We start from the raw sequence: 115,343 nt of genomic DNA, 5'->3' as shown, positions 1-115,343 counted from the left end.
ACCGCCATCCCGGTGCGATCGTCTTCTACTTGGATTTCCGGGAGGCAGACATTCGACTGGATGGGTTGATCGCTATTGGGTTCAAAAACTTGGTTATTCATAGACTGGTTGTTACTGATGACACGATTTAATATCGTTCCCCCTGCTACTCTAGTCTCTAAAATTGGCGATGCCAAGGTATCAGACGTTGGGGTTTGCTTTCGCTCTATCCGTCAGCTTAACCGCACCAGACCGTGATCCGGAACGTCTGTGTAAAAATCTGTTATGCCTTGGCGCTAAGTAGTCAGACAAAAGAAAACGGTACTGTATTAAGTTGTGTAAATAGACCTCAAACCCTTACAAAGAACGTAGCTTGCTTCTCAAGGGAGCGAGTATGACGAATGACGTAGCTTGCTTCTCAAGGGTAGCGAGTTCTCTACTGACTGATGACTTGTCTTAGTTATCGATTCGCAGATCTGTGGTTAACAACTGTTGATGAAATCAGGAGATAGGCAATTATGGAAGTCAAAACTTGTCTTTGTTGTGGTCATCCCCTCTTACGCCACGTAAGACGACAAGGTGTTTATTGGTTTTGCACAGTTTGCCATCAGGAGATGATTCCCCTGAAGCCCAGCCAGTCATCTATTCATGTCGATACTCTAAAGCTTATGCCAAACAGTCAGATTTTGCGATCGCGTCCCTTAGAAACCGTTCAATCTTAGCTTGTCTTATGTCTTGGGTTATTAGTTACTGGACTTTTGCTTGTTGGCGGAATTCCTGAAGTCTTTTATATTTCATAAATAGGAGAGAGCCAAATTTTACGCAAAATTCAGGGGTTTAGCTGTGTCAATCAAAATTATTTTTGCCCAGAAAACGCCCATCATAGATAGTATACCCGAAATCGCTAGTACAAGAAGGCAGAAGTCCGAAGGCAGATGGCAGAAGGCGATAAGGAACATAATGTAGCTGCTTTTAAGGAGCTTGTTAACTGGTTAGTATTTGAAGCCGCGCTGCACTAGGGTCAGATCACAATCGCTGCAACCCCTGAAAATTCGTAGATTATTACGGAAAAGGGGTAAAAACTATGCAATTATGAGGTTTTGTTAAGAAGTGCAACTGATTGGAAGATTTAAACGTTTTGGGACAAAAAAGTAGTTTTAATTATCACCAATTGACAAGTTTAGCCTAAACAAGGTAATAGAAAGCCAAGGAAATGCTTTGGTGATCGGGATCAGGCGGGAAAGGCTGATTAATGCTATTCTTAAAGAGAATTAAATAGAATTAAAGAGAATTATTGAGGAATGCATCATGTCACCCCTCAAACCAATCGGATGTTCCATGGCGATCGCTACAGCTTTACTGTCTCTGAGCCTGGACAGTAAACCGATTCAAGCTCAATCCATAACACCTGCTGATGGGACAAATACCATCGTTATTCCCAATGGTGAGAGCCTTGATATTAGCGGCGGTATGTTGTCCGGAGATGGCAGCAATCTCTTCCACCAGTTTGAGCAATTTGGCTTGAGTCAGGGGCAAATTGCCAACTTTCTCTCCAACCCAGAAATTCGCAACATTTTGGCGGGAGTTGTCGGTGGGGAAGCGTCCCTGATTAATGGGCTGATTCAGGTTACAGGGGGAAATTCTAACCTCTTTTTAATGAATCCGGCTGGAATTGTTTTTGGCACTCAGGCGAGTTTAAATGTTCCGGCGGCTTTTACGGCGACGACAGCTAGCAGTATTGGGTTTGACGGGGGTCAGTTTAATGCCGTGGGTGACAACAATTATCAAGCACTGATGGGTGATCCCACTAATTTTTCCTTTGCTATGGAACAGCCAGGAAGCATTATTAATGCAGGGGATTTGGCTGTGGGTGAGGGGCAAGGTTTAACGGTTGTTGCTGGGCAAGTGATTAACACGGGAACGTTCTCTGCACCTGGCGGAACAATTAGCGTTGCCTCTGTACCCGGAACCAGTCAGGTGGTGATTAACCAAGAAAATATGACGCTGGGTTTAAAGCTGGATGTAACCGATTTAGATGATAACGGAGTTGGCAACATTTCACCAGCAAGTCTAGGACAATTGGTAACAGGTGGGGATGTCGTTCCAGCAACCGAAATTCAAGTTGATGATCAGGGTCAAGTTTGGTTAGCCACTTCAAATCAACCAATTCCGACAGAAACAGGAACGACGATTGTTTCTGGCAATATTGATACGGCTAGCAGTGACACTGGGGGAACGGTTCACATTTTAGGGCAGCGTGTGGGTTTGGTTGATGCAGAAATTAATGCTTCGGGTAGTAATGGTGGGGGTACAGTTTTAGTCGGTGGTGACTATCAGGGTCAAGGTGAGGTTTTCAACGCCGAACGGACTTTTGTTAATCAGAATTCCACGATTCGAGCCGATGCATTGACTAATAACGATGGCGGAACTGTCGTGCTTTGGGCAGATGATACGACTCAGTTTTTTGGTGATATCAGCAGCCGTGGTGGTGCAGTGGCTGGAGATGGGGGTTTTGTTGAGGTATCGGGGAAGGAGAATTTAGTTTTTGAGGGGACAGTTGATACCAGTGCAATTAATGGAGAAGGTGGAACGTTACTGCTTGACCCAACTGATATCACGATTACGGCTGGGGGGACGCCTGGTGGGTTTAGCGGTCAGGTAATGTTTGCTGATGCAGAACCGACGACAATTAGCGAAAACCAGTTAGAAACTTTGTCAGGTAATACTAATGTCCTCTTACAGGCGGATAATACGATTACCATTGAACCGATGCAGGACAGGGTGCTAGCGTTTCAGCCTGGTAGTGGGTCAATTACCTTTGAAGCGGGTGGTGCTTTTACCATGAATCAAGGGGATAACATTAACGCTGGTGGACGCGACTTGACGATTACAGCAGCAAGTCTCACCCTTGGGAATATTAATGGTGGAACGTTTGGTGGAGGCGGTGCGATTAACCTGACTGCCACTAATGGAGGTATCAGCGCCGGACAAGTCAATTCTAACTATGGCGGTTCTTCCATTTTGCCTACCTTTGGGAAAGGGGGTTCGATCAACCTCAGTGCTACAGGAGGCGATATCATTCTTTCCACGATAAGCGCTCAGGGTCTCAAAGCCGATGGCGGAGACGTTACTATTAATGTAAACGACGGTAACTTTAGTGCCCAAATCATCAATACAATAGCTGAATCTACTCAAGATTCTTTTAGTGCTAATGGCAATGGGGGAGAAGTAACTGTCAATATTACAAATGGCAGCTTTAGTGTTCGATCTATCGACACTGTGACTAACGGCGGAATCGATAGAGGTGGCGATGTCACAATTAATGCGGATGGAGGCATCACGGCTGACCGTATAGATGCCGCCTCTCGTTCTTTGGGGATTATTGATACTGGCAAAGGTGGCACTATTACCCTCAATGGTGTTGTTCAGAACACTAGCACTGTTACAAACATTGGTCAAAATACTAATGTTTCTGGTACTCCTAATCCTGATGACTTTTTAGTTTCCCCAGGAACGGGAGGTACTAGTTCCTCTGCTAACTTTCTTGAAGAGTTTCCTGCCCTTACCACCAATCAATTGGTTAACAATCTACTGACTGAATCGCTTGATCTTATTAACCAAACTGAAGCTGGAATAGTCAATGCGGTGAAACAAATAACTGGGGCGAATAGCAATCCAAACTTTCATGAAGCAGCAGTTATACTCTCTACGGGCGCCGGCATACAACGAGCAGAACCTGTTTTAGCATTGATTGGAAACAATCCTATGAAAACTATAGAGGCTCAATTTGCCGCGATGGAGCACTATAAGGACGTTGCCCGTGAAGGTAACAACATTGAGAGGGGATGGGATGCTAATGACTCATATAATGAGGCAGGAGTTAGCGCTTTCATGGGTGGAGTAAATTTGTATGAATTATCTCAATAATGATACACAATTCAAGCGAATCCTTCAGTAAGGAGATAAATATAATGTTTCTCCGTTGTGTTTCTGTGTTAATAGTTGTTGCATCTTCCCTGAGTTATACTAATGCTTTAGCAGAGTCAACCTTTGTGAATTCACAGGCAGCAACAGAAAATTCCGAAACTCCAAATCCTCAGGAAATCCCTGAAATAATACAAAAAATCAACCTGACTTCAAGGCAAGTAGAAGCACTACAAATAATAAATGAGACAAGGGAACCTATCATTCCCTTGTACGAAGAATTGGATAAAGCTCGACAAGAACTGGATGTTCTTCTCCTCAATCCCGAAGTTTCAGAGACTCAGCTACGAGAAAAATTTAATGAGATAGAGGAGTTAAGATCTCAAATTTCACGAATGCGATTTGAAAGCAGGATGGCGATACGAAATGTCCTTGAACCCGAACAAATAATTCTATTTGAACGCTATGTACAAGGATTAGACGAATCGCGTTGAAATATTAATGTACTCTAGCCCTTAGCTTAATTATAGTTAGGACAAACACACTTTCTGAAGACGTTCCAGCGGAACGTCTCTACGAATCAATACTGTCCTGACACTACTGGCGATAGCCATAGCTTAGAAGCCATAAAAAGTTGGGTATAGTGAAGCCTACCCAGCTTTCCTTAACGTTTATCTGTCTAACTCAAGACAGGGTGTAAGAGGAGTGAGATGATACAAACTAAATTATTACTCATTGGGGGGTTTACCCTGATTGCAACACTTGAACAGGGTTACGCTTTAGCTAATCCTCCCCTAACTTTACCAGAACCTACCGAACATTTTCCTGCTTTTGACTTCGCCCAACAACCCAACCCCAACGAAGACCGATTTCTCCAACCTACTCCCGAACCTATTCCTTCTGAACCAACGGAAACTGAACCCGTTTTACCAACCCCGGAAGAACCTGTTCAACCGCCCCCAACTGAATCAACGGAAACGACAATTGACGTTAACCGTCTCGAAGTCGTAGGGAGTACCGTTTTTGGTGCAGAGGAGTTCAATCCGATTATTCAACCCTTAGAAGGACGCACTGTTACCATAACCGAACTTCAGAATGTCACGGATGCGATCGCACAACTTTATCGTAATGCTGGATACTTTACCTCGACGGCGATTTTACCGCAACAGAATGTAACCGATGGTGTTGTTACCATTCAGGTGATTGAAGGGCGTTTAACAGACATTCAGATAGAAGGAACCGAACGACTGAAGCCAAGCTACATCCGTAAACGGGTTCAATCAGCTATTACTACTCCCCTGCGTATTGATACGCTGGAAGAGCAATTGCGACTGCTGAGAACCAGTCCCCTTTTTGACACCCTAAACGCCACCTTAGAAGCAGGTAATGAAGTCGGTGAAAGTATTCTTGTCGTCCAAGTTGAAGAGGCAAATCCGTTCTTTGGAAATGTCAGTGTTGATAACTATTCTCCCCCTAGCATTGGTTCAGAACGCTTAGGGGTTCAACTCGGTTATCGAAATCTGATTGGAATTGGCGATACGCTTTCCGGTTCCTATTACCGTTCCACAACGGGCGGTTCTAATTTGTTTGATTTTAGCTATCAGGTTCCCCTGAATGCAAAAGACGGAACACTACAACTGCGTACCGTTATTGACCGCAATGAAATTACCGAAGAACCCTTTGATACTCTGAATATCGAAGGGGAAACCGAACTCTATGAAATTAGCTTCCGTCAACCCTTAATTCGTACTCTGCGCCAAGAATTTGCCCTGTCTTTAGGGTTTAGTTACCGAGATGGTCAAACCTTTATTTTTGACCGCCTACCCACTCCCTTTGGGATTGGACCCGATGAAGATGGCGTGAGTCGCACCAGTGTCTTCCGCTTTGGACAAGACTACGTGAAACAAGATATCCAGGGCGGATGGAGTTTGCGATCGCAGTTTAACATTGGTACCGATTTCTTTGACGCCACGACTAATGATGCACCGATTCCAGATAGTCGCTTTTTTAGCTGGTTTGGTCAAGTGCAACGCACACAGATATTGGGCGATAATCATCTATTAATTATTGCTGCTAACTTACAACTTACCCCCGATTCTCTCTTGGCTTCTGAACAATTTGTAATTGGTGGCGGACAAACGCTGCGCGGGTACAGGCAAAATGTGCGTTCTGGTGATAATGGGTTTCGCGTTTCGATTGAAGATCGGATTACACTGGAGAGGAATCCAAGCGGATTACCGACGTTTCAACTTGCACCTTTTGTTGATGTAGGGGCGGTGTGGAATCATCCTGATAATCCCAATGATCAACCCGATCAGACGTTTTTAGCGAGTTTAGGATTAGGCTTACTTTGGGAACCTATCCCTAACTTAAATATCCGCCTCGACTATGGGATTCCCTTTGTGGATTTGGATGATCGCAGAGAAAATGCTCAAGATGAGGGATTTCATTTTAGTGTAGGCTATCAGTTTTAATCGGTCAGCGGTTCGGCTTTTCAAGCTTAATGTCAATCATGACGAAATCCTTTTAGTGCTAGCATCTTGTTCGCTACTAATACCCAATTTAAATGCATGACAGCTTACAGCGCTTCGCGCTGCTATGAGGTACAGTAACAACAATGAGCAAACAAATTTCTGGCTAGCAGTTCCCAAGTGCGTGAGGTACACCCAAATGTAGGGGCGCACGGCGTGCGCCCGATTTAATTGTCAGGTTTATCCCTGGATAGAATACGATGATTAGGCTAAAGCCCTTACTACGAACCTGTAAGATTTATTCCTGGATATGACACGATGATCAGGCTAAAGCCCTTACTACGAACTACGAACCTGCTTTTGTTCATGTAATTAATGTGCCAATTCGTTTCATAATTTGTAGAACGGTGTATAGTTCATTGTGCGGACGAGCAAAGATGGAAAAATCCGTGGACAAATCATAGTAACCGACAGGTTCTTGAATTAATTTAAGGAAAAGGAAATTATCCCCATTAGTAACTAAGCCAAAAGACGGTTGTGTGGGATGAGGATTAGCCATCATGTAGGCGAGGGCTTGGGGAATGGCGACTGAAAAGGAAAATTTAGTTTGTTTGGATTCAATGAGTGTTAGCCAAAATTGATTTTTTAATACGAGAGCGTCGATGCGTCCGCGATAGGTTTCATCTCGTTCTTCAACCGTAAACTCGACTGATTTTTCTCCTTTCAGTTTATAGGGTGGATCACAAAAACCTGCTAGGTACAACAGTGGGGAAACGAGGAGTAAATTAACGGTCGCTTCGGTCATTGAACCATCTGCACTGTTGTAGAGATAGCTCGTTTTAATCCGGTCTAGGGTGTCCTGTTCGGATTGGGTGAGTTCAGGAAGATTGTTCTGCCATTCTGAAAAGAACTCAAGATTATCACTCTGGCGAATATTGAACCGCGATTCGGCTTCGTTAAGGGAGGTAACGACTTCACTAATTGTTAGGGTTTTTGTCATAGGTTTATATGTTGTTTTTACATTAATAGCGAGTTTTATATTGGCGTGGCACACTTAATTTATAGGATGATAATTCCACCAAGAAACCGTAGGGGCGCACGGCGTGCGCCCGATTGAATTGTCAGGTTGATCCCTGGGTATAATACGATGATTAGGCTAAAGCCCTTACTACGAACTACGAACTACGGGTTATCCTCTGGAATGGAGGACAAATCTAAAGGAATCGGCTCATCTGTTGATTTAACCTGAACACTTCCATTATTCTCGACCTTATTGCCCTGATCTAATACCTCTGTCCATTGCTTGGCTAAGGTAATAAAATCTGATGGCATCATAATCAAGGTTGTGGTGTTATTTTCTGCGCCGATTTCCGTCAGCATTTGTAAACGCCGTAGTTCTAAAGCGGCTGGATTTTCCACAATCTTCTGCGAGGCTTCAGCTAACTTAATTGATGCTTCTTGTTCGGCAGAAGCTTTAATCAGACGCGCCCGTTTTTCCCGCACGGCTTCGGCTTCTTTTGCCATTGCCCGTTGCATATTCGTGGGAATTTCTACATCTTTGATTTCTACCCGTTCAATCACGACTCCCCAGGATTCGGTAATTTCGTCTACAATTTCTTGCACACGTAGGTTGATTTTATCGCGGTTTTGCAAGACATCATCTAAGATATTTTGTCCCACGACATTCCGTAATGTCGTCATTGCGGCTTGATAAACCGCGATTTCGTAATTTTCGACTTTATTAATTGCCCGCGATGGATCAATGATGCGATAATATAAAACCGCATTGACTTTGATTGTCACGCTGTCAGCCGTCACCGCTTCTTGGGGGGCAATATCCACGGTTTTGGTGCGGATATCGACTTGAGCTTTTTGGTCAATCAGCGGTAAAATCCAATACATACCCGGTCCTCTGACATTGCTGAACCGTCCCAGGCGGAAGATCACACCGCGTTCATATTCGCGATCAATCTTAAAACCGCTGAGTCCCGCCAGCAGGATGATTCCGAACATTGTGCCAATAATGGTTTCCATAGAGACTTGCACCAACTCTAATGTCTCTATTGTAGGAGATATAGCACTACGCACTAAGGTTAGGACATAAAAGAAAAATTCAAATCTCTCAATCCCTTGTCAGGTAAGCTTTTATCTTCACTATTGCAAGAAAGCCTATTCCCTATTCCCGCTTCGCGTAGCGCTATAAGCCAGATAGGAAGGTAGAGACATAGCCGATATCTCTACCTTCGCCGTTCAATGGATGTACTGCTGTGGCACACCTTAATTGGTGAGTTGTAGGGGCGCAGGTTGTGCGCCTATTTTAACAGTAATAGGACTTAGTTTCCTTTACCGACAAGCAAACAATTTCTTCATCGCGGTGGTATAAGGCTGAACGATTGATTGTTGCTCAGAGTCTAGACGAATGAGAATTTTTTCTGTCAAAAGTCCAACCATTTTTTCTACCAGTTCCCAACTAACACTCACACTGGGATAAACCATCTCACATAAGGGATAGAGTTCCTTCTCCATTGCTGCCATACTCTCCTCCAACACACAAACCCATAAATAGGCTTGAAACATCTCCACATCACGGATACTTGAGGTTTTGACTTCTGGATGATCCAGTTTCCCACGACGGCTGCGATAATTGGGGAATCGCTCTAATGCTTGGCGATAAACCCTTGTGGCAATTTCCTGACTCTTGGGGATGAGTTGCTCGACTAAGGCTAATATAGGAGAATTCAGGGAATGTTGAGCCGCCGCTGTACAAACCCGTTGCCAGGGAATACAAACTTGCTCTTCAATAAATTTAAAGTAAGGAGAGAGCAATAACTGTTCCGGTAGGCTTAACCGATTCAGTAACACCTTGGAACTCAGATGAAACTGGGTACTCATAAATCCCAGCGTATTTTGATTATGGGCAGATAAATGCTGGGACTGAAATTGCATTAATTCAGGCGTCAGGATGGTGACGAGGGAGGATATTTCGGGTAACTCTAATTTGGGCAGGATCGAGATTTTATATAAATCGGTGGAAATATCCACAGTGTCTGCTTGAGATAAAGTCTCAATCAGAGATGAACTGGGTGACTGTTTTCCATAGACGGATAAAACCTTCTCATAAACCTGCGCTGAGGATGTGGCAATGCCCTGGGATTCGGTTAAGTTGACAACGTTGGGAATATAGGAGAAGAGAATACTGGTGCGAATCCCCGCACATTTACAGTGAATTTCGATTAGTCGAGAGAGTTTAGTCACCGTTTTCTCTCGCCCTTGGGGAGAGGCGGCTTCCATTAACTCAGTCGTTGTACATTTATTAGTGGTTAAGGAAAGGGTGGATAAGTCAGGGACATAACGGGCTGCCCAAAGCTTAAGCAGGCGTTTAACTGTGATACTTTTATCTAATGGGGTGGTTACCAGCATGAAATACTCCTAGTGTGTGGTGAGGATATCCAACAAGTCGGATGAGTGCCTATGGTTGGCTGGTAGATCCCCTTTTAGACTAAATTCGGGTTAACTACCCTCTTTTGGGTAGAGACAAGGCAGATGGCAGATGGCAAATGGCAGATGGCAGAAGGTTCCCAGGAAAAAGTTATGTCGAGACGTGCCATGGTACGTCTGAGTTGGGGGTTACTCTCCCTGCTTTGGTGAACGGATGGGAAAATTTTGCCCTGAAGGTCTAGGCTTGCGTTAATGTAACAGTCTTAATGTTTAGTATAAACGCAAATATATGAATTTATGTAAACCTTTTTTAAAGAAATACGGGGAATTTTTCCTGGCTTCCCCGGCTTCCAGACGCGCCATGGCGCGTCTCTACATTACCGAGCAGTCTCCCCATGTCTGGTGTTGGTGTAGTACAATGTTTAGCTTCTGTATGACGTGACTATACTGAAAAATTAAGAGGGGTGCATCTAAACATTATCGTTTGCCGTCGTCCAGAGGGATTACAACCTAAATTAAAATGAATAGTTTTCAAACGCCTAGTGAATCCATGGATAAACCAGCCAACCGGGAATTCACTCAGAATTTATTTTTGAGAATATCGGATGATTTATTCGGAATATGGCATGAAGATGGATATTGGCAGCCGCTGAATCCGGCATGGGAAAAGGTTTTGGGCTGGACAGAGGAGGAGTTGCGATCGCATACTTCCGGGGAACTGATTCATCCCGATGATCGCGACAGCACCATCGCCCATTTTACCTCAACCGAGGCGGTGGAGTGTGAGCATCGTATTCGCCACCAAGACGGGAGTTATCGCTGGCTAGCGTGGAAACTCATTCCGGGAGATGATGGTAGGTTGTATGGTGTTGGTCAAGATATCACCGAAACCAAGCACACAGCAGCCAAGCTCAAAGAACGCATCGAGTTTGAGCAGTTAATCACTAGCCTATCCCATCAATTCATCCAGTTGTCCTCTGATGGTGGCATTGATGAGGCGATTCAGCACACCCTGGAAAAAATTGGTGACTTTTGCCAGTGCGATCGCACTTACATGGCATTATTCTCAGAAGACACTTCCACAGCCAGTATCATCCAGGAATGGACTGCACCTGATGTGAGTTCCATCCAACCCCAATGGCAAGATTTTCCCACCGCCTCTTACCCTTGGGGAATGGCAAAACTGAGAAACTTAGAAGCGATTCAAATTTCCCACCGCAGCGATTTGCCACCCGAAGCCAATTCCCTGAAACAGGCGATGGAGTTAACCGGGGCTAAATCTATCGCCATGGTTCCCATCGCCCAAGGTAATCATCTCATCGGCTATTTAGGGTGTTCTGCGGTTAACGCCGAAAAAATTTGGTCAGACGATATCCTCTCCCTCTTACAAATCATTGGTGGTATCTTTGCTAACGCCTTGAGTCGCCAGCAAGCTGAATCCCAACTGCGAGAAAGTGAACGGCGATTTCGGGCGGTTTTCAATCAAACCTTCCAATTATCCAGCTTGTTAACGTTAGAGGGGAATGTCATCGCTGATAACCAGACAGCTACAGACTTTTGCCAACTGGATAGTTCTCAAGTAATCGGATATCCCTTCTGGCAATTAAAATGTTGGACAATTTCTGCCGAAACTCAACAGCAGTTGCAAACGGCGATTGCGGAAGCGGCGACAGGGAAAACCATTCGCTATGAAGCCGATATATTAGCGCCCGATAATTCCATAATCACGATTGACTTTTCCCTCAAACCCCTGCGAAATGAAAACGGCGAGATCGAACTCTTAATTGCCGAAGGTCGGGATATTAGCGATCGTAAGCAAGTAGAAGCCAAACTGCAAGCGGCGATGGGGGATTTAGAACAACGGGTTGAAGAACGAACACACGAACTCCAACAGATAAATCAGCAACTGCAAGCAGAAATTCTTCAGCATCAGCAAACCGAAGCCGAGTTACGCAATAGCGAACAACAGTTTCGTCGGGTATTTGATGAAGCACCCATTGGCATGACATTGGCAGACTTAAATGATCGCTATATTCGCGTCAATCGCGCATTTTATTCCATGCTGGGGTATACTCAATCCGAAGTCATGGCACTCAGCTTTAAGGATATTACCCACCCCGACGAGTTGGCGCTGGAAGTTCCTTATATGCAGCAGCTCATTCGCGGGGAGATGGACAGCTTCCAACTGGAAAAACGTTATATCAAAAAGAATAACGATTTAGTCTGGGTGAATTTAACCCTGATTGCCTTGCGAGGTCAACAAGGTGAAGTTCTCTATACCTTAGCCATGGTGGAGGATATCACTGAACGCAAACGAGCGATGGAAGCCCTGCGCCAAAGTGAGGCACGTTATCGAGCCATTGTTGAAGATCAAACCGAATTGATTTGTCGGTTTAAAGCCGATGGCACATTCACATTTGTTAATGATGCCTACTGTCGCTATTTCAACAAACAACGCTCCGAATTAATCGGATATCGATTTAAACCCCAGATTCCGGAAATTGACCAAGAATTTGTCAACCAGCAATTTAAAACCCTTTCCATTGAACAACCCATCGTTACCTACGAACACCGGGTCATTTTGCCAGACAATGAGATTCGCTGGCAACAATGGACAGAGCGGGTGATGTTCGATAATGATGGGAATGTTGTAGAATTTCAGGCAGTGGGACGGGATATTACACCGTTGAAACAGGCAGAAGCAGAAATAATTAAAGCCTTGGAAAAGGAACGAGAACTGAGTGAACTACGCTCTAGTTTTGTCTCCTTGGTGTCTCATGAATTCCGCACCCCCTTAACGGCAATTCTGTCATCGTCAGAACTCTTAGATCGCTACAGCAAAAAGTTAACCGATGAGAAGAAAAAAGCTCACCATCAGCGGATTCAAATCGCGGTGAGTCGGATGACGCAGCTATTGGATGATGTGCTAACGATTGGTAAAGCTGAGGCAGGGAAACTGACGTTTAAGCCAGCCTCAATGGATTTAATTGGCTTCTGTCAGGACATTGTAGACACCCTGCAAATGAGCATTAGTCAACAGCATTCGATTAAGTTTGTTAGCCATGGCGACTGTAGTCAAGCTCAAATGGATGAGAAGCTTTTACAGCATATCTTGACGAATTTAATGTCTAATGCGATTAAATATTCTCCCCAAGGGAGTGAGGTGAAGGTTGAGTTAACCTGTGAAGGAGAATCGGCAATTTTCCATATTCAAGATCAGGGGATTGGTATTCCACCAGAGGATATCAAAAAACTCTTCTCATCGTTTCAACGAGCCGGTAATGTTGGTACAATTCAGGGAACGGGATTAGGATTAGCTATTGTCAAGAAATGCGTAGATTTGCATGGTGGACTAATTACAGTAGAAAGTGAAGTCGGCAAAGGGACAACGTTTACGGTGATGTTACCTTTGCAATCGATGGTAGAGTAAATACCCTTTTCCACCCAGCAAATTGTCGTCCAATCGTCGTCCAATCGTCGTCCAATTGTAGGGTGCGTTAGCGAAGCGTAACGCACCATTTCTCAGGTAAGGCTAAAGCCCCGACTAATTTAGGGCTAAGGTTCCCTTACTACAAACGTCCTGTAACGTGGGTTACAAAATTATTCCTGACATAATGTATCTCCTCTGACAATCGCATTCATGGGGAATCCTGCGCTATACTGCTCAAGATTTAGCTAGGTAGCACCCAGGAAAATCATGGATCAAATGTCTCTCACTGTCACTCAAGTCATTCAAGCCATCCTTGCACCAGCCGTGATGATTTCCTCCAGTGGATTGTTTTTTTTGGGATTAAATGCGAGACAGTCTTCCTTATTAAATCGCATCCGGTTATTAAACAACGAAAAAAGAATCCTTTCGCGAGAGTTAACGCACCAAGGACAGTTCGATTCCGGAGAAGATATTCGCTTTTTAAGTTTAGAGCATCAACTAAATAATCTATTGCGTCGAGCCTGGTATGTGCGGAATTCAACCCTCTGTGATACATTAGCGGTTGTTTTTTTTGTCCTGACCTCATTTGCGATTGCCCTGCATTTTTTTATGGGGATAACGTTACTGGAACGAGTACCAATTTTTTTATTTATCACCGGAATGTTTTTGGTATTAGTGGGAGTAATTTGTTTAGCGATTGACGAATTAATCGCCTATTCGGTAATTTTACTGGAGGTTCAAGACAAACAATCGATTATGGTTGACTTTTTCACCCAGTCAAAAGAACCGAAGCCGGGAGAGTAGCGTCAAACATGAAGGAATAGAGGAGAGGAGTGGGGTGTGGGGTGTGGGGTGTGGGGAATAGGGGTGACACCACCAATAGGCTTATGATCATTGGTACTCACCGAAGCGATCGCCAAGAACCAGCCAGAAGCGATCGCACTCCCAACAGATATAGTATGTTAGGTCTGTACACTGAAACCTATCTTTAGCTTAAAAGCGTGGAAAAGGGTATATTTTTTAGTATCTGTCTGGGATTAATGGGTTGGGTGGCTCAACCGATTTTGGCGTTACCGCCCCCAGATGACCTCCCCGAAGAGGTGTTGAGAACCGAGATTATCACACAAGCGCGATCGCCTATCCATGGGGAACCGCTTACCGCCGCCGAATACGCCCAACTTAAAGCTGAATTAGCCCAGCGAGGAACGACTCCGGAACTCGATCCTGAGATTCAGCAAACTGTTTTTCTGCTGCAACTGCTGGATTTCGTGCGAACAGTCACCCCGTTTTAGCCGAAGCAGAAAACCCTGGAAGTCCCACTCTGTCCTCAAGGGTAGCGCTGGATACATTACCCAATCGACAGGCTATAATCCGTTTGTATACCCCAATTTCCGCCAAATGTGTAGAAAAAATCAAAAAAGTATATAAATATTAAAATTATTTAACACCCATTTTCCATTCACTGAAGTAGATACCTTGAATTTTCCCATGATTGCCCCTGAACAGATTGACCGAATTGTCTGGAATCAACATCACGACCCCTTTGAAGTCCTCGGTCCACACCGATTAGAACAGGATGGAAAGACCACCTGGGCAGTACGGGTGTATTTCCCCAATGCTGACGCCGTGTGGGTTGTGCTACCAGAACAACGCCAAGACTATCCGATGCAATCAGTGCATCATCCCCACTTTTTTGAATGCCAGATTGATATCGAAGAACTGGCAAACTACCAGTTACGCCTCAAAGAAGGCGAACATGAGCGGGTGATCTACGATCCTTATGCCTTCCGTTCGCCCCGCTTAACCGACTTGGATCGGCATCTATTTGCCGAAGGGAATCATCATCGCATCTACGAGAAACTAGGAGCCCATCCCACCGAAATAGATGGAGTTCAGGGTGTCTACTTTGCAGTTTGGGCGCCGAATGCTCGCAACGCTTCGGTTTTAGGCGATTTTAACCACTGGGATGGGCGCAAGCACCAAATGCGGAAGGGTGACACAGGAATTTGGGAACTGTTTATCCCAGAAGTGGCAGTTGGCGACCATTACAAGTATGAAATCAAAAACTATGATGGGCATATTTACGAAAAATCTGACCCCTATGGTTTCCGCCAAGAAATCCGTCCTAAAACCGCCTCGATTGTTGCCGACTTGGATGCCTATACTTGGAATGATCAGGACTGGATGGAACAGCGCCGCCATACCGATACGCTGACTCAGCCGATTTCTGTCTATGAAGTCCATTTAGGCTCTTGGATGCATGGCTCTTCCGCCGAACCCGCCATTGGCGCGGATGGCAATCCGGAACCCGTGGTTGTGGTATCGGATCTCAAACCCGGAGCGCGATTTCTCACCTATCGGGAATTGGCGGATCGCTTAATTCCTTATGTGAAAGATTTGGGATTTACCCATGTTGAGTTACTCCCCGTCGCCGAGCATCCCTTTGATGGCTCATGGGGGTATCAGGTAACCGGATACTTTGCCTGCACCTCTCGCTATGGCACACCCGACGATTTCATGTATTTTGTGGATCAGTGTCACCAGAACGGGATTGGCGTAATTGTGGACTGGGTACCGGGTCATTTCCCCAAAGATGGTCACGGTTTAGCCTTCTTTGACGGCACTCACTTGTATGAACATGCTGACCCCCGCAAAGGCGAACATAAAGAGTGGGGAACCTTAGTTTTCAACTATAACCGCAACGAAGTCCGTAACTTCCTGGTGTCCAACGCCCTGTTCTGGTTTGATAAATATCACATCGATGGGATTCGCGTGGATGCTGTCGCTTCCATGCTATACCTGGACTACTGTCGTAAACCGGGAGAATGGGTGACAAACCAGTATGGGGGAAGAGAGAACATTGAAGCCGCCGATTTCCTGCGACAGGCGAATCATGTAATCTTTAGCTATTTTCCTGGTATCCTCTCCATTGCCGAAGAGTCAACGGATTGGCCCATGGTCTCTTGGCCCACCTACGTTGGCGGATTGGGCTTTAACTTGAAGTGGAACATGGGGTGGATGCACGACATGCTGGATTATTTCCACATGGACCCCTGGTTCCGCCAGTTCCACCAGAATAATATCACCTTCAGTATGTGGTATCACCATGCCGAAAACTACATGCTGGCGCTGTCTCACGATGAGATTGTGCATGGGAAGAGCAACATGCTGGGCAAAATGCCTGGGGATGAGTGGCAAAAGTTTGCCAATATCCGTTGCTTATTTACCTATATGTTCACTCACCCCGGTAAGAAAACCCTGTTTATGAGCATGGAGTTTGGTCAGTGGAGTGAATGGAATGTCTGGGGCGATTTAGAATGGCATTTACTGCAATACGAACCCCATCAGCAGTTGAAGCTATTTTTGAGTGATCTGAATCAGGTCTATCGACGAGAATCTGCTTTGTATACCCAAGATTATGCCGAAGCTGGGTTTGAATGGATTGATTGTAGTGACAATCGCCATAGTGTGGTGGCATTTATTCGCCGTGCTAAGGATTCTGACGAGTTTGTGGTCACGGTTTGCAATTTCACCCCCCAACCCCATAGCCATTATCGGATCGGGGTTCCAGAAATGGGCTTCTACACCGAACTGTTTAACAGTGATGCTCGCGAGTATGGTGGGAGTAATATGGGGAATTTAGGCGGGAAGTGGACGGATGAATGGTGGTTCCACAATCAACCCTATTCGTTGGACTTGTGTTTGCCTCCCCTAGGTGTGTTGATTCTCAAGCTTAATCGGGAGAAAACCGCCGCCGCCCTGGGATCAGAGTAGTCTTAAATCCGGGACTTCAGACCTTTGAATCGGGCGCACGCCATGCGCCCCTACGGTTTCGGGGCTAATGGTTGGTGTGCCAGCCTAGTAGCATTGCCCACCAGCCGGAATTAAGTACCCTTCAGGTTAAGGTAGGGGGTTTGAACATTATTCAGGATTTTAGAGACTTGAGAGTTCTCATCGGTTATCAGAATCACGCCGATGACTAGAACCGTCGCCCCGACCACAACTGACCAAGTGGGTAACTTCCAGAAATAAGCAATGAAATGAACGGATAATTTTCGCAACCAAAAGATTAAGCGCTTAAGTTTGGTCTTCACTGAATCACTCACTATCTAACCTCCTCAGTAGTCGGACTTTCATTAACGTTAATGGTTGAGATTAGGGAACAGGGAACAGGGAATAGTAAAGAATGTCCTAATCTGCCCAGGTAGCTACTATACCTTTATCGGTTAGGGTTGTTTTTATTTTGTTCCGGATGCCAATATATTATAAATCCCCCGAACTTTATTCGAGGGATTAGGCTCAATTATTTGGTTTCAGTGATGCCAATACGCTTAAGCCGGATTGGTTTGGGTTCGCTTCTCTAAGAGACTAACAATCGATGCCTTTTCCAACAGTCCAACCAGGACTCCGTTTTCGCGTACCACAGGTAATTGAGTGAATTTGCCTTGTTCGAGCAGCATAATCACTTCTAACAAAGACTGATCGGATTTGACGATCGCATCCAAATCCACAGGCTGTACCAGTTCGCTGACGGGAGTTATCGTCCAGTTCGAGGTGGGGACTTTTTTGAGATCATCAACTGCGATCGCACCGATCAATTGTCCTTGTTCATCCGTCACCAAGAACTTGCGCCATTCTTTTTTGCCGATAATGTAGTTGTTGGCAAATTCTCGCAGCGACAGGTCAGCTGAGATAATTGGACTATCCGGAATTACCGCATCTTCGGCTTTGAGATCCTGAAGTTTCTCTTGCAGAGTCGCAGATTGCGCCGACATCCCCGCATTTTGCAGCAAGAACACGCCAATTAATAACGTCCAGATACTGCCAAAGTTACTCAGTCCCAATACAGACAGGATACCGATGCTGATTCCCAACCATCCGACAACCTGACCAACGCGGCTGGCAAAGACAACACCTCGATAGGGATTCCCCGTGATTTTCCAAACCACGGATTTGAGGATATTGCCCCCATCTAAGGGTAAACCAGGAATCAGGTTAAACACAGCTAAGACGAGATTAATCGAAGCTAGTAGGCTGAGAATAGCCGCTACAGGACCCGAAACGCCCGTGTTAACGCCAATGACTGTAAATAGGGCAAAAAGGGCTAAACTAACTAAAGGACCTGCGATCGCCACCCAGAAGGCTTCGGCTGGAGTTTGAGATTCCTTCTCCAAGCTGGCTAGACCCCCAAAGAGGAACAGGGTAATCGATTTCACTTCAATCCCCTGACGAATGGCGACCAAACTATGTCCCAATTCATGGGCTAAAACCGAAGCAAATAGCAACAGCGCCCCCACAAATCCCAGCACCCAGGGTAAGATACCCGTCAATCCGGGAAACCCGCTGAGATACCCCCCAAACTCAAAGGTGACCAAAGCTAGAACTAAAAACCAGGAAGGGTTTACATAAAAGGGAATCCCCAATAAATTACCAACACGAATACTACCGTTCATACAAAATACCTCAAATCTACTGTAAAAGAATAGGTTTTTATACTGTCCTCCTTGGGGTTTATCCTATCCTCCTTGCCGTCTGAATCTATCGTAACGAAATGTAAAACTTCCGTTCCACCCGTGTTTTTCGTAAAATCCGACCCCAGGGGTTCGGTTGTGAACATCATCAGATCTGTCCTGTCTATCTAGGTGTCGTTGATAATAATAGAGGAAGGACAACCAAGCGCGTGCCACTCTTTTTTTTGTTTTCATCTTCAGCCCACTCATCTTCTTAATCTAGGTCATGTCTGTTTCTGAACACACTTCTATCCAGTCTTATCACCAAGACGATCTCCAGCAAATCTTGAATCTGGCGATCGCCCGTCAAGCCAATGACGGTGAGTTTTCCCGGACGCAGCTTGTGGAAATTGCGGCTGAATTGGGAATCTCACCAGCTAACCTTCAGCTAGCGGAACAGGAATGGCGGCTTCAGCAACACCAGCAACAAAAGCGCCAGGAGTTTGAGCAGTATCGGCGCAGCCAACTCAAGCAGCGGTTTGGCAAATATATTATCGTTAATAGCTTTTTAGTGGTGATTAACCTGCTCAGTGCTGGTCAGCTTTCCTGGGCGTTATATATTCTCTTATTTTGGGGAGCAGGGTTGGGTTTGAAGACCTGGAATACCTATCAACTGCACGGAGACGCTTATGAGAAAGCGTTTCAAAAGTGGTATCGTCAGCAACAGCTTAATCAGTTGACTCAATCCATTTTTACCCGGCTGAATAATTGGATTAAAGCAACGGGGTGATTTGTAACCCAAGCGACACAACTATCCCGTTTATGACATGTTAATCAGGGCGGGTTTTGTTGAACAGTTATCGGTGACTAGCTGAATTTAGTCCCTAAACCCGCCCCTACAATTGTATTGTGGCTAAACCCGCCCCTACAACTAACTTAATACCAATGGCATTGAGAATTTGCATTTGGGAATCGCCGAAACCCTTGATATCCAGTAGGGTGGGCATTGCCCACCAGCCTTAAGGAGCTTGCTGTTGCCTGTTCCCTGTTGCCTAATCTCAACCCTTAACTTTAATTGTGTCCACCTAATTTATTAAAAAGCCGCTTGGGATGATTTAATTAGCCGAGATTTACCCGTTATTCGAGAGTTAACAACTCAGGTATTTGAAACTGAATTGTCATCCTAACTCTTACCTGAATACTGACTTCAATTATAGATAAGTAAGTGGACTTTTTTTCCAGTCTTGCGTTACACTGGCTAACTGGTTTCCATACTTTTCTGTGAAATTAGGACTTATCTCATGAATACTGTGACACTGGCAACATGGATTCTCAGCCCTTTACTGGGACTGGCTATCTTACTCTTCATCTTCCGGATTGTCCTGACCTGGTATCCTCAAATCGATCTAACCCGCTTTCCCTTTAATCTGGTGGCTTTGCCCACAGAGCCCTTTTTAGTCCCAACCCGCAAACTGGTGCCGCCCATTGGGGGTGTAGATATTACGCCGATTATTTGGGTTGGGATTGTAAGCTTACTGCGGGAGATTCTTTTGGGTCAGCAAGGATTACTGACCATGATGCACTGATCGCCCCTACTGCTTTAGGATTGGGCAGTTGCCATCATTTGTTCAATAAAATTCGTATACACATCACCACTGAGAAACGCTGGGGTTTCTAAGATTTTTTGGTGGAAACTCAGCGTAGTGGCAACCCCAGTAATCGCACATTCACGCAGGGCGCGTTTCATGCGGCGAATCGCGGCATCGCGGTTGGGTGCCCATACGATTAACTTGCCGATTAATGAGTCATAATAGGGAGGAATTTCATAATCGGTATACACATGGGAATCCATTCGCACGCCGGGTCCTCCAGGGGGTAGATACCCACTAATCCGCCCCGGTTGAGGACGGAAGTTGCGATCGGGATCTTCAGCATTAATCCGACATTCAATCGCATGTCCTTTAAGTTTTACTTGGTCTTGAGTCAGTTTCAAGGGTTCGCCTTGGGCAATCCGAATCTGTTCGGCAATTAAGTCCAATCCTGAGATCATCTCGGTGACAGGATGTTCCACTTGAATGCGGGTATTCATTTCCATGAAGTAAAAATTACCCATGGCATCCAGCAGAAACTCAACGGTACCCGCCCCAACGTAATTAATCGACTTGGCCGCCATGACGGCAGCGTTTCCCATTTTTTCTCGTAGTTCGGGGGTTAAGGCGGGACTGGGGGCTTCTTCTAAGAGTTTCTGGTGACGCCGTTGAATGGAACAGTCCCGTTCTCCCAAATGAATCACGTTACCGTGACTATCGGCAAGAATTTGAAACTCAATGTGGCGGGGACGGACGATAAATTTTTCCAGATAAAGTCCTGGATTACCAAAGGCGGCGTCGGCTTCCCCTTGGGCGGCTTGGAACAGGCGACTCATCGCACTCTCATCGGGAACTAAGCGCATCCCTCGTCCACCACCGCCGGCTGTGGCTTTAATCATCACCGGATAACCGATATCTGTGGCAAGGGCGATGGCTTCCCGTTCACTACTCAACAATCCCTCACTGCCGGGTACGGTGGGAACACCTGCCCGTTGCATGGTTTCCTTGGCGGTGGATTTATCCCCCATCGCCCGCATCGCTTCTGGTGACGGACCGATAAAGGAGATTTGATGATCGGCACAAATTTCGGCAAATCGGGCATTTTCTGCCAAAAAACCATAGCCGGGATGAATGGCGGTGGCGTTGCGCGTCAGGGCGGCGGCGATAATGTTGGGAATATTCAAGTAGCTTTTGCTACTGGGTGCTTCACCGATGCATATAGCTTCATCCGCCAGTTGGACATGGAGGGCTTGTTGATCGATGGTCGAGTGAACGGCAACGGTGGCAATTCCCATTTCTTCACAGGTTCGGAGAATCCGCAGGGCAATTTCCCCACGATTGGCAATTAAGATTTTGGCAAAGTCCATAAAACAGCGCTGCTAGATCCGTATTCTGTAGGATAAGGGGGATTGTCCCCTTTGGTGGCATCCTGGGGGAATCATTGGCGACGTTCTCTGATGGGATTCATCAATAAAATTGTTGAGATGTCGTAATTTTCCCACAAGAGTTGATATAATAGGTTAGCCATGCGGATGTGGTGGAATTGGTAGACACGCACGCTTGAGGGGCGTGTGGCGTAAGCCTTGCGAGTTCGAGTCTCGCCATCCGCACTCCCTGGTGTATGACGGCATCGGGCAGTGATTCGCTTTGTTTGTGCAGGATAGCCGGGGAAAAAAGCGCGATCGCTTGCGTCTGGGTGCAGAGAAAATTTGGTCGGCTAGGATTGAAAGCCACCCCAAATTCGGGGACGCTTGTATAAATAAGACGTTTGACAAATCTTTAAGGTTTCTTTACATTGCTAAAGGGTAATGGCGTGGGTGGGAACAATCCCCAGCCCTTTAGATTTCTGCGCCTTGAGCGAGACTATTGGTAAGGTCTCTAGTCGATCTCTGACTGTGGAAGCGCTAAAGCGCTACGAACGGCGCGATCGCACGTTTCTCCGGAAATGGCTGTGTTGCGATTGAAGATGACTACAAGTAAATCGCAAGTAAGCGATGTAGCAATTTAACAATCCGTAATATAATAGTTGATAATACTCAACAAAATAGTACGGTTGACAACAATAGGGAGGTGAAGTTTATGTCTGCAGTTTTCAAGGAGCCAAACTTCATGCTAATCGATCTAACCGATAATGTTTGGGTTAATACCCTGATTCCCAGTGCTAACCATGCGGCGTTGCGTTGCGGATTTGCGGGATATCCAGTGAATCCGCGTTGGAGTGCTGCCAAGTTTAAAGCATGGAAAACGGGGCGTCAGTGGCGAGAAGCGCTAGCACGCGGTGAAATGGCGGTGCGTTCTCATGATTCAATGTTAGTTCCGGTTTCTGAGTTACACGAGGATAGTTTAGAGGAGAAAGAAGCGAAGGCTTCCGACTCGAAGCCTGTTGCATCTAGCAATCATTCATGGTTTAAGTTTCCGTTGAAACCTAAACAAATATTAGCCGCATTCCACGCTGTCTCTTGAAAGACAAATTTATATGCAGGATTTTCAGGGGAGAGACGCGATTAATCGCGTCTCTCATGGTATTTGAGTATAGCGCTACGCGCTAGGCTTTCTTGCAATAGGCAACACCTCGACTTACCTCGACTTCGCTCGGTAACACGCTCGGTGTTTTATAGGCAATAGTGAAGTGACAAGATTCAGGTTACAGAAACGACATACAAACTCTGTAAGGACAAGTTTTTATTTGAGCAGCGAGGTCTAATTCCGGTTAAAGGCAAGGGGGAAATGATGACTTATATTTTTATCGGTCGTAAATCATTCAATAAGTAAGTAGTCGGACTTTCATTAAAGTTAACGGTTGAGATTAGACAACAGGCAACAGGCAATAGTAAGGGTTTGAGGCTTGTTAGCATTTCTTAGTACAGTGTACAGAATTTATGTCCAGGTACTTAGGAGTAGCTGAAAGAATAGTGGCATGAGGGTAAGGAACAGAAAATGGCATACTGTACCCGATTAAATTAAGATTTGTTTTATAGTTTTTAGTTTGACAAATATATATTGATTTTGTTTACTACGATTCTCGAAAAACATTAATCTTATCAAACAGCTTGACCTATGTCAATCCGCCAAAGCACACAAAATAATCCGAAAATTTGGCGGAAGCGAAAATATAGAAATCGAATAAAAATAAAAGTAGTATTAATTAAGAGATGTAAATCCCTTTAGTAAACACGGAGAGATTAGGCTCATGTTCATGTCAACCTTACTCTATCTGAATCACTACATCAGAATTGAAATGCCGAATCCAGATGTTGATAACACCATCTACGTGTGTATTTGCCGAGCGTCTGGAACCTATGATCCCGATGAGTGCGAACCTCATGTAATGGATTACCAACTCAGTGGCAAGTCCTCTGATCCAAATGATTGGATTAAGGAAGCCATAGATAGCGCGATCGCTACATTGGATAAACTGGGGGTGAAATACTACAACCCAAAGTTTTTGACGGCGCATCCTGCTTGTAGTCAACAAGTCGCTTAACCTAACGCCGCCGACTCCATCTGACATCGTTCAACCGGAAAAGATTATCACAAGCTATTCTAGTCCTGTGACAATTGTCACCAGTTACAATATCTTTTTTGATCAGTCTTCTCGCAAACTTAGTCACACAGCAGATTGGTAAGGGCGGATTTTATAGCGGTTGCCATTAAGGTGAGGACATAGTGAACGGCTGAAACGGCGAAGTACTAATAATCAACCTTCTGCCATCTGCCTCCTGCCTTCTGCCTTCTGCTATTCATCGATCTAGAACCGATCAGCAAATTCTCAAGCATGTATTACAATTAAATACAAATAGTATTATAAGAGTGCAAAATGCTTACCAGCGCTCAACTTGATTATGGCTGCATCTCCACCCCGGATGAGGCGGAACAACTTGGGGAACTACTGACGCAATGTTTTGGTAGTTCCCTAAGCAATTGGCAAGTTTACCTAAATCGTATCGGTCAAGATAATTTTCGTCTTATCCGTCAAGGTAAACAGATTGTGGGTGGTTTAGCCATTTACTCTATGGGACAATGGTATGGGGGTCAGTCCATACCCATGGCAGGAATTGCCGCCGTTGGCATTGCCCCAGAGTATCGGGGTACAGGTGCGGCTTACCAACTGATGCAATGTACACTCCAGGAACTTCATCAGCAAAACGTACCCATTTCCGCCCTCTACGCCGCTACCCAAGTTCTCTATCGCAAAGTCGGCTATGAACAAGCAGGGATTTGCTGTCATTGGCAGATATCAACCCAGAGGATTCAAAAGCGCGATCGCACTTTACCGATGTTCAGGGTAAAACCCGTAAACTATGAGGTTTTTCAGGACTTATATTCTCAACAGGCGCAAACCACAAATGGTAATTTAAATCGAAATCCAGCGATTTGGCAAAATCTGCTGGAAGCGCCAAATGATCAGCCCGTTTATGCTTATCTTATCGGTGCAGAATCTCAACCGGAAGGCTATGTTATCTGTACCCAATCTTCAAACGCTGAGGGCTTATTGCTGAATATTAAAGATTGGGCATTCCTTACCCCAGCCGCTGCACGGCGTTTTTGGACATTCTGCGCGGATCATCGTTCTCAGGTGAGGCAAGTGCGCTGGTACAGTTCGTTGATGGATAGTTTAACATTACTCTTATCGGAACAAACGGCTCAAATCCGTCAACAAGAACGTTGGATGCTGCGGATTCTTGATGTTCCGAAAGCGTTGGAAAAACGAGGATATCCTTTAGAGATTGAAACTGAATTACATTTACACGTTCAAGATGAATTATTTGCCGCCAATAACGGTAACTTTATCTTGAGTGTGTCCCAGGGACGCGGGAAAGTCACGCCCGGAGGGACTGGTGAATTCCGTTTGCATGTAAGGGCGTTGGCTTCTCTGTTTACCCGTTTATTTACGCCTGAGCAACTGCAACGGATGGGTTATTTGGATAGTACGCCGGCAGCGTTGTCAAGAGCTAATTCACTATTTTCTGGCTCATTACCTTGGATGCCGGATTTCTTTTAATCGGGATTAGGGATTGGGGTTGGCATTGGTGTTAAGTTAAGCTACAGCCTATACCTTCAATTTAGGAAAGGGCGGGTTTTGCTCTAAATGTTATCGGTGATATTCAAGTTGAGTGGCTAAACCCGCCCCTACAATTGGCAGACGCGCCATGGCGCGTCTCTACATGACTTGTTACTTTTTTTATATTCATGTCACTCCATCAAACTTCGGGTCGCTGGCGCTTGGGATTAGCGCTATCTTTAATTACTGTATTTATGTGGGGGATTCTCCCCCTAGCGCTAACCATAACTCTTCAGGTTTTGGATGTTTATACAATCACCTGGTTTCGTTTTCTTATGGCTTTTGGATTGCTGGCGCTTTTTTTAGCGACAAGACAACAGTTTCCGTCATTACAGCAACTGCGGTCAGCGTCTCTGGGACTCTTAGCGATCGCGACTCTTTTTTTAGGAGGTAATTACCTGCTATTTTTGCAAGGGTTAGGGCAAACGTCTCCTACAAATGCCCAAGTGCTGATTCAGTTAGCCCCTATGTTTTTAGGTTTGGGTGCTTTAGTTGTGTTTAAAGAACACTATACTCTACGTCAATGGATTGGTGTGGGTATTCTGGTGTTAGGATTTACTCTATTTTTCCATGATCGATTTCAAGTCGTAATCACCTCACGCTCTACCTATCTATTGGGTAATATGATTATTGTCTTAGCTGCTGTAACTTGGGCGATTTATGCTTTGGCACAGAAACAACTTTTGCATAAATTACCGTCTACGACGATAATGCTGGTAATTTATGGCGGCTGTGCTTTATTGTTCACGCCGCTAACGAAACCGCAATCCCTTCTCAGTTTGAGTCCGTTACACCTGAGTTTACTCCTCTTTTGTGGGTTAAATACCCTGATTGCGTATGGGGCGTTTGCAGAAGCTTTGGAACATTGGCAAGCCTCGCGAGTGAGTGCGGTATTGGCACTTACACCGTTGGTGACATTAAGTTCAGTTTGGATGGCTTCGCGCTTTATCCCTAGATGGGTTGCACCGGAACAGTGGACAGGTTTAGGGTTATTGGGGGCGATGTTAGTGGTGTCGGGTTCGATCGCGATCGCTTTAGGGCGTCGATTACCTTGAAACACCGTTGGTCTTCCTGTCGGAACGACCCGTTCACCCTTGGGTTCTCCTGTAGGGGCAACCCGCCTGCATTCATTCACAAGTCCTATCCCTTTAATGGGGTCGGGTCGCCCTCGGCTTAATTAAGTTTCATTACGAAAACGTCTGGGCGATAAATCAGGCTAATCAACCGCTTAATCCTAAGCCAGGACTGGTTTTCACAGAAAAATTTAACCAGACGCGATCGCACGATTCTATGTTCAATATCACAATCATCCTGTGACGGAAATCTCTAGCTCATTACAGGCGTCATCGCTTAGGATGCAATAGTTCATCTCAAACCTATCGTGGTTTAAAGGAAGGGGCATTATGAACACCTCTTGGATTCGCACCGCAACCATTACCGTCATTGATGTGGCTTTGCTTTGCACCGCCCCTCTATTAATTCAGCTATTTTCCCACTTGCCGTAACTGGATTGCCCAAAAGTCTTGAATACAGATTCAACCCGTACCCAACAGATACAGCACCAGGTTAACCAGGCGATCGCGTCTCTCAAGTCTCAAGGAATCCACGATTGGGAGATTCTGGATGCTTGGTCTAAACTACTCCATCAGCAGGGTAATTACGCGGCTGCTGATACATTGGCATCCGCCGCCTACGAATTAGGCAAGCCGCGCTAATGACAACAAGAATCATTGTCACGAAGATTTGGCTTAGGGATTATTACCTTATAAGGGCAGGTGCAAGTTGTTCAGTTATCGGTGGGGAGGGCGGGTTTTGTTGTTCAGTTATCGGTGAATATCTGAATTGAGTCCCTAAACCCGCCCCTACCATTGTGCCTAAACCCGCCCCTACCATTGATTTTCCTATTCCCCAACTAATTCACTCGTTGTATATTGGTTCGCTTCGGGTCAAGAATTTTCTGCCCCAAACTGGGAAACTTAACCGCAATACTAACTTTATTGCCCGAACCAAAAACATGGGTCACTTCTCCGATACCAAAGGTGTCATGACGCAGTAAATCGCCCTTTTTCCACTCGTTCGAGTTTGCCGTTGAACTAGAGGATTTTGATGAGTTTCCGGTTGAAGCAGAAGGCGTTTGCTGTTTCACTTTCACCAAGGTACTGCTAATTAAATCTTCAGGTAACTCATCCAAAAACTGAGACCGAACCGCAGGTTCACGATACCCATAGAGGCGACGTTCACGGGCATGGGCAAGAAATAACTGTTCTTGGGCGCGAGTAATCCCGACATAACAGAGACGGCGTTCTTCTTCTAAAGCAACCGGGTCATCTATCGTCCGGTTATGGGGAAAAAGTCCTTGTTCTAAACCAACTAGAAACACAACCGGAAACTCTAATCCTTTAGCCGAGTGCAGCGTCATTAAAGACACCGCTTGTTGTCCATCTTCCAAATTATCTAAGTCAGACGCCAGTGACGCATTTGCCAGAAATCCTTCTAGGCTGGTATCTTCATTTTCTTCTTGGAATTGAACGACAGCGTTATAGAGTTCATGGATATTTTCCAATCGATTTTCCGCTTCATCTGTGCCTTGGTTTTTTAGGTCATCGATATATCCCGATTCCTCCATGATAAACTTAATAATTTCTACCGCTTCTTTGTTTTCCGTATTCTCTTGGCACTGCTTAATCAACTGGGCAAACCGATTAACCGCTTGACGCGAACGTCCAGCAATTGTATTGACCGAGGTTTCATCCCGGATAATTTCCCAGAGGGGAGTTCCCAATTCTTGAGCCGCCAGCACTAAATTATCAATCGTGGCTTTACCAATACCCCGTCGTGGCGTGTTAATAATCCGCAATAAACTGACGGTATCGCTGGGATTGGCAATGGTTCTTAGATACGCCAAGGCATCTTTAACCTCTTTGCGATCATAGAACTTCAATCCCCCAATAATCACATAAGGCACTCGACCGCGCAGGGCGTCTTCTAATGGGCGAGATTGGGCATTCGTCCGATAAAGAATAGCAAAACTACCCCAGCCTAGTTCCGGGTTCTGTTGATTAAGTTTCAGGATTTGTTGAACAACAAAATGAGCCTCTTCTAACTCATCGTCGGCGTGATGACAGTAAATGACTTCCCCGAAACCGCGTGTGGGTCTGAGAATTTTGTCAATTCGTTGGGTATTCTGTTCAATTAAATAGTTAGCGGCTTGGAGAATATTTTCGCGTGAGCGATAGTTTTCCTCTAATTTAACCATGGTGCGGGTCGTTTCATCGGGCAACCCATCACCAAAGTCTTGCTGAAATCCTAGTAAGATGGTGAAATCTGCCATCCTAAAGGAATAAATTGAGTTATGGACTAGCACACGATTCGCCATATAAGTATGAGCCACATCGACTTCTAAGTCATACACGTCTCCCTCATACTCATCGTGCCAAACTTGCTCAATTTCCACCTCGGTTAAGGTATCATCCACCTCGACTAGCACTTTCATTCCGGCGTGGAGATGAGATAAAGGCATAAAATAATAACTTGTGCCATTGATTAATGCTTTGCGTTGAATTTCCAGTTGACCTGCATCGGCAATAGAATGCGCCATACTCACCGCTTCTTTGTAGGAAACTCTCGCGGTTTCAACCCGGTATCCTCGGCTATTTTTCCCAGAACGAATGGAAAATCCAGCCGCTTCTAAGTTGGTGGCAATATCACGACGATTAGAACACCATTGGATGCGGTGATAACTCGCCGATTTTTTATTGTCTAATCGAGGTGTACCAAACATCACCAGATTCAATGTCTGTCGGCGCAAACCATTCTGAGGACGGTAGTGGGGAAAGTCGGGATGCAGCCAGAGATCCTGCATTAATCGGTGAGCATTGGTGATGGTATCAATTTCTTGGTATAGGCGAAAAATCCACTCATCATTTAGGCGCATGCGCCGACCTTTACCATGAAATACTAGCGTTGGTAACCCATATTTAGCCGCATAATAGGCTTCATAGTAAGCCGCTTCTTCATAAGACGTCGTGGTTTTCAGTACCCAAAGCTTATCCCCATTTTCTTGGGCAATACGAACGTTAAAGCCGAGTTCATCGCATCGATAATCGTTGTGACGTGAACTTTTAGTGATGCCGATGCGATAGCCGCGATCGGCTCGATACATCAGATACACATAATAATGCTCTTCAATGGGTGTCATTCTGGCAAGAACAATATGATGAGGCGTTCCCCGTAATACCTGTTCACCCGCCCGAATCGACCAGAGAGATCCACAAAAGTATCCTTTTTTGATATGCGTGATTTGATGAGGGTAAAGTTGTTTTTGTCCGGTTGGTGAGAGAACTTGGTCTCCCACGTTCAAGGCTTCAATGGGTTTCTCTCCGGTGGGGGTTAAAACCTTAGTTCCAGGTGGAAAACACTGATCGGCATCACCGACGACAAAAACCGAGCGATCGCGCCAATCCCATTGCGTTTTTTCAGTCTCGCCGTTTGTGGTTAATAGGTGTATCAGTTCGTACTGAATCCGGTTGGTATCTTGATATTCATCCACTAAAATATGGCGAAATTGATTGTGCCAATATCCCAGGACAGATTCATTTTGTTGGAAGAGTTTAACGGGGACTAAAATCAGATCATCGAAGTCCAGGGCATTGTTGGCGGCTAATTGGTCTTGATAATGGTGATAAACTTCAGCCGTAACTCGACCTCTATAATTTGATTGCTCTTTTTCAAAGTCTTGGGGCGATAAGCCTAAGTTTTTGGCATTGCTAATCGCGTAGCGAATGGTTCGGGGGTTAAATTTTTTATCGTCTAGATTTAATTGTTTGGTGACGATGGTTTTTACCAACGTTTGGGCGTCGGATTCGTCAAAGATGGAAAAGTTACGCTTCCATTGGCGTCCTTTTTCATCGGTATATTTATTGATGTCATAGCGGAGAATCCGGGCAAATAGGCTGTGAAACGTACCAATCCATAGGGGTTTGATGTATTTTTTATAGACCCGCGATCGCAACTGGGTTTGTTCAAGTTCTGGGAGTAATTCTAAACGCTGATTCCGGGTTTGGGCGGCGAGTTGCTGGGCGAAGAGGGTTTCAATCCGGGATTTCATCTCCCGTGCGGCTTTATTGGTGAATGTCACCGCTAAAATGTTTTCCGGATCGACTTTATGGGTGAGAATCAGATTGGCAATGCGATAGGTTAACGCCCTTGTCTTACCCGAACCCGCCCCCGCCACAACCAGCAAGGGACCGCAGAAATGTTCGACGGCGCGACGTTGAGAGGGATTGAGGTGCGTCAGGAAGTCAGTCGATTGAGTCATGGCTAGCTGAGGCAGAAGGGTAAGAGTTTGGCTATGTTAGTACAGGGTATCGTATCTTGAGCCAATCCTGTATCGGGGAAACGCTCAACCTTGTTTCCGTTCATCAGACATAAGCCACACCACCTGTAGGTACACAGCAATGCCATACCGGGACACAGCAATGCCATACCGGGACACGGCAATGCCGTGTCCCTACCGCCTGGGTATTTTTGGAAGAAAAGGGCGCACGTCGGTGCGCCCCTACGGATATATTGAAAATTTTGTCGGCAATATCCATCCGAAAACTATGATACTGTTGGCAATTCGTGTAATTTGTAGTTCTGTATGACCAGCAATACCCCAGCGACAGACACAACCCCTAGTCTCATTTCCCCAGCGGTTACTGCCAAACCTGCCCCAGATACGCCTCCTGTAAAACTAGGAATTATGGTATCGGGGAGTGGTACAAACTTTGAAGCCATCGCCCAAGCGATCGCAGATGGGCAACTCCATGCCCAAATTCAAGTGATGATCTACAATAATCCTGGGATCAAAGCCCTCGCCAGAGCCGAAAAATTCGGTATTCCCACCGTTCTTCATAATCACCGGGATTACACAAAACGGGAAGCCCTCGATGCTCAAATTGTTGAGACATTGAGACAGTATCAGGTTGAACTTGTCATCATGGCGGGTTGGATGCGAATTGTTACCCCTGTTCTCATCGATGCATTTCCCGATCGCATCCTCAACCTTCATCCTAGTCTCTTACCCAGTTTTAAAGGGATTCACGCCGAGGAGGAAGCCTTAGCCGCTGGAGTAAAAATTACCGGATGTACGGTTCACTTGGTACGTCCAGAAGTCGATAGTGGACCCATTTTAATTCAAGCCGCCGTTCCCGTACTTCCTGACGACACGCCAGAGACGCTACACGCCCGGATTCAAGTCCAGGAACATCGCATTTTACCCCAAGCGATCGCCCAAGTTGCAGCAGGGATGTCTTTGGGAGTGAAATAAATGCCGTTTTCGGGTGGGCATTGCCCAGCCAAAGTCAAACTATACAGGTGATGCCCACCAAAACCTAACTTGAAGGCGGATTCAAGTCTAAGCTTGTCCAGCTTGAAGTAGCTGTTGTGCGGTTAGATTCAGTCCAGAGATTATAGAAGACTCAATGGAATCTCCCCCACGAAAAATACCTAATTCCCGATAGATTCCGTCTGCAAGTTCCAAAACAGTAACGGTAGCCCTAGCGGGGTCAATCAACCAGTATTCGGGGATGCCCCGATCTTGATACTGCTTCCGTTTATCAATATAGTCCCTTTCTCTATTGCTTAGTCCGGGACTAACTGCTTCAATTACCAATAGAGGCGGTTGCATTGAAAGCCTAATTGTGTTGCGTGGTTGCAACTGTTGGATATGCTCGTCTCGAATGACGGTAAGATCAGGGTAGCGATTCTTTGGTTCTCCCCTAACTTCAAGCTCTAATCCCCATCGCACTCTTAGGTGTCCCATCAGCGGAGCGAGTTGGAGATAAAGAAAACCAAGGATGGAGATGTTTTCACCTGATTCTGGGGGCAATTCAATCAACTCTCCATTTAATAATTCGTAACGTTTATCTGTCCCATCGTCATAGGACAAATAGTCTTCAAAGCTGGAAAATCTAGGTTTGGCTTGAACCATCGCGTAAATTCCTCAAAATACCAAATCATCCAATCAATTGTTCAGGCTTCAACCTCTCGATGTCCCAACTTCCAAAGGAAGCTAGACAGCCAATTGGTCGCCACATGAGCCACAATCGGAACCAGCAAATTCCCTGTACCGACAGCACTAACCCCCAATAATAATCCCACAATCGTTGCCCAAACCACATAGGGCCACTGTTGGGAACCACTCAAATGTAAAACGCCAAATACCAAGCTAGAAATAATCACACCCACGGCGTTCAAACCAATGGCGGGTAACATCACTCCCCGAAATAGCAACTCTTCACTCATACCCGGAAGTAACCCCAACCAAATCAGATCCGGTAACACCAACGGCTTTAAAACCAAGTTGAGGTAAACGTCAGCACTTTTACGGTAGGCTGACCAGAGGCGATAAACCACACTACTCATCGCGGTAATTCCTAAGCCTATACCTAATCCGATGAGTAATCCTTCTACAGTAAAGTCTAGGGATAACAGTGTCACCGACCCAAATTTCAGCCAGAGTTTAGCCACGACGAGTAAAACGATCGCGGTTATCCCCATGGCAACTAACACTTGGGTGCGGGTGAGGGGTTCAAAGTCAGGGTTATCGGGAAGCTGTGTACTCACTAATCTATAGATAAGCGATGCATAGACGACAGGGAGGGACTCAGAGCATCGGCACTAATTCCAGCGCGATGGGTGACTAACATACCCAGTGCCTCTAAATACGAGTGTACTCGCACCGCTTTGATTGCCAAAGGTTCTGGAGGCACTTGCATTGAGGTTTGGTTATCCTCAACGGCAATAATTTGAGTCCGTAACTGACTTAAGCTTAACAAGGCACTACCACCACAGGCACTAGCGGGAATTACTACCGCATCCACATCCTCTGCCCAAATTGTTCCCGGTTGACGCGGCGTCACCTGAAGTTGGGGGGCGCGACTTAATCCCACTAGCACACAGGGTAGAAACGTATAGCCTAATTCCTCGGCGGCTGATCGCGGCGACAAGTTCGGTTCTAGGGGAAGAGGCATTAATGCCGGGGCGTGGGCGCAAGGGATTTGGAAGGTTCGCACGATTAGGTGAGAGATCACGGCTTCTGCACCTGCCAGCGGATCGACTCCTTGTCCCTGTCGGTATGCTTCTAGGGCTTCGCTTCCCAGATCATCGGGAAAACGAGCCACCACTGCGATCGCCTCTGCTTTTGCCTGTTGAATCAGTACCTCTACCGATCGCAACAAACTATCGGGATTACCTATTGTACCCCAACTCGCCCCCGATGGCGCTGTCCGCAGTTCCACATTAAGGGGCGCGTCGGTGATTACGTAGTCGGTTAGATTCAGTCCCAGTGTAGCTCTGGTGGCATCAGCCGCTTGCAGGTGACGCAAACGCAGGTCCGGTTCAATCCCCTGGTCGAGAATTAATCCCACCCGATTTTGATGCACAGGTTGTAATCCCCAGCATCCAGCGGCAAATTTGTCAAGCCCATAGCCTTCGACATAGAGGGCGTTGGGCAAATTCCAATAGAGTTGGGCACCATTGAGGACATTGGGGTGAGTAATTAGGCGATCGCAGACTTGGGCGATCGCTCTGGCGACAGGTAAAGCGTCTCCCGCATAGCCACCAATGGATGCGCCAATTCCTGTGGGAACGATTAAAACAACAGTATAAGGACGCACAATGATTAAGGGGTGGACGGTTGAGAATCGGACTTGGTGACAATCGCTTCAACCTGAGCCTTTTGCTCCTGAGTATCCACCGCCGTAACCGCCCAACGCAGGGGTTCTCCCTGTTTTTGCAGTTGTGTCTCAATGGCTTGATGGAGTTGTTTCGGTGACTCCTGGAGGTCAATTTCAGCAGTAATGAAGTGAGTTGTCATGGGTTTAAGGGGGTAAACTACATAAATTATCAAGGCTTCTCCATCAGGGCAGGTGCGAATCAAGTTATCATTTTTTCGGTACAACCTACCCCGATAATTCTGCGTCCTCTCGGCTGACTCAAGACGGTTGACCGAATTGGCGATCATACACCTCGTCTTCCTTACCGGATTCAACTTTCAGATTAGAGCGCGGTAAGGCGATACAAAGCAAGACATACCCTTCCTCTTGCAATTCGGGTCCAAGTCCCATCCCTTCGCTTTGATCCACAGACCCCTCAATGATTTTAGCGGCACAGGTTGTACAAACGCCAGCATTGCAGGAATTGGGTAAATCTATCCCTTGTTCCTCCGCAGCCTGAAGAATTTTTTTGTCCTCTGGGACTTCTATGGTGTGGGTTGTACCTTGGTGATTGATTTCGACGGTGTAAGTCTTGGGCATTGTACCTCTTAGCGGCTTTCCAGGTTGACTTTCCCGGTTCGGGAAAAAATATTGACCGGGATTATTTTAACGTTTGGTGCCGGATTCCAGGCTATCCTTAAGTTTATTACGAGACTGACACTTTAGATTCTCATGGTTGATCCGATCGCATCCTCTCGTACCCACCAAACTGAACCCTCCCTCCCGCCGTCTTGGAACTATGAGGCGACCGTGGCTCAGGTTGAGACAATTATTGAGCAAATCGAACGGGGGGAACTGGAGTTAGCCGAGGTATTTGACCAATTTGCCTCAGCGGTAGAGTATTTGCGTCAATGTGAAGCGTTTTTGCAACAGCGACAACAGCAAATGGATGTGTTGATTGAAACATTAACCGATGAATCAGATTCCCCAATTTGATTTCTCATTACTCTTGTCACGGTTTAATTCAACACTTTTCCCTGTTCCCCGTTCCCTATCCTTATGCTGATTCAGGATTAAGCAACCAGGAGGGATGGACTAACAATTCGGCGGCGGATCGCTTTTCTACCATCTCGCGGGTAATGGCGCAACGGGTAATGTCTTGGCGCGAGGGAATCTCGTACATGACTTCTAACATCACCTCCTCTAAAATTCCCCGCAACGCCCTAGCCCCGGTTTTGCGACGAAAGGCTTCTTGGGCGATCGCGCGTAGGGCTTCGGGGTGAAACTCTAGGCGCACGTTATCCATATTCAGGAGTTTTTGGTACTGCTTCACTAAGGCGTTACGGGGTTGGGTTAAGATTGCCACTAAGGAGTCTTCATCTAGGGGTTCCACGGCGGTAATCACTGGTAACCGCCCAATAATTTCCGGAATCACACCAAATTTGATCAAGTCGTCTGATTCCAAGTGTTTGGACAATTCCGCCGAAGACAGTTGCGGCGATCGCGTTTCATTCGGTTGAATAAACCCCATCGAACCTTTCCCTAAACGTTGCTCGATAATTTGCTCTAACCCAACAAACGCCCCGCCACAAATAAACAGAATATTACTTGTATCCAGTTGAATGAACTCTTGATAAGGATGCTTGCGCCCACCTTGCGGCGGTACATTGACCACCGTTCCTTCTAAAATTTTCAACAAGGCTTGCTGAACGCCCTCCCCAGAAACATCCCGCGTCATCGAGGACTTTTCACTCTGGCGAGTAATTTTATCAATTTCATCAATATAAACAATACCTTGTTCGGCGGCTTCTATATCAAAGTCCGCCATTTGTAACAGTCGCAGCAGGATATTCTCAACATCATCTCCCACATAACCCGCTTCTGTCAGCGTTGTCGCATCCGCGATCGCAAAGGGAACCTGTAATAGCTGGGCGAGAGTTTGAGCTAAAAGGGTTTTACCGCAACCCGTTGGACCGATTAATAAAATGTTGGACTTTTGCAGGGTAATGCTGTCATCAAGTCCAGTAGCATCATAATCATCCTGAGCCAGCTTAAGCCGCTTGTAATGATTATAAACCGCAACAGAGAGGACTTTTTTGGCTTGGTCTTGACCAATCACATACTTGTCCAGGGCTTGTTTAATTTCAACAGGCTTGAGCAAGTGATACTGGGGGCGACGGGGGGAATAGTCGGGTTGTCGGTAAGGGGATTCAGGGGTTAAGGGGGGATAATGTGGACTTTCTGAGTGAGAGGTCAGCAATTCTTCCTCTAAAATTTGGTTGCACAGTTCCACACATTCATCACAGATGTAGACACTAGGACCGGCAATCAACTTACTCACCTGTTCTGAGGATTTACCACAAAACGAACATCTTAAATAGGAATCGTATTTGGACATATCAAAATCTGAGCTGTTGGGTTCAGTGACAGCAATCTGGCTTAAGGGAAAAGTTCGGCGATCCAAACCGCTCTACTTCAATTGTAGTTTCCGGCGATCGCAAAAGGGGAGCTTCAGGTGAGGGGGAGCTGGGGGAGCTGGGGGAGCTGGGGGAGCTGGGGAAGTTAACTCAAAACTCTACCTTGCCTATTGCCTATTCCCTGTTCCCTGTTCCCTGTTCCCTGTTCCCTAACAAATAACGACTGACATTAATTGTCAATTAACCGATTTTCTTGCAAATAGGTGGGATCAGTCACTATCATTGTCAATAATCGGGTTTTTTTGAGAGGGTGACTATGTCTCCGTATACAGCCGCTTCACTGAAAGCTGAACTTAATTCCCGGGGTTGGCGGTTAACGCCGCAGCGAGAAACGATACTCCACGTTTTTCAGAATCTTCCCCGAGGGAACCACCTCAGCGCTGAGGAACTCTTCCATTTGCTGGACAAGCGGGGAGAACCCATCAGCCTGTCTACAATTTACCGCAGCGTCAAGTTGATGGCTCGCATGGGTATCCTGCGAGAATTGGAGTTAGCAGAAGGACATAAACACTATGAACTGAATCAACCGTTCCCCAATCATCACCATCATCTGGTTTGCATTCAGTGTAACCAGACGATTGAATTTAAGAATGATTCGATATTAAAACAAGCAATGAAGCAGGTGGACAAGGAAGGCTTCCAGCTCATTGACTGTCAGCTTACCATACACAGCATCTGTCCCGAAGCCCTCCGTATGGGATGGCCCTCCGCACTTCCGAGTAATTGGCGCTGCACTCGAGCGATCGCGGCTGAAGATCCCCAACCGGGTGAGTAACGGTGACCATCCGCATTAATCCGTGATCAGGGAGTTGCCCCAGAGTTGAACCTAGGACAGTCCAGGGATGAGGTTCGATGAGCTAACCCTAACTCTATTGTGATTTCCATCACTGACAAAGGCTGGATGTTACTTGAATTTGTCAAAAATTAGCTGTTTTCGCCAGATAACCTAGGGATTTGTTAATTTCATTTTCCCTAACGCCTAAATATGTTAAATAATTTAGACTATCAAATAGCCAAATAATATCCAGTAGCGATTTAAAGAAGATTACGGCGGTATGCATATCAGCGAAATTACCCATCCGAACCAGCTACACGGTTTGTCGATCCGGCAACTTGAAGAAATTGCCCGTCAAATTCGGGAACGGCATCTGCAAACGGTAGCCAAAAGCGGTGGTCATTTAGGTCCAGGGTTAGGGGTTGTCGAACTAACGCTGGGATTATATCAGACACTCGACTTGGATCGGGATAAGGTGATTTGGGATGTCGGTCACCAAGCCTATCCCCATAAAATGATTACGGGGCGCTATGATCGCTTCCACACCCTACGCCAAAAAGATGGGGTGGCGGGTTACCTCAAGCGGTGTGAGAATAAGTTTGATCACTTTGGTGCAGGTCATGCGTCTACCAGCATTTCAGCCGCCCTAGGCATGGCGCTGGCGCGAGATCGCAAGGGGGAAAACTTCAAGACAGTGGCGGTGATTGGTGATGGGGCATTAACCGGGGGTATGGCATTAGAAGCGATTAACCATGCTGGACATTTACCCCATACCCGGCTGTTGGTGGTACTGAATGATAATGAAATGTCCATTTCGCCCAACGTGGGCGCGATTTCCCGGTCTCTGAACCGGGTACGCCTGAGTAAGCCGATGCAGTTCCTGGCGGATAATTTAGAGGAACAGTTCAAGCATTTTCCCTTGTTCGGGGAATCCTTGACTCCCGAATTGCAGCGGGTGAAAGAGGGGATGAAGCGGTTAGCTGTACCCAAAGTTGGGGCGGTGTTGGAAGAACTGGGCTTCACCTACATGGGACCGGTGGATGGTCATAACTTAGAAGATTTGATTGCCACCTTCAAAGCCGCACATACATACTCAGGTCCCGTCTTGGTGCATGTGGTCACAACCAAAGGGAAAGGGTACGCGATCGCCGAACAAGATCAAGTCGGCTATCATGCCCAAAGTCCCTTTGATTTAGCCACGGGGAAAGCGATTCCCTCCAACAAACCGAAACCTCCTGGCTATTCCAAAGTCTTTGCCCACACCCTAGTCAAATTAGCCGAAAACAATCCCAAAATTATCGGCATTACCGCAGCCATGGCGACGGGAACCGGGTTGACGAAACTCCAGGAAAAACTGCCCAAACAATACATCGATGTGGGAATTGCCGAACAGCACGCCGTTACCCTAGCCGCAGGGCTGGCTTGCGAAGGAATGCGACCTGTAGCCGCAATTTACTCGACTTTCCTACAACGGGCGTATGACCAGATTATTCATGATGTCTGCATCCAAAACCTACCCGTGTTCTTCTGCTTAGATCGCGCCGGGATTGTTGGTGCTGATGGTCCGACGCACCAAGGGATGTATGATATAGCCTATCTGCGCTGCATTCCCAACATGGTGGTTATGGCACCCAAGGATGAAGCGGAACTGCAACGGATGCTGGTAACGGGTGTGAATTACACCGAAGGACCAATTGCCATGCGGTATCCACGGGGGAATGGATATGGCGTTCCCTTAATGGAGGAAGGATGGGAAGGGCTACCCATCGGTAAGGGCGAAATTCTCCGCAATGGCGATGATATCCTGCTGATTGGCTATGGTTCGATGGTGTATCCCGCGATGCAAACGGCGGAGATTTTGAGCGAACACGGAATTGAAGCCACTGTGGTTAATGCCCGTTTTGTCAAGCCGTTGGATACCGAGTTGATTTTACCCCTAGCCCAGCGCATTGGTAAGGTTGTCACCTTAGAAGAAGGATGCTTGATGGGCGGTTTTGGCTCAGCCGTGACGGAAGTGTTATCGGACAATAATGTTTTGGTACCCGTGAAGCGGTTTGGTGTCCCGGATAAGTTAGTCGATCATGCTAAACCTGATCAGTCGAAAGCTGATTTAGGGTTAACGCCGTCCCAAATGGCGGAACAAGTGCGCGAAGCGTTCTTTAACAAACAGCCGTCGGTGGTGAGTTAATGTCCAATCCTGTAGAGACGTAGCATGCTACGTCTCTACAATTTGGCTGGCGTGATACAGCTAAAATTGGACGAGATTGACCATTAAATCGGGCGCAAAGCTTTGCGCCCCTACCATTTCCGGGCGTAAAGTTAACGCTTCAGTTGTTTATTCGTTTTTCCTGGACTAAGGTTAAACTGACCCAAGAGGCGCGATCGCTATAGCGGCGAATCAGTCGTTGGCGCAGGTTGGGTTCGATTAACCAACCGACCTCAAGGACAAAACTGTGACCGGATTGAATTGTTAATGGACAGTTCGATGAGGCACCATCAGGGAGGAGTACCACCTGAACGGGTAAAGCACTATCTTGAAAATGAAGGATCGATCCATCAATCCTCGCACTAGAAGTTAGGGTGCGAACCGATTCACCGACGCCAAAGGTTAGCTGTTGAACGAGGCGGTTACTGTCTGGGCGTTCAATCGTGAGTTTGGTGGAATAGGTATCTGGCGATCGCAAGTCGGGATAGAGGGTGATCGCTTCACCTTGCCATTCTCCCAATAATTGATCAACGGTTAAGGGGGGACGTTCTGGGGTATCGGTTCCGGCGCGTTTTTCCCGAATTAAGGTTAACTGAGACAGTTGAGCCTCTTTATTGTAGAGTTGCACTAACCGTAGGCGGCGATTTCCGGCAATTAAGCCCAATTCAGCCCCAAATTCGGAAAAAGGACCCCACTGCATTGAGCCTTGAGAAAATGCTCCGGTCTCGAAGACTAGCACACTTCTGGCTAAGGTACTGTATTCTAAGACCGTTTCCTCGACATCGCGATCAGGGGGATAGCGACGAATCACCTGGCGTACCGTTTTATTTTGATTGAGTCCCTCCAAGCTGACAACCGTCGGCGTATCCGTCAACGGTTCTCCTTGGGGCGAGAAGTTGGTAAACGAACCTTGCCATTCGCCTAAATTTTGTAGTAGACAGTCCCATTGCGATCGCATTGTTTTTCCTATTCCCTGTTCCCTATTCCCTGTTCCCTGTTCCCTGTTTCCCTAGTTAACTCGACGCACTGGTATAAAACCGGAGGGCAAACCGCCAAAAGACACCGGACACTACCAGTAATCCTAATGCCAGAATCGCCGCACCCGCCACCCAGACGAACTCACCGCGACCTAAGATTACCTCAGCGGGTATCGTGGTTAAGAACGCCACAGGGACAACAAAGGTAAAGAAAAATCGATAAACGGTGGGATAAGCCACCATCGGAAAACGCCCTGCTTCCAAAAACCCGCGTAGCACTTCCGTCACATTGTAAATTTTGACAAACCAAACACTTGTGGCTCCCAGTATAAACCAGAGACTGTAAAGACTGATCAACCCAAACAACAGGGGAACAGCGCCCACCAGGTAATTAACCCAACTAATGTCAAGGCGTTCACCTGCATACCCGAGGAGGATGCCGGAAAAAATTACATCGGGCAATCCCCAAGGCGACAGGGTGCGCGATGACAGCCAAAACTGAGAACTAATTGGCTTAAGCAGGATAAAGTCTAGGGTACCCTGTTGGACATGCTGGACAATGCGATTAAGATTCGGACTCAGCAGCGTCGCCGCAAATCCTTGGAGAAAGGTGAAAATCCCCAGAATCACTAAGGCTTCTTCCCAACTCCAGCCCTGAAAGGTGTAGCCCGTGCGGTAAAACAAGAATAACCCAAATAAACTGCCCACTAAGTTTCCGAGACTGCTTAAGGCAGCAATCAGAAAGTTGAGGCGATACTCGAGTTCAGCGGCGAGAGCAGTCCTCCAGAACAACTGGAGTACGTTCAAATATCGTTTCATTTTGATTAAGATAGCAGAAATCACCGCTGAGGATAGCCATTCAGGTGGAGCGAAAGTATGACAAAATGTAAAGTAGACTCTGAGGATCTCCCATGAGAAAAATTTTAGTGATTGAAGACGAAAGCTTAATCCGGGATAATCTCATCGAACTGCTGGAAATTGAAGGATTTGATGCCATCGGAGCAGACAATGGTCAGGCTGGGGTGCAAATAGCCAAAGAGTTTCATCCGGATGTAGTTTTGTGTGATGTGATGATGCCTAAACTCGATGGTTATGGCGTTTTAGAGGCATTGCGTCAAGATCCTAGCACGGCTGACACTAAATTTGTCTTTCTCACAGCCAGTGCCGATCAAATTAATCTGATGAAAATTAGAGGGTTAGGCATTGATCATATTCTCAAACCCTTTAATGTGGATAAATTCTTGACGTTGCTGGAGCATCAAAATAGTTAAATGACGTAGCCGAAACATAACTCTCAACTGGGATAATTTATTGCAGTCGATTGTGGCGTTCAGCCCCAGTATTTTCTAGTCCTTGTCTTCCTTGTCCTGTCCATCTCCATCTACTCCGATCCACAGCAATATCCTTCCCCCAAATGCAACCATTGGCGCAAACGACGCCTTGGCGTTCATAATGTTCAGTAGAGTTCAAGGAATTTTTTGTGTCTCAAAAACGCAGGGTTTGGGTGATAGTCGTGTTAGTGCTAGCCGTGCTGGCATTTGTGGGTATATCGACGATTCCGCTGTTGAGGAGTGTCGTAGAGAGCAATCAGCCGTCTGCTGTCGCCACACCGAATGCCACACCGAATGCCACACCCAGCCTATCCGTCGAACAGCAAGAACAACTCGAAGAACAAGCGAAAGGGTATGAACTGGTTCTACAGCGAGAACCGGAAAATCAAACCGCCTTGCGGGGACTCTTAGAGGCAAAACTGCGGTTAGGGGATGTTGAAGGCGCGATCGCACCATTAGAAACCTTAGCAGAACTGAATCCCGACCAACCTGAATATGGGGTGTTACTGGCTCAGGCGAGAGAACAAACTGGCGATCGCGAAGGTGCTGCCCAAGCTTATCGTCAAATTTTAGCGTCACAGCCGGGAGATATCAATGCCTTAAAGGGATTAGCTGCCCTCTATATTCAGCAAAACCGTCCAGAAGCAGCGATTGGTTTATTACAAGAGACGATCCAAAATGCGTCACAACAGAATCAGACTCAATCCGGTAGAGTGGATGTGAGTTCCGTCAAACTGTTGTTAGGGGAAGTCTACTTGAGTCAACAGCGGTTTACCGAAGCCCTCACCATTTATGACGAATTGATCGAAGAAAACCCCCAAGATTTTCGTCCGGTATTAGCTAAAGCCCTAATTCTGCGCCAACAAGGGAAAACGGAGGAAGCCAAGCCTCTATTTACCACAGCGGTTTCTCTCGCCCCCCAGGAGTACAAAGATCAAGTCAAGCAACTGGCTACATTAAGCGAACAGCCGACACCTGCACCAACCGAATCCCCTGGTGATAACGAGACACCTGATTTTCCTGAACCGCTTCCGGAAGGGGATGATAGTCCTTAAGATGGGGAAGATGGGGGAGCCATGTAGAGACGTAGCATGCTACGTCTGGGAGCTGGGGAAGCAGGGGGAGCAATGATACATTTTCCTTAATATGACCCTTAACCACCTGCAAGGAAACCGGGTTTGTAGGGGCGGGTTTAGGGACTACTGTTGATTGTTTTCCCTAACTTGGCTGCAAAACCCGCCCTTTTTTAATCGTGCTAATACCTAACACCTGTTCCCTGTTCCCTATTCCCTATTCCCTGACAAATGACGAATGACGAATGACAAATGACAAATGACGATCACTTTTAACAGTCTCTACCTACGTAATAACAGGTAACTCAATTTCAAACGTCGTTCCCTCACCTTCGACTGAATGACACCGGATTTGACCGCCATGTTTCTCCACCACAATTTTATAGCTAACCGATAACCCTAATCCGACGGCTGTTCCCACAGATTTGGTCGTGAAAAATGGGTCAAAAATTTGTTGTTGCACTTCCTGAGTCATTCCGCAACCATTATCAGTAATCCGAATCACCACAACATCTCGCACTTTTTGAGATGTGTTGAGTGTTGATCCTTCACTTCGCTCAAGGACATAGTTTTGAGTTCTCTGCCTGATCTCCCTGATCTCCCCCTCTCCCCATCTGCTCATCTCCCTCTCTCCTTCAACTCCAGCTTGCCGCGAAACTGGGCAACTGATTAGGCTGGTTTCAATAGTAATCATACCCGGTAATCCCTTCATATCTATCGCATCAATGGCATTGTTCAATAGATGAATAAACACCTGATGCAACTGACTCGCATAGCCCATTAAACAAGGCAAATTACCATAGTTTTTGATGGCTCGAATCTCTGGCTTTTTACCTTGAGGTTTGAGGCGATGCTGTACCAGTAATAAGGTTGAATCAATCATTTCATTAATATCAACCATCTTTTGATCCAGTTCATCCAATGTCGAGAAATTCCGCAGCGCTTGCAACGACAGCGTGACATCCATTAGCCGTTCCGCACCTATCTGAATCGAGTTAAACATTTTTTGCCAATCTTGGGCAATAAACTCTAAATCAATCTGTTCGAGTAACTGCTGAATTTCTGGTGCCGGTTCAGGACAAGCTTGCTGATAGAGGTGTAGCAGGTCTAACATATCGCGGAAATAGGATCGACCTAAGACAATATTGCCACAAATCCAGGTAATCGGATTATTGAATTCCTGAATTAAGGCGGTTGCCATGCGCCCTAGGCTAGATAATTTCTCGGATTGAATCAGTTGAAATTGGGTTGTTTTTAATTCTGACAATGCTTGTTCTAATTGAAACTTAGCTGCCTCTAGCTGAATAGAATTGCTGATATCTTGAAATACCAAGACTGCCCCAATAACATTCTCTTGTTTATCGTGAATGGGTGTTAAACTACCCCCAATGGGAATCCTTTTTTTTGGTCGGGCAATCAAGAAACTATCTTTGGGAATTGAAAAGGCAAAATTGCTTTCAATCGCTGCTTTTAACGGCAGGTTGACCGATTGCCTTGTGTTTTGAGTCACCAGTTGAAACACCTCAGTGAACTCTCGATCAATTGCTTCAATAAACTGCCATCCTGTCAACGCTTGTGCGACTGCGTTGAGAAAGCGAATGCGACATTGAGTATCCGTGACGATCACACCATCCCCCATTTCACGGAGAACCGTGGTGAGTAATTGTTCGCGGGAATAGCGATGTAAGGCAATATCAATCGCGACAAATAATTCTCGTTCTTTAATCGGTTTTAAAATGTAACCAAAGGGAGACGATACTTTGACTCGTTCTAAAGTACTCAGATCCGAATGTCCGGTGACATAAATCACGGGAATTGAAAGACGTTCCCAAATCATCTGTGCGGCTTCAACTCCATCCATGTCTCCCTGGAGGCAAATATCCATTAACACTAAGTCAGGACGGAGGGTTGTCGCCGTTTCCACGGCTTTCTCTCCCGATGTGGCGATCGCACAAATATGATACCCAAAGGATTCTAACTGTTCTTTCAGGTTGATGGCGATAATTCGCTCATCTTCGACGATGAGAATAGTTATCAGTTTTTGAGAGATTTTTTGGGCTAATTTTTTCATAATAAAAAACGACCTTTAAATAAATAATCATGGCAAAACCTGTTGAACAAGGTGCGTTACGCTACTGGACTGACATAGCTAAAATTGTGGAATAGATTTGCCGTTTAAACTGGGCGCAGGTCCTTGCGCCCCTACAATTCTAATCTACCATTTTAGGTGTGCCACGACACTACACTCTCCCCACGATGGCGGCGTGACCCACCTAAAATAGGGCTTTGTTTGTAGTAAGCACTTTAGTGCTTTAACGCATAACTGGAGTTGGCTCAGGTTCCCTTACTACAAGCCTTATCTATTCCACCATTTTAGCTGTGCCACGCCAGTAGAACATAGGACTAATGACCAATGACATAAGACAAATGACTAGACTAATTCTTCGGGAAAAGGTAAAACTACTGTAAACGTTGTACCAACACCCAAGGCACTCTCAAATGATAATGTTCCTCCATGTAAATCAACAGCTTTCTTGACAATAGCTAACCCCATCCCTGAACCTCGGACTGTCCCGGCATTACGGGCGCGGCGGAATGGCTCCAAGATATAAGGTTGATCCTCTGGTGGAATACCAATGCCGTTATCTTTCACCTCTACTATAAGCCGATCATCTTCACAGGTTAAGGTTAGATAAACAGGACTATTTCCTGGAGAATATTTCAAAGCATTGGTGAGTAAATTTCTCACAATCAGTTGCAGAATTTTTTTATCCAGATAAGCGGTTTGACCTTTGCCACAACTGATCCAGGTTATTTGAGCTTGATCACTGGCAATGAGTTGGTATTCTTCGATGAGTTGTTGACAGAAAAGGTTTAAATCTAAAGGCATCGGATCAAGGATCAGTTGACCCGCTTCGGCTTGTCCAAAGGTTAATACATCTTCCAGCAATCCCACCATATATTTAACCGCCTGTTTAATTCGTTGGCAATTGACTCGCTTGTTCTCCGATTGCACGGATGAAGCATCGGCTTCGATGAGGAAGGTTGAGGCTTGAATAATTGAAAGCGGCGTGCGGTATTCATGGGAAACCGTATGAATAAATTGCCGTTGGAACTGATTGATTTGTTGTTCCCTGGCTAACTGCTGGCGTAACGCGGCTTCGGCTTGTTTGCGATCGCGTATATCTTGGCATACCAAAACCACCCCCGCAAGGTTCCCCTGCTTATCCCGAATCGGTGCAGCACTGTGGGCGATCGCGATTTGCTCACCTGTCTTGGTAATTAGGACATGATCATCAGTAAGATAAACCAGTCTATCCTCTTGTAATGCCAACATCACTGAGTTATTTACAGGTTGTTGGGTTTGGGCATCAATGAGTTGAAAAACATCCGTCAACTCCCGATTCTTCGCCTCGACAAATTGCCATTGGGTGAGCAATTCTGCCACCCGATTCATGAACTGAATCCGACAATCTTGATCCACCAAAATTACCCCATCGCCAATTCCCCGCAGCACGGCACTCAAAAACTGCTCCCGCTCATAACGCTGCAAGGCAATTTCAATCGCCACGGATAATTGCCGTTCATTCACAGGTTTGAGGATATAGCCAAAGGGTGCGGTTATCTTTGCCCGTTCTAAGGTAATTTTATCGGAATGTCCGGTTAGATAAATCACCGGAATTTGCCACGCATCCCAAATTTGTTGCGCCGCGCCAATTCCGTCCAGGTTTCCCTGTAACCAGATATCCATTAGCACTAAATCAGGATGGAGTTCCCCGGCTTGGGTGACAGCTTTTTCTCCAGAGGCGGCAATTCCGACAACCCCGTAACCCAAAGCTTCTAAATTTTCCTTCAGGTTCAGTGCAATAATTCTTTCATCTTCCACCACCAGAATTCGAGCCATCGTTGCTGTGTCAATATCTGATAAACATTGTTCACTGATCATGATCATGTTCCACCTCCATCCCTGGGGATTGTAAATTGGGTATCAAAATTGTGAACCTTGTTCCGTCGCGATCGCTGGTGACATCAATTTTGCCCTGGAGTCGATGCACCAGCGTTTTCACTACTGTCAATCCCAAACCTGTTCCTCCTTGTTTCCAGGAATAGGTACTTGGAATGCGATAGAATGGCTCAAAAATTTTTGCTTGTTCCTCTGGGGGAATTTCTACCCCAGAATTGCTCACCTGAATCTCGATAGTAAAATTTTTACCCTGACGTAGAGACGTTGCATGCAACGTCTCTACATTGCCATCTCCCAAAACCCGCACTGTTACCTCAATATTCTCCCCGGCTGGCGTGTATTGAAATGCATTATTTAGTAATTCTTTCAAAATCCGAGTCAAACTTAACTGATCTGAAACCAAAGGGGGTAAATTCGGAGCAATATCAATATGCAACTGTTGCTGCTGAAATTGCGCCCAAGCTGCAAACGGTTGAATCAACTCAGGAAGCCAATCGGGGACTTGAATCAACGTTAGTTGTAAGGGATAAACCTCTGTCTCAATCGCACGGATATCCAGCAGATCATTGACTAGCTTGAGCTTTTGCTTGCCTTGCTCTTGGACAATTTGCCAATACCGAGCAATAACGGTGACATCAGCACGAAGTTGTGAACCGAATAAACTCTGTTGATCTAAGATGGTTTCCAGAATCCGAACTGCCATTTTAATCTTTGCCGGAGATGTAGGCAATTCTAATGACGCTGTATTTAAACTGTCATCGTGGAGCAGATCCAAACATTGCAGTTCTGCTATATCATACTCTAATTGGCGGGCGCGTTCCAAGGCGCGATTCTGTTCCTGGACTAAACGCTGTTGTGTGGCATCACGAAACACTAAAACGGCTCCCGCGATCGCACCGTTGTTATTTTTAATCGGAGCAATGCTATCAGCAACAGGGATCATCTTTCCCTGCTTAGGGATCAACAAAATTTGTTCTTCTAAATAAATAATGGTCTCTTGTTCTAGGACATTGGTGAGGACATCCCCAACAGGCTGTCGCGTTTCTTCATCGATAATATTAAAGACTTCGGTTAACGTCCGATCTCTGGCTTCAGCCAATTGCCAACCCGTTAAGGATTCCGCCACCTGATTCAGAAACTGAATCTGACCCTCGTTATCGGTAACAATGACTCCATCTCCAATTCCTCTGAGAATGGCGCTAAGTAATTGTTCTCGTTCATATCGCTGGAGTGCTGTTTCAATTGCCACATAAAGCGCCTGTTCTTTGACGGGTTTGAGGATATAGCCAAAGGGCGCCGTAATTTTTGCCCGTTCTACCGTACTTTGATCGGAATGTCCGGTGACATAAATTGTGGGAATTTTCAGGCGCTCCCAGATTTGCTGCGCGGCTTCAATCCCATCCATATTGCCTTTAAGCCAGATATCCATCAACACTAAATCGGGACGGAACTCAGTGGCTTTTTCAATCGCTTTTTCTCCCGATGCTGCGATTGCAGGTACGGTATAGCCGAGGGATTCTAAGCTTTCTTTCAGATTAATCGCGATAATTCTCTCATCTTCAACGACGAGAATTTTTAGGGTTTTGCTTAAGGTTGGGGGTGGTTTGGTAAACATAATTGGGCGCTCCTTTGTTCTATACATTATCGAGTTCTGAGTTTATGGCTAAAGGTAATCGTAAATTCAGTTCCGGAGTCACAATTGAGGTCTAAGGTGCCATCAATCTGATCCACTAATCCTAAAACCAGAGTTAATCCTAATGACGTGGTTGTTTCAATATCAAAGGATTTGGGGATTCCCACACCGTTATCCCGGACAAGCAGGGTAAGTGAGTTATTCTCCAAATTTCGTTTAAATTTAATCTTGATTTCTCCTTTATGATCCTCTGGAAAGGCATATTTTAGGGAGTTAGACACCAATTCATTTAAAATTAATCCACAGGGAATTGCTGTGTCAATAGCGAGAGCAATATCCTCAACCTGATAGGAAATTCTAACTCGACTGGAACTGATGTTATAAGAATCAAATAAATGAGTGATTAAATCGGGAACATATTGGGCAAAGTCAATCTGAGCTAAATTTTCAGACCGATATAACTTTTCATGCACCAGGGCAATTGAGGCAATGCGATTTTGACTATCTTGCAAGACTAACGCCACGTCTTCATCTTTAGTCCGCCGCGACTGCATTTGTAGCAGACTACTGACAATTTGCAAATTATTTTTAACTCGGTGATGAATTTCCTTGAGCAAGACTTCTTTTTCTTTGAGGGAGGCTTTGAGTTGGTCTTGAGTTTGCTTTTGCACGGTGATATCTTGTTGAACAGCAACCATGACGGTGCCATAGTCGGGATGCTCAAAACGAGACGTTGTTGCTTGACACCAGAAGGGCGTTCCATCTTTTTTAACGTTATGAATTTGGTAGGTATATTCCCCATTTTTAATCACGTTATCAGTAATAGTGTTGGTGATTTTTTTAGAGCTATTTTCCTCATCTTCATAATTCAGAATAGACACGGATTTGTTTTTGAGTTCACCGCATTCATAACCAAACATCTGCTCAAACTTAGGGTTAGCATAAACGATTCTTCCGTCAGTCGCACGAACCAAACAAATGCCTTCTGCCATGTTTCGAGTAATCACAGCCTGGAGTTTTAGGTCTTTTTCTGCTTGCTTGCGAGCTGTGATATCCGTAACCCGGACTAAATTAATAGCGGTATCACTAACATGAATTCGCTTGACTGCTAAGTTGCCCCAGAATTGTTTCCCTTTTTTGGTGATATATTCGACTTCTTTACTCCAAACACCGTACTGATTAATCGCTTGATTGATCTGGGCTAACTCTTCGGGCGTGAATCGGGACGTTTGCAGAGTATGTCCTTCAATATTAATCAGTTCATCTTCGCTAGCCGCTTCAAACAAATCAACAGCAGATTGATTACAGTCGATCGTCAGTCCCGTCTCTGGATTAACTAAAAACAGGGCATCAGTGGATTCATTAAAAATCGCTTCTTTCAGTTCTCGACTGCGACTGAGGGCGAACTCCGCTTGTTTGCGATCGCTAATATCCACGAAATACCCAACAACCTCAATCGGTTCACCTGTTTGATCTCGAATTAACCGCCCTTCATCTAGCAGCCAGTGATAGGTGCCATCGGCGTGCAGGAAACGGTATTCAAAGGAATAACTCCCCTGATTTAATTTCCGAGGTAATTCCTGAAAAATCACATTAATATCCTCAGGATGGATATGATTTAACCATAAATCCGACCCGTTCAAAAATTCCTCTGGGGCGTAACCCAGAATAGTCGCCACATTTTCACTAATGTAAGTCAGCTTATAATTTGACTTAGGCTGGGTGCTAAAAATCACCGCAGGGCTAGAGGTGAGCAGATATTGCAGATGTTGCTGATGTTGACGTAATCTTTCTTCAGTGGATTTGTGATCGCTAATATCTTGCATCTGGGCGATAAAGTAGAGCGGTTGATCCTGGGCATCGCTCACCAGAGAGGCTGTCAATAGAATCCAGACAATCTCTCCCTGTTTGTGGATATAGCGTTTTTCCAGTTGATAAGAGCATATTTTACGCCTTAGCAGTTGATGTCTCAAGGTGACATCAGCGGCTAAATCGTCGGGATGGGTAATCGCCTGAAAGGTGGTGGCGAGTAATTCCGATTCCGAATAACCAGTTATCTGACACAGGCTGTGGTTAACTTTCATGAAGCGCCCGTCTACATCAACCAATGCCATGCCAATTCCGGCGTAGTCAAAGGCATTGCGGAATCGTACTTCGCTTTCTTGTCGGGCGGCTTGCGCCTGGATAGATTGCCGAGTTTGCACCTCAATTTGACTAAGATTCTTAACACGAATGTCACTGACTTTAGAGTTTGTAGTAAGCGCTTTAGCGCTTATGGCACTAAAGTGCCTACTACGAACCCAGCTTAAGTCAGCGCTATTCTTCTTAACACTGTGTAAAGCGCCCTGGATCTGTCCCCGGTTATCCCGGATACTGTGAAATGTAAACTGGTACGTATTGCGATCGCGCTGACTATCGCCAAATTCCTGAATGATTGTAAACTCTTCACCCCGTAGCGCCCGCCCCCAAATATCCTGGGCTGTTGCTTGTTCATTCGGTAAATGGTTTAGGGCTTCGATCAAACTCGTACCAATGTCAATATCTCGCCCAAAAATCTTCATAAATTCGCTTTTATAGGCTTGATTAAAGGCAATATATCGCCCGTTCAAATCCAGCGCCGCCATCAGATCGGTGGTGTTCTCCAGAATCGCTTGCCATAGGAATGGATTGTCTGGTCTGATCGCCCTCGTTGCTGGAGGATCAAGTCCTACACCTGGCACGGCGTCTGGGTTTAGCGCCCGCAACTTCACCTCAGCCCGGTGTAAGCGATCGCGCAGATCCTGTATTTCTTGTTGGAGTTTTTCTTTAACTTGCTGATTCATATCTATCTCCAACTGATATAGACGTTTCCTGTTAATTTAGGTCTTGAAAATGTTACGATAAAGTTGTTTTTTTAAACAAAAAACATCTGGGGACACGCTTAATCTAGCAAATACATTAATCATTACAATTAAAAATTAATAAAAATTAACTTTGCCAAGCAACTAAGAACAAATAACTCAAAAAAAAGTTACATTGGCTTAACTCTAAAAAGTGAAATTTTCGTGAATATTTTATGCACCAACAAGGTACCCTCTAGCTATCAACTCAGACCATTCAAAAGTTCCCTATACCCTACACACCACACCCTGCCTACCCCTCAAGTAGCTTGTCATCCCTACAGACTGTCTAATATAGTCAAAGCAAAGGAAGCAGGACGATTCAACCATGACGCAGCCAATTGATCTCTACTATTGGGCAACACCCAACGGCTGGAAAATCAGCATTATGCTGGAGGAAACAGAAACCCCTTACAATCTCATCCCGGTAGACATCACCGCCGGCGATCAGTTCAAGCCAGACTTTCTCGCCATCAGTCCCAACAATAAAATGCCTGCGATTGTTGACCCCCAAGGATTTGAGGGTCAACCCCTATCCCTATTCGAGTCCGGTGCAATTCTGCTGTATCTGGCGGACAAAACCGGACAGTTCATTCCCAAACAGCCGCGCGATCGCTATGCTGTAATTCAGTGGCTGATGTTCCAAATGGGAGGCGTCGGACCCATGCTGGGACAGGCGCACCACTTCCGCCAATACGCACCCGAAAAAATCCCGTATGCGATTAATCGCTACACCAATGAAGCCACTCGCTTGTATCGCGTTCTCGATAAACAGTTATCCCAAGTCGAGTATGTAGCGGGTGAGTATTCCATTGCAGATATAGCAATTTTTCCCTGGATTATTTCCCATGAAAAACAGGGACAAAACTTAGCCGATTATCCCCATCTTCAGCGATGGTTTGAGGCGATTAACCAGCGTCCTGCGGTACAGCGAGGGTTAGCACTTTTAAGTGAAAAACGGGTCAGCAACATGGACGAAAAAGCAAGAGACGCCTTATTTGGTTCCCGTCAATTAGATCAGCGATAATTTGTCATTTGCGTCAAGGTGAGTGGTAAGTCTGTAGGGGCGGGTTTCACTACTATCTTTTTGGTTGCACCCAGATATAACTAAACCCGCCCCGACTCAGGTTTATAGACTTCCCGTGAAAAGTCAAGTCCAGATTATTTTCTTCGTTCAGAATGACAGGTTAGGCACTGAAATAAGCATTAGGGAATCGCCGAAACCTTTGATATACCGTAGTGGGCTGGCAAGCTTAAAGTTGTGGGTAAAATTTTTCTGGATCGCTACTCTCATAAGGGTTCCTTGGAAATACTTGACCACTGTTTTAACCTTGCCAAGCTAGTAGGGTGGGCATTGCCCACCAGTTTTAAGTCAGTAACATTCCAATTAACCTAGAGGTTTACTAATGGTATATAGCAGTTTTACCTTAGCTAAAGTCAAGGAAGATTTTGGCTTAACCGTTGATGAAACCCAAGACCTGTTCGCGGATATTCTCGGCGTACAACCCTCAGAACTGTTAACTTTCACATTAGCTGAGTATATCCCTCTAGCGACAGCAATTGATACCGAAAAAGCCCGTTCTGAATTTATTATTGCTCCAGTTTTATCGGAAATTAGGCGACAGGTGAACTATCAAGTCAGTTTATTCTCTGGCACAGATTTTAATGTCGATATCGAAAAAGGCTTACAAGGCTATTGTGACTTTATTCTTAGCTGTTCAGCCGAACAATTTTATATCAACGCTCCAGTAATTACAATTGCTGAAGCGAAGAATGAAAAAATCACCTCAGGATTTGGTCAATGTATTGCCGAAATGGTCGCCGCCCAGATATTTAACCAAAGCGCCGGAAATAAAATTGATAAAATTTATGGTGCTGTAACAACAGGAACGGCTTGGCGGTTTTTAGTCTTAAAGGAACGTACTGTATTGATTGATCAGTTAGAATACTATATTAAGGAAGTTGATAAGATTTTAGCAATCCTCTTACAACCCATTCAAGCTTATTTATCTACAAGCACCGGAGGAAATGAGATATGTTAAAAAATCTGACCATAAAAAATTTCCGCTGTTTCAAACATTTTGAGCTTCAGCAGCTTGGCAGAGTTAACTTACTTGTTGGCAAAAACAACAGTGGTAAAACATCAATACTAGAAGCCATCCAACTTCTTTGCTCTAAAGCTAATCCTGAACCATTAGTTGAAATGATGACTAACAGAGGTGAATATTTTTGGAGTGATGATAGTAGAAGAAGCGGAAGAGAGCGTGAACTTGATATCTGTCATCTTTTTCACGGTCATGAAATTGAATCAGGCAGTGAATTTTTAATATCGGTTTTAAATGATAATTTTCAAAATAAACTTTCCGTATCTATAGGCAAACAACCGATTGCTTCCAGGGCAGATTCAGAGATTGAATTTGACGAATCTACCAGTTTCGTTGAAGAGTTTCCAGATAATTTAATAGAACTTGTTTTTAAGATTTACTGGACTGATGGCAAGAAGCGAGAGGGGTGGAAACGCAGTTTGTCTTCTAATGGAGGACTATCTGAAGATTATATTCGTCGATGGCGAGTTATAGGTAAGCCATCAAAACATGCAGCAAAAACTCAATATATTACATCCTCATCTTTAACAACAACCAACATGACCGAGTTGTTTGATCAGGTCGTTTTGACACCAGAGGAAATGCTTGTCTATAAAGCACTTCAGACGATTGAACCTAAAATTGAGCGTCTTGCTTCTATTACGTCTAAAACCCTCAGAACTTCAGAGTCTCGTAGTGGATTTGTCGTGCGTCTTGCTGACAGTGATCAGCGTGTCCCGATTGGGAGTATGGGGGATGGAATATGGCGGATGTTGGGTCTAGCATTATCAACGGTATGTGCTAGGGGCGGAGTATTGCTGGTTGATGAAATTGATACCGGATTACATTTCACCGCGATGGAGGATATGTGGAAACTGATTTTGGAAACAGCCAAAAAACTAAATGTACAAGTTTTCGCGACGACTCATAATAGTGATTGTTGGACTAGCTTGGCTAGCCTTGCGAGTCAGAAACAAGACACTGAAGATGAAATTACAATTCAACGAATAGAACCTGGGAAAGAAACAGGTGTCGTTTTCACTGAACGTGAGATGGTTATCGCGGCTCAACGGGGGATTGAGGTACGTTAGAAATGGCAAGTAAGTATTATCCCAAGAAGCTTATTGTAGAGGGAGATCAGGATAGACGAGTTATACCAGAACTCATTGAAGCGAATGGAATTCCTTGGCTAAAAAGAGAGATAGGGGAAAAAGTTCCCTACATCGAATCCTTTGGCAGTGACGATTTTATTGATGCTGATATAATCTCTACAGAGTTGAAAGCGTCTGGATTGACAACATTGGGATTAATCGTGGATGCAGATAATGATTTATATGCACGCTGGACAAGTATCAGAAATGCTTGCTTAAAAAGTATGCCTGACTTTCCGGAACAATTGCCAAAAACTGGATTAATCCATAGTGCAAATGGAATAAAGTTTGGCGTCTGGATTATGCCGGATAACCAAAAACGAGGAATGTTGGAGACATTTTTAGCCTACATGATACCCGACGAGAGTGAACCGTTGTGGCAATACGCCCAAGACGTCGTAACAGAAGCCAAACGTAGAGGCGCACCTTTTAAAGATGCTCATTTGGATCAAGCGAATATCTACACCTGGCTAGCATGGCAAAATTCACCCGGACGACAGTTGCATAATGCTATCATAGAGCGTATTTGGAATCTCCAACATCCCCAAGCTCAACCGTTTATGACTTGGTTTAAGAACTTGTACAACCTATAAGTAAGTTGAAAAGTTTCCGGAATTAACCCTTAAAAATTATCGCCCTCTGAGACGTTACTGTCTGAGTTTTTCACTCAACATACTTTTTCACAATAAAGGATACATCCTCTTGATGGGAATGTCTTAGTTCTTGAGCCTTATTGACAGCAGTTTTCATGTCATCATAAGGACCTGCCCAGAGGTAAGACTTCACTAATTGATCATCCCCGGCGAGTGATCCATAAACCGTATAATAAACCCCATAAAGCGTATTTTGATCCGAGTCGATAACTTTTCTAAGCATAAGAGTTCCTCGATTAGACTTTCAAACGAAATCGAATCGTAGTTTGCTGGATAAGACTGTATGATGCCTAACAGCGTAAAGTCAAATCGAGTGCTGCTGATTCCCCCGATAGACTCATCTGATGGAGTGATGGGTAACAATTCTCAAACTGTATCGAATTGAACATCGGCTCAAATAAATAACTGCTCCCAACTGCGCCAATTCTCTCTATACTAAGATGATTGGTACTGATTGGTATGCTGGTGGGCAATGCCCACCCTACAGCTTTAGAGTTTGTAGTCAGCGCTGTCTTCGCTTCTGGTACGCTTCGTGCCTACTACAAAACCAGCTTAAGTCAGTGAGACTTACACTAATATATGAGAATTCCCCCATCCCATCATGTCCCCAACCATTGCCTTAATTGCTCACGATCGCAAAAAAGATGATATTGCTAACTTTGCTAAACAATACACCCCCATCCTCTCCCGTTACCGCCTAATCGCCACCGGAACCACCGGACAACGCATTCACGACCGGAGTAAGTTAGAGGTTGAGTGTCTATTATCGGGTCCCTTGGGCGGAGATGCCCAAATTGCGGCGGAAGTGGCGACAGGTCAGGTGATTGCGGTGATTTTCCTCATCGATCCCCTGTACGCTCAACCCCATGAACCGGACATTCAGGCATTGTTACGCATCTGTAACGTTCACAATGTTCCTCTGGCTACTAATCTTGCCACGGCTGAAGCCATTATCGCCAATTTTGCCAAAAATCGCTTCGCTTACCTGATTTTTAACCCCGTTTCGGGTCAAGGCAACGCTGAGAAGGATTTAACGCTGATTCAGCAGCTTTTAAAACCCCAACTGCATTTAGATATCCACTTAACGACGCCCGATCGCTCTTCAGCAGAATTGGCGCAAGAGGCGATCGCATCCGGTGCGGATCTGATTATCGCCTCCGGTGGAGATGGTACAGTTTCGGCTGTCGCAGGTGCTTTGATTGGTAGCCAGATTCCCTTGGGGATCATCGCCAGAGGAACAGCGAATGCCTTTGCGGGGGCGTTAGGGATTCCCACAACGCTTCGCGCCGCCTGTGAACTGATTTTATCAGGCATGACGCGGGTGGTTGATGCTGCACGGTGCAATCAGCATCCGATGATTTTGCTCACCGGGATTGGCTTTGAAGCGGAAACTGTGGAACGCGCGGATCGAGAGACGAAAAAACGCCTAGGCGTCTTAGCCTATATTTTGGCAGGGATGCAACAACTCAACGAACATAATGTGTTTGAAGCCGAATTAGAGATTGCCGGGATTACCAGTCAATGTCAAGCCGCCGCCATCACCATCGCCAACGCTGCACCACCAACCTCTCTAATGGCACAGGGAATGGGACAAGTGATTGCCAATGATGGGTTGTTGGAAGTCACGATTAACACCCAAAACACCAAAATCGAAGCCATGGATGCGATCGTGGATTTACTCGGTGCTGCATTAATGCGGCGAGCCGCCCGTCGAGAGGATACAATTTGTCTACGGACGGGACAAATTAAGGTCAACACCAACCCTCCCCAAAAAGTGGTTGTCGATGGGGAAATTATCGGCACAACTCCAGTCACGATTGAATGTATTCCCCAGGGATTAACCGTGATTGCTCCCCTAGAAGTATCCCAGCCTGCGGATGAGCAACCACCCGTTAGTGAACCAGAGCTAATACCAGGAGTTACTGATGAGTAATATGCATGATCTTGAGCAACGCAAGCTTTTATCAGCGCTATGCCATGGCTCGATATTGTTGAGTTCAGCAATTTTATCGGTTGCGATCCCGATTGTGATTTTGTTGGTGACGGATGATCCGATTGTTAAGGCAAATGCCAAAGAATCTCTAAATTTTTACATTAATCTCTATATCTATGCTTTTATTTTTGTCCTGCTAATCGCTGTCGTAATTGGCATCCCCTTACTGATTATTTTAGGTTTGGTCAGTCTAATCATGCCGATTATTGCTCTGATCAAGGTTCTGGATGATCCCAACCAACCCTACCGTTATCCGTTTATTTTGAGATTGGTGTAGGTGATGACAACTGGGAAACCGCTTTGGCATTCTCCACCCTCTAGCTTAGTCCTCTCTACCCAGGAGATCCATGTCTGGCGGGCGGATCTCAATCAACCGATCGCCCAAATCGAGAGATTCGCACAACTCCTTTCCCCCGATGAACAGCAACGGGCAAAGCGATTCTACTTTGAGCGCGATCGCAACCATTTTATTGCAGGTCGAGGGATTTTACGGACAATCTTGGGTCGCTATTTAAATCAACTGCCTAATCAAATCCAATTTGACTATAGTCCCCGTGGCAAACCCACCCTTAAAACTATCAACTCCGATAAAACACTAGGTTTTAATCTGTCTCATTCTCATGGATTAGCCTTGTATGCTCTATCATCAACCTTGAAACTGGGGATCGATCTTGAATATCGGCGTCCGATGCCTGATGCAGAGAAACTAGCACAACGTTTCTTTACACCGAGAGAATATGCGGCAATTCGGACTCTGGCTGGGGATCAGCAACAACTCGCGTTTTTCAACGGTTGGACACGCAAAGAAGCCTATTTAAAAGCAACTGGTGATGGGTTAGCCAAGTTATCAGACATTGAAGTCTCTTTGATGCCAGGAGAAGCGGTTAAATTTCTGAGTATCGCGGGAGACTCTAACGCGGCGTCTCATTGGTCACTTTTTCCCTTGATCCCAGCATCGGATTATGTGGCGGCTGTTGCCGTATTTGGGCAGAATTGGCAGATCAAATGTCTTGAGTTTGAACATTAAGTTCCTGGACAAAGGACAAAGGACGAATGACAAATGACAAATGACAAATGACTTAAACTAACTCGACGCGATCGCAGATTGTTTGACCAAACAGCGAATCTTGCTCAACTTGTGGCGGATGAGGTGGAGCTACGAGAATGACAGAATGATGTTGAGAGACGATCACCTCTGGATCGAAAATAAATTCACTATAGTCAGCCAAATCATCTAATCCCAACACATTTAATACAATCTCAGATAAAACCCAAGTCGTCACTTTGAAACATGCCTTTTTCCACTGCTTATGCCTATTCATCGGTTTTAGGCTCCTGCGATCGGTGGTTGAGGTTTTGCCTTCCTGTCTCGAATATTGCTGTTTCGAGCGGTACAATCCTGGTGAGCGGCTCCATCCCTACTGGATACATTCAGAGCGACTACCTGGATTTCAGCAATCTTTACAAAAACTTGTCCAGAACTTACGCATTTCTTTATCTTGACTGTGTTGAAGGCTACACATCTTGACTACACCCCGTTTCCTGCGTTAGTTCCTTGTTGATGCCAAGCCCTAAATACTCACAACTTGGCTTTCATTCAATACCCTAACTAAAGTTATGTAAAGCATCACACCCTCAACCCGGTGCTTTAAGTAAAGTTTTGATGAAATTTAGAGCGAGGAGATAAAAATCAGCAAACCTTACCCGCTTCCAGACGTAGCCTGCTACGTCTCTACATTTGCAGTTCATCTAATTTGGCACGCACCGCCTGAATATCTTGCCACATCAACCACTTCGGCTTACCCGGCTCTCGTGAGGGATTTCGCAATAGGTAGGCGGGATGGAAAATGGGCATACACAGTCGCCCCTCCCATTCCATCCAAGTGCCACGAATCTTAGTAATGCCGCGCTTTTCACCCGTTAACCCCTTAACCGCTGTTGCGCCGGTGAGCAGAATAATTTTGGGATTAACTAAGCGAATTTGTTCGAGTAAATACGGTTTACAAGCTGCAACTTCATCAGGAGTCGGTACTCGATTCCCCGGAGGGCGGCATTTATTCACATTACAGATATAGACATCCCGTTCACTATCCAGTTTGACGGCGGCGAGAATCTTCTCCAGCAATTGTCCGGCTCTACCGACAAACGGTAACCCTTGCTCGTCTTCATTTTGCCCAGGAGCTTCCCCAATGATCATAATTGGAGCATGAACATCACCCCGCCCCACTACCGCATGGGTGCGAGTGGCGGCTAATTCACAGCGCTGACAACCATTACAATGATCCGCCAAAGACTCCATGGAGTCATAAGTACCAGGAGGAATCGGAACCTTGGCATCCGTCGGAATTAACTCCGGTTTGAAGTCACTGGGGGTAGAAGATGTCAGCCCTGACTGGTCAAAGAGACTGAGTTGTTCTGAGGATTCGTGGGACATAAATCTAAGCTCGGACAATCCGACTGCTTGTTGAACAAAAGTTGAGCGCAGTCCCCATCTAAAATCACAAGATTTAGATGGGGTTAGCGAAACGCTAAAAATGGCATCCCCAATTATCATCTTTTTGTCTTTTGGGATTGCAACTTGTGCCTCACAACCCATCCAGAAGACGCGACACCGAATGTTAACAGCAAACCCGCTGATGTCGTCGGTTCGGGAACGGGAACTGAAGTCACATTGTCAAAGGTTCCATTGAGAGGATTGATCAGCGCTGTCGGACTGAGTTGTAAACCAACTCCTGAAACACCGGACGTAAAACTCTCTTGGGGATCTGTCGTCGTCAGACTAAACAGTTGTGTGCCACCAGGACTATCAAAAACCCGACTCGTGAGTCGATTCCCTACTACCTCAAATTCCAGAAAATAGCTGCGATTTAAATCACTAAAAGCCCCCTCAATTTCATCTAAAACAATGGCTTGAGTACCAACAACTTTACTGAGCAATAGATCCCCATCAAAAAAATCAATTGTAGCGGCATACGTATCAAACGTGTTTAACTTTCCTCGGGCAAAGAGAACGAGTTGATCGTCAGTGGAAGCACTTGGGTTGAGGATAGCAGATACCTTCACATCTGTGAAAACCTGGTCGGTAATTCCCCAAAATCCTTGAACGGAACCCCCATTATTCGCACTTTGACTATCACTTAAGGTAAGAATGCCGTTCTCTGTACTCGTAGTAAACGTTGGCGACAACCCTGATGGACTGGTCAATCCTCCGGTGGTAACCGCATCGGGGTTAGGGAAAGAGGAGTCGAAATTATAAAAAAAAGACGCTTCAGCCGGGAGGTCGATTCCTAGTGAGCCTAGGCAGGTCGCTAAAACAAGCAAAGGATGGAATACAATTTTTCTGATCCGGTTCATCATGCTATCCTAAATAGTACTTGACATCATTTATCATAAGTCGCTAGGACTGGTTAAGGCTAAGTCGGCAAAGCAAGATATGATTGCCTACCCGGATAGTCCGACAATACCACATTTTCGCTTCCCCACTCACTCCAGAGAAAGTGCGATGACGTTCCCGGTTCACTCTGCCGAACCAATGCGTTGAAAAATCGTTAGCATCACAGGTCCTAAAAGAAAATGATGCCCCAAGCATTCCATACCTACTACCCGACCAAATTGTTCGCGTTGCTCTCGACTATAAAAGCGAAGGTTATTAGAAAATAAGGGGACAGAAAGGGTCACTGTTTTTTGGTGACCGATGTAGTCAACCAGGTAAAAACGCCCCCCCTGTCGCAGCACTCGACTCACCTCAGAGAACACCTGTTGAGGTTGAGGATAATGCAGAAAACTAATGGTATTAAACGCCGCATCAAATTGACCCTCAGCAAAGGGTAACGACTCCGAATTTCCCTGTTTGAAAATGAGTCGGGGTCGATGCTGATTGCGCTGTCGGGCTTGACGCAGCATTTGGGAGGATAAATCAAGTCCTGTACCCTGGAGAGTGGGGAACTGGGTGGCAAGGCGATGCAATAATCGACCCGTACCGCAACCGAGATCAAGCACATTCGGATTTTCCGGTAGTTCTATGTACTCCAACAACCGTTTGTGAACTGCTTGGTAGAAAATTGTGGTAAACAGCAGGTCGTAGTTCGGTGCCCACCGATCAAAGAGCTTTTGCTTATGGCGATAAACGTCGCTTGTCACTTGAGTTCAGATAGATTACTCACACTAATTCAACGGTATAACACAAGTTTAGGCGGGTTTGTGTCGGAGACCGTTCGTCGCAGGTACTGTCTTCCATCCGTGTCAACCTAGTGGCATGGCACACCTTATTTGGTAGATTAGCTTGGGTTCGTAGTAGGGAACCTTAGCCCTAGATTCTGTTGGGTAACAGTCGTCAACCCAACCTACAACCTGGTGGGCAATGCCCACCCTACGGTATAGATGCCAAAAAAGCGTCCCTTCTGGTCTAAACTCCAAGTATGGAATCGGGAGCATAAAGTTGTGAAAACGTCCAAGCAACCGTTACCGTGGCAAGTGGGACTGGTGTTAGCCGCTGGTGTCTTGGCAGTTTCCAGCGCCGCCATTTTTATTCGGTTAGCGAATACGGCGGCTGGCTTGAGTGGCGTTGGATTTAGCCTGTTTCTGTCGGCTTCTCGCCTAACCCTGGCATCTTTATTCATAGTACCCGCTTGGCGAAACCTGCGATCGCATCAGCTTAGTCCTGATGCATTCTATTATGCTGTGGGGGCTGGGATTTGTCTTGCCCTACATTTTGCCGCCTGGATTACGTCTCTATCCTTTACGTCAATTGCCGCTTCTACGACTCTAGTCACCACCAACCCCATCTGGGTAGCTTTGCTATCTTGGCTATGGTTTAAGGAAAAACCCTCTCGGTTTACCCTACTGGGAATTGGTATTGCCTTTATCGGCGGTGTCCTGATTGCATTAGGGGATCAAGAAACGGTTAACGTGAGTTCTAATCCCGCCTTGGGCAATAGTCTTGCCTTAATTGGTGCGGTAATCGTCAGTTTGTATTTATTGTTAGGTCGAGAAGCCCAGCGGCGTGGTTTGGGAATTGGTAGTTATATAGCCATCGCCTATAGCACTGGCGCACTGGTTTTATTGCCCCTACCCTTAATCTTTGGTGTTGGCTACCTTGGCTATCCTAGTGCCGTTTACCTTTATGTTTTGCTAATGGCAGTATTGCCTCAATTAGTTGGGCATACTAGCTTTAACTGGGCAGTGCGCTGGATTTCTCCCACCTTGGTTACCCTAGCGATTTTATGGGAACCTGTTGTCTCTAGTTGTTTGGGATATCTTGTTTTTCAGGAACTCCCCGGACGCTTTGTGTTAGTGGGTGCAGCCGTTCTCTTAGGAGGCGTTGCGATCGCGGTTTTTGGCGCTAGGGCAACTTATGTTGAAGATGGGGGAACTTGAGGACAAGAAAACCAGTACATTACTTAATTAGTCCGTGCCTTAATTCTTTTAATTCTTGGACTGGGCTTTTTGACTTTTGCTCCTTCATTAGATTTAGAAAAATCATCAACTCGTACCGCTGTGCGAAATTCAAAAATTACACGAATTTTAAAAATAATGCCATATAAGTTAAGTAGAATGGCACTGAAATAAACATTAGAGAATCACCAAAACCTTTGATGTACCGTAGGGTGGGCATTGCCCACCAACCTTAAGTCAGTGCCATTCACCTTAGGAGGATGAACAAGGGACAGAAAAGGGAGACGAAGGGAAAAATTAGACGAATTTAAAAAAGAATGCCATATAAGTTAAGTAGTTGAACAAAAGTAAACGGCACGCTTATTAACTTTTGTAAAAGTCAGCGATCGCCTTTGGCACTAGCCAAGCTAATCGTTGAAAGCGCACCGATATTTTCATGAAACTTAACATAGTTAACCTTATTTAGGGGCTGCTGAATAAGTCTTGTGGTGGGGAGAGGGAATAGGGAATAGGCTTTCTTGCAATAGTTTCGCAATAGTTTCAACCCTCTGTTGAGGTGAAATTGGGCGCTTAGGTCGGCTGGCAATCCCAGGATGCAAGAGTGTGGTAGTCTAAAAACCTTGCACTTGTTGGGTATGAAAATGGCTTGAAACCCAAATCTTGTCTATCTTCCACACTCATGCATCAAGCCCTATTTATGTCCGACTACTTATCTATGAAGTAGGCGTTGAGGCAGTCGTCGATTCCGTTTCCGCACCCGTCGAGAATTTCTGGGTAATCCAAACTGTCAAAATGTGAGACAACAATCCAATCGGTCCAGCAAATAAACAGAGAACCAGAGAATGAACGGTCCACAACCCAGTCCGTTGCCCTTCCCAGTAAATCCACCGCCCCACAAACAAATCCAAGACTAAAAAATGAGTCCATCCGGCGGCGGCGATGATTTCGTCTCCAAAGAAGCGGGCAATATCAGCCAGTTGGGGATTGGATAAGGCTTGGGCAGATTCGGGTGTAAGGCTGTTGGCGAAGAAGTAGATGTACAACCCCGCTAATGGGACAAACGGCAGATAGGATTCCATCACTTTTCGGGTAATCCCCCAGTTAGGAAGCAGAATCATCAGTAACCAGAAGGGTAAAACGAATAGATTTGCGATGGTAAAGAGTAGACTCGGTGTCATAACGTTAAAACAAATGAAGCTTAATAAATAATACGTTATAAACAGGAGAGTGGGTAAATTTATGTTACGATTTTGATCGGCATAAGTGACATATTATTTCGTTTGGAGCCAGCAGAGGAGCAGTCTATGAGTTCTTGGCGCGATCGCTTCAATAAACTGAGTGGCAAAACCCGACTGGTTGTCTGTCGGTTATTTGTGCATTTAAGCGGGACAGAAGTCGCACCGTTATTGGGAGTGCTGAATCGGGCGGCGCGAGATGCGGTGGAATCCGACGGAGACTTAGGCATTCTCGGCGAAGGACTGGTGGATATTTGCCAGAACCTCTTACAGTACAATACCTATTGGCAATCGGCGGCGAATGAAGGGGATGTGTTTTGGGATGAAGGGGAGGCGGGAGATTATGTGAGTGAGTTATTTACTGACTCGGCGCAACGGTATTTGAGTGAGCCTGACTTCAATGGGTGTTCATCGGAGAATGAACCGCTATCTTTGCCCGTCACTCGTAATTTAATTGTGATGATTACTGTGGCGGTTGAAGGGGAAGTGCCGGAATTGGAAACCAATTTGGCAGATATAGAGGCACTAGAAGAGGGTCTCAAAGCGTTAATTAATCTCCATTACCAGGGACGCTTGCGAGCTATCCAAGTTCACTTTTCTCCGGCTCAATTTGGCGATGAATTAACTGATGAACAACTGTTGGTGAATTTTCCAGAACTGATTCCTCTGTAAGGCGGAAATCGGTTCTCTGTTTCTTTTAAGTGGGTGGACAAAATTAAATTTAACGGTTGAGATTAGATTATACATAAAGACGAGTTTTGTTGTTCCGTTATTGGTGGGCAGGGCGGGTTTTGTTGTTCCGTTAGTGGTGACTAGCTGTCTTTAGTCCCTAAACCCGCCCCTACGATTGTCCCTAAACCCGCCCCTACGATTGTCCCTAAACCCGCCCCTACGATTGTCCCTAAACCCGCCCCTACGATTGTCCCTAAACCCGCCTCTACGATTGTCCCTAAACCCGCCTCTACATTCAAAACTCACGCGCCATGCCCTAGAAGGTCGTGAAGGGTTCTGTAGATGCTTCGCTTCGCTCAGCATGACAGATTCTACCTTAGACTGCAACTTGGGATTAACGCTATTGTGGTCGTGTCCTTTCACAAAGTTTAATGTAATTAAGCGCCGCTCTATCGCGCCAATTAATTGCTACAATATGTTCAAATATTCTCAAGGCTACATCAATTTTATTTTGATTAAAATTAACGATTCCTGCTTCAAATGTGGTTTTAGTATTTTCTTTGAATTGGATGATATACTCCGGTTCCGCATCAAAAATTTCAAAGACTGGAACCAAATGTTTTTTGCCTTTAACCTGTACCTGACCGATAAATCGATAGTGATATTGACTTTGATCCTCTAAACAAAACAAAGTATAACCACTAATTAAAATTGATGCCCCGTAGATTTTGGTCAAATCTTCTAAGCGTGATGCTAGGTTAACCGTATCAGAAATGACTGTAGTTTCCATGCGCTGCTGTTCGCCAATGGTTCCTAACATCAAACTGCCTGTATGTAAGCCAATGCCAATGGTAATCGAGGGATACCCTGCTTTTTCGCGATCGCGATTATAGCGTGTCACCTGTTTTTGGATTTCAATCGCCGCTTTTAAGCCATCATCGGCAGTCTGGGGAAACAGTGCCATGATGGCGTCGCCAATGTACTTATCAATAAACCCCTGATGCTGACGGATAATTGGTCCCACTTGTTTTAAATAAGAATTGAGAAAGTTAAAATTCTCCTGGGGAGACATACTTTCTGATAGAGTCGTAAAGTTGCGAATATCCGCAAACATAATCGACATATCCTGCTGCACCTGATCCCCCAAGCGCACATCCAAAATGCTTTCATAGCCCAAAAAGCGGAGGAATTCCTGGGGAACAAAGCGCCCATAGGCTCTATTGATATTCGATAGATGTAGGTGAGTCTTAATCCGGGCAATCAGTTCATGCTTAGAAATCGGTTTAGTTAAATAATCATTCGCGCCCAAACTCAACCCTTCCACTAAATCTGAGACTTGTTCCTTCGCCGTCAACATAATAATTGGCACCTCCGTGGCTGGGAAGCGTTCGCGGATTTTTTGGCAGACTTCGTAGCCTGACATTTTGGGCATCATAATATCCAGAATCACCAGATCCGGTTTAAATCCCTGCTCAAGTTTGGCTAAAGCCTCCATACCACTGGTAGCTTGAACAATGGCATAATTATGTACAGATAAGTGATTCGTCACCACCTGCAAATTAATCGGTTCGTCGTCTACCACTAAAATCGTGAATTCGCCTGTTTTAGACATCAGAGGCAACGGTTCACTGGGAAAAGGATGACTATAGTCCCGTACTTTAGTGATATCCGTCCTGTATTCTGATGAAGATGCAATCGGTTGGGAACTGAGGGGAAGTGTGAAAACAAATTGCGACCCTTGACCCAATTCTGACTCAACTCGAATCCTACCACCGTGAAGTTCAATCAGTTGTTTGGTAATACTTAATCCTAATCCTGTCCCCCTAGAGGGATGGGAAACCGAGGCGTTCAGTTGCTCAAAGGATTTAAAAATATCCTCGAATTTATCCGGGGCAATCCCAATCCCCGTATCCGCCACCGTTATTTCTGCCATATTTTGTTGCTGGGTGGCTGACACGGTAATGGAACCTGATTCGGTAAACTTAATCGCATTTCCCACCAGATTGTACATGATTTGTTGCAACCGATTTTCGTCGCCATCAATACCAGGGAAATCTTTAGGTATCTCATTGTTTAAGTCAAGAGATTTACCCTGAATCAGGGGGCGAGATAGGGTAAGGACTACTTCCGTGATTTGGCGAAAGTCCACTGATTTGCAGTGTAATTTGATATCTTGGTTTTTCAGTTTGGCGAAATCCAAAATATCATTAATTAGACTGTGCAGGCGCTTCCCACTCGAGACAACCATTGCCAGATTCGCGATTTGCAGGGGAGATAGGGAACCCGCCGCCCCATCGATGAGGGATTCAGCAATGCCAATAATGCCATTCAGGGGAGTCCGTAGTTCGTGGGAGGTATTGGCTAAAAACTCATCTTTGAGTTGGTCTAGGCGCTGCAACGCCGCATTTTGTTGTTCTAAGGCTTGGGTAAACTGAATCCGTTCCGCTTCAGCTTGCTTGTGAAGACTGATATCTTGAAACGCCGCGATCGCATAAACAATTTCACCCTGTTCATTATAGATGGGAGTTGCCCAGACTTCCAAGGGAATCACTTGATCCCCGCGATGAATTTCCAGATTATCCACGGTGACTTGTTCCCCCCGTAAGGCTCGCACGATGGGGTTTTTCTCGGTGGGATAGAGTTGATTGGTTCCCGCGACGTAGACTTGATAAACTTGGGATAACTCTTCAACCGTTGTACCCGGTATCATCCCTTTTCCGACAAGTTGTTGCGCCCGTTGGTTTGCATAGTGGGATTGACCCTCAGCATCAATGACAAATAAGCCTACGGGTACAGCTTCTAGAAATTGCGCCAACTGTCTCTCACTTGCCCATAACGCCTCTTGGACGCGCTGGCGCTCAATCACTTCTTGGCGTAGATTTTCTAATAAGTCGGCTTGTGCCTGTTGTGCCAAATACTCCTGCTGTTGCGCGGCTTTGAGCTGTTTTACATGGTTTAGGGTTTTATGGGTGGTAATGTCTAAATCTTGGAAATCAATGGGTTTAGTCAGGAAATCAAAGGCGCCCAGATTCATGGCTTTGCGGATATTTTCCATATCCCCATAGGCAGAAAGAATCACAGCTTTAGTGGTGGGATAATCTTGGGCGAGGTGTGTCAGCAAGGTTAAGCCATCCATTTCGGGCATATTAATATCGGTTAAAACCATATCAATATCCGGTTGGGCGTGCAGTTTTTCCACAGCATCTACACCATTACGGGCAAAAATAAACAGGAGTTCCTGACGCCGAATTTTTTTTCTAAATTTCTGGCGGATTAGGAGTTCTAAATCAGGTTCATCATCGACAACCAGTATTTTTGCTGGCATGGTTTTTGCCTGATAAGGATTGACTGTAGAGACGCGCCATGGCGCGTCTGGGGAGATGGGGGAGATGGGGGAGATGAGTAAGTTAACTCAAAACTCTACCTTACCTATTGCCCATTGCCCATTGCCCATTTCCTGTTCCCTGTTCCCAATTCCCGATTCCCTGTTCCCTGTTCCCTGTTCCCTGTTCCCTGACCAATAACCAATCACTGCTGCTTAAGAATAAGTAAGGTGATATCATCATGAACTTTCTGGTTTCCAATATGCTGCCACACCTGGTCAATAACCGCCTGTTTAATCTCACAGGCTGACTTGTGCCAGTTGGTGCTTAAGACTTGACACAGCCGTTCTAGTCCATATTGCACCCCATTAATATCTTCGGCTTCAGTAATCCCGTCGGTATAAAGGACAACTCCATCACCGGGATACAACTGTACTGTCGCTTCCGCCACAAAGTCGGCAATCGCCTCTGCCAAACCAATCGGGAACCCCAAATCAATCGTATCAATTCGCTCAATCCTACCTTCAGAGCGTAGCACAATCATTTGTTCATGTTGTCCACTCACCGTTAGAGTCCCCTGATGATAGTCAATTAAGGCGAGGCTTAAGGTCTTATCGCAGCGCATTCGGTGCAGGTTGTGGTAAATCGTTTGGTTGAGGGTACTTAAAAAATTAACCGCGTTTGTCTCATTATTGACCAGCAATGTCCGCACCGCTGTTTGTACCATCAGCATCAGGACACCACTGGCTAACCCATGACCCGTGATATCGCCGATGCCAATTTTCACCCTGCCATTGTGTTGCAGTACGTCGTAATAGTCTCCCCCAACTTCATCGGCTGGTTGCATATACCCAGCGATATCTAATCCCTGAATTTGACGCAGTTCTGTCTCTGTGGGTAACAGCATTTGTTGCAGTCGTCGGGTAATATCGAGTTCGGTACTCAGGCGGAGGTTTTCGGCTTCTAAACGCTTGAGATAATTTTCTTGGGCTAATGCCTGTTTAATTTGCTGAACGTGCTGAAGGGTTTTGTAGGTGGTAATTTCTAAGTCTTGAAAATCAATCGGCTTAGTGAGAAAGTCAAATGCCCCCAAGTTCATCGCCGCTCGAATATTGTCCATATCCCCATAAGCGGACAAAATCACAGCTTTAACCATAGGATAATCCGCCGCCAGCTTCATCAGCAACGCTAACCCATCCATGTTGGGCATATTAATATCGGTTAAAACCATATCAATATCAGAGTCAGCCTGTAGCTTTTCCAGGGCGTGCAAACCATTACAGGCAAAACTAAACTGGAGTTCTTGTCGCCGAATCTTTTTTCTAAATTTTTGACGGATTAGGGGTTCTATGTCGGGTTCATCATCGACAACCAGTATTTTGGCTGGCATTGGTTTCTAGTCGGCTAATTTGTTGATAAATTAAAGATTTTTTCTTTGAGTTGGTCAAAGTCAACGGGTTTATGAATATAATCATCGGCTCCGTATTCTTGGGAAAGGCGATAGTTTTCGTCGTCGCCGTAAGCCGTAATCATAAAAACTTTTAAGTTGGGAAATTTTGTTTTGATTGTTTTAAGTAATTCTAAGCCGTTGATCTCCGGCATATTAATATCTGAAAGAATCAAGACAACACAATTTTGTTTTTTACTTTCCATTTCAAGATAGTAGAGGGCTTCCTTGGCTGAGAAAGCAAAGTTAAATTCAATTTTGCCTTGTCTGATCTCTTTTCTAAATCGTTGTCGAAACAACAACAAAACATCTTTTTCATCATCGACTACCATGACTTTCATCATTTTTACCTCTCAATCAATATGGATTAAGATAAGCTGTTCGGCATTAAACCCTTAATCTCAAGAATTGCGAAATTTTTGTCTGTCGTGGGATCATCTTGATCGTGACTAAACATCTTGCTCACGACCTCTACCCACTTTAAATACATAACAGCTTAAAGGCTGAGAGTAAAGGGCAACCTGATTAATTATAGGGTAGTTTGGGTTCGTAGTCAGGGCTTTAGCCCTTCAAGACGCGCCATGGCTAGAATTATCGGGGCAAAATCAGCTTAAACTCAGTATACTCGCCCAATTCAGTGGCTACCTGAATCTCCCCTTGATGCTCTCCCACAATGATATCGTGACTAATGGATAATCCCAACCCTGTTCCTTGACCTGTGGGTTTGGTAGTAAAGAAGGGGTTGAATATTTTATCTCGGATGTCCGCCGGGATGCCATTGCCATTATCTCGGATGCGGATTTCGATTTTATCGCCTAGATTTTTGGTAGTCACGGAGAGTGTGGGAGTAAAGTCTGTGTCAACAGCTTTTTTCTTGTCATGGGCTGCATAACAGGCATTATTGATGACATTGAGGAAGACTCGACTGATATTCTGTGGCACAATATTAATTTGACCAATGGTGGAGTCATAGTGGGTTTCAATGGTGATGTTGAATGAGGAATCTTTGGCACGCATTCCGTGATATGCCAGATTAACATATTCGGCTAGAAGTGTGTTGATATCGGTGAGTTGGCGTTCGTTCCCTTGACTCCGTGAATGCATTAGCATACCACGCACAATATTGTCAGCGCGTTTGCCATGTTCGTTAATTTTTTTAACGTTTTGTCCTAAGTCGCTAAGAATTTCTTCGATGTATTCGGTGCTTTCGGGATCTAATCGTTCTTTTTGACTGTCAAGTTCTTCTAAAAGTTCTTCGGTTAACTCAGCCGATAGTTCGGCGAAGTTATTGACAAAGTTTAAGGGATTTTTAATTTCATGGGCAATCCCGGCGGTTAATGCACCGAGGGAGGCGAGTTTCTCTTGGGCGATAATTTTATCTTGGGTGGCTTTTAGTTTTTTCAAGGTGACGGAGAGTTCCTGGTTTTTGTCTTGGAGTTCCTGGGTTCTTTCATCGACTTTAATTTCCAGGTTACGGCTGTAGGCTTCGAGTTGTTGGTAGAGGCGAGAATTTTCGATGGAGATGGCGGCTTGGGCGGACAGAATGTTTAAGGTTTCGACTCGTTCGGGTGTAAAGGCGTCGGTGGTGAGGTTATTTTCTAAGTAAAGAATACCTGTCAGTTTGCCTTGATTGAGGAGGGGGGTGCAGAGGATGGATTTGGGGTGAGTGGTGACGATATAGGAATCGCGGGTAAATTGTCCTTCATGGGTGGCGTCATTGAGGACAATATTCTCCTTCGTGTGGATGACGTAGTTAATGATAGCGGTTGACAGCAGGGGCAATTGGGTGTCAGGATCAACAGCATCTACAGGACGCGATCGCAAAATATTAACGGCTTCTGAATCGACGATACCTTCGGCTTCAATCACCCATTTCCCTGGCTCAGTCTCTGGCTCAATTTGGGATTGTAAAATCAGAAACCCTTTTTGTGCGCCTGCATTTTCTATAGCAATGTTCATCAGTTTGGCGAGTAACTTATCCAGCAGAATTTCACTGGTGAGGGTTTGCGAGGCTTTCATCACCGTTGACAAATCCAAGGCTTGAGCATCACCCCCCGATGTAGAAATTCGGGTGCTAATCCCTTTACCCTCACTTCGATGGGTTGCACCGACTAAGATTTGCGGATAGTCTGCTTCCAAGGCTTTGACTTTAGCTTTAGCACCCCAGCGCGTGTAGCAATGGTGGGCGTTTTTCAGGTAGAGTTGACCGATCTCCTCTCTACCTAGGGAGAAATAGAACTCCGCCGCACGTTCATAAGCGATGGCTTCTTCGTGGATGAACCCTTGTTCCCTAGCACCACGAATCGCGCGATCGTAACATTCCATTGCGTGGATTTGTTGATCCAAAACTCGCGCTTTTTCCGCTTCCACGAGTTCGTATTTATTGTAATAGTTAGCTGGAGCATATTCAGCCCATTTTTTGAGCTGTGCTTGATTGGATAAAACTTTTTTTAATTTTTCTTGTTGTTTCTGTTCATCAGATTGAAGACAAAGAGCCAAAAGGGTAAGAGAATAGTAGAAATTGTGTTGAGGATAAATCAGATAGGCGGATGAACTTTCGCCATACGGGTCACCCTGTTCTGCTGCTTTAAATGCCTGATTGTACTGATTGAAGCCATAAAATAAAACTGTTTTGGCTAAACAGGTAATAAAAATTAGCCAGTGGTTCTCACTCTGAATCCATTCTTGCAATAGAGTATCATCGTCTTGATGGGAATTGCTGAAAATGGTTCCCCATTTACTTGGGTCTTCTTCTAAGAAACCCAAGCCAATTTTTATCGAGGCTTTGATGTAATAGATAGAATAATCTTGCTTGAGTCGCACAATCAAATCATGATACTCTATGTAGTTAGACTCAAACTCTGCCAAATTGTAACCAGAAAATATGGGAAATAGGCAACAGCTCACGGCATGATAACAAGCAGTTGGTAGGTCACCAACTTCTAGGGCGATGTGAACACCTTCCTGTATTTGTTCAAGTTTTATCGCCCTATACGGCTCTTTCCAATGCCGAACAAATGCGTTATTGTAATGGGTGGTTAGTGCTTTAAGTTCTCGAACATTAAATTTGTCCAACAATCTTAAGGACAATTGACCAAACCGATATCCAGTCTCAATATCTCTCATCGCGCCACACAGAAGCTGAGCATAAAAAATATAGACGCCAGCCGCTAAATGAGGATTGCCATATTCGATACAGAGCTTGACTGATGTTAACGTTATCAGCGGATACAATAGAGGATTGGTAACAATTACAGCATCGGTGACAACGATTAAAATTCTTATGGCTGCAAGTTTATAGGGATCGGTCATCTCTGGTAGATTTATTAAGTCTTCAATCTGTCTATCACCCAACAGTAACTCTATGGATTTCTGTTCATCTTTAATTATTTTGTGACTTGTTTTTTTGGGAAAAAATATGCCAAGCTTTGCCAAGACATCAAGGGCTGTATTTATCTCCGACTGAAACTGAAGTTGAGCATGATAGGATTGAATTTTTAGCTCATATACCTTAACTTGATCGAGAATTGTTTTGGCTTGTTCTAGGACAATATTAGCAATATTTTGCGCGGCTTTGAATTGGGTATTTACGACCTTCGCCTCCACAGTTTCTACATAAAGTTCTAAAGTCAAGTCATAGTGATTTGTCCAGCTATCGGATGCCAGAAGTCCTAGACCCATCTCTAAGTAACTTAGGGCAGGTTCATAAGCCGCCGCCGCCTTTGCTTTCTTTCCAGCTATTAGATTTAATTGCGCTAAATTATTCCGTTCTGCCTGATGACTAATTAATTCAGCACCGATATTCAGTGAATTAACGATATCAAAAATATTTTCTTCTAAATTCTCTGGATTTGTATTTTCCAGTAATAATTTGCCCACTTCTAGGTGAACTTCTTTTTTCTGGGCTTCTGGAATCAATGCATAAGCGGCTTGTTGAACTCGGTCATGCAAAAATTTATAAGCAGTGGAGGATATATCCTGGTCGCGGATAGCCGACAAGTCTTCATCCTCTCTATTCGACTCATGATTGTTTTGCCAAAGCAGAGGAATTTTATAATCCTTACTTAGAGGCACAATCAAGCCTTCCTGAACAGCCGCCCAAAGGTCTTTTGCCGTGTCTGACCATGATTTTTTATGGACAATAGAGAGAACCCCTAAATTAAATTTATTGCCAATGCAGGCGGCTAACTTCAATGTTGTTTGCGTATGATCATCAAACGTTTTAATTTTATCAATCATTAATTCAACAACGTTATCCGTTATTCCCACCCCGCGAATTTGTTCAATATCCCACTGCCAGCACCCCAACGTTGAATTAAACAGAAAGAGTTTTTTATGATGCAGAGACTTAAGTAACTGCGTCAAGAAAAATGGATTGCCGTTGGTTTTATTTGCCAGTATCTCAGCCAGAGGTGTTGACCGTTCCGGCAAGCAGTTAAGGGTGTCGCTAATCAACTGGTTGACATGATCAACCTGTAAAGGAGAAAGGGTAATAGTGCTTGTTTTTGCCCCCATTTTATTGATCTGTTCCCAGGTCACCATCAGCGGATGAGTGGCACTCACTTCATTATCGCGATAGGCACCAATCATCAATAAATATTGGCTATCCGGGTCAGTGATCAGTAACTCAATTAGCTTCAACGATGCTGAATCTGCCCACTGTAAATCATCGAGAAAAATAACCAGGGGGTGTTCTTTCTTCGTAAAAACACCAATAAAATTTTGAAAAACTAAGTTAAAACGGGTTTGGGACTCAGTTGCCCCCAACTGAGGCACTGGCGGTTGTTTGCCAATAATCCGTTCGACTTCAGGAATGACATCAATGATCACTTGACCATTACGCCCTAGGGCATCTAACAACTTCTGCTTCCAAGTTTTTATTTGGGTGTCACTTTCTGTCAAAAGCTGGCGAATTAATTCCTGGAATGCTTGAATTAAGGACGCATAAGGAATATTGCGTTTAAATTGGTCAAACTTACCGGAAATAAAATAGCCTCGCTGTCGGACAATCGGCTTTTGCACTTCATTCACTAACACTGATTTACCGATACCTGAATAACCCGCCACTAAGATCAACTCAGTTGCTCCTTCACTGACTCGATCAAAGGTATCTAAAAGTTGATGAATTTCTGCCTCCCGACCATAGAGTTTTTGTGGGATTTGAAACTTATCGGAAATATCTTGTTGACCGAGAGAAAACTGGGAAATTTCACCGCTAGTGCATAGTTGATGCCAACAATTTTCTAAATCTGCCTTTAGTCCCCAAGCACTTTGATAGCGATCCTCTGCCGTTTTTGCCATCAGTTTCATGACAATATCTGAAACCGCTTTCGGTATTTTCCCTGTACCCCTGTCCAGAAGATCGGGTGGTACAGGTTTCTTAGCAATATGACAATGTACCAATTCCATAGCATCCTTTGTTTCAAAGGGGAGTTGGTGAGTCAGCAGTTCATAGAATGAAACACCCAGGGAATAAAAATCGGTGCGGTAATCAATGGCTCGGTTCATTCTCCCGGTTTGTTCCGGTGAAATATAAGCTAACGTTCCTTCTAAGTGATCAGCATTACGGATTGTGGGGTTCTCCTGTAACAAAACAGTAGAAATACCAAAATCAATAATTTTGAGCTGTCCCGTTTTGGGGTTATAGACGATATTAGATGGGTTAATATCCTTGTGGATGATATTAGCAGCATGAATCGCGCCCAAACTCTCAGCTATCTTAATGGCAATAGTCAAGAATTCGTCCAGGGGAAACTGGCGCTCTCTCGTCAAGAACTTTAAGGAGTCGCCGCCAAAATCCTCCAACAGCATGACGAGACTATTCTGATATCGCAGTAAGTGATAGGCTTTCACCACACCCTCCTGATTCAGAGAACGGGTAATTTCATATTCCTGCTTATATCGGGTCAATTCTTCTGGAGTGGGATAATCGGCTTTAAGAATCTTAAGAATCAGGGGGTGATGATCGCGATCGCGGATAGCTCGATAGACTAAGGAATTTGCACTTTCGTAGAGTTGGGCGCTAATTTGATAACCAGTAAGGGTATTCATCGTGGGAGTTGCAGCAGATGTGTGGTTATAGATGTTATAAAACAAGGTGCGTCAGCAACAGCTTAACGCACCCTCACCTGTAGTTATACAGATTGTCTTATTCTAGTCCGTAAAAACGAACGGGATTATCCCAAAGGATCTGTTTTAGGGTTTTCTGGGATAGTCGCTCCTCCAGCACCAGCATTTTCTCCACAATATCCATCTGATGATCGATATGAGGGTAATCTGTACCAAACAGGAGGTTATCGCCGCCGATAGACTGAATCACCCAATCCAGATAAGGTTCAGAAGGTTCAATCGCGACAAAGCACTGGCGACGAAAATACTCCGATGGCTTCATTTTCACATTATCTTGTACCTCCCAGTACAGATTCTCATATTCTTCATCCAGTCGCCACAGCCAGTAGGGGAGCCAACCACAACCAGACTCCAGAAACCCTACTTTGAGATGGGGATGACGCTCTAACACGCCGCCTTCCATCAGAGCCAACATTGCCATCATCTGTTCCATAGGATGAGAGCAGGCGTGTATACCAAATTCCGTGTTAAATCGATCCACTCCTGTAACCGACAGGCGACTATGAGCCGCCCCATGTAAACCGACAGCGATTCCTAATTGTTCACACTTTGTCCAAAACGGTTCGTAGGCGGGATCACTTAACAGTCGCCCCTTAATTGGGGTAGGGTGCAAGAAGACAGCTTTCCAGCCAAACTCAGCGATGCGTTCCAGTTCTGATACCATGGCTTCAGGAGCATGAAGATTAATCGCTCCCACACCTTGAAGAAGTTGGGGATCATAACTACAAAAATCTCGTAACCAATTATTATAAGCGCGGGTAAATGCGCCAGCCAATTGCGGTTGCATCGTATCAACCCCAAAAACCCACAGTCCAGAGTTTGGGTACACAAACGAGACATCAACCCCCATCTGTTTCATGGCTCGGACATGAGACTCTGAGTCAAAACCATTAAGTACAGCCATTGGATGCATCTCCATCATTTGCTGTGTCGCTTCCCGGCGAAAGTGATCCGATATTTTATTAATAATGGCTTCACCTTTAATTTTCATGTCCGGCGATGGTGCAAAGCTTTTAAATGCTGGTTCCAGGTACTTCGCCCACATATCGGGGGGTTCGGTGATATGAGAATCAACATCAACGATTTGATATCCGTTAAACATAAGCCTCTAAGTTAGGTAATTTGCATTACATCCACATCGGAAACGGGTTAAACTGATGTTCCAGAAGCGGTTCTGGCAACCAACCTAATTGCACAGGAACCTGATCAAGTCGTCCTGAACCTAGACGTTTCCACCAGTGGCGCATTCCCGGAACAATCACCTTGACAACTTTCAAGCCGATATCAATACGAGTTTGATCCAGTACCAACATTTCCATCCCCTGTTGCTCAACGATTTTCTGACAGGTGATGATATCTTCTAGCAGGTCATCATTGCTAACTTGGGGATAATCTGCCCATACTTTTGCTGCAACCCCTTCATCAGGTGCTAAATAAGACTGATTGTTCACTGTCGCCGTTTTCCACCAGTTTATAGCCAGGGGATCAGCCGTCGCCGGATATTGGGTACTGCCATCTGCATTTGCCGATAAAACCCCAGGCAGGATTTGGTTAAGTTCGGTTAAGGCTCTTTGAATTGCCAACTTCGGATCAAAATGAGCGCCGTACCCTAAAACAATATCTTCCACGTCGCTATCGGTACGGCGAGTAATGGCGGCAAAAGCGGGAATACCCAAATCATTGGTAATATCCAGAACCCAGAGTTCACGATTCAGGGTTTGGTAATAGTCCTGAAGCTGTTTAAAATAAGGCTCGCTGAAACTGTCCAAATCAACCTGGGGTCTATTAATCTGGTTGTACCACCACAAGGCAACACAATCCCGCTCCACCAACTCCATAAACCCTTGCAAAATCGCCTCTTCTATCGTATTCCCAGCCGCACAACCATTGGAATCTGCCCAACAATCGGGTTTTTCCGGTTTAGGATAGCCATAATAACAGTAAGCCGTGGGCAGATATTTAAACCCTTGATTGGTTAATGACCAAACTGGAGTCCATTCTATTTCTCGTTCCTCGTCAAAGGGTTCTGGAACCCTTTGAAACCAACCTGAACAGTGCTGATTCCATTCCTGGCGGTTGTCGTATTGCTGTTGGCTAAAATTCATACAGGCATTGGGATGAATCGCTTTATCCCCCAGTTTTTGGTAACTGGATGTTTGCCGGATTTCGTCTCCTTGAAAGACACCAGAATACCGTTCAATCGCTTCGCCAAACGCACTTGCCTGGGCTTGGATATCGGTTCGACCTTTCCCCGCACTTCTACCTCCAATATTTTGGCGTAAGGCGTTCAAGTCATCAAACATTGTGGCAAAATGATGCCGCGCCAAATACGTATGGGTCAAACCCTCTGACCCTTGGTAGAGTTTACGGAGTTCTCGTACTACTCCTGTCAGGGGACTAATCTGATGTTGATGGTTTCTCAGGGTTTCTTCGGGAGAAAAACAACGATGTCCACCGTCTGTGGTGAATGTTTTTTTGCGGTGTCCCAGGACAATGGGCAAGGGTTTACTCTTAAACTGATTTAAGATGACACCACAACTGGGACATTGGGGACGCTTAACGAGGATATGATTTTGGGTTTCTAGAGAGAGAGGATCATGGGTGACTAATACGCCTTCTAATCGTTTATTCTCTCCCTGGACAATCCATTTAAACAGTTCAGTGGCTGCCATTCCCAACCCAGTTTGTAAGGTAGCGGGAAGAGAACCAAGTGGGGGGATTAAGCGATGAGAAATATCGTTGTGTCTTCGGATAAATTCAGCAACGGGTCTATTCCCTCGCAATCGTTGCGCTAAACAGTCCCAGCATCCAGTTTTTCCCGGATAAAATATAGGACCGACCCAAAGGATTGTTCCTACTGGTTTGACTAGCATCCAAGGGCGCGATCGCTCTAAGGCTTTTTGATTGAAACTCTCTAGATCTTCTTGCAGATAGTCATTGGTTAAAATGACTTCGATATCGCCGTCTTCAGCGACTTTGATATCTAGGGATTCCAGAGAAGAAATGAATTCCGATGTAGGCAGATTATCCCCAAAGCTTTTTACCGCTACTTTCGTCGTTTGTAAGCGACGGTAGGCTGCTGTGGGATCGATATGCAAATGTTCGCAGAAGATCGTAAAATCAGACGGCAGGGACTGCTCATTGTCTACAATGTAACCCTTCTCAGCCATCTGCATCAAGACATAGCGACTTTTGACGCTGGCATTGAGAGTATCTTGAAAAAAGGTTGCCGCTTCTGCTAAAGATTCTTCCTCTGGTAATAGCTGGAGTTGAATTTTCTCAATAATATCCTCGGTCGTATGATTTCCATCTAGCCAAGGTGTTAGCTGTTGAATGAGGTTGTCGTGAAGCCAAAAAGAACCTCTTTCTGATAAAAAAAATACAGTTTCTTTCTCGCCGTTTTTAACTAAATAATGAGCTTTAAACTTCGGCTTTTTTAACATATTTTTGTTCGATTTAAGCCAATTATGTTTTCTCCACAAATTCCTTAAATTTAGACTTCGTAAAGAGGTAGAGTGCCACCTCTTTACAGACTCCTTCCGTTAATTAGATTCAACCAAGTTATGCTCTAGCAACATGTTGGTGGGATATAAGGATAAGGAGGAAACACGGTATAGGTTTTACCGTCATGTTCGCCGATTAGCAGGTTGCCCTGTTGGTCTGTAACATCTTGCGCCACCCAATCTTCTAGTTGTTCTAAAGTAACTGTTGATTCCCCTAACGCAGGTCGTGGCGGATAGGGGATAACGATATTAAAGTATTTCTCTTGATTGAAATAGGGTTGTTTTATATCATCAAGTGAACCTTCCCAAGTTTTCCAGTCTATAAAGAAGCTATACACTTGAGTTAATTCATACTCATCAAATATCGGTAACTCATAGTCATTAAAAATCGAAAGCAGGAGTTTGCCGAACTCTCCCGTTCCGTCATCGCCTAACAACTGTTTTAATTTACCGTCAGCCGAGCCATCCTCTCCTCGAGGATCAATAAAAATGTTCTTGAGTTGTAGCGCTATCTCATCTCCCATCCATGAGCGGGCAACGAGTTGGGAGAGTTGTTTGCCTTGTTTCATCAATTGATGAACAAACTGTTCGCTCGGATGAGAGGTAACTTCTTTTTTTTCTGTCTTTACTTGTTGCCAATTTTCCAGAAAACCCTTGGTTATTTTCATTTGTTATCTCCGTTATTATTTTGCCTTATGTTACCTTGATCAATGGGTAGAATTTGTTAACGAATTAGTCCTAGCCCGGATGATATCGCTAGGATTAAATTTTTGTCAAGGTAAAAATGTATAATCTTGAACCTTTAGTTTTAAGAATTGTTACATCATCAGCAAATGCTCTAAAACTTACGCTTTGACCGAAAACCTGCGATCGCCTCTGACATTTTTGTTTCAAAACCCTTGTTGGGTGGTCTGTTGATCAATATAATACTGGAGTTTATCCCGTAGCCGTTGCGCTGCTTGGTAAACATGCGATCGCCCCGTCGAACCTGACTTAACCTCTATCTCTGGTTGCTCACAAGGTTGAAGATAATAGCGCAGTCGGGTTTTCATCGCCCAAACCCCCATGGATGGGAACAGAACAAAGACAATCATCAAGGGCGATACCGGAAAAAACGGCAGCTTCACTCCTTTTGCCAATAGTTTCACATTCCACGCCCAGGGATGCAAGAATTCACTACCCAGACACACGACGGGTAAAATTGGCATCCGGTAGCGATCGCTCAACTGAATAAAGCTAGGATGAAAGGTTTGCAGTTGATAGCGGTTTGACCAACCTTTCCCAGGACCGCGCACACCTTCGGGAGCATAGAGTAAAATCGTTTTGTGCGTCACAGCATCCTCAAAGTCATCCCGTTGCGCCTGTACCCCCCCTAACGCTTTTGACCATGCAGGCGGTAACCACCAAATCATCCAAGGATGCTCAAATAAAACCACATTGGCTAAGGGTTGCACCACCCATCCTTGGGTTTTTCTCAATAAATATCCTAACCCCAAAAAGTCCCAGGGAAAACACATTCCTGCATGGTTCATCGCCACAATCAAGGACTGACTTGGCGGTAGATTCTCCTGTAGGTGTAATTCAGCCCGAAAATAATGGGTGATGATGGGGTCGAGAATTTCATCGCAGAATGCTTGTTGATAATTGGGATAAAATTCTTTGGCGTCTGGGTGAGGTGAACGACAACCCAAACGCAACCACCGAATGAGTAACGCTAAATAAAATCCGCCAGGAATTAGAAATAATCCATACTCCAGCCAACTCCACCCCTGGGGATCATCATGATAATGTTGCCAATGACGGTTGAACAAAATCAGCCAACCTGGAGGATACCAGAGGCAAAACCAATCAAACCAGCTAAATTGATAGGGACAAATCGAGGACTTTGACATAGATTTCCCTGGTGAGTTGGAATGCATAGCAGAAGCGTCTCATATCATGTCCGACCAAACCCCTTCTGCCCTGGAGCCTCCTGCCTTCTGCCTTGTCTGTACCGATAGTGTAATTATTCCACCGGAGATGATATCAGGAAACTCCCAATGGGGTATTGATGAACAATTTAATCATTCCTACTAAAGCCCCGATCAGCAGAACGAGAACCGATAGAGAATTAATTCCAAAACCAATACCGCGTTTCTCCGCCGCTGTATAATACCCCCAAGCATAAACAATTCGCCCAATCACCCAAACCGCACCAATTCCCGCCCCCCAAATGGGACTCACAAACAGGGAAAATAACCACAAACTGGGTAAAAATAACAGCAATTGTTCTGACGTATTTTGTTGTACGCGAAACACACGCTCAAAATTTTCCTCTCCTGAAATTTGAGGGGCAGGTACGTTATATTTTGCCCTGGCTCGACCCACATTGATTGTGAGAACTAAGTAAACCAAGAGAGTGGCAACGGTGGCTAAAGCGGGAAAAATTAGCGGTTTCAGTTCAATCATATCTTACTCCTAAGTAGTCAGACTTTCATTACAGTTAACAGTTGAGATTAGGGAACAGGAAGGAACAGTAACGAATGTCCTAACCTGGCTTAGTACTGCTATATAAACCGTTCAAAGTTTATTCATTGTTAAGTATTACTGATTTGTGCGATAAAATCAACCGCTCCTTTCGGGGATAACAGTTTGCAGTAGTGTTTATAGCTCAACGCCTCGAACAATAAGTTACCTGTTCTTAAATAAGGAGTCTCTAAGATATAGGATTGATTATTACGTTTTTGCCAAACGAGTTCAGCACGAGACCAGGTTAATCCAGTTAACTTCTGACTTTCCCGATAATCTATCGTAACATCGGCAGTTTGATAGGCAGTTTTGAGGCGATCATCGACATAATTATATGCCCAGCTTAACGCCAATTCGTTCATTGTCGAGTTCGATTGATGCTCCCCTAGAGAGCGAAACCCTAAATTAGCCGCATCAATGGGATGAGCGGTATTGATTTTGCACCAAACCTGTTCGTAATCAGCATTAACCTCATTCACAGAAGGAAAATAGGTGCTGGTGTAGATTGTGCCATTTTCCACCGTTGGCTTACTTTCCAGAAACTTGTCCAAACGGGTATAGATAGTATTGACGACATTATTTGAATTAATCGCGTCGTGAGGATAATTTTCGATTATCCGTTGAGCGTAGATACACCAGTTGGTTCTAGCTTCTTCAAGAGTAGATGCTTCAATTTTATGCATAGAAGTTACGCCAATACTGCTTGGATAAAACTGATCTCTCCTAGCCCCTCTTTTAGATCCCCCTTCCGTCCCCCTTTTAGATCCCCCTTCCGTCCCCCTTTTAGATCCCCCTTCCGTCCCCCTTCAAAAGGGGGAGACCAGAGGATGCTTCGCTTCTGTTGCACGGGGGAGACCAAAGGACAAATGACAAAGGACAAATGACAACTATAACCAATTCCCCACCAACACAAACGGCGCCCAGTATACCGGATTCTGATACTTTTTTTCCTTTAATAAAGAAACTTGAACGCGGCGCAGGGCTTCGGCTTTTGTCAAGGTTTTGTCGGTTAATTCTTGATAAAAACGAATCATTAAATCAGCCGTAGCCGCATCATTAACAAACCATAGCGTCGCCAAGGTACTACGCGCCCCCGCCCTCACCGCGACACCTGCTAATCCTAACGCCGCCCGTTTATCCCCTGTTGCAGTTTGGCAAGCACTGAGTACCAATAACTCAATGGGTTGGCGATCGCCTCCGGCTCGGGTTTGCAATAAGGTGTTCAGTTGATTGATGTTGAGGCGATTATCCCAGGTGAGAATAAAGGTATCTTCCAGTTTAGAACTAAACTGACCATGGGTGGCGAGGTGAACCACAGGAAACGGTACGGAATCAATTGCCTGTTCAATGGCGGTTGTGGTAAACTCCTGATTCAGTAGCAGTTGACCCGACACTTGAGCTTTAATTTGCTGTAATTCGGCTTCCACAAAGGGTAAAGCGGGTAACCCTTGGCGCGATTCAGAAAGTCCGCCGGTAAATGCAGAAATGTCGCCTCTTGTCAAGGGTTTGGGGTCTAAAAGTTGCAGTCCTGGGGTATAGGCGATCGCATATTTTTCAATCAGAAACTGGTTTCCATCGTGGAGAACCGCCATGGGTAAATTTAGCAGGGGACTATCTAGGACAAATACCAAGGTTTTCGCGCCACTGGCGGCTAAGTCTGACTCAATCGGGCGAATTAACCAATCATAAAGCTGTTGGGCTAGGGGTAAGTATTCCTCAGATGTCGCCCGACGATTCCCCTCCTTTACCAAAATTTGCGCCCGAAAAATGTTTTGTAAGGATTCAGGGATAGTAATTAGCTGTCCGCGATTGGGTTCTACACTTAGGGGAGAAATAGCGGTTCGCAGTTGGCTAAATAGATTGGAGTCTTTCCCTTGAGGTAGTTTTGTCCCGAAATGACGCAGGGGCGCATCGGGTAAGGATACTACCACATCCAAGCGATCGCCTAATACAATTGGGTAAATTACCGCTGCATTTTGATCCACCTCATCAATCACAATCCGGTTCGCATTTAAACAATCTTCCCGGAAGAAATTAACGAGTTCGGCTTGTTGCAGCGATTCTATCACATCGCGGGCTTGGGCTAAATCCTGTTGATCCGGATTATCAGTGGGTGAGGATAATAATAACCGCACCAATTCTCGGTAAATCGGTTCCACGCGATCGCGAAACGAGAATTGCACCTGAGAATTAATACTCACCAAATCTCGACGTAACGATTCCAGGGTATTCACGGCTGCATTATACGCCGCGATCGCACCGTCTCGTTCTCCCTGTGCTTTCAGCAGTCGTCCTAATTGCCATTGCCAATTATAGGCGATATCGGGGGCGTTAATTGACTGGGCGATAACTAACGCTTGTTCGGTTAACTCCTGGGCGTCGTTCCATTGTTGCGTTTGTTCATAAAGCGCTCCTAATTCACCCAGGGCGAGGGATTGGCTGCGGTTGTCGCCAAGCTGTTTGGCTTGTTCTGCTGCTATCACCAAAGACTGGGCAATATCGGATGGTTTAGCATAGTTCTGAGAGTGAAGTTTCCTCAGCGAACTTGCTAGATTAATTCGCGCTTCTATAGCAGTACGAGAGGCGGGGAGTTGACGAATTTGCTCCTGCAACGATTGAATAAAGTTTGGCTCAACAGAGAGACTTGGTGTAGCAACGATAAGACTCAGTTGATTAAGTTGCGCTTGAAGCCGCGTTGAGGAGTCTCCGGGACTACTATCCACCGCTTGTTGATAATAATTGAGCGCCGCTTCAATTTGTCCTTGCGATCGCGCCGTATTTCCTAATCCCAGAAAAGCTGCACTAATCTGTTGGGGGGATTGAATCGCTTGAGCCACCTGTAAACTTTGGCTTAATCGGTTTTGCGCGTCATCCATTGTCCCGACTAAGCGCAGCACATTCCCTAACCGTCTCAACCCAATCGCCTTTAGCGTCGAATCGGGTTGGTGTTGTAATCGGGGTTCAATGTCTTGCAAACTATCCACAGCACGGCGATACATTCCCGCCATTTGTAACGCTTGAGCTTGATTAATTTGACTGTGCAACACACCGACTTCATCCTCGGCTTTAGTATAACGGGCGATCGCTGTGGTAAAACTGTCTAAAGCAGCGTCTAGATTCCCTTGTGCCAGATACAATTGTCCTTGAACATTATAGGCGGCTCCTTGTAATGTCCAGGCGTCAGAGGTTTGGGCATTTTTGAGTAGGTGTAAGCTGGTGGTAATCGTATCCTGAGCATCTTGCCACTGTCCTAATTGTTGATAGGCTAAGGCTAAATTTGTCAATGTCATGGCTTGCCGCAAGGTATTTCCCTGGGATTGGAACCCATCGGCGGCTTGTTGTAACAGGTTGACAGCTTCTGTATACTGTCCCGCGTCGTAGTGGGTTTTTCCCTGTTGTACCAGAGTTGGGGGAGAAATAGCGTTGTGCGGGGTTGGCGGGAGAGTCGCCTGAGTAGCCGGGAGGTGAGTTAGGGTGGTGACACAGAAGGTTAAGACAGCCAGGAGAAGGTAAATGCGGCTGATTTGGCGTTTAATCCGTTGTCGAAGTATGATGAACATCTTCCCCATTTCATAAAAGTCCCTCCGCTGCGGGAAACCCCGTGTCCCTTCGCTTCGCTCGAGGGCAAGCTTTAGACCGGGGAGGAACGCACGGTAGCGGCTTTAGCCGCCTGCTGTCCCTAGGTATGATGTGGGTCGTTAATATACCTTTGAATGGTTGCTGCACGCTCCGTTACCTGCGGTTGAGAAAAAGTAGCTGTTTGTCCACAAAGAGGGGAGTTTCTTGAGTTCAGGAAACTCCTTTCTAAGATAGTTGGCACTTCGTCCTTTAAAAGCTCTCGCCACCTGATATATTGCATCTGTCGGATGGATCTCAACAAACAGATGAATAGGGTCTGGCGCAACTTCAATATCTCAAAAATTCTATCACGAATTTTGCCTACCAGCACTTTTTTGCGTCGTTTAGGTAGCCAGACCAAATGGACTACACATAAACCGATAGCATGATTATGAGTAGTCGGACTCGCATAAAACGGTACTGTATTAAGTGCAAGTAAATCGCCCTCAAACCCTTACTGTTCCCTGTTCCCTGTTCCCTGTTCCCTGTTCCCTAATCTAAACTGAAGATTACAAAAAAACAAGCAGATGCTTTAGGAATAGAAGCCTATACACGCCATAGTCCTTTGCTAGAAAAATGCTGTCTTCTTTTTTGAGGTAAGCGTAACGGCTTGAGATAATCCCGAATTTTCGCCTTAATTGAAGCCGCCGCCGATCGCGTAAACGTGACCACGACTAATTGTCGTTTACCATGAAGTTGATAGCGTGTGATCGCAATAGCCGCCGCGACAGCCATTCCCGTAGACTTCCCCGCACCTGGTACCGCCGACACCGCCAGAGAACTCCCCTGCCAATCTGCCATCGGTTGTTGTCCCTGACGTAAGCTATTCCGCAGGCGCTGCAATTCCTGTTTCCTGAAGGCAGTTAGGGACAGTTGTAAGGTGTTTTGAGTCGTGTTGGGATGATCTGGCATTGTTTAGGGGAAAAGTGATAAGTACTGAATGTTTTTAAATGACATAAGAGCGTTAGTCTACAGTCTAGTAATTTAGAGGAGACAGATGAAATGACCTTTGCCGAATCCCGCAGTGACACCGTTCCAGTTGAGCTTCCCAATGGGGCGATCGCTTTCTTTGAGGTGACAACGACGGGGCGAGAAGATGTCAGCTTTGACTCCAAGCAGTTTTAGCCTGTCGCTGATGCGATCGAGGGGGTGATGCCGATGATAGCCACGCCCCTGCAAAAAGTCAAACCCAAGAAGGCGACGGTAAAATTTGGCATGGAAATGGCGATCGAGGCTGGGCAATTAACGGCGGTGATTGTCAAAGGGTCTGGGAAAGCGAATCTGGAAATCACGTTGGAATGGGAAGCTCAATCTAAACCTTAAACGATGAGTCCGCTAGAGGATCTGCTAGAACAATGTACAGTGAAGCTCTCCATTCGCGGTCAAATGGGTTGGGGTACAGGCTTTTTTGTGGCTCCAGAATTGATTCTCACCTGCGCTCATGTGGTAAGAGCGAAGGGTAAACCTGTTCAAGTACGGTGGCAAAAGCAGGAGAATTGGTCAGAGGCGGTGGTAGAGGACTTACTCCCTGACCCTTATGATTTAGCGCTGTTGCGGGTGATGCTTCCTACTGATGCCAATCCGCCTTGTGTGTATTTGGATGAGGCGATTCAATCCCGTGATCCGCTCTATCTGTTTGGCTATCCTGATCAAGATTTTCCCAATGGCTGTCCGGTGACATTGAACTGTGAAGGGTTAACCGGGGATGAACCAGAGTTAATTAAGTTGGCTTTGGGACAGGTGCGACCAGGGATGAGTGGCGCACCCTTGCTGAATCAGCGAACGGGTAAGGTCTGTGGGATGGTCAAGTTTACCCGCGATCGCTCTTTCGATTTAGGGGGTGGAGCCGTACCAACTGCTGCGATTCTAGAGCAGTTTCCCCAACTGCGAGAGTTTCAGCAGCAGTTTCATCAACGCGATCGCCGCTGGCGGGATTTAGTTCTAAAGCAAACTGAAATCGATTTTCAGTCCTATTTGACTGCGAGTACGACCCGATATAAGCAGTGGTGGCAGCTTTACACGTTGACCGATGCCGAAGGCAAACAACGCAGCCAAAGTGAGGTGAAATTACTGAATTTTGTAAAAACTGAAATTGCTAGTAGATTAGCTCAGTCTCTTCATAAGCAAGTTTATCTAGAAATCAATAAGACTTTTGATTTAAATCAGGTTACTCCACCTTGGAAAGTAGACATAAAGGTGGGTAATAAACCAACTAAAAGGTGTCCTGACGATACACATATTATTGAAGTTTTTGACAAACCCGATATTTCTGGACGACTTCTAATACTAGGGGCACCAGGTTCAGGTAAAACAACTATGTTGCTGCAACTCGCAGAAGTATTGGTTCGGCGCTGTATAACCAACGTGGTCTTACCAGTCCCAGTCTTACTCAATTTGTCAACATGGAATCAGAAATTTGTAGATATTTCGACATGGATTTTATCTGACCTTAAACTCAAATATGGAGTGCGAGAAGATATTGCAAAAAACTGGATAAAAGAAGAACGAATATTGCCTCTATTAGATGGATTGGATGAGCTAATATCTGAGCGTCAAGAGACGTGTATTGAGGCAATAAATGATTTTTTAAACAACTGGAGCAGCACTCCAATAGTCGTCTGTTCACGGTCAGAAGAATATCAAATATGTGAAACAAATTTGGCATTGAATGGTGCGGCGATTTTACAGCCATTGACAGACAATCAAATTTCTCAATATTTGTTAATGGTAAAGTGTGAGTGGCTGTGGAATTTAGTACAAAATGATAAAAAATTAATAGCAAAAGATGGATTATTGAGAACTCCATTGATGTTAACTATCTTGGTAATTTCTAGTAGAAAAATACAACCACAAATATGGAAAAACGAACAAAACTTAACGATTAGGCGAAAGATTTGGGTAGAAGCATTTATTGCGGACTGTCTAAGTAGGCAATGTAGAAAATCGATTGACTTATCACCTAAAAAAAATTCGCGTTTAACTACTGAGCAAGAAGAAAGGATAAAACACTGGCTTGGTTGCTTGGCAAGAATATTAATATCATCACAAAAAACAGAGTTTTTTATCGAGGAATTACAACCTCGGCTGCTTTCAAACAGGTTCCAGCTAGTAATATATGGACTAATTGGAGGAATGGTAGGCGGCACATTTGGGAGCCTTGTAGGATTCATATTTTTGGGTTTAATATTTGACATAAAATTTGGTGCAGCGTTTGGATTTTCTGCTGCTATGGTTGCTGGTTTATTCTACGCAAATTTCGGTGAAGATACAATTTCACCTTCTAATTCTATAATTTTATCCATTAAAGCATTTCATATAAAAAGATTATCCAATAATTTTCTGAATGGAATTCGCTTTGGGGTATTTTATGGCGTAATATTTGGAATAATATATCTAATAACTAAGAGCGATATAAAAAATGGCTGTTTGCTATCTTTAATATACTGCTTGTTTTACGGCATAATCTATACCATTTCCAAATCGGTTACTTATGCAGAAGTAGATGTCAGAAAGCATGACAATCAAGGAATTCGCCGTTCACTATCAAACTCTCTAATTTTATGTCTGTTAAGTATACCTGTCGGAATACTTATGGCACTTTCTATTAAATATTTTAAGATTGTTGAATTAAATACATGGGAAATATTAATAGTAGGTTGTGGCTGTGGATATTTTGGCTTAGATTCGGGTGGCTTTAGTGCTACCTGTAAACATATTTCCCTAAGAATTTCTTTATATCTTTTTGGTTACAGTCCATTAAATTACAGTAAATTTCTGCGCTACTGCACCGAACAGGGTTTGTTACAGCGCGTTGGGGGTGGATACAGATTTGTACACTCACTTTTACGCGAACACTTTGCTACATACTACGATAGTAGTCCTAAATAGGGTTGCTATATAAAACCCTAAAATAATGAAATTTTAAATACCTGCAAAATCTCATATAAAAAGAATGTCTTTATCGAGCTTGACAGTAGTCATTCTAACAAGATGTAATTGAACAATTTCACCGTTTTGCCCACGTCCCCATACTATTACACTTCCATCTATAAGAACTTTGACTGCCCCCTTATGAGTTAGGACACATTCTTGACAAGCATCAGAGTCAGTGTCCTGAAATACAAAACTCCACTCTTTTTCGTATTTTATAGGCTCAATGATTGCTGCATCTTTTACCCATCCTAAATCAGCTAAAGCATTTCTAGGAAAAGTAGTAAAACTTTTTTTGAAGTTTCTCTTTTGCTCTTTAACTGAATGAAGGGAAAGCGCAATGTCGGGGTTATTCTCTAATTCAGCAGCCGATGTTTCCTGATAGTGCCAAAAGTGAGTAACCTTTTTGTTTCCGAAAGCATTCATAAATGGCTGTAATACTCTATCGATAAATTTTATGTATAACAACATGAAACCTCGATAGTATTTCTTTTGGTAGTTATAGGATGGCAAATTCAAGCTGAACATACTCTTTAACCGGACATAATATTATAGCATCACGCATTATGGATACTTAAAATCCTCTGCAGGTGACAGAATTTGCAACAAATTTGGGCATACTCTCAATAGAGCAAATCATTGCCCTATAAAATAGGCAACGACTCAATCCGGTTACAGGTTACGTGGTTATGGAACAACTACCAGTGCGAGACAAGACGATCGCTCAACGTTATCGTATTTTAGCACCCTTGGCACAGGGAGGAAGCGGTATCACCTATCTGGGTGAAGATTTAGACACAGGAGAACGAGTTGTCCTGAAAGCCTTGTCACTGCGCCAGATTACTGATTGGAAAGCCATTGAACGGTTTGAACGAGAAGCGCAGGTGTTGGCTCAACTGAATCATCTGGGGATTCCTCGGTATCTGGACTATTTCTATCAAGATACACCAAGCGATCGCACGTTCTATATTATCCAACAATTTGCCCCCGGATGTTCACTAGCGGAATTAGTCCGAAACGGGTGGCGGGGGAATGAAACAGAAATTCGCCAGATTGCCATTCAAATCTTAGACATTCTGGTTTATTTACATCAGCAAACACCGCCTGTCATTCACCGGGATATTAAACCCGATAATATCATCCGAGGCGATAATGGACAGATAATGCTTGTGGATTTTGGCGCGGTGCAAACTACCTATTACAGTACCTTAGCCAGAAGTCATACTGTGGTGGGAACGTTTGGCTATATGGCACCCGAACAATTTCTGGGACAAGCGGTTCCAGCCACCGATTTGTATGGGTTAGGCGCAACGTTATTATATTTACTCACCCATCGTTCTCCTGCTGATTTACCTGTCAATCATCTGACGACGGATTCCCGGTGTTTTCGGATGCAAATATCGGAAGCCTTTGCTGATTGGTTGGAGACAATGCTGGAACCGGATTTAAAGCACCGCTTCTCTGATGCTGAAACCGCCCTGGCTGAGTTACAAAATCAGCGAGTTTCCGTTAAATTCAAACCCGTTTCCTCTAAGTCAGCCTTCTGGAAACCCCTGGTATCCGTAGGACTTTTAGCCAGTATTATTGTAGGAATTAATACGTTTAAATATCCCATCCTCAGCACCCTCAGACTGACACCGCCCCAGGTTTATGAAGCCGCCGAACAGGGAGATAGTACCACGATTCAGCAGTATCTCAAAAACGGGTTAGGTGTGAATGCCAGAAATGGAGACTATACAACCCCTTTGCATTGGGTAGGTTCACCAGAAGTGGTACAGTTACTGATTAATGCGGGTGCTGATGTAAATGCCACAGATCAGTATGGTTGGACTCCTCTCCATTATGCGCGATCGCGTGACATTGCGGCGGTACTTATTGCCAATGGTGCTGATATTCATGCCAAAAGTCAACTGTACCGAGATCGATTACTGAATCCTCCGACACAATCGTTTTCAATTAATTCCTGGAACAGCTTAATAAAAATTTGGCTTACCGGACTTACTCCTTTACACGTTGCCCGTTCTGCTGAAATTGCCCAATTACTTATTGATAAAGGAGCTGATGTGAATGCAAAAGACGCCAAAACAAATCGCACGCCATTACATCTGGCGCATTCCCCTGAAATCGCTGCCGTATTAATTGAAAATGGTGCAAAAATTGAGGCAGATGAGATTAATACAAACTAAGTAGGTGGACACAATTAAAGTTAGCGGTGGAGATTAGGGAACAGGGAACAGGGAACAGGGAACAGGGAACAGTAAAGGTTTGAGAGTTGTTCACATAACTTAATCTAGTTAAGTTTATTTCCACCAACCTACTTATACCCTCGAAGGTCGTGAAGGGTCAATTGTAGGGGCGGGTTTAGGGACAATTGTAGGGGCGGGTTTAGGGACTAAATTCAAATATCCACCAATAACGGAACAACAAAACCCGCCCTCCTCACCAATAACGGAACAACAAAACCCGCCCTCCTCACCAATAACGGAACAACAAAACCCGCCCTCCCCACCTCAAAAACAAAAACAAAACCCGCCCTCCCCACCAATAAATGAACTATTCAACTTTATGAACCGATTAATGAAAATACAACAACTCCATCTTCGTCAAAAAATCATGGCTCAACGATATCGCATTCTCAATGTTTTAGGACAAGGATGTATCGCTACAACCTATAAGGCTAAAGACTTACAAACAGGTCAACTCGTGGCAATAAAATCCCTATCCCTGTATCAAATAAGCGACTGGAAAACCTTAGACTTGTTTAAACGAGAAGCCGAAACTCTAGCTCAACTGAATCATCCCGCAATTCCCAAGTATTTAGCCTATTTTCAGGTAGATACACCGGAAAGCCTTGACTTTCATCTGGTTCAGCAACTGGCTCCGGGAAAGTCGTTAGCCGAATTAGTGGAAATGGGCTGGAAACCCAAGGAAGCTACCGTTAAACGTTTAGCTATTGAATTATTAACTATACTGGTTTACTTACAACAATTTACGCCAGCGATTATCCATCGCGATATCAAACCCCAAAATATTATTCTCAGTAAAAATGGACAAGTATTTCTCGTGGATTTTGGTGCCGTTTCTGATACTTATTATCATACCGTAACGGGTGGGAGTACGATAGTGGGAACATTCGGGTATATGGCTCCCGAACAATATCGAGGTCAAGCCGTATTATCCACCGATTTGTATGGATTAGGTGCAACATTGCTATTTTTATTAACCGGAAAATCTCCCGCTGATTTCCCTCAGCATCAGCTCAAAATTAAGTTCCGTCCCCACGTCCAAATTTCGCCAGAGTTTGCCGATTGGTTAGAGCGAATCCTAGATCCGGCGATCGCCCATCGTTTTGCTAATGCGAAAGATGCCTTATCTGTCTTGCAGGGGGAACAGAAACTGAGGCAAAATATAGGACAACTTTTTTACCAATCGCCCCAAAAGCAGATAGCATTACTCAAGACGCCGCACAAATTAATTCTAGAAATTAAACCGATATGGCGACAGCGCGATCGCTTCGGTTTATTAAGGGGACTGACTCGTATAATCAAACCCATTTTACCGTTACTGTTGTGGGATATAATCGGTTTGCTTCTGGTTCAAGTTATCGCTATGCCATCATTTTCTGGTAATATTTATGAAACGATTCGATTAAATCATCATCCAGATATTATATTTGCAACAACCATCTACAACTGGCTATTAAATGGATGTATTGGGTTCCTCGTTATTGGTCTTTTATTTCTGAGTATCTATGTTATGATAGGACTGTTTAGTATCGGGATTTTCCTAATTCGTGCCACGTCTCGCACTTGGATTGAAATTAGTCCAAACGGCTTCCAGATAAAACGGTGGCTTTTTGGTTTATGTTACTGGAATGTTCGGCGGCAATTGGCGGATAGAAATCCGATCAACCTGGACAAAATAAAGTTACCGTTACTTAGAAAAACGATAACCGTGTGTTCTTTGCAGTCGCATCGGCGTAAGCATTGGTTAGGTATAGCTTTAAGCCGATCAGAGCAAAAGTGGCTGGTGAGAGAAATAACTGATTTTTTGGAGATTTTACCTTAATTAAGCCGAGAACTAAAGTTCTGGCTAAAAGCTAAAACCCGTTAAAACGGGTTTAAAGTCTTAGCTAATAAGCTAGATTATTACTTGAAATTGATAGTTGGAGTAAATTTATTTCCTGATATTCAAGTTGGCGATATTTCGCTTAAGTCAGAGATATTCATCCTCATGTCAATGGCACGCTCAACAAGCATTTTTGGCTCACCGAAACCCTTGATATACCCTAGGGTGGGCACTGCCCACCAGCCTTATTTGGATGTTATTCAGGTTACTTAAAGGATAAGGATTGCTGAGTTCCGTTTTCTTTGACATTAAACTTAATATTAAATATCAGAAAAGGCTTTATGATGGAAGGAGATTTTAGATGAGCAAAACAATGAAAAACAAAACCAAAATTGTCAAAGAAAGCTTTGGTAATCCTGACCAAGAGGGTTACTACAGTGGGGCTTATATCTTCAGTGACGGCACAGCCGAGTTTGTCTGTGGATACCAAGCTCCGATTGGTAAGAGCAACGGTAGCGAAGAATACTATAACGTAATGCCAGCTACCCCTCAACAGGTCTACGCTAAATATGGAAAATCCGAAGACAGTGCTTGATTCGCCATCGATACGTTAAGATGGGACTCTCTTGTCCTGAATTACCCAAAAATTTAACCCAAAACGAGTAAACCAGCATAGATAGTTGCACCCAACGCAAATGCCCAAAATCGACTTTGCCGTTCTTCGGGTAGTTCTTCTTTAATCACATTCAGGATAATTCCCCCACCCAGAAATGCCAACAGCATGGCTAGGGCGGCTTCAGATATTTCCGTGGCTTGTCCAATCGCCCAACCACATAAAATTGCACCCGCTAAAACCCAGCGCCCTACCCGATGATAGGCGTCTTTGTGATGATCCCGCAATCCATAGTCATTGACAAAAAAGTGCAACGCCATGGCGATAAAAAAGAATAAGAGACTCTCTACTCCCGGTTCCTCGCGATGAATCAGTAGATAACCAATTAACAAGTTATAAAGGGAAAACGAGCCAATATGTAACCAAAAGAGTCCTTGAGAGAGAATACCGCTAAGTTTATGCTGATTTTGTCGGTATACTTTAACTAGATGTTCTAAGCCATAGAATACGGTTAATCCTAGAAGCGCAACTAAATAAACATGGCTTTCCAAAAACGCGATCGCCAATCCTTCTGTCTGTTCAATGGTTCGTTGTCCCTGATTGAGTTCTGGCAATAAATGCACAAAAACATACGCCACCGATGCTCCCCCGGCGAATGATAACCACTGACTGCGAGGAATCACATCGAGAAAGCGCATTTTTCCACCAAATAAATGGACAATCGCCAAGAGTATGGCGCAGATTAATGCTAGCAGCGTGGTTGATGATACGTTCAATACTGAAGCGTCTGCGATCGCGAATAATTTTTGTACACCCATTCTCCTATTTTCTTGAAACATCTGGCAATTCCAACACAGTCACCTGCACTAAGGGGGTAACATTGAAATCCTGTGCCAGTAAATGGCTTTGAATTGCTTTGGTTAACTGCGTCTGAATGGTTTCCGTAGAAGCCGTTACGTCCGGGTTACGTTGGACATAAACTATCGTTAGTAGTGTATTTTGTCCCTCGATTTTAGTCGGTGTAAACTGTACATTCGACTGTACCAGTGTCGCCAACTCACTCTCCTGCACCACCTGCTGAATCTCCGTTGAGGTTCGCTGTTCGAGTGTGGTTCGCTGTAACGTGGGTTGCTGCCAAAGTTGCGCGGTTAATAAACATGCCATGATCACCGCCCCAATCCCTAATACCACGGGAAACAACCACCGCTTTCCCCGGTTATAGCGAGCGCCCGTGGCGGAAAGCCCCACCAGACGGAAGACAATCGCGCCAGAAAAATTAATCCCGGCTAACTGAAGCACAAGCAGGAACAGACTATTCACCACCATATCCCACCGGGCGATCGCGGCTGCCATGCCGATTAATCCGGCGGCTGGGGCTAAGGAGGCGGCGACTAATACACCCACGGCGGCTCCGGAAACCAGACTACTGCGTTCAGATTGGATCAGATTCAACGCGCCTGCTGTTCCGGCAATGAGGGGGAGGAGAATCGTAACCGATGATACCTTAAAACTCGCCATCATCAGACTGGTGGGGGCTTGCTGTTGCATAATCACACTCAAAATCCCTGCCACAAGCACCGTCACGCCAATTCCTGCCCCATAGCGGATGACACTACGCTTAAGTAAGTATAAATCGCCTCGTGCCGTTGCGATCGCGGTATTCATAGCCGGTCCAGCAAAGGGTGCAATTAACATTGCAGCGGTGAGTAAATAAATGGTATTGGTAAATAGCCCAATCCAAACCACCACACCTGCACAAGCCGCATACCCCAGAAATCCCTTCCAAGACCCAACACTCTGCAACCCAGCTAAAAATATCTCCAAGGGGCTGCGTAACTGCACCTCTTTCACTTGTTGCGGGGCTTCTGACGGGGGCGGTTTCAGCGGCATCATCCCCCGAGGCACTATGGTTAGATGTAAATCAGGAAGCGTATCTAAGGCTTCCAGCAACGGCTCAACCTGACGATTGGGAACATAAGTAATCACAAAATCTATTGGTTCCTCGGTATCAGACGCCTCAAACCGAGCCAGATTCGTTCCCTGATGAGCTTTCGCCATGTCGAGAACCTTATCCCCTTGTCCTCGCGGCACTTGAATTAACAGTTGGCGCACCTCATCCTCCTACTTATACCTGTCATTTAAGCGTGATACGCCGGATGCATTTTGACTTCCATCATCAGAAAGATGTTACTGCTGTTCCCTGTTCCCTGTTCCCTAACAAAGACATTTTTTCCGAAATAAGGCTGAACAGATTGATATGAAAACTATAGCTTGTCCAGAAAAAGCCGATCGCACCTATGCAACCTGAACACCCCTCCCTAGAGCAGCTCATTTTGGAAAATGCCAGTCTGCGCCAGGAAATCGCCGCCCTGAAGCAGGAAAATGCAGATTTGGAAATTCTGCTGGAGACGACAACGGAACATTCGGATACCGTTACCGCCCAGTTGCATAATCAGGCAATTCAAGCAGTACGTGATAGTGAAAAACGACTCTTGCAATTTCTAGAAGCCATGCCCGTGGGTGTGGCGGTATTGGATCATCAAGGATATCTTTACTATATTAATCGTAAGGGAAAACAGTTAACCCGACATCGCATTCCCCTGGGAGTCAAGGCTGAAAAATTAGCCAAAGTCTATCACATTTATCGCGCCGGAACCAATCAACTTTATCCCTTTAATCAGTTGCCGATTGTGCGAGCGCTTCAGGGAGAAAGTTGCACGGCTGATGACCTAGAAATCCGCCACGGGGATCAGGTGATTCCCTTAGAAGTTTGGGGAACACCAATCTTTGATCAAGACGGGACTATTATTTTCGCGATCGCGGCGTTTCAAGACATCACGGAACGGAAAAAAGCCGAAGCTGAGCGACTTCAGTTTACCACGGATCTGTTTGCCCTCAATCAAGCCCTATCCCGCTTTGTTCCTCGCCAATTTCTCCAGTTGCTGGAGAAAGACAGTATTGTTGATGTGCAATTGGGCGATCAAGTCCAGAAAGAAATGTCGGTGTTATTTTCGGACATTCGCAATTTTACCACACTTTCGGAACAAATGAACCCGGACGATAATTTTAAATTTATTAATTCCTATTTTAGTCGTATGGAATCAGCAATTATTGATAACCAGGGGTTTATTGATAAATACATTGGCGATGCGATGATGGCACTGTTTAGCGGTAGTGCCGATAATGCTCTCAAGGCAGGAATTACCATGTTGCATCGGCTGGCTGAGTATAATAGTCATCGTACCAAAACTGGCTATACGCCGATTAAAATTGGTATTGGGATTAACACTGGCTTGTTGATGCTGGGGACAGTCGGTGGTGCATCGCGCATGGATAGCACAGTGATTAGTGATACCGTGAATTTAGCATCTCGGATGGAAGGATTAACCAAAGCTTATGGTGTATCGTTGTTGATTTCTCACCACACGTTTTGCCAGCTCAATAATGCCAATGATTATAATTTTCGCGTGATTGATAGAGTTAAGGTTAAGGGGAAATCTGAGGCGGTGAGTGTTTATGAAGTCTTTGATGCCGATGAACCGGAAATGCGACAGGCTAAGTTAGTCACTAAAACCACCTTTGAACAAGCCCTGTTATTTTACAACCTGGGTAAGCTTGATCTAGCCGCCAGTCTGTTTGAACAGTGCTTGCAGCAAAACCCAAGCGATAGCGTGGCTCGAATTTATCAGTTACGCTGTTTGAATAGGTAGAAGGCAGAGGGTTTCAAGGCAAATGGATGAAAAATAAGTATCGAGAATTTTTAATCCCTATAAAATTATTTGTTTTAATAGTTTATATACCTGATTGTGCTTCTCTGTATCCCTGTTCCCTGTTCCCTGTTCCCTGTTCCCTTAAATCACATCTATGTTTAACATTCCCGGTTATCATATTTTATGCCAAATTCATGACAGCACTCAATCGATTGTCTATCGAGGAATTCGCCAAGCGGATCAGCAAGCGGTTATCCTTAAACGCCTGAATACTCATTATCCTACACCGGAAGAGATTCGTAAATATAAACAGGAATATCAGCTTACCCGCCGTCTCAATTTGGCAGGCGTCGTCAAAGCCTATCGCTTAGAACAGTATCAAAACAACTTAGTCATTATATTCATTATATTCGAGGATTTCGGTGGTGATTCTTTACAGCTATTGCTTAATCACCATTCACTGACTCTGGCTGAGTTTCTAGACATCGCGATTCAAATAACTGATAGTCTAAATCAAATCCACGCCGCTACTATTATCCATAAAGATATTAACCCCAGTAATATTGTTTACATCGGAAAATACTCAGTCGGCTTTACAGCTTGCGGCTGGGATTGGTAATGTCTTTGATTTAACCACGTTAGCCGCTATTTATGATAAATCACGATTAGAAACTGCTATTGACTTATGGGAGGCAGTTCAAGCAGGACTCATTATACCTCTGGGTGAAGATTACAAATTTATTCAAGCCGCTGTACTCACCACGTCTAGTTATTTCACTGACAATGATCCGAATGACAATTCCTCTTCCCTTACAGGATTAGCGATGGTGAAAGCCCTCGCGATTCATCCGAGGGATGAAACCGAGCGATTCGTAAAGACACCGGGATTTATCCCGCAGTAATTTCCTCAAGTGATATAATAGCTACTAAACAGGGAGGTGATATTCTTGTACGGTTGTCAGCAAGTATTATTAAATCCAGATAAAGAGCTAGCCGCCGTTCTAGAGTTTATTTGCACCGAAGCGAATAACTTGATGAACTGTGGCATTTATTATGCTCGTCAAATCTGGTTTAAGCGTCGGCGGATTATCGGTAAATATGACTTAGAAAAGGAGTATAAAAACAACAAGCACTTCCAAGCCCTCTACTCTCAGGCAGCCCAACAAGCGCTAAGAACAGTTAGCGAATCCTTCAAGTCCTTCGGCGGATTAATGAAGGCGTTTAGAAAAGGAATGGTGGCGGACAATCCTAGATTGCCTAAGTATTTAAAGAAAGGCGGTCTGTCTGCTGTCAGTTATCCTAAACAAGCTTTGAAGATTAAAGATGGTCAAATCAGAATGCCGCTAGGAAAGCTAGTCAAGACATGGTTCAAGATAGCGAGTTTCTTCATTCATAAGCCATCTAACCTCAGCTTCAAAGACATTAAAGAGTTGAGAATCCTCCCCCGCAACGGTTGCTTCTATGCTGAGTTCGTCTACCTCCTGCCCTCTGTAACAGCAGATGTAGATTCCTCAAGAGTTCTAGGAATCGACCCCGGACTTGACAACTGGATGACCTGTGTCTCTAACGTAGAGACCAGCTTTATCGTTGATGGACGCAAGCTAAAGAGTCTTAACCAGTTCTACAACAAGCGGGTTGCAACCATTAAGTTGGGAAAAGCTCAAGGATTTTGGAATGAAGAACTAGCTTCTCTCACAGAAAGGCGCAATAGGCAAATGAGAGATGCAGTTAACAAAGCCGCTCGTGTCGTTATCAACCATTGCCTCCAACATCGAATTGGAACAGTCGTTTTCGGTTGGAATCGGCGTAATAAAGATGGAATTGAGTTAGGGAAAAAGACAAACCAAGAATTCGTTCAGATTCCTACCGCTCGTCTCAAAAACAGGATCGAGCAACTGTGTGAGCAATATGGAATTCAGTTCGTAGAAACTGAAGAAAGTTATACCTCTAAAGCTAGTTTCCTCGATAATGACCCTCTGCCTGTATTCGGCTCAGGCCCGGAAGGGTGGAAACCGAGCGGAAAGCGAGTAAAGCGCGGAATGTACCGCACCAAAAATGGAGAATTCGTCAACGCCGATGCTAATGGTGCTGCCAATATCCTCCGCAAAGTAGAGATACAGCTAGGTCTTGACCTAGCCAAGGTCTGTAGGGCGTTTTTGACTGCGCCATCCAGAGTTTTCCTCTGGAACTCTAAGAAGACACGCACGAAGGGACGCGGCTTTAGCCCGTCCCGTAGTATCCTCTTAGAATCCCCCGCGTCCCTTCACTTCGTTCGAGGGCAAGTTTAACCGGGGGAAAAGTCAATGAGGCGTTATCGTTCTATCATCTCCAGGCTTTTGAGCAAGCCGCACAGGGGTTTGAAGAGGTTTTACGGTTGAGTCCCAGGGATAGAGTGGCTCAACTGTATCTTAAACGTATCCGGGGGAATAGGTGAGGTGATGTGGGGTGTTGGGGTGTCAATAATCAAGACGCGCCATGGCGCGTCTCTACATTTTATTCCCAGGCGTCGAGGTCTATGGCTTTTGAGCCGCCTCGTTCTAGCTGTCCTAAAAGTTTACCCAACTGATACCACACTAACCAGCCAATGAATAGAGTTAGGGGTAGGGAGATGGTGTAAGCCAGGAATGTGGGAAAGCTAAAAATTTCTAACCCAGCCGCCAGAAATACGCAAATTCCGGCGGAAATTCCTAGGAATGGGATGAATAATGGCAATCCTTGCATTTGAGCCAGACTGCGAGAGGAACGGTTTTTTGACCATTCCTGTACCTTTTGTTTCAGTGTGGCTTCAAACGCTGCACCGCAGGTAATCCCAGCCAATAAACCCATCACTAACAATAAATAAGGCGGTTCATGAAGATAATACACAAAGCACTCCCAGCGTATAAGTCCGATACAGCCAGATTGTACACTGTCTCCAGCCTTTAAGCGGTGACGTATTGAGACGTATTGAGTTATGATTTACTGTGGCGATGTGACTGGCGCGAGTAGACCAAAGCCGATCGGTTAACCTCTAATCCCTGATTCATTGGACAACACTGGACAATATAGCCATACTCTACGATAATTGGGTAGTTTCTCCAGTCGGCTTTACTCCATCCGAAGACTTGAAAACCAAATCAAGCAGAAGTTACAAACTGAAGCCGAGGCACAAGACAGCAAAGCCAAAGCCTAATAAGACTCTTAAGATCCGGGTGTATCCAGAACCAGAGTTACATCAAAAATGGAAGTCTTGGCTTTCTGCGTCTCGCTACTGCTACAACAAGGCAATAGCCGCATTGAAAGCAGGAGAGAAGATAACCAGTGCATATTCGTTGAGAGATTATGTGTTGGGACTAGACCTGCCGGACTGGGTAAGGAAAGCGCCAGCTCACCCCAAAGAAAATGCCATCTTTGATGCTTGGGATGCGTGGAAACAAGCCAAGTCGGCAAAGGGAGAATCGTCGTTTAGAAGCTGTCGTCAACCCGTTCAATCCATTAAGTTCCACAGGGTCAACTTCAATGGAGAGACGTGGTATCCCACACTGGTTAAGGGACTTAACTTTAGGGCTTCTGAACCCTTGCAAAAAACCCACTTTGCCACCCAGTTAGTTAGAGACAAGAAACGATGGTTTGCCTGTATTCCTGTACTCGAAGAAGTCGAACCCAAAGAGTTAGACAAAGTAATTGCGTTAGATCCTGGAGTCAGAACATTCTTGACAGGCTACGACGGCGAATCATTTCAAGAGTTTGGCGGGGCAGACATTGGACGCATCCAACGGCTGTGTTCTCACCTCGACAATCTTTTGAGTCGAGCGTCTAAAGCTTGTCGTAAACAAAAGCGACGAATGTATCAGGCAGCCAACCGAATCAGGATTCGGATTCGCAACTTAGTCGATGAGTGCCACAAGCAAGTAGCCAACTATCTCACGAGTCAATACAAGGTTATCTTCCTGCCAACCTTTGAGACTTCGCAGATGATTGTCAAATCTAAGCGAAAGCTACGCAGCAAAACAGCAAGGCAAATGCTCACCTGGTCGCACCATCGGTTTAAGTTAACACTCAAGCAAGCAGCTAACAAGCGTGGAGTTGTAGTGATTGATGTCAATGAATCCTACACCTCAAAGACTTGTACCAAGTGCGGACACCAGCACTCAAAACTAGGTGGCTCAAAAATATTCAAATGCCCCAGTTGTGGTCACGAACATGACCGAGACTGGGGCGGCGCACGGAACATTATGATTCGTGCTTTGAGGGACGGCTCCTTTGCTCTCAACCTATCGGTTGAAGGCATTGCTATCGCGTCAGATGTGTTTGTCCACAGATGTACAGCGTAACACCGTCAGCATCCAGACCCAACCCAGAAAACTCCCGATAAAATAAGCGGGGAAATCTGACCAGGTAAAGGTATTCCCCAAGATAACCCGACCCAGTAACGTGGCTCGGATTGCCTGCAAAAATGGAGGTTGCCATAGTTGCAGAACCTCCAGGAGACAAGTAACTATACAGACGCCTACCGCCGTCCACAGGGGTGACGCTTGGGGAAAGAAAAGTCCAACCAAGAGAATCCAGAAAATCTCATAAGCAAAGCTACCCAGGCGGTCATTCAGCCATTCCGGTGCAGGTGAGTAAAACCGTACTGCATACCCCAAAGGAGCAATCAGGATAATGCTGATGAGCAGGATAAGGCGATATTTCAAAATAGGATAGTGGTCAACCTCTCTACACCCATCGCTTTAACTCAGGATTAGCACTCAACTCTAATTCTGGAAACGCATAAACGACAACGCCTGTATCGGGGTCATTGTCAATATTCACATACCCGGACTTGACCAAATCGTTCAACGTCGCTTCTACTTCCGCAAACCCTCGTCCCGTATCGACAACCCCCTGAGTCACGGACAATTTACCGCCTCTGACTTCAGCCGCTTTTACTAATTGGACAACAAAGGAGTCATGGTTTAAAGTAGCAGGAGCATGATAAGGCTGGACTAATGTGGGTGAACCAGAAACCGTTGCTTCTCCAGTGATGCGATCGCCCTTCCCCTGTTTGAGATAATAGTCTTCTACCATTCTGGGAATCAGCAACAGGTCAACGAATTGACCAACCCCAAATAATCCCCCCGTACAAAACCACAACAAACCTGTGCCAATCTTACCATTGTAGAAACGGTGCAATCCGGCAAATCCAAACAGAAAGCCGAGCCATAATAAATAACTCCCCTCACGTCTATTTATATCCATTGCCAATCCTCCTCTTGGTTGGGTGTAGCCAAAGCGCTCTCTTCCAGTCACAGGCTGCATCGGCTTAAACTCCGGCGTGATTAACTTAAAGCCAGCCACTGTAAGTTGTCCTGTGGTTCTTTACACGCTTTCTTTACATTATCGCCAAACTTTGAGCGAAACGTTTTAAGGATTGAGAAATATAGGGACGGGTTTCACTATATCGGGGTTGCGTGAACAAGTGTTGTGGTGAGGAGAGGGAACAGGGAACAGGGAACAGGGAACAGGTAAGGTAGAGTTTTGAGTTCACTTCCCCATCTCCCCCATCTCCCTCATCTCCCTCATCTCCCCTATCTCCCCCATCTCCCTCATCTCCCTCATCTCCCCCATCTCCCCCACTTCCCTAAATCACTATTCCCACTCAATCGTTCCCGGCGGCTTAGAGGTAATATCGTAAGCCACCCGATTCACACCCTTAACTTCATTGACAATCCGGTTAGAAATGAGTTCGAGTAAATCATAAGGAACTCGCGACCAATCCGCCGTCATCCCGTCTTCACTACTCACCAAACGCAGCACAACCGGATACGCATACGTGCGCTGATCCCCCATTACCCCAACACTGCGAATCGGGAGTAACACAGCAAAGGCTTGCCAAAGTTCTTTATAAAGTCCGTGTCGATTAATTTCCTGGCGGACAATCAAATCCGCATCGCGCAGAATATTCAGCCGTTCTGCGGTGACTTCGCCAATAATCCGAATCGCTAATCCGGGTCCGGGGAAGGGATGACGCCGGACAATTTCTTCGGGTAAACCAATGGAACGTCCCACTTTGCGAACTTCATCTTTGAAGAGTTTCCGTAAGGGTTCCACTAGCTTAAAACGCAAGTCTTTGGGTAAACCCCCGACATTATGATGACTCTTAATTTTCACCGCCACCCGTTCCCCGGTTTTGGGATCAACGTTAGTATCCGCCGACTCAATCACATCGGGGTAAAGCGTACCCTGAGCCAAATAGTCAAAAGGACCCAGGATTTTGGATTGTTCTTCAAAGACACGAATAAACTCATGACCAATCCGGCGACGCTTTTCTTCGGGATCAGTCACCCCTTCCAGTCGAGCCAGGAAGCGATCGCGGGCGTTAACATATTCTACAGGAATATGAAATTCCTCCTGAAACAGCTTCAGCAACCGTTCTGGCTCCAGTTTTCGCATGAAGCCTTGATCGATAAACATACAGGTCAATTGGTTGCCAATCGCCTTGTGCAATAAGAAGGCGAGGGTTGAGGAATCCACACCTCCAGACAGAGCCAGCAGTACCCGTTTGTCCCCCACCTTGGCGCGAATTTCGCGCATGGCTTCCTCAACAAAAGCTTCCGTCGTCCAAGTGGGTTCGCAGTCGCAGATGTGATACACGAAATTGCGAATTAACGCGATACCGCCAACCGAATGCACGACTTCCGGGTGAAACTGCACCCCATAGAGCTGCTTCTGGTGATCTGCGATCGCGGCGCAAGGAGTATTATCGGTATGGGCTAGGACTTCAAAACCGTCTGGCAATTCCTGACAGGAATCTGCATGGCTCATCCACATGGTTGAGTTTTCTTCCACGTTCGTCAACAAGTCCGTGGGATCATCGATATGCAGCGACGCTTTACCATATTCTCCCCGTTGAGAGCGAGTTACTTTCCCACCCAGTTGCTGTACCATCAGCTGCATCCCATAGCAAACCCCCAATATAGGGATACCTAGATGCAAAATTTCGGGATCACACTGAGGTGCGGCGTCATCGTAGACGGAATTCGGACCTCCCGATAGAATAATTCCTTTGGGACTCAGTTGTCGGAGTTTTTCAGCGCTAGTGCGATAGGAGATGACCTCCGAATATACCTGAGTTTCGCGGATACGACGAGCAATGAGTTCTGAATATTGAGAACCAAAGTCCAGAATCACAATCATCTGGCGATGTAATTGGTTTTGTAGAGTGGTTGTGGGTAATATCTCTACTGGCTGAGATGCGTTTCCTGTTGGTCTAGTCACTACTTTATCCCGTGAGCAAAATTTGAGTCAGATAAGGGTGTATCTCGCTGATCGAGTCTGCTACTGATCAACGAGTAATCTATTGGTTTCAACCGATGCCAAGCTTTATAGATATTCTTACCAGCTTAACATAAATGTCGCTGAATTCAGCGTTTGTAGTAAGTGCTGTCTTCGCTGGTGGCACGCTTTGTGCCGACTACGAACCTATTCCTCTTGTTAATTTAAGGCAACATTGAGTTGCCTAAATTAACCTTGGGGAGTCGTGTTCGAGAGCGCTGAATTATAGATTACAGCGTGGGTCTTACCACTCCCCAAACCCCTGCTAAGATAATTGCGAAAGTAATGTGGCTCCCGTTTGGCTAGTCACGATGATTTGGCGGTTACGATCAAATAACAGGGAACCAACTTGTACTTCTTGCTGGCTATGCTTATAGATATAGTCTTGGCTACGTTTATCTATCGTAGACGCGATCGCCCGATAAATCTGATTCACCCAATCACTCCCCTCCTGAGCATCCAATTGCCGTAGATAGGTCAACGCGGCTTCGGCGGTAGGACTGGTAAAGACTGCCTGTAAAATCGGTGTGGGTAATCCCACTTGAGCGCCATGAGCCGTGAGAATTTCTAGGCGTCCATCGGCTAAGTGATGATGAGTGTGAAAAATGCCACCCGCTAACTTAATTAGTTTACCATGATAACCGAATAATAAAAGCCCTGGGATTTCCTGCAATCCCGCCGCCACTAATAGAGGTCCTAGCCAATTGGCTGTTTTGACTAATCGTTCGGGATTTATTCCCATCTGTCGCGCCAAGCTTAACCCATTTTCGCCCACACAGAAGACTAAACCGTCGAAACAGAGGGCTTTAACTTGTAATTGTTCGCGATAAGCTTGTAGTTGTTCGGGAGCGCTTAACGGTTGAGAAATTCCTGTTGTTCCCAACAATGACAATCCTTCTAGCACACCAAACGCCGCATTCGATGTCCGTTGTGCCAGTTTACGTCCTTCGGGTAAAATAATGGTTACCTGAATTGTCTCATTTGGTGCAAGCAAGCGACTGAGATTCCTTTGTAATAAGGTTTCAGCATAAGCATAAATTGCCGCTTTTCCGGCTGCATTTAATTGGCGTCCAATTCCTTCTCCGCCGAGTATTTGTATTTGTTGAGTTGGGTCAGATTGTTCCCATTCCACAACTGCCCAAATTGGAGTATTTCGGGTTAGATCAAGGTTATCACCGGGATCACTACGAGTAATCGCCAGTGCCATTCCTTCGCGAATCCCGGCGACTTGTTCAATGGGAATGTCTGCCGTTTCTTGGGGTTCAATTAAGTCTACAGATACAGTATCTAGGGGTTTAGCTTGACGCAACCACTGCAACGCCGCCATAGCGGAAGCACAAGCAAAGACGGGTAAGGTATATCCAGATTTCATCGAAATTGTAATTGTAAATCATCAATTATAATCGGTTATCGGTAGGGGCGGGTTTAGGAACTTAATCGATAGATAAGGGTTCCCGGGTTGTGCCGCAAACCCGATAATAGAGGGTGAGTGTGGAAGGTTACACTCCCCACCATAAGAGTCCACCCACTAATGCAGCAATAACAACCAGAGCTACCCAGATAAATTGATTATCTTTGGTATTAACTGTACTCAGATCGATCGCCTCCGGTTCAATTTGCTTTTTCAAACTGGGATTGCTTCTAGTCACCCCACTACCCCGGCGATCCCTAGGATCACTTTCAGAAATAGCACCTAAATCGGGAATCTTGGTCATCCATTCTTCGGGTCGCTTGAGTTGGGGGGCTTGGAGGATGTAGAGTAAGCCTGTGGACTGTTTGCGAATCTCCAAGTCAGGATGCTTCGTCAATTGCTGACCGAGGGCGATCGCGTCGGTTTGTTGTCCGGCGGCTTCATAAGCTGTAACTAGCCACATTTGTGCCTCTCCCCCGACGCGAGAATTGCGGTTGATCAGGGCGCAGGCTTTTTCGAGATGCTTCACCGCAGCGCGATAGTCACCCCGCTCAAAGGTAGCTTTTCCGGTTTTGTACTCGATGCGGAACTGTTCTTTGTCATTGGTCATTGGTCATTGGTCAAAAACTTGACATCATCAGGAGACACTTATTCGTGCCATTGGGTGAAGTTATATCTAGCTGTTGGGTTGTATATTGAAATTACACGAAAACCTGAAGGAATTAAAGCGCTAAGGAACTACCGAGTCAGCCTGATATTCCCTTAAAGGTTGGACTGACAACCGTATTCAGCGAGATAGGTACACTGATAAGAGGAAAGGATCGCCGGATAAGGGATCAAATTTTGCGCTTCACTAAATCGCTGACTTGCTATATAACTTATTTTGAGGTGAAACGATGCTGAAATTTTCTCTCCTGCAACGCCGTTGGCTGAACATCATGCTCACGCCTTTAACTGTGGGAGTGGCTTGGATGATAGTGGGGGATAGCGCTGTAGACGCTAGACCAATTCAGTCATCGCGCTGTTCGTCGGTGATTTACGGTAGCCCAATTCCAGCACCGGTGCCAGTTAATCCGGTCACAGGGCGACCTTGTGCCTTCTCCTCTGGGGGTTCATCCTATCGCGATCGCGACGATTATCGATATAAGAAGCCGATTCGGGGAACTATTCGTGATTCTACACTAATTAACCCCACGGTTATCGATTCGACTATTTCCGATTCTGTTCTGGTTGATCCTGTGATTATTGATACACCCCGGTCTACCAGACGCCGAGTTCGGTCAGGTAGAGTCCGCATCCGACGCTCAGATGTTATTGATCGCTCTTCGGGAATCCGGATTCGGATTCGGTAATCCTTGTGTGCTAATACTGGGTTATGCGATAGATAATTTCTCAAACTCAACAGAATCAGAGTGATGGACTCAGACAACAGGTTTCAGTTGAATTGAGCTTCAAGCCAATGCCACTCACTTTCAAAACTCAGCGAACCAGTCGTTTTGTCAATCTCTGGTCTTATCTGGCTCTGGGATCAGCTGGGTTGGTGCTATTAGCGTTGGTAGTGTCTCAGTTTTTCCCTAAAAGGCTGGTATCGGAGGAGGTATTCATTGAGCCAGAGGAATCGGTTGAACTCGAGTCGATTCAACTCGAACCTCAGCTTATTGGCGCGTTGCGGATTGATGTGAGAGCCTTGCTGTCAACTAATACGTGGGTGATCTACGAAATTCAAATTCTTGACCAAAATGGACAAGTGATCGCTTCAGCGATGAAGGAAGCTTGGAGTGAGTCAGGGACGTGGCAAGAGGGCGGTGAGTCAGGGACTTGGTCGGAATCCGATTTGCAGGGAGGACTTGATGTTCAGGCAAAGAAAAAAGAGCCAATAACCGTGGCAATTGTCGTGTTGGAGTATGGCAATACCTCGGGACAACAACTTGAACAACCTGTGGGATTTAAGGTGACGATGGAAAATGGGGTTGTTGATACGCGCTATTTATGGCCAGGTTTAATTGGTTCGGGAATTCTGGGTATTATCGCAATAAGGGTATCTGATCAAAATAGGACTTACGCAAATCGGCGGCGCAGGCGCTACTTGTAGGAGTACAATACTATTATGTCCTTAACTATCTTTAGAGTTGATACATCACTCCTAAAAAACTCTTGATCAAAAATTCTTTGACACAGAAGCAGCAATCGACTGAGACGACGTGTTTCAGTTACCGAGAAGATTGAATTTGAACTCCAAGCCAATGCCAGTCACTACCAAAACTCAGCGAACCGGTCGTTTTGTTGATCCCTGGTCTTATATAGCTTTGGGAGCAGCAGGATTAGTGCTACTGGCATTGATGGGGTCTCAGTTCTTCTATAAAAGGGTGACATCAGAAACAGTATACGTTGAGCCAGAGGAATCGGTTGAACTGGAGTCGATTCAACTTGAACCTCGGCTTATTGGTGCGTTGCGGATTGATGCGGAGGCTTGGCTGTCAACTAATACCTGGGTAATCTACGAAATTCAAATTCTTGACCAAAATGGGGAAGTGATCGCCTCGGCGATGAACGAAGCCTGGAGTGAGTCGGGGACGTGGCAAGAGGACGGTGAGTCAGGGACTTGGTATGAGTCTGATTTGCAGGGAGGACTCGACGTTCAGGCAAAGAAAAATGAGAAAATAACCGTGGCAATTGCCGTGTTGGAGTATGGCAATACTTCTGGACAAGAACTCGAACAATCCGTGGGATTTAAGGTGACGGTGGAAAATGGGGTTGTGGATACGCGCTATTTGTGGTCAGGTTTAATCGGTTCGACAATTCTGGGAATTATAGCGATCATTGCCACACCCTTTTCTGGGAAAGTCGCGATCGCGAAAACAATTATGGATAGTGATCCCAGTGGACGCGCTACGGTGGGAGGGGCGGATCAACTCGTGCGGGTCAAGATCCATCTGAGATCCGACGAAACCTCACCGCGATATCTCAACGCACGTCTAGTGATTAATGATGCTTATGGGGAGCAAGTCTATGCCCGTGCTTTACCTATGGGTTTGAGCTTTAAAGAAGAAGATGGCAAGGTGGAATCGGCAACGGGTCAAGTCCAATGTTTTTTCACCTTAGACCCTCGCAGTTCCTACGGGTTTCAGGTTGATGTGAAGCCAGATGCACCCGTGGATCAGACGACGCTGACAGTGCGCGATCGCAATCACACTCTGGTTCCCGTGGAGGTTGTCCATATTCGCCCCTCTCCTTTATCCGATCATCCCCAAGATAAACACCCCTGATCGAGAACTCGTTCACTGTCTGAGTGAAAACTCAAAACTCTGTTCATCCTAGGAGTTTAACCCATGTTAACTAAAATTTTTGCTGGGGCTGCGATCGCGATCGCCCTCTTGACAATTACAGCCGGATATACTCAGCGTTCTGCCCTTGTCCTACGATCCGAGAAACAGGATAACTATTGGCCCCGACATGGAACAGAATTATCGGGCGGTTATCGCGGCGGAACCTGGATTATTCTACCCAATCGGTCATCTTATGGGGGGTTTCGTGGCGGGGGTCCGAGTGCAGGAAAATAGGGATTGGTCATTCGTCATTCGTCATTTGTCATTCGTCATTTGTAAATTCTCTACCCTATCTCCCTCATCTCCCCCATCTCCCTCATCTCCCTCATCTCCTGATAACTGATAACTGATAACTGACTAAAAATTCATGGCACATCAGGGAGTCTCCACAGACAACTCCAATGTTGAACCCGTCACTCAACCCCAGGTTTCATCATTAAATCGGCTGCAACGTCGGCTACTTTTGGCGGCGGCGGCGGTTTCCTCTAGCTGTGGATTAGCGGTTGAACTGTTACTAGGAACCCTGGCTAGCTATTTAGTGGGGAATCAGGCGCTGTCTTTTGGAGTAGCCGTGGGCGGCTTTTTAGCCGCCATGGGGATTGGCTCTTACTTAAGTCAGTTTATTGCGTCCAAGTCCCCGCCTTGGCTCCAACAACGCCAACTCCTGGTGGCATTTGTTCAGGTTGAACTGCTAATGGCTCCCCTGACGGCATTATTACCCTTAGGACTGTTTGCCCTCTTTGTGGTCAACGGTTTCCTCTGGTTGGGATTATTTCTGGTAACCATATTGCTGGGCATTTTAGCGGGTTTGGAAGTCCCCCTACTGACACGAGTGCTGGAATTGGAGGAGGGAGTGCGGGAAGCGCTGGCTGGGGTTTTGGCGCTGGATTATGTCGGGGCGTTGTTGGGTTCGTTGCTGTTTCCCGTATTGCTTCTGCCGTTAATTGGCTTATTTCCCGCCGCTTTTGTGCTGGGTGCATTACCCGCCTTTATGGTGTTTGCGATTGGACAGCAGTTTCCTCGGCTGCGCCGTTGGGGATATCTGGGTTTAGGTTTAGGCGTTATTCTGACATTATCCGCACCTGCGGCGATTCCCATCAGTAATCGGCTGGAAAATACGTTGTATCAAGCCCCGGTGATTACGCGCATTCAATCCCCCTATCAACGGATTGTCTTGACGCGCCGGGGACAAGATTTGCGATTGTTCTTGGATGGAGATTTGCAACTGTCCACCTTGGATGAATACCGTTACCATGAAGCCTTGGTACATCCGGCAATGAGTGCGAGTCAAAACAGGCGTCGTGTGCTAGTCATGGGCGCAGGGGATGGGATGGCGCTGCGGGAAGTGCTGAAGTGGCAAGAGGTGGAACAAGTGGTGCTGATTGAGTTAGACGCTCAAGTGGTCAAATTAGCTCAGTCTCATCCCCAGTTGGTGCGGTTAAATGAAGGGGCGTTAACAGATTCGCGTGTTCAGGTGATTAACGCCGATGCCTTTGTGACAGCACCCACCTTAAATGAAACCTTTGATGTAATTATCGCCGATTTTCCTGACCCTGACCGAGAAGTGCTTGCCAAGCTGTATTCTGAAGGGTTTTACCAGCGTTTGTTACCGCGATTGGCAGAGAATGGCGTTTTTGTCACCCAAGCATCGAGTCCTTTTTTTGCCCCAGATGTTCTAAGCTGTATTGTGGCAACCCTATCGGATGTGGGATTATCGACTCATCCTTATGTGGTAGACGTTCCCAGTTTTGGACCCTGGGGTTTTGTTTTGGCGTCGCGGCAATCGATTCAAGCGGATAGGTTGACATTATCGGTGTCAACGCGCTATCTGACTGAGCCGATTTTGCATCATTTATTTGAGTTGCCTGGGGATGTCCAATTAGGCAATGTGGAGGTAAATCGCCTCTCTCATCCTGTGATTGTGCGTTATCAGTCTGACCCCCGTTGGACAGCCTATTAGTAATACGTTAATTGCCGGGACGGGTTCAGCCACAATTGTAGGGGCGGGTTGAGGAACTACAGTCAGCTATTGATGAAATAACTGTTCAACAAAACCCGCCCTAGCTAACCGATAACTGTTCAACAAAACCTGCCCTTTGTCGTGTAGGGGCGGGTTGAGGAACTACAGTCAGCTATTGATGAAATAACGGTTCAACAAAACCTGCCCTTCTCCATAAGTAGTCAGTCATAAATCAGATGATGGTATTTGTTTGGATTGGAATTATTGTAATTATTGCTACGGCTGTTGTTTTGCTCGTTCTTCAGCAACGGGGACAGTTATCAGGACTCGGTGAACGTGGGCGTTTACCCCTAGAAGAACGTACCGTTTTTACTCTGGAAATTGGTGATATTGTCCAATACATGGGAACCGATTGGGTGGTGGAGGGAAAACTGACTTACAATGTTGGCGACTATGCTTGGTATGAGTATTTACTACAAGATGGAGAGCGTCTTTGTTGGCTTTCTGTGGATGAAGATGACCGAGTAGAAGTGGCATTGTTAGAGCCAACGCAGCAGTTAGAGATGAGTGGAGAACCGCCCAAGCAGCTAACCTTTGGCGGTGAAACCTATCGCTGTGTGGAATCGGGTGTGGCTGACATGACGCGCACAGGAACAACGTTGCACCGCACAGCAGAACGTTGTCGCTATTTTGATTATGAAGGAGCCAATAATAAGGTTCTCTCGATTGAGGAATGGGATGGTGATATTGAAGTCACTGTGGGAGAGCGTATTAATCCGAGAATGCTGACACTTCTACCGGGAACGGGTGAACGGTTGTATGGAAGTTAGGTCATTTGCCTTGGAACCTTACAGTGTAATATCGTGTCCGGTGGAATACTTACACTATCGGTGGAGACAAGGCTCCAGGGCAGAAGGCAGAGGGCAGAAGGGAAGGAGCTTTTGTTGCAAGGAAGAAGGATATTACGGTTATTTTGGCGGACATGATATAAGTATTCAACTGGAGATGATAAGTAGTCGGACTGGCATAAAACGGTACTGTATCAAGTGCAAGTAAATCACCCTCAAACCCTTACTGTTCCCTGTTCCCCGTTCCCTGTTCCCTACATCTCAACCGTTACAGCAGTTTGCTCGGCTATGCGGTACATTGTCGATCCCCCTCGCATCCCCCTTAAAAAGGGGGACTTTGAGCGACTGTACTTTATTACAGCGCAAAGCGCTATAACTTTAATTGTGTCCACCCACTTATCATTGCAGCTTCAGATTGTCCGAAATTTCCTGAAGTAGCTGGTTGATACGGGCGATCGCGTCATCTGATGGCTGTGATTCTCCACCGAGTTCAATGTGTACGTTCAGCTTTAAGTCTATGCCTGCTGCTGCACTTTTGATCTCAGCAATCTTTTCTCCAAGTTCTTGAATTTCGTGGGTTTGTAACTCGGCTGAGGCGATGAGACGATTGGTTTTGGTTTGGGTGGCGGATAGGTTGGCTTGGTAGTCAGAGGATTTATTCTCGGAAACAACAAACCTTTGGGTTGATGAGGGTTTAACGGGAACTGAATCAATGGGTTTGGGTGGATTAGACTGGGGTAATTGGAACTTAACAGATGAGGCGCTGGCAAAGTTGCAGGGCCAGTTTTGAGAATCGGGTGTCAATTCAAAACGGCGTGTTCGAGCAGCGCCTTCAATGGCATCTCGTACCGTTTGCCAGGGTAACGGTTGTCCAATTTTCTCAACTAATGCGTCATAAATCCTGCGGGCTGTTGTGGTGGTGTTGCTCCATGCTTCGGGTAAAGTATCGGGTAGCACGTCATTGATTGAAAGCGGTTCTGGAGATGGCTGTAATTGAGCTTCATTAGTCAATACTCCAGCCGGAATATCTTCAGCTAAAAAGCAAGCTTCTCCACTAATTAGGCATAACTGACCGCTTTTAACCGCCTCGGAAACGGCAGTATCAATCACAGCAGGTTCGGCGCGGGGAATGGGTAAGGGTTCGGAGTATCCTTCATATTGAATCTGCACTACATGGTTACCAGAGAAATAGTCATAAACCTGGCTGAGTGCGATCGCGTGATTTGTCCATAACTCCGGCAGTTGTTCGGGTTGCAGTAGTGAGGGGGATAGATCGCTGAGAGTGGCAAATTCTGGCAGCACTGCCTCTAAACTAGCTTCTTTCTGGGCAACTTGGCTGGGTTGTTCCCGCCAGAATGTTTTGAACGAGTGATCTGAACGCCTATAGCGCAGCACAAATGTTCCATTTTGGCAACCATGAATTAAGGTGTCCAGAACCGATTGAGTGTTGAGCATTTTGGGTAGGCTGGGACGCTGGGCAAATGCGCCGACCAAATCTTTGACATAACGAGATTCTTCGCCTTCTTGCCACAAGTCATAGGCACCACCGGGAATAATCGCATCAGCCGTGATCGCGGTTTCTTGAATTCGCGCCCTTTTATCGGCTTTAATTAGATTAAATAGGGGTTCATCGGTAACGTTAATTTTGAAGGCATGAATGTCGTTATTTTCGGCAACGGTAACGACAATGCAGTAGGCTTGTTCGATCGCAGTGGAGATTTTATGTTTCGAGTCTTTTAGGTTATCTTCCAGTCGTTTCTGGCGCGAGGCATCAATGTCCTGATTTTTGAGGAGTTGTTGAACTTCTTCCCAACCGAGGTAATCGCGAATCCGGGAACGGGCAGCATCTAAACCACTGCGATCAGGAACCACTAATACGACAGCGTTGCGGTTTTTGGCGCGAGGGTTTTCTGAACTCGTGTTTTCATTGATAAATCGGGCAGCATAAGCGCTAGGATTGCCAGATGTGGAGGCGGCTTGGGGGTCAAGAATGGCATAGTGGAATTGACCGTCATCTTCGATATCTTTGGGATATTTAGGCAGCAGATGAACTTTAGCACCAGCCGCCTGCGCCCCTGCGGTGAGGTGGTTTTTCAGCTTTTTACTCTTAATTTCTGTCTGTAATTTTTCTTCTATTAGGTCATCAGACACCCGATTTTTACACGCCTCATCGTGCATTTGTTTGAGGTTTGGTTTGGAACCTAAGCGCCAAAACTTGGGTAATTCTGGTTTTCCTGATGGAGAGTGGCTATCTTGCAGCATCTCTTCATCAAGAAACCATGACACGTTAACCCAATTTAGCAGGGCTTTTTCCAGTTCAATTTTATCGGGGTTGGTGTGTCCTAATAGTAGGAGTAATTCCCGCGTTAGGGCTTTTTGACCGATGGGTTGAGAATGGAGGAAAGTGGCAAATACAGCTTGTTCGATTTCCCGATGTTTAACGCCAACGGTTTCCGATTGAATTTGCCGCGCTTTGGCTAATTCTCCTTCGATGATATTATTCCAGTCTTGGCGTTTGCCTTCGTATTCTTCGGTTGTAGCAATATTGGTTAATTCTCGTGCGGCTTCAGAAAGGGAGGCTTGAGAGGAGTCACCGATAAAGACATTTGCCCCAATCAGGGGGGCGTTATCCCAGGTTTCCGCATCCCGGAGGGCGAGGGTGAAGGTTCGCAAGACACCCCGAGTGCGCTGGAAACTGTCCAATTGCGTCCATTTGGTATAAAAGATTTCGGTTAAATCGGGGTTAACTAACAGTCCGTAAATATCTAGACAATTAGTGACATAACTGGACATTTTCTATGATATAATCAGGAAATGTCTAGTTTAACCCCCCAAGAAGCAGCTACTCTACTAGGTGTGACGGTCAAAACTTTGCACCGATGGGAACTCAACGGCAAAATACGATCTTCTCGGACGGCTGGTGGTCATCGTCGATACGATATTGCTGACTTAATTGGTAATAAATCGGGTAACGAATTAACCGTTGGTTATGCCAGAGTATCTAGTCATGACCAAAAAGACGATCTAAATAGACAGGTTTTAGTCTTGGAAAGCTACTGTGCCAAACAGGGATGGGAATTTGAGATTATTCAAGATCTCGGTAGTGGCATGAAC

General features: G+C 45.4%; 98 protein-coding genes, 1 tRNA gene and 2 pseudogenes (1 of these 101 running past the window's edge). 51 read left to right on the top strand and 50 right to left on the bottom strand.

The features are described 5' to 3' along the window. Positions 1-101, bottom strand: the 5' portion of a protein-coding gene (locus RIE73_RS11835) for a glycogen/starch/alpha-glucan phosphorylase (RefSeq protein WP_446401350.1). It extends 2,482 nt beyond the left edge of the window; only the first 101 of its 2,583 coding nucleotides appear in the window; its start codon is at positions 99-101; its stop codon lies off the left edge, out of view. A gap of 396 nt (positions 102-497) precedes the next feature. Between RIE73_RS11835 and RIE73_RS11830 the strand changes: the two genes are divergently transcribed. The 4 genes from RIE73_RS11830 (at position 498) to RIE73_RS11815 (ending at position 6,377) form a co-directional block, all read left to right on the top strand. Next, positions 498-701, top strand: a complete 204-nt coding sequence (locus RIE73_RS11830) for a hypothetical protein (protein WP_446401349.1) — start codon at positions 498-500, stop codon at positions 699-701. 586 nt (positions 702-1,287) lie between these two features. Beyond that, positions 1,288-3,906, top strand: a complete 2,619-nt coding sequence (locus RIE73_RS11825; RefSeq protein WP_446401348.1) for a two-partner secretion domain-containing protein — start codon at positions 1,288-1,290, stop codon at positions 3,904-3,906. A gap of 65 nt (positions 3,907-3,971) precedes the next feature. After that, positions 3,972-4,397, top strand: coding sequence for a Spy/CpxP family protein refolding chaperone (locus RIE73_RS11820; RefSeq protein WP_446401347.1), 426 nt, complete (start codon positions 3,972-3,974; stop codon positions 4,395-4,397). A gap of 216 nt (positions 4,398-4,613) precedes the next feature. Beyond that, the gene (locus RIE73_RS11815) at positions 4,614-6,377 is read left to right on the top strand and encodes a ShlB/FhaC/HecB family hemolysin secretion/activation protein (RefSeq protein ID WP_446401346.1); all 1,764 of its coding nucleotides are present in this window, start codon (positions 4,614-4,616) and stop codon (positions 6,375-6,377) included. 361 nt (positions 6,378-6,738) lie between these two features. On the opposite strand, the gene RIE73_RS11810 is transcribed toward RIE73_RS11815, so the two are convergent. The 3 genes from RIE73_RS11810 to RIE73_RS11800 form a co-directional block, all read right to left on the bottom strand. Then, positions 6,739-7,374 carry a type I restriction endonuclease gene (locus RIE73_RS11810; protein ID WP_446401345.1) on the bottom strand — a complete coding sequence of 212 codons (636 nt, stop codon included), beginning with the start codon at positions 7,372-7,374 and terminating at the stop codon, positions 6,739-6,741. A gap of 182 nt (positions 7,375-7,556) precedes the next feature. Then, positions 7,557-8,408, bottom strand: a complete 852-nt coding sequence (locus RIE73_RS11805) for a slipin family protein (protein ID WP_446401344.1) — start codon at positions 8,406-8,408, stop codon at positions 7,557-7,559. A gap of 309 nt (positions 8,409-8,717) precedes the next feature. Then, on the bottom strand, positions 8,718-9,794 hold the full coding sequence (locus RIE73_RS11800) for a hypothetical protein (RefSeq protein WP_446401343.1): 1,077 nt from the start codon (positions 9,792-9,794) through the stop codon (positions 8,718-8,720). 538 nt (positions 9,795-10,332) lie between these two features. Between RIE73_RS11800 and RIE73_RS11795 the strand changes: the two genes are divergently transcribed. The 4 genes from RIE73_RS11795 (at position 10,333) to glgB (ending at position 17,016) form a co-directional block, all read left to right on the top strand. Continuing rightward, positions 10,333-13,242, top strand: coding sequence for a PAS domain S-box protein (locus RIE73_RS11795; protein WP_446401342.1), 2,910 nt, complete (start codon positions 10,333-10,335; stop codon positions 13,240-13,242). Between the two features lie 267 nt (positions 13,243-13,509). After that, positions 13,510-14,046, top strand: a complete 537-nt coding sequence (locus RIE73_RS11790) for a DUF2721 domain-containing protein (RefSeq protein ID WP_446401341.1) — start codon at positions 13,510-13,512, stop codon at positions 14,044-14,046. A 197-nt stretch (positions 14,047-14,243) separates the two neighbouring features. Beyond that, positions 14,244-14,534, top strand: coding sequence for a hypothetical protein (locus RIE73_RS11785; RefSeq protein ID WP_446401340.1), 291 nt, complete (start codon positions 14,244-14,246; stop codon positions 14,532-14,534). A 196-nt stretch (positions 14,535-14,730) separates the two neighbouring features. Continuing rightward, entirely contained in the window at positions 14,731-17,016 is a 2,286-nt protein-coding gene (gene glgB / locus RIE73_RS11780) for a 1,4-alpha-glucan branching enzyme (protein WP_446401339.1), read from the top strand. A gap of 110 nt (positions 17,017-17,126) precedes the next feature. On the opposite strand, the gene RIE73_RS11775 is transcribed toward glgB, so the two are convergent. Further along, positions 17,127-17,348 carry a hypothetical protein gene (locus tag RIE73_RS11775; RefSeq protein WP_446401338.1) on the bottom strand — a complete coding sequence of 74 codons (222 nt, stop codon included), beginning with the start codon at positions 17,346-17,348 and terminating at the stop codon, positions 17,127-17,129. Between the two features lie 225 nt (positions 17,349-17,573). Then, positions 17,574-18,695, bottom strand: coding sequence for a site-2 protease family protein (locus tag RIE73_RS11770; RefSeq protein ID WP_446401337.1), 1,122 nt, complete (start codon positions 18,693-18,695; stop codon positions 17,574-17,576). A 283-nt stretch (positions 18,696-18,978) separates the two neighbouring features. Here RIE73_RS11770 and RIE73_RS11765 point away from each other — a divergent pair, with 283 nt between their 5' ends. Further along, a complete protein-coding gene (locus RIE73_RS11765; protein ID WP_446401336.1) occupies positions 18,979-19,482 on the top strand; it encodes a 2TM domain-containing protein in 504 nt (167 codons plus the stop codon). A 511-nt stretch (positions 19,483-19,993) separates the two neighbouring features. Then, on the top strand, positions 19,994-20,278 hold the full coding sequence (locus RIE73_RS11760) for a YggT family protein (protein ID WP_446401335.1): 285 nt from the start codon (positions 19,994-19,996) through the stop codon (positions 20,276-20,278). Between the two features lie 14 nt (positions 20,279-20,292). Here RIE73_RS11760 and accC read toward each other — a convergent pair whose 3' ends face one another. Then, positions 20,293-21,648, bottom strand: a complete 1,356-nt coding sequence (gene accC / locus RIE73_RS11755; RefSeq protein ID WP_446401334.1) for an acetyl-CoA carboxylase biotin carboxylase subunit — start codon at positions 21,646-21,648, stop codon at positions 20,293-20,295. A gap of 161 nt (positions 21,649-21,809) precedes the next feature. Here accC and RIE73_RS11750 point away from each other — a divergent pair. The 7 genes from RIE73_RS11750 (at position 21,810) to RIE73_RS11720 (ending at position 27,058) form a co-directional block, all read left to right on the top strand. Next, positions 21,810-21,891: transfer RNA gene (locus RIE73_RS11750), tRNA-Leu, on the top strand. 469 nt (positions 21,892-22,360) lie between these two features. Continuing rightward, complete coding sequence (locus RIE73_RS11745) at positions 22,361-22,744, top strand: hypothetical protein (RefSeq protein ID WP_446401333.1); 384 nt, start codon at positions 22,361-22,363, stop codon at positions 22,742-22,744. A gap of 174 nt (positions 22,745-22,918) precedes the next feature. Further along, a complete protein-coding gene (locus tag RIE73_RS11740) occupies positions 22,919-23,053 on the top strand; it encodes an adenylate/guanylate cyclase domain-containing protein (RefSeq protein WP_446401360.1) in 135 nt (44 codons plus the stop codon). A 424-nt stretch (positions 23,054-23,477) separates the two neighbouring features. Beyond that, complete coding sequence (locus RIE73_RS11735; protein ID WP_446401332.1) at positions 23,478-23,765, top strand: hypothetical protein; 288 nt, start codon at positions 23,478-23,480, stop codon at positions 23,763-23,765. A 333-nt stretch (positions 23,766-24,098) separates the two neighbouring features. Then, the gene (locus RIE73_RS11730) at positions 24,099-25,283 is read left to right on the top strand and encodes a GNAT family N-acetyltransferase (protein WP_446401331.1); all 1,185 of its coding nucleotides are present in this window, start codon (positions 24,099-24,101) and stop codon (positions 25,281-25,283) included. Between the two features lie 188 nt (positions 25,284-25,471). Beyond that, entirely contained in the window at positions 25,472-26,398 is a 927-nt protein-coding gene (locus tag RIE73_RS11725; RefSeq protein ID WP_446401330.1) for a DMT family transporter, read from the top strand. A 468-nt stretch (positions 26,399-26,866) separates the two neighbouring features. Then, entirely contained in the window at positions 26,867-27,058 is a 192-nt protein-coding gene (locus RIE73_RS11720; protein WP_446401329.1) for a hypothetical protein, read from the top strand. Positions 27,059-27,255: 197 nt separating this feature from the next. On the opposite strand, the gene RIE73_RS11715 is transcribed toward RIE73_RS11720, so the two are convergent. Continuing rightward, positions 27,256-30,660 (bottom strand): UvrD-helicase domain-containing protein, encoded by a 3,405-nt coding sequence (locus tag RIE73_RS11715; protein WP_446401328.1) that lies wholly within the window; start codon positions 30,658-30,660, stop codon positions 27,256-27,258. Positions 30,661-30,984: 324 nt separating this feature from the next. On the opposite strand from RIE73_RS11715, the gene purN reads away from it, so the two are divergent. After that, the gene (purN, locus tag RIE73_RS11710; RefSeq protein WP_446401327.1) at positions 30,985-31,653 is read left to right on the top strand and encodes a phosphoribosylglycinamide formyltransferase; all 669 of its coding nucleotides are present in this window, start codon (positions 30,985-30,987) and stop codon (positions 31,651-31,653) included. An 87-nt stretch (positions 31,654-31,740) separates the two neighbouring features. Here the strand turns inward: purN and RIE73_RS11705 are convergent, their stop codons facing one another. The 5 genes from RIE73_RS11705 to RIE73_RS11685 all read right to left on the bottom strand — a co-directional run bounded on the left by RIE73_RS11705 (position 31,741) and on the right by RIE73_RS11685 (position 34,642). Continuing rightward, on the bottom strand, positions 31,741-32,316 hold the full coding sequence (locus RIE73_RS11705; RefSeq protein WP_446401326.1) for a Uma2 family endonuclease: 576 nt from the start codon (positions 32,314-32,316) through the stop codon (positions 31,741-31,743). Positions 32,317-32,357: 41 nt separating this feature from the next. Next, positions 32,358-32,951 carry a CPBP family intramembrane glutamic endopeptidase gene (locus tag RIE73_RS11700; protein ID WP_446401325.1) on the bottom strand — a complete coding sequence of 198 codons (594 nt, stop codon included), beginning with the start codon at positions 32,949-32,951 and terminating at the stop codon, positions 32,358-32,360. After that, complete coding sequence (locus RIE73_RS11695; protein ID WP_446401359.1) at positions 32,951-34,006, bottom strand: DUF3326 domain-containing protein; 1,056 nt, start codon at positions 34,004-34,006, stop codon at positions 32,951-32,953. Before RIE73_RS11695 ends, RIE73_RS11700 begins: the two co-directional genes overlap by 1 nt. 2 nt (positions 34,007-34,008) lie before the next feature. Continuing rightward, positions 34,009-34,203: a hypothetical protein gene (locus RIE73_RS11690; RefSeq protein WP_446401358.1), complete on the bottom strand. Its 195-nt coding sequence runs from the start codon at positions 34,201-34,203 to the stop codon at positions 34,009-34,011. 118 nt (positions 34,204-34,321) lie between these two features. Further along, a complete protein-coding gene (locus RIE73_RS11685; protein ID WP_446401324.1) occupies positions 34,322-34,642 on the bottom strand; it encodes a 2Fe-2S iron-sulfur cluster-binding protein in 321 nt (106 codons plus the stop codon). A 132-nt stretch (positions 34,643-34,774) separates the two neighbouring features. Between RIE73_RS11685 and xseB the strand changes: the two genes are divergently transcribed. Beyond that, on the top strand, positions 34,775-35,038 hold the full coding sequence (xseB, locus tag RIE73_RS11680; protein ID WP_446401323.1) for an exodeoxyribonuclease VII small subunit: 264 nt from the start codon (positions 34,775-34,777) through the stop codon (positions 35,036-35,038). Positions 35,039-35,099: 61 nt separating this feature from the next. On the opposite strand, the gene clpX is transcribed toward xseB, so the two are convergent. Beyond that, positions 35,100-36,440 carry an ATP-dependent Clp protease ATP-binding subunit ClpX gene (gene clpX, locus RIE73_RS11675; protein WP_446401357.1) on the bottom strand — a complete coding sequence of 447 codons (1,341 nt, stop codon included), beginning with the start codon at positions 36,438-36,440 and terminating at the stop codon, positions 35,100-35,102. Between the two features lie 335 nt (positions 36,441-36,775). Here clpX and RIE73_RS11670 point away from each other — a divergent pair, with 335 nt between their 5' ends. Together RIE73_RS11670 and dxs are read left to right on the top strand one after the other, a co-directional pair. Continuing rightward, entirely contained in the window at positions 36,776-37,294 is a 519-nt protein-coding gene (locus tag RIE73_RS11670) for a transcriptional repressor (RefSeq protein WP_446401322.1), read from the top strand. Positions 37,295-37,574: 280 nt separating this feature from the next. Next, positions 37,575-39,482, top strand: a complete 1,908-nt coding sequence (gene dxs, locus RIE73_RS11665; RefSeq protein ID WP_446401321.1) for a 1-deoxy-D-xylulose-5-phosphate synthase — start codon at positions 37,575-37,577, stop codon at positions 39,480-39,482. Between the two features lie 139 nt (positions 39,483-39,621). On the opposite strand, the gene RIE73_RS11660 is transcribed toward dxs, so the two are convergent. Together RIE73_RS11660 and RIE73_RS11655 are read right to left on the bottom strand one after the other, a co-directional pair. Further along, positions 39,622-40,458 (bottom strand): DUF3598 family protein, encoded by an 837-nt coding sequence (locus RIE73_RS11660; protein WP_446401320.1) that lies wholly within the window; start codon positions 40,456-40,458, stop codon positions 39,622-39,624. Positions 40,459-40,513: 55 nt separating this feature from the next. Continuing rightward, entirely contained in the window at positions 40,514-41,296 is a 783-nt protein-coding gene (locus RIE73_RS11655) for an ABC transporter permease (protein WP_446401319.1), read from the bottom strand. Positions 41,297-41,388: 92 nt separating this feature from the next. Between RIE73_RS11655 and RIE73_RS11650 the strand changes: the two genes are divergently transcribed. Next, the gene (locus RIE73_RS11650; RefSeq protein WP_446401318.1) at positions 41,389-41,748 is read left to right on the top strand and encodes a response regulator; all 360 of its coding nucleotides are present in this window, start codon (positions 41,389-41,391) and stop codon (positions 41,746-41,748) included. A gap of 209 nt (positions 41,749-41,957) precedes the next feature. Continuing rightward, positions 41,958-42,863, top strand: a complete 906-nt coding sequence (locus tag RIE73_RS11645) for a tetratricopeptide repeat protein (RefSeq protein ID WP_446401317.1) — start codon at positions 41,958-41,960, stop codon at positions 42,861-42,863. Positions 42,864-43,167: 304 nt separating this feature from the next. Here RIE73_RS11645 and RIE73_RS11640 read toward each other — a convergent pair whose 3' ends face one another. The 4 genes from RIE73_RS11640 to RIE73_RS11625 form a co-directional block, all read right to left on the bottom strand. Further along, complete coding sequence (locus RIE73_RS11640) at positions 43,168-44,952, bottom strand: response regulator (protein ID WP_446401316.1); 1,785 nt, start codon at positions 44,950-44,952, stop codon at positions 43,168-43,170. 360 nt (positions 44,953-45,312) lie between these two features. Then, positions 45,313-46,827: an ATP-binding protein gene (locus RIE73_RS11635; protein WP_446401315.1), complete on the bottom strand. Its 1,515-nt coding sequence runs from the start codon at positions 46,825-46,827 to the stop codon at positions 45,313-45,315. Continuing rightward, on the bottom strand, positions 46,817-48,460 hold the full coding sequence (locus tag RIE73_RS11630) for an ATP-binding protein (RefSeq protein ID WP_446401314.1): 1,644 nt from the start codon (positions 48,458-48,460) through the stop codon (positions 46,817-46,819). The genes RIE73_RS11635 and RIE73_RS11630 overlap by 11 nt, the downstream gene beginning before the upstream one ends. Before the next feature lie 26 nt (positions 48,461-48,486). Further along, entirely contained in the window at positions 48,487-51,300 is a 2,814-nt protein-coding gene (locus RIE73_RS11625; RefSeq protein ID WP_446401313.1) for a PAS domain S-box protein, read from the bottom strand. Positions 51,301-51,685: 385 nt separating this feature from the next. Here RIE73_RS11625 and RIE73_RS11620 point away from each other — a divergent pair, with 385 nt between their 5' ends. From RIE73_RS11620 to RIE73_RS11605, 4 genes are all read left to right on the top strand, one after another. Next, on the top strand, positions 51,686-52,384 hold the full coding sequence (locus tag RIE73_RS11620) for a glutathione S-transferase N-terminal domain-containing protein (RefSeq protein WP_446401312.1): 699 nt from the start codon (positions 51,686-51,688) through the stop codon (positions 52,382-52,384). Between the two features lie 379 nt (positions 52,385-52,763). Continuing rightward, positions 52,764-53,399, top strand: a complete 636-nt coding sequence (locus tag RIE73_RS11615) for a hypothetical protein (RefSeq protein ID WP_446401311.1) — start codon at positions 52,764-52,766, stop codon at positions 53,397-53,399. After that, the gene (locus RIE73_RS11610; protein ID WP_446401310.1) at positions 53,393-54,532 is read left to right on the top strand and encodes an AAA family ATPase; all 1,140 of its coding nucleotides are present in this window, start codon (positions 53,393-53,395) and stop codon (positions 54,530-54,532) included. Before RIE73_RS11615 ends, RIE73_RS11610 begins: the two co-directional genes overlap by 7 nt. Positions 54,533-54,534: 2 nt before the next feature. Then, entirely contained in the window at positions 54,535-55,185 is a 651-nt protein-coding gene (locus tag RIE73_RS11605; RefSeq protein ID WP_446401309.1) for a DUF3226 domain-containing protein, read from the top strand. A gap of 70 nt (positions 55,186-55,255) precedes the next feature. Here the strand turns inward: RIE73_RS11605 and RIE73_RS11600 are convergent, their stop codons facing one another. After that, complete coding sequence (locus RIE73_RS11600) at positions 55,256-55,468, bottom strand: hypothetical protein (RefSeq protein ID WP_446401308.1); 213 nt, start codon at positions 55,466-55,468, stop codon at positions 55,256-55,258. A gap of 378 nt (positions 55,469-55,846) precedes the next feature. Between RIE73_RS11600 and mgsA the strand changes: the two genes are divergently transcribed. From mgsA to RIE73_RS11585, 3 genes are read left to right on the top strand one after another with little or no spacing between them, the layout of a single operon-like run. After that, positions 55,847-57,178, top strand: coding sequence for a methylglyoxal synthase (gene mgsA / locus RIE73_RS11595; RefSeq protein WP_446401307.1), 1,332 nt, complete (start codon positions 55,847-55,849; stop codon positions 57,176-57,178). A 1-nt stretch (position 57,179) separates the two neighbouring features. Then, complete coding sequence (locus RIE73_RS11590) at positions 57,180-57,515, top strand: DUF4870 domain-containing protein (RefSeq protein ID WP_446401356.1); 336 nt, start codon at positions 57,180-57,182, stop codon at positions 57,513-57,515. Between the two features lie 3 nt (positions 57,516-57,518). Next, positions 57,519-58,265, top strand: coding sequence for a 4'-phosphopantetheinyl transferase family protein (locus RIE73_RS11585; protein WP_446401306.1), 747 nt, complete (start codon positions 57,519-57,521; stop codon positions 58,263-58,265). Between the two features lie 52 nt (positions 58,266-58,317). On the opposite strand, the gene RIE73_RS11580 is transcribed toward RIE73_RS11585, so the two are convergent. From RIE73_RS11580 to RIE73_RS11565, 4 genes are all read right to left on the bottom strand, one after another. Next, positions 58,318-58,521, bottom strand: a complete 204-nt coding sequence (locus RIE73_RS11580) for a hypothetical protein (RefSeq protein WP_446401305.1) — start codon at positions 58,519-58,521, stop codon at positions 58,318-58,320. A 449-nt stretch (positions 58,522-58,970) separates the two neighbouring features. Next, complete coding sequence (locus RIE73_RS11575; RefSeq protein ID WP_446401304.1) at positions 58,971-59,672, bottom strand: uracil-DNA glycosylase; 702 nt, start codon at positions 59,670-59,672, stop codon at positions 58,971-58,973. A 116-nt stretch (positions 59,673-59,788) separates the two neighbouring features. After that, positions 59,789-60,442, bottom strand: a complete 654-nt coding sequence (locus RIE73_RS11570) for a PEP-CTERM sorting domain-containing protein (RefSeq protein ID WP_446401303.1) — start codon at positions 60,440-60,442, stop codon at positions 59,789-59,791. Between the two features lie 312 nt (positions 60,443-60,754). After that, the gene (locus RIE73_RS11565) at positions 60,755-61,378 is read right to left on the bottom strand and encodes a class I SAM-dependent methyltransferase (RefSeq protein WP_446401302.1); all 624 of its coding nucleotides are present in this window, start codon (positions 61,376-61,378) and stop codon (positions 60,755-60,757) included. A gap of 300 nt (positions 61,379-61,678) precedes the next feature. Between RIE73_RS11565 and RIE73_RS11560 the strand changes: the two genes are divergently transcribed. Beyond that, positions 61,679-62,614 (top strand): DMT family transporter, encoded by a 936-nt coding sequence (locus RIE73_RS11560; RefSeq protein WP_446401301.1) that lies wholly within the window; start codon positions 61,679-61,681, stop codon positions 62,612-62,614. A 731-nt stretch (positions 62,615-63,345) separates the two neighbouring features. On the opposite strand, the gene RIE73_RS11555 is transcribed toward RIE73_RS11560, so the two are convergent. Continuing rightward, positions 63,346-63,810, bottom strand: coding sequence for an ABA4-like family protein (locus RIE73_RS11555; protein ID WP_446401300.1), 465 nt, complete (start codon positions 63,808-63,810; stop codon positions 63,346-63,348). Positions 63,811-63,936: 126 nt separating this feature from the next. On the opposite strand from RIE73_RS11555, the gene RIE73_RS11550 reads away from it, so the two are divergent. Then, positions 63,937-64,539 (top strand): DUF1517 domain-containing protein, encoded by a 603-nt coding sequence (locus RIE73_RS11550; RefSeq protein WP_446401299.1) that lies wholly within the window; start codon positions 63,937-63,939, stop codon positions 64,537-64,539. 140 nt (positions 64,540-64,679) lie between these two features. On the opposite strand, the gene RIE73_RS11545 is transcribed toward RIE73_RS11550, so the two are convergent. Together RIE73_RS11545 and RIE73_RS11540 are read right to left on the bottom strand one after the other, a co-directional pair. Next, positions 64,680-64,838, bottom strand: coding sequence for a hypothetical protein (locus RIE73_RS11545; protein ID WP_446401298.1), 159 nt, complete (start codon positions 64,836-64,838; stop codon positions 64,680-64,682). Between the two features lie 101 nt (positions 64,839-64,939). Continuing rightward, positions 64,940-67,864: a response regulator gene (locus RIE73_RS11540; RefSeq protein WP_446401297.1), complete on the bottom strand. Its 2,925-nt coding sequence runs from the start codon at positions 67,862-67,864 to the stop codon at positions 64,940-64,942. Positions 67,865-67,937: 73 nt separating this feature from the next. On the opposite strand from RIE73_RS11540, the gene RIE73_RS11535 reads away from it, so the two are divergent. Continuing rightward, positions 67,938-68,063 carry a hypothetical protein gene (locus RIE73_RS11535; RefSeq protein WP_446395200.1) on the top strand — a complete coding sequence of 42 codons (126 nt, stop codon included), beginning with the start codon at positions 67,938-67,940 and terminating at the stop codon, positions 68,061-68,063. 4 nt (positions 68,064-68,067) lie between these two features. On the opposite strand, the gene RIE73_RS11530 is transcribed toward RIE73_RS11535, so the two are convergent. The 12 genes and pseudogenes from RIE73_RS11530 to RIE73_RS11475 form a co-directional block, all read right to left on the bottom strand. After that, complete coding sequence (locus tag RIE73_RS11530; protein ID WP_446401296.1) at positions 68,068-69,252, bottom strand: PP2C family protein-serine/threonine phosphatase; 1,185 nt, start codon at positions 69,250-69,252, stop codon at positions 68,068-68,070. 14 nt (positions 69,253-69,266) lie between these two features. Next, positions 69,267-69,650, bottom strand: coding sequence for a response regulator (locus tag RIE73_RS11525; RefSeq protein WP_446381869.1), 384 nt, complete (start codon positions 69,648-69,650; stop codon positions 69,267-69,269). A gap of 250 nt (positions 69,651-69,900) precedes the next feature. After that, positions 69,901-75,360, bottom strand: coding sequence for a trifunctional serine/threonine-protein kinase/ATP-binding protein/sensor histidine kinase (locus RIE73_RS11520; protein ID WP_446401295.1), 5,460 nt, complete (start codon positions 75,358-75,360; stop codon positions 69,901-69,903). Between the two features lie 97 nt (positions 75,361-75,457). Beyond that, the gene (locus RIE73_RS11515; protein WP_446401294.1) at positions 75,458-76,540 is read right to left on the bottom strand and encodes an amidohydrolase family protein; all 1,083 of its coding nucleotides are present in this window, start codon (positions 76,538-76,540) and stop codon (positions 75,458-75,460) included. A gap of 25 nt (positions 76,541-76,565) precedes the next feature. After that, positions 76,566-78,881, bottom strand: coding sequence for a TOMM precursor leader peptide-binding protein (locus RIE73_RS11510; RefSeq protein ID WP_446401293.1), 2,316 nt, complete (start codon positions 78,879-78,881; stop codon positions 76,566-76,568). A 125-nt stretch (positions 78,882-79,006) separates the two neighbouring features. After that, a complete protein-coding gene (locus RIE73_RS11505) occupies positions 79,007-79,609 on the bottom strand; it encodes a hypothetical protein (protein ID WP_446401292.1) in 603 nt (200 codons plus the stop codon). A 222-nt stretch (positions 79,610-79,831) separates the two neighbouring features. After that, positions 79,832-80,833, bottom strand: a complete 1,002-nt coding sequence (locus tag RIE73_RS11500) for a 1-acyl-sn-glycerol-3-phosphate acyltransferase (RefSeq protein ID WP_446401291.1) — start codon at positions 80,831-80,833, stop codon at positions 79,832-79,834. Positions 80,834-80,966: 133 nt separating this feature from the next. Further along, the gene (locus RIE73_RS11495; RefSeq protein WP_446401290.1) at positions 80,967-81,389 is read right to left on the bottom strand and encodes an MAPEG family protein; all 423 of its coding nucleotides are present in this window, start codon (positions 81,387-81,389) and stop codon (positions 80,967-80,969) included. Between the two features lie 128 nt (positions 81,390-81,517). Beyond that, positions 81,518-82,132, bottom strand: coding sequence for a hypothetical protein (locus RIE73_RS11490; protein WP_446401289.1), 615 nt, complete (start codon positions 82,130-82,132; stop codon positions 81,518-81,520). Between the two features lie 204 nt (positions 82,133-82,336). Further along, positions 82,337-85,009: a CHAT domain-containing protein gene (locus RIE73_RS11485; protein ID WP_446401288.1), complete on the bottom strand. Its 2,673-nt coding sequence runs from the start codon at positions 85,007-85,009 to the stop codon at positions 82,337-82,339. 119 nt (positions 85,010-85,128) lie between these two features. Next, positions 85,129-85,449: pseudogene (gene tnpA / locus RIE73_RS11480) on the bottom strand (IS200/IS605 family transposase). A 209-nt stretch (positions 85,450-85,658) separates the two neighbouring features. Continuing rightward, positions 85,659-85,979: pseudogene (locus tag RIE73_RS11475) on the bottom strand (UvrD-helicase domain-containing protein); the annotation flags it as partial. A 90-nt stretch (positions 85,980-86,069) separates the two neighbouring features. Between RIE73_RS11475 and RIE73_RS11470 the strand changes: the two are divergent. From RIE73_RS11470 to RIE73_RS11460, 3 genes are read left to right on the top strand one after another with little or no spacing between them, the layout of a single operon-like run. Beyond that, positions 86,070-86,192, top strand: a complete 123-nt coding sequence (locus RIE73_RS11470) for a hypothetical protein (RefSeq protein ID WP_446401287.1) — start codon at positions 86,070-86,072, stop codon at positions 86,190-86,192. Positions 86,193-86,207: 15 nt separating this feature from the next. Continuing rightward, the gene (locus tag RIE73_RS11465; RefSeq protein ID WP_446401355.1) at positions 86,208-86,390 is read left to right on the top strand and encodes a CU044_2847 family protein; all 183 of its coding nucleotides are present in this window, start codon (positions 86,208-86,210) and stop codon (positions 86,388-86,390) included. A gap of 39 nt (positions 86,391-86,429) precedes the next feature. Beyond that, positions 86,430-88,955 (top strand): trypsin-like peptidase domain-containing protein, encoded by a 2,526-nt coding sequence (locus RIE73_RS11460; protein ID WP_446401286.1) that lies wholly within the window; start codon positions 86,430-86,432, stop codon positions 88,953-88,955. Between the two features lie 51 nt (positions 88,956-89,006). Here the strand turns inward: RIE73_RS11460 and RIE73_RS11455 are convergent, their stop codons facing one another. Next, on the bottom strand, positions 89,007-89,423 hold the full coding sequence (locus RIE73_RS11455; RefSeq protein WP_446401285.1) for a hypothetical protein: 417 nt from the start codon (positions 89,421-89,423) through the stop codon (positions 89,007-89,009). 263 nt (positions 89,424-89,686) lie between these two features. Between RIE73_RS11455 and RIE73_RS11450 the strand changes: the two genes are divergently transcribed. The 3 genes from RIE73_RS11450 to RIE73_RS11440 all read left to right on the top strand — a co-directional run bounded on the left by RIE73_RS11450 (position 89,687) and on the right by RIE73_RS11440 (position 93,660). Beyond that, positions 89,687-91,183: a protein kinase domain-containing protein gene (locus RIE73_RS11450; RefSeq protein ID WP_446401284.1), complete on the top strand. Its 1,497-nt coding sequence runs from the start codon at positions 89,687-89,689 to the stop codon at positions 91,181-91,183. 391 nt (positions 91,184-91,574) lie between these two features. Continuing rightward, positions 91,575-93,065 (top strand): serine/threonine protein kinase, encoded by a 1,491-nt coding sequence (locus RIE73_RS11445; protein ID WP_446401283.1) that lies wholly within the window; start codon positions 91,575-91,577, stop codon positions 93,063-93,065. Positions 93,066-93,438: 373 nt separating this feature from the next. Further along, positions 93,439-93,660, top strand: coding sequence for a hypothetical protein (locus RIE73_RS11440; protein WP_446401282.1), 222 nt, complete (start codon positions 93,439-93,441; stop codon positions 93,658-93,660). A 53-nt stretch (positions 93,661-93,713) separates the two neighbouring features. Here the strand turns inward: RIE73_RS11440 and RIE73_RS11435 are convergent, their stop codons facing one another. Next, positions 93,714-94,496, bottom strand: coding sequence for a hypothetical protein (locus tag RIE73_RS11435; RefSeq protein ID WP_446401281.1), 783 nt, complete (start codon positions 94,494-94,496; stop codon positions 93,714-93,716). Between the two features lie 4 nt (positions 94,497-94,500). Beyond that, complete coding sequence (locus tag RIE73_RS11430; RefSeq protein WP_446401280.1) at positions 94,501-95,790, bottom strand: DUF389 domain-containing protein; 1,290 nt, start codon at positions 95,788-95,790, stop codon at positions 94,501-94,503. Between the two features lie 185 nt (positions 95,791-95,975). On the opposite strand from RIE73_RS11430, the gene RIE73_RS11425 reads away from it, so the two are divergent. The 4 genes from RIE73_RS11425 (at position 95,976) to RIE73_RS11410 (ending at position 99,676) form a co-directional block, all read left to right on the top strand. Further along, positions 95,976-97,388 (top strand): adenylate/guanylate cyclase domain-containing protein, encoded by a 1,413-nt coding sequence (locus RIE73_RS11425; RefSeq protein ID WP_446401279.1) that lies wholly within the window; start codon positions 95,976-95,978, stop codon positions 97,386-97,388. Positions 97,389-97,542: 154 nt separating this feature from the next. Continuing rightward, a complete protein-coding gene (locus RIE73_RS11420; RefSeq protein ID WP_446401278.1) occupies positions 97,543-98,007 on the top strand; it encodes a protein kinase domain-containing protein in 465 nt (154 codons plus the stop codon). After that, positions 97,952-98,290 (top strand): hypothetical protein, encoded by a 339-nt coding sequence (locus RIE73_RS11415; RefSeq protein WP_446401277.1) that lies wholly within the window; start codon positions 97,952-97,954, stop codon positions 98,288-98,290. The genes RIE73_RS11420 and RIE73_RS11415 overlap by 56 nt, the downstream gene beginning before the upstream one ends. A 45-nt stretch (positions 98,291-98,335) precedes the next feature. Continuing rightward, the gene (locus RIE73_RS11410) at positions 98,336-99,676 is read left to right on the top strand and encodes an RNA-guided endonuclease InsQ/TnpB family protein (RefSeq protein ID WP_446401276.1); all 1,341 of its coding nucleotides are present in this window, start codon (positions 98,336-98,338) and stop codon (positions 99,674-99,676) included. Positions 99,677-99,881: 205 nt separating this feature from the next. Here RIE73_RS11410 and RIE73_RS11405 read toward each other — a convergent pair whose 3' ends face one another. Next, a complete protein-coding gene (locus RIE73_RS11405; RefSeq protein ID WP_071777275.1) occupies positions 99,882-100,253 on the bottom strand; it encodes a hypothetical protein in 372 nt (123 codons plus the stop codon). A 269-nt stretch (positions 100,254-100,522) separates the two neighbouring features. Between RIE73_RS11405 and RIE73_RS11400 the strand changes: the two genes are divergently transcribed. After that, positions 100,523-101,701: an RNA-guided endonuclease InsQ/TnpB family protein gene (locus RIE73_RS11400; protein WP_446401354.1), complete on the top strand. Its 1,179-nt coding sequence runs from the start codon at positions 100,523-100,525 to the stop codon at positions 101,699-101,701. Here the strand turns inward: RIE73_RS11400 and RIE73_RS11395 are convergent. The 5 genes from RIE73_RS11395 to RIE73_RS11375 form a co-directional block, all read right to left on the bottom strand. Further along, positions 101,669-102,064, bottom strand: a complete 396-nt coding sequence (locus tag RIE73_RS11395) for a ribosomal maturation YjgA family protein (protein ID WP_446401275.1) — start codon at positions 102,062-102,064, stop codon at positions 101,669-101,671. The genes RIE73_RS11400 and RIE73_RS11395 overlap by 33 nt on opposite strands. 22 nt (positions 102,065-102,086) lie before the next feature. Beyond that, positions 102,087-102,608 carry a TM2 domain-containing protein gene (locus RIE73_RS11390; protein WP_446401353.1) on the bottom strand — a complete coding sequence of 174 codons (522 nt, stop codon included), beginning with the start codon at positions 102,606-102,608 and terminating at the stop codon, positions 102,087-102,089. A gap of 390 nt (positions 102,609-102,998) precedes the next feature. Further along, positions 102,999-104,546 carry a glutamine-hydrolyzing GMP synthase gene (gene guaA / locus RIE73_RS11385; RefSeq protein WP_446401352.1) on the bottom strand — a complete coding sequence of 516 codons (1,548 nt, stop codon included), beginning with the start codon at positions 104,544-104,546 and terminating at the stop codon, positions 102,999-103,001. A gap of 403 nt (positions 104,547-104,949) precedes the next feature. Beyond that, positions 104,950-106,056, bottom strand: a complete 1,107-nt coding sequence (cbiD, locus tag RIE73_RS11380; protein ID WP_446401274.1) for a cobalt-precorrin-5B (C(1))-methyltransferase CbiD — start codon at positions 106,054-106,056, stop codon at positions 104,950-104,952. 127 nt (positions 106,057-106,183) lie between these two features. Then, complete coding sequence (locus RIE73_RS11375) at positions 106,184-106,705, bottom strand: hypothetical protein (protein WP_446401273.1); 522 nt, start codon at positions 106,703-106,705, stop codon at positions 106,184-106,186. 286 nt (positions 106,706-106,991) lie between these two features. On the opposite strand from RIE73_RS11375, the gene RIE73_RS11370 reads away from it, so the two are divergent. From RIE73_RS11370 to RIE73_RS11345, 6 genes are all read left to right on the top strand, one after another. Further along, positions 106,992-107,447 (top strand): hypothetical protein, encoded by a 456-nt coding sequence (locus tag RIE73_RS11370; RefSeq protein WP_446401272.1) that lies wholly within the window; start codon positions 106,992-106,994, stop codon positions 107,445-107,447. Between the two features lie 107 nt (positions 107,448-107,554). Continuing rightward, the gene (locus tag RIE73_RS11365; RefSeq protein WP_446401271.1) at positions 107,555-108,187 is read left to right on the top strand and encodes a hypothetical protein; all 633 of its coding nucleotides are present in this window, start codon (positions 107,555-107,557) and stop codon (positions 108,185-108,187) included. Between the two features lie 151 nt (positions 108,188-108,338). Beyond that, positions 108,339-109,361 (top strand): hypothetical protein, encoded by a 1,023-nt coding sequence (locus RIE73_RS11360; RefSeq protein ID WP_446401270.1) that lies wholly within the window; start codon positions 108,339-108,341, stop codon positions 109,359-109,361. A gap of 63 nt (positions 109,362-109,424) precedes the next feature. Then, entirely contained in the window at positions 109,425-109,655 is a 231-nt protein-coding gene (locus tag RIE73_RS11355; RefSeq protein ID WP_446401269.1) for a hypothetical protein, read from the top strand. A 133-nt stretch (positions 109,656-109,788) separates the two neighbouring features. Beyond that, positions 109,789-111,381, top strand: a complete 1,593-nt coding sequence (locus tag RIE73_RS11350; protein WP_446401268.1) for a polyamine aminopropyltransferase — start codon at positions 109,789-109,791, stop codon at positions 111,379-111,381. A gap of 239 nt (positions 111,382-111,620) precedes the next feature. After that, a complete protein-coding gene (locus tag RIE73_RS11345) occupies positions 111,621-112,211 on the top strand; it encodes a DUF4178 domain-containing protein (RefSeq protein WP_446401351.1) in 591 nt (196 codons plus the stop codon). A gap of 417 nt (positions 112,212-112,628) precedes the next feature. On the opposite strand, the gene RIE73_RS11340 is transcribed toward RIE73_RS11345, so the two are convergent. Next, the gene (locus RIE73_RS11340; RefSeq protein WP_446401267.1) at positions 112,629-115,022 is read right to left on the bottom strand and encodes a hypothetical protein; all 2,394 of its coding nucleotides are present in this window, start codon (positions 115,020-115,022) and stop codon (positions 112,629-112,631) included. Positions 115,023-115,043: 21 nt separating this feature from the next. Between RIE73_RS11340 and RIE73_RS11335 the strand changes: the two genes are divergently transcribed. Continuing rightward, the coding region (locus RIE73_RS11335; protein WP_446401266.1) for an IS607 family transposase at positions 115,044-115,343 on the top strand (300 nt) is incomplete at its 3' end.

It is taken from the genome of Coleofasciculus sp. C1-SOL-03, assembly GCF_040220555.1.
Classification (GTDB): Bacteria; Cyanobacteriota; Cyanobacteriia; order Cyanobacteriales; family Coleofasciculaceae; genus Coleofasciculus.
This window is presented reverse-complemented; position numbering and strand designations above follow the sequence as displayed.

Coding starts and splice junctions, on each gene's coding strand:
- RIE73_RS11435 (WP_446401281.1), bottom strand. CDS start 94,496: ATGGGTGTACAAAAATTATTCGCGATCGCAGACGCTTCAGTATTGAAC.
- RIE73_RS11715 (WP_446401328.1), bottom strand. CDS start 30,660: ATGACTCAATCGACTGACTTCCTGACGCACCTCAATCCCTCTCAACGT.
- RIE73_RS11340 (WP_446401267.1), bottom strand. CDS start 115,022: ATGTCCAGTTATGTCACTAATTGTCTAGATATTTACGGACTGTTAGTT.
- RIE73_RS11795 (WP_446401342.1), top strand. CDS start 10,333: ATGAATAGTTTTCAAACGCCTAGTGAATCCATGGATAAACCAGCCAAC.
- RIE73_RS11600 (WP_446401308.1), bottom strand. CDS start 55,468: ATGCTTAGAAAAGTTATCGACTCGGATCAAAATACGCTTTATGGGGTT.
- clpX (WP_446401357.1), bottom strand. CDS start 36,440: ATGTCCAAATACGATTCCTATTTAAGATGTTCGTTTTGTGGTAAATCC.
- xseB (WP_446401323.1), top strand. CDS start 34,775: ATGGTTGATCCGATCGCATCCTCTCGTACCCACCAAACTGAACCCTCC.
- RIE73_RS11420 (WP_446401278.1), top strand. CDS start 97,543: ATGTTTAACATTCCCGGTTATCATATTTTATGCCAAATTCATGACAGC.
- RIE73_RS11355 (WP_446401269.1), top strand. CDS start 109,425: ATGTTAACTAAAATTTTTGCTGGGGCTGCGATCGCGATCGCCCTCTTG.
- RIE73_RS11515 (WP_446401294.1), bottom strand. CDS start 76,540: ATGTTTAACGGATATCAAATCGTTGATGTTGATTCTCATATCACCGAA.
- RIE73_RS11650 (WP_446401318.1), top strand. CDS start 41,389: ATGAGAAAAATTTTAGTGATTGAAGACGAAAGCTTAATCCGGGATAAT.
- purN (WP_446401327.1), top strand. CDS start 30,985: ATGACCAGCAATACCCCAGCGACAGACACAACCCCTAGTCTCATTTCC.
- cbiD (WP_446401274.1), bottom strand. CDS start 106,056: ATGAAATCTGGATATACCTTACCCGTCTTTGCTTGTGCTTCCGCTATG.
- RIE73_RS11555 (WP_446401300.1), bottom strand. CDS start 63,810: ATGACACCGAGTCTACTCTTTACCATCGCAAATCTATTCGTTTTACCC.
- RIE73_RS11825 (WP_446401348.1), top strand. CDS start 1,288: ATGTCACCCCTCAAACCAATCGGATGTTCCATGGCGATCGCTACAGCT.
- RIE73_RS11575 (WP_446401304.1), bottom strand. CDS start 59,672: ATGTCCCACGAATCCTCAGAACAACTCAGTCTCTTTGACCAGTCAGGG.
- RIE73_RS11505 (WP_446401292.1), bottom strand. CDS start 79,609: ATGAAAATAACCAAGGGTTTTCTGGAAAATTGGCAACAAGTAAAGACA.
- RIE73_RS11370 (WP_446401272.1), top strand. CDS start 106,992: ATGCTGAAATTTTCTCTCCTGCAACGCCGTTGGCTGAACATCATGCTC.
- RIE73_RS11590 (WP_446401356.1), top strand. CDS start 57,180: ATGCATGATCTTGAGCAACGCAAGCTTTTATCAGCGCTATGCCATGGC.
- RIE73_RS11390 (WP_446401353.1), bottom strand. CDS start 102,608: ATGGATATAAATAGACGTGAGGGGAGTTATTTATTATGGCTCGGCTTT.
- RIE73_RS11815 (WP_446401346.1), top strand. CDS start 4,614: ATGATACAAACTAAATTATTACTCATTGGGGGGTTTACCCTGATTGCA.
- RIE73_RS11690 (WP_446401358.1), bottom strand. CDS start 34,203: ATGACAACTCACTTCATTACTGCTGAAATTGACCTCCAGGAGTCACCG.
- RIE73_RS11440 (WP_446401282.1), top strand. CDS start 93,439: ATGAAAAACAAAACCAAAATTGTCAAAGAAAGCTTTGGTAATCCTGAC.
- RIE73_RS11725 (WP_446401330.1), top strand. CDS start 25,472: ATGTCACTCCATCAAACTTCGGGTCGCTGGCGCTTGGGATTAGCGCTA.
- dxs (WP_446401321.1), top strand. CDS start 37,575: ATGCATATCAGCGAAATTACCCATCCGAACCAGCTACACGGTTTGTCG.
- RIE73_RS11425 (WP_446401279.1), top strand. CDS start 95,976: ATGCAACCTGAACACCCCTCCCTAGAGCAGCTCATTTTGGAAAATGCC.
- RIE73_RS11485 (WP_446401288.1), bottom strand. CDS start 85,009: ATGTTCATCATACTTCGACAACGGATTAAACGCCAAATCAGCCGCATT.
- RIE73_RS11760 (WP_446401335.1), top strand. CDS start 19,994: ATGAATACTGTGACACTGGCAACATGGATTCTCAGCCCTTTACTGGGA.
- RIE73_RS11805 (WP_446401344.1), bottom strand. CDS start 8,408: ATGGAAACCATTATTGGCACAATGTTCGGAATCATCCTGCTGGCGGGA.
- RIE73_RS11800 (WP_446401343.1), bottom strand. CDS start 9,794: ATGCTGGTAACCACCCCATTAGATAAAAGTATCACAGTTAAACGCCTG.
- RIE73_RS11730 (WP_446401331.1), top strand. CDS start 24,099: ATGCTTACCAGCGCTCAACTTGATTATGGCTGCATCTCCACCCCGGAT.
- RIE73_RS11520 (WP_446401295.1), bottom strand. CDS start 75,360: ATGAATACCCTTACTGGTTATCAAATTAGCGCCCAACTCTACGAAAGT.
- RIE73_RS11745 (WP_446401333.1), top strand. CDS start 22,361: ATGTCTGCAGTTTTCAAGGAGCCAAACTTCATGCTAATCGATCTAACC.
- RIE73_RS11770 (WP_446401337.1), bottom strand. CDS start 18,695: ATGAACGGTAGTATTCGTGTTGGTAATTTATTGGGGATTCCCTTTTAT.
- RIE73_RS11540 (WP_446401297.1), bottom strand. CDS start 67,864: ATGCCAGCAAAAATACTGGTTGTCGATGATGAACCTGATTTAGAACTC.
- RIE73_RS11550 (WP_446401299.1), top strand. CDS start 63,937: ATGAGTTCTTGGCGCGATCGCTTCAATAAACTGAGTGGCAAAACCCGA.
- RIE73_RS11620 (WP_446401312.1), top strand. CDS start 51,686: ATGACGCAGCCAATTGATCTCTACTATTGGGCAACACCCAACGGCTGG.
- glgB (WP_446401339.1), top strand. CDS start 14,731: ATGATTGCCCCTGAACAGATTGACCGAATTGTCTGGAATCAACATCAC.
- RIE73_RS11445 (WP_446401283.1), top strand. CDS start 91,575: ATGAAAATACAACAACTCCATCTTCGTCAAAAAATCATGGCTCAACGA.
- RIE73_RS11365 (WP_446401271.1), top strand. CDS start 107,555: ATGCCACTCACTTTCAAAACTCAGCGAACCAGTCGTTTTGTCAATCTC.
- RIE73_RS11535 (WP_446395200.1), top strand. CDS start 67,938: ATGAGTAAGTTAACTCAAAACTCTACCTTACCTATTGCCCATTGCCCA.
- RIE73_RS11470 (WP_446401287.1), top strand. CDS start 86,070: ATGACCTTTGCCGAATCCCGCAGTGACACCGTTCCAGTTGAGCTTCCC.
- RIE73_RS11525 (WP_446381869.1), bottom strand. CDS start 69,650: ATGAAAGTCATGGTAGTCGATGATGAAAAAGATGTTTTGTTGTTGTTT.
- RIE73_RS11500 (WP_446401291.1), bottom strand. CDS start 80,833: ATGTCAAAGTCCTCGATTTGTCCCTATCAATTTAGCTGGTTTGATTGG.
- RIE73_RS11495 (WP_446401290.1), bottom strand. CDS start 81,389: ATGATTGAACTGAAACCGCTAATTTTTCCCGCTTTAGCCACCGTTGCC.
- RIE73_RS11455 (WP_446401285.1), bottom strand. CDS start 89,423: ATGAATGCTTTCGGAAACAAAAAGGTTACTCACTTTTGGCACTATCAG.
- RIE73_RS11375 (WP_446401273.1), bottom strand. CDS start 106,705: ATGACCAATGACAAAGAACAGTTCCGCATCGAGTACAAAACCGGAAAA.
- RIE73_RS11360 (WP_446401270.1), top strand. CDS start 108,339: ATGCCAGTCACTACCAAAACTCAGCGAACCGGTCGTTTTGTTGATCCC.
- RIE73_RS11610 (WP_446401310.1), top strand. CDS start 53,393: ATGTTAAAAAATCTGACCATAAAAAATTTCCGCTGTTTCAAACATTTT.
- RIE73_RS11660 (WP_446401320.1), bottom strand. CDS start 40,458: ATGCGATCGCAATGGGACTGTCTACTACAAAATTTAGGCGAATGGCAA.
- mgsA (WP_446401307.1), top strand. CDS start 55,847: ATGTCCCCAACCATTGCCTTAATTGCTCACGATCGCAAAAAAGATGAT.
- RIE73_RS11605 (WP_446401309.1), top strand. CDS start 54,535: ATGGCAAGTAAGTATTATCCCAAGAAGCTTATTGTAGAGGGAGATCAG.
- RIE73_RS11655 (WP_446401319.1), bottom strand. CDS start 41,296: ATGAAACGATATTTGAACGTACTCCAGTTGTTCTGGAGGACTGCTCTC.
- RIE73_RS11735 (WP_446401332.1), top strand. CDS start 23,478: ATGTCAACCTTACTCTATCTGAATCACTACATCAGAATTGAAATGCCG.
- RIE73_RS11530 (WP_446401296.1), bottom strand. CDS start 69,252: ATGCCAGCCAAAATACTGGTTGTCGATGATGAACCCGACATAGAACCC.
- RIE73_RS11585 (WP_446401306.1), top strand. CDS start 57,519: ATGACAACTGGGAAACCGCTTTGGCATTCTCCACCCTCTAGCTTAGTC.
- RIE73_RS11670 (WP_446401322.1), top strand. CDS start 36,776: ATGTCTCCGTATACAGCCGCTTCACTGAAAGCTGAACTTAATTCCCGG.
- RIE73_RS11450 (WP_446401284.1), top strand. CDS start 89,687: ATGGAACAACTACCAGTGCGAGACAAGACGATCGCTCAACGTTATCGT.
- RIE73_RS11635 (WP_446401315.1), bottom strand. CDS start 46,827: ATGATCAGTGAACAATGTTTATCAGATATTGACACAGCAACGATGGCT.
- RIE73_RS11345 (WP_446401351.1), top strand. CDS start 111,621: ATGGTATTTGTTTGGATTGGAATTATTGTAATTATTGCTACGGCTGTT.
- guaA (WP_446401352.1), bottom strand. CDS start 104,546: ATGATTGTGATTCTGGACTTTGGTTCTCAATATTCAGAACTCATTGCT.
- RIE73_RS11490 (WP_446401289.1), bottom strand. CDS start 82,132: ATGCATAAAATTGAAGCATCTACTCTTGAAGAAGCTAGAACCAACTGG.
- RIE73_RS11350 (WP_446401268.1), top strand. CDS start 109,789: ATGGCACATCAGGGAGTCTCCACAGACAACTCCAATGTTGAACCCGTC.
- RIE73_RS11790 (WP_446401341.1), top strand. CDS start 13,510: ATGGATCAAATGTCTCTCACTGTCACTCAAGTCATTCAAGCCATCCTT.
- RIE73_RS11685 (WP_446401324.1), bottom strand. CDS start 34,642: ATGCCCAAGACTTACACCGTCGAAATCAATCACCAAGGTACAACCCAC.
- accC (WP_446401334.1), bottom strand. CDS start 21,648: ATGGACTTTGCCAAAATCTTAATTGCCAATCGTGGGGAAATTGCCCTG.
- RIE73_RS11705 (WP_446401326.1), bottom strand. CDS start 32,316: ATGGTTCAAGCCAAACCTAGATTTTCCAGCTTTGAAGACTATTTGTCC.
- RIE73_RS11810 (WP_446401345.1), bottom strand. CDS start 7,374: ATGACAAAAACCCTAACAATTAGTGAAGTCGTTACCTCCCTTAACGAA.
- RIE73_RS11510 (WP_446401293.1), bottom strand. CDS start 78,881: ATGTTAAAAAAGCCGAAGTTTAAAGCTCATTATTTAGTTAAAAACGGC.
- RIE73_RS11630 (WP_446401314.1), bottom strand. CDS start 48,460: ATGTTTACCAAACCACCCCCAACCTTAAGCAAAACCCTAAAAATTCTC.
- RIE73_RS11640 (WP_446401316.1), bottom strand. CDS start 44,952: ATGAAAAAATTAGCCCAAAAAATCTCTCAAAAACTGATAACTATTCTC.
- RIE73_RS11625 (WP_446401313.1), bottom strand. CDS start 51,300: ATGAATCAGCAAGTTAAAGAAAAACTCCAACAAGAAATACAGGATCTG.
- RIE73_RS11830 (WP_446401349.1), top strand. CDS start 498: ATGGAAGTCAAAACTTGTCTTTGTTGTGGTCATCCCCTCTTACGCCAC.
- RIE73_RS11615 (WP_446401311.1), top strand. CDS start 52,764: ATGGTATATAGCAGTTTTACCTTAGCTAAAGTCAAGGAAGATTTTGGC.
- RIE73_RS11765 (WP_446401336.1), top strand. CDS start 18,979: ATGTCTGTTTCTGAACACACTTCTATCCAGTCTTATCACCAAGACGAT.